Genomic DNA, 115,040 nt, shown 5'->3' with positions numbered 1-115,040 from the left:
GGTCGGCGACGCCCTGCACGAGGGCCGCATCGACGAGCCCAAGGCCCGCACCTTCTGCGAGCAGACCAGCGACCTGTCCCACGACCACGCCCACCACGCCTGCCGCCTCGTGCTCCCCGAAGCCCCCGAACTCCCGGTCGGCGCCCTGCGCGAACGCCTCGAACAGGTCGTGCTCGCCCTCGACCCCGAAGGAGAGCCTGCGCGGCCAGGACCGTGAGGAGCACGACCGGCTTGCGCAAGCGCGCCTGGAGACCGTCGAGTACCGCGAGTGGGGACAGCGCGAGGCCGACGATCGCCGCGAATCCGAGCGCGCATGCTTTCGAGCGGTGGCGCCCAGTCGTGTGAACCTCACTTGTTGACGTAACCGCCAGCGCCGGCCGCCGAGTACGAGCACGGCGTCGCCCTCCTCGCCGCCAGCGCCCCGGGCCCAGCTCCGGCGAAGTCTCGGAGAGCTCGCGGTCGATGCGCGGCTCCGACGACGCAGGCAAGTCGGGGTGGGCGAAGGTGCCCACGCCCACCTCGGCCGAGGTGCAGGGCCCAACTCCAGACGAGCCGGTACGGATCAGCTACGACAGGAGCCAGCCAGGTTCTCTATCGTTACTTGATCGGTAACGAACGCCCCCGACCGTGCGACAGACCAGCTGCAGAGGCAGTCGTTGATGACTGTCGGGGGGCAAGTCGTAGCCCGGTCAGCCATATGTGGCACCCTCGTGGGTCAGACCGGTGGCGCTGCGTCGAATGGCGGAGCATGGCTTGGGGGGCAACCATGGTCGGAGCTGAGCGGTGACCTTCGGAGATTTCGTCCGTGTGGTGCGTGAGCAGTGGCTTCTCATCGCCGTCGGTACGTGTCTCGGCGCCGTACTCGGGCTGTTGGTCTTCCTTGTCCGGCCTCCCGAGTACGCCGCTCAGACCACTCTCTACGTGTCCAGCCAGGCGGGAGCAGACCCTCAGCAGGCGTATCTCGGCGCTCAGCTCTCCCAGCAGAGGGTCAAGTCGTACGTCGAGTTGGTGACCGGCGAGCGGGTCCTCGACGAGACGATCCGTCGGCTGCAACTCCCGATGAGCACCGAAGGTTTGGCCTCACAGGTTTCGGCCTCCAGTGCGCTGGACTCGGTCGTGATCACCATCTCGGCTCGTGCCGCGACACCCCAGCTCGCCGCACAGGTCGCCAACACGGTCGGCGAGTCGACGATTCAGGTGGTCGACGAGTTGGAACGTCCGGGCCGCCCAGACCTTCCACAGCCGGTGCTGGTTCGCGTCGTGCAGCCTGCCGACGTTCCCGACGGCCCGGCGACACCGAGCGTCGCCACGAATCTGGCGCTTGGTCTGGTTGCAGGGTTGGTGCTCGCCACGTTGGCAGGCATCGCCCGCAGTCGGTTCGACACGTCGATCCGGTCCGGCGCGGTGGCCGCGGAGGTTGGTGGGGCTCCGCTGCTGGGCCGAATCCCGCTCGACCCGCGTGTGGAGAAGTCTCCGCTGATCGTCAAGGAACACCCGCACTCGCCCTGTGCCGAAGCGTTCCGACAAGTGCGCACGAACCTGCAGTTCCTCGACGTCGACAATCCTAGGCGAGTCCTCGTCGTGTGCAGCGCGATCCCGGAGGAAGGTAAGTCGACCACCGTCGCGAACTTGGGGCTGACTCTCTCCCAGGTCGGTTACAGGGTTCTGATCGTCGAGGCCGACCTGCGACGGCCGCAGCTCTCCAACCTGCTGGGGCTCGACCGTTCCGTGGGCCTGACAACCGTGCTGGCCGGCAGGACGGCACTCAAGAACGCGATCCAGGCCTGGGCGGGGGGCATGCTGGACGTGCTCGCCAGCGGCCAGACGCCCCCGAACCCGAGTGAGCTGCTCTGCAGCAACCAGATGCGCTCGCTGCTCGACGAGTGTCGTCACCGCTACGACTACGTACTGATCGACGCCCCACCACTCCTCCCGGTTACCGATGCGGCCGCCCTGGCACCGCTCACCGATGGTTCGATATTGGTCTGCCAGTGGAAGCGGGCGCGCCGAGCCCAGGTGGCATCTGCTCGAGCTGCACTTGAGGCGGTATCGCAGAGTCCGTCGGGCGTCGTCCTCACGATGTCACAGGAGTCAGACCACCAGGCCGGGACTTACCAGCAGTACTACGGCGAGGACACGGCCACGCAGCCCTCCGAGCGGAACAGTGAGGGCGCGACCAATCGAAATCGCAGGGAACATCCCGTCGGTGTTGGTCAACATACGGCACGGATTGTTCGGCCGTCGTCGCCGTCGCCGTCGCCCCGTGGCCCGTCAGCGAGTCCCTGATCCTTCACGTCGGCTCAGCTCCATCCGATCTGTCTCCTCGCTCCGGCGACCCGACCACTCCCCAGGTGCCCTAATGCAACCCGCGATGCTTCCCGACCCCAAGATCAAGAACGATGTCTACGACATCGCGTCAGCACAGACGTTTCTCGTCGAGTACATGGCGAACCTGAATGAGGCACTTTCTCATGTCGACGCATCAGAACTCGAGTCGGCGAGCCAGACTCTAGAACGGGCAGCCCAGGCGGGCGCGCATATCTACACGATCGGCAACGGTGGGTCCTCCTCCATCGCCAACCACATCTGCTGCGACCTTGTCAAGGGGACGCAGGTTCCAGGCGAGCCGGGCCTCATGGCGCACTCCCTCGCCGCGAACCAGTCTCTGATGACTGCGATCGCCAATGACTTCGGCTTCGAGAACATCTTCGCCACCCAGGTCGCGATGTACGGCAACGCCGGCGACGTTCTGATAGCGGTCTCTTCATCCGGAGACAGCGCGAACATCGTCTCCGCCGCCCGTCGCGCAAGCGATGTCGGCATGACGACGATCGGCTTGACCGGATTCAGCGGCGGCATGCTCCGCAAGATGGCTGACGTCTCGCTACACGTCGACTGCGCCAATTACGGCGTCGTGGAGGACGGTCACCAGATCGTCATGCACGTCCTGGCGCAGTACATCGACAGTCTGCGCCTCAAACGAGCCAACGCGTTCAGCACGGACGGCCCTCGATGAGGGCGGTCGTGACGGGTGGTTGCGGGTTCATCGGTAGCCATCTGTGCGAGCGGCTCGTCCGCGAAGGGTACGAAGTCGTCGCCGTCGACAACATGCACCTCGGGACTCGCGACAACGTCGCCCATCTCGCCAATGAGCCCCGGTTCGAGCTGCACGAATTCGACCTACTCGACCCGAGCCGCCTCGACGAGCTCCTCATTCGCCAGCCCGTCGACATTGTCTTTCACCTCGCGGCCAACTCTGATATCCGAGCCAGCGCTGGCGACCCTCGAGTGGATGTGGATCTCACGTTCATGACGACGATTCGGGTGCTGGAGGCAATGCGGCACGCAGAGATCCCGAAGATCGCCTTCGCCTCCAGCTCGGCGATCTACGGTGAGGCGCCCGGCAAGATCGTCGAGTCCTACGGACCATTGAAGCCGATCTCTCACTACGGCGCTGCAAAGCTCGCTTCCGAGGCCTTCATCAGTTCGTACTGTGTGAACTACGGATTCGAGAGTTGGATCGCGCGTTTCCCGAACGTAGTCGGCGAGCGTGCGACACACGGGGCGATCATCGACTTCGCTGCCCAATTGCGAACCGACCCGGGGCGGCTCGACGTACTCGGCGACGGCCGCCAGACCAAGCCCTATCTCCACGCAGGGGACCTGGCCACCGCCATCCTAACCGCCGTCGAGAAGCTGCCGGGGACCTGCTCCATTTTCAATCTCGCGGGAGACACCCGAACCTCGGTGGCGCGCATTGCCGAAATCGTCGCAGAGGAGTCCGGGACCAGCCCGGAGATTCGCTTCCTCGGTGGTGACCGTGGCTGGGTCGGGGATGTCCCCTACGTCGAGTTCGACACCACTGTTGCCCGATCGATCGGCTGGAAGCCTGAGCTGAGCTCGGAAGAAGCCGTCCGGGTCGCCGCCCGTTGGGCCCTGGGAGGGACAAGATGAAGGTTGTCGTCCTCGCTGGCGGGAGGGGGAGCAGGCTCGGCCTGGTCGATAGACCCAAGCCGATGGTCGATGTGGCCGGCGAGCCGCTGCTGAGCAGGACCGTTCGCATGTGCCGTGACGTCGGGCTGACCGATTTCGTCTTCCTGAATGGTCACCTCGCCGATGTCATCGAGGACCACTTCGAAGACGGGCGAGACTGGCAGGTATCGATCACTCACGTCCGTGAGCCGAGCCCGCTGGGTACCGCAGGGGCGATCAAGAGCGTCGCTCACCTGCTCGACGAGGCGTTCGTTGTGCTCTACGGCGACGTACTTATGGACGTCGACCTTCCACACATGATCGCGTCTCACACGGCGCGGGGTGCCGAGGCAACTCTCTTCGTCCACCCCAATAGCCACCCGGAGGACAGCGACGTCGTGCGGGTCGACGCGACGGGCAAGATCGAGGAGTTCATGCCCAAGCCGCACCTGGACGTCGCGGCGATCCCCAACCTGGTCAGTGGAGCGCTGTACGTCGTCGAGCCCGGTCTGCTCGATCTCGTTCCGACCGATCGAGCGACCGACTGGGGTGCTGACATCTTCCCGTGTGCCGCCGCTGATGAACGCAAGCTGTACGCCTATCGCAGCGTCGAGTACGCGAAGGACATCGGTACGCCGAACCGCCGCGCCGATGCCGAGTTGGCGTTGACCACGGGTCGGGTAGCTCGGCTCAGCCGCCGCAACCCCAAGCCGGCAATCTTCCTGGATCGGGACGGCGTCATCAACAGGGAGATTGGGGGTGTCCACGCCCCGGAAGCTCTCGACGTCGGCTCCACCGAGGCCGCTGCTATCCGAGCCATCAACGACGCTGCCGTACCGGTCTTCTGTGTGACCAACCAGCCCGATGTCGCCAAGGGTTTCATCGATATGGACGGCCTGGCCTCTATCCATGTGGCGCTCGACCACGCGCTGCTGGAAGCGGGAGCATTCCTGGACCAGGTGTACGTCTGCCCGCACCATCCCGAACGTGGGCATGCAGGCGAGCGACCGGAGTACAAGCTGCCTTGCCGCTGCCGCAAGCCAGGGGCAGGACTGCTTCTCGAGGCAGCAGCGGAACACAATGTCGACCTCAGTCGGTCGGTGTTGGTAGGGGACCGAGCGGTCGACCTCCAAGCAGGCCTCGCGGTCGGTGCGACCACGATCCTCCTCAGGGCGTCCTACTCGTCCGACACCCCTGGGGCGGCGGCCGAGACGCTGGCCGATCATGTTTGCGGCGACCTTCCGACGGCGGTCGCCATCGCGCTGGAGGCGGTCAAGTGATCATCTCCCGGACCCCGTTGCGGGTCAGCTTCTGCGGTGGAGGCAGTGACCTGCCGTACTTCTACCGCGAACACGGTGGCGCGGTCCTCGGTATCGCTATCCGGCGCTACGTGTACTTGTCAATGCACGAGTACTTCGAGAGTGACGGCTTCATCCTCAAGTACTCGAACATCGAGAAGACATACTCAAGAGATACCATCCAGCATCGAATCATTCGCGAGGTCTTCGACCAGTTCGAACTCAGCGGCGTAGATTTCAACTCTAGTGCTGACGTTCCCGCGGGGACCGGTATGGGCTCATCGAGCGCGTTCACAGTCGGTCTGCTGAACCTTTGCAACGCCTACAGGGGACGGTACGAGTCGCGATTATCGCTCGCCGAGCAAGCCTGTGAGATCGAGATCGACCGCCTCGGCGAGCCGATCGGCAAGCAGGACCAGTACTCGTGTGCCGTCGGTGGACTGAAGTTTCTCCAGTTTCATCAGGACGACACGGTCACCCATGAGTCGATCGCTACCACCCAAGAGATCCGCGACAGGCTCGAGGATAATCTCGTCATGTTCTACCTCGGCGGGCAACGGTCCGCGGGTGCCGTTCTCAGCGAACAGGCCTCCGAGGTGAAGGCGGACCCGGAGAAAGTGCGATCCCTGCGCCGGATGGTCGGCCAGGCACACGATCTGCGAGTGGAGATCGTCAAGGACGCCGACGTGCTGGGCCCCTTCCTGCACGACGCCTGGATGGAAAAACGCTCCCTCTCGCGGACGATCTCTTCCTCCGGTATCGACTCGGTGTACAACCGTGCGCGTTCCGCCGGTGCGACGGGGGGCAAGCTGCTCGGCGCTGGCGCGGGCGGCTTTCTGCTTGTCTACTGCCCGAACGGCTACGTCGAATCGGTTCGTTCGGCCCTGGCAGAGTTCAGCGCCTATGAGGTGCGAATCGACTCGATCGGCAGTTCGATCATCTACTCCGACTGATGACGACTCCGACAGCAGAAAGGACCCACAAGATGAAACGGCTGCTCATCGTGGGGGGATCATCCACGGTGACAGGCGGAATCGAATCGTTCGTGCGCAACGCGGCGGACGCGCTCGGTGAGATCGGCGGTTGGCACGTCGACGTCGTTCCGACCGACTCCGCTTACCTCACGGTGCACGACGTCCCCCGGCTGACTCGGCAACTATCACGGATGGTGCGCGGATGCCGCGGCGCGGACTGCGTTTGGGTGCAGTACGGAACCCTGTTCGACCTGCTCTTCGTCGCCATCGCCCGAGCGTGCGGGCCCGCGGTCATGGTGACCCCGCACCTAGGAACAAAGTGGCGCTCTCAGGAGAACCCGCTGCTGCGTCGGCTGAGCACAGCCCTTCTTCGGTGCGCGAGTCGACTGGCCTTGATCTCCCCGACTCAGGAGCTCGAGTTGGACCTGCCGACTCATATTCCGCGTTCACTGATTCGCAACTTCGTTCCACTCCACGTTCTTGCGCACCAACCCATGCCAGCCGACCCAAGCAGAGAACTGATTCTGGTCCACTCGGGCCGGCTGTCGGCGACGAAGGGGACCCTGCGGTTCATCGAGGTCTGCAACGAACTACATCGCCGGGGAACCGACTTCACGGCCTACATCACAGGGGCCGCCGAGCCCGACATGCAAGATCAGATCCAGAGGGGGCTCGCAGACGGGGGGACCGCCGAACAGGTTCGTTACCTGGGTCGACTAGACTCCGCCGATCTGATCGACACGCTCGGACACGCGGACGTCCTTATTCACCTGTCGGAGGTCGACTCCTACCCGCTCATCGTCCTGGAAGCGATGGCTCTCGCAACCCTCCCGATCTGTGTCGATCTCGCTGGTGCGACGGACATGGTCCACCGCTACGGCGGGCACACCGTCGGCCTCACGGAGTCGGTACGCCAGACCGTCGAGATCCTCCGGGGCACGGACGTCAACAGCATCCGACGGGAGTCCGAAGCGTGTGCGCGGCGAGTCCGCGCGGATTACAGCCGTGCCGCCTCGGCCTCAGCGCTCGCTTCAGCGTTGGAAGCAACACGGGGCGGCAGCAGTGTCTGAAGCATCCGCGGCGCTACCCCGACGGTTCTCCGGGGAGTCCAACGGCGTCAGCGTCAGCGTCATCATTCCGACCGTCGATCGACCACATGAGGTTCGCCGCGCGGTACGAAGTGCACTCGGTCAGAGTGTCTCTCCGCTCGAGATCGTCGTTGCCCATGACGGACCGGACCCGGAGGCTGTGGCCGGCCTGGCGGAGATGGACCCGCGTGTCCGAGTCATCGGGGTCGGTCCACACCCAAAGAACGCGGGCTCATCGGCCCGGAACGCCGGTATCGCTGCCGCGCGCGGCTCGTGGGTGGCGTTCCTGGACGACGATGACGAGTGGCTGCCCGGCAAGCTCGAGGCTCAACTCGCGTTCGTCCGCGTCGATGCTGGGCCTCTCATCCTGGCCGGACGCGCAGAGCGTCGTTCCGTCCGGGGATCCGTGGTCTGGCCGTTGCGTGCACCGCGCAAGGGGGAGCGGATCGGTGACTACCTCTTCGTGCGCGAACACTCTGGAGAAGGTTGGCTACCGACTCCCGTCCTGATGGTCCCGACGGCCCTGGCCCTGCAAACGCCATTCGACGAGGCACTGCAGCAGCACGAAGACCTCGACTGGCTCCTGAGGTTGGAAGCTCACGGGGCACGGCTCGAAGTGGTGCCAGACACGGTCGCCATCGTCCACTATGACGACTCCGGAAACTCGCTCAGCGGAACAGGAACGTGGAGGGGGGCACTCGCATGGGCCCACCTCCGTCGGGCAGAACTCGGCGAGACGGCATTCGGCGCGTTCTGCCTGACCGAGGTTCCCCGACACATCCGGCGCTCCTCCAAGTGCGTAGCCATCGTAGCCATCGTCCGTGCGGCAGCCACTGGCCGCCCTCGCTTACAGGAGTGGAGCCGATTCGTGGCGACGATCGTTCTGCCGGATGGTGTCGCCGACCGACTTCGCGCGCTGCGCGACCGGGGGGTAGGCGCTTCCCAATTGCGGAAGCTCGGAGCCACTCTCCGGAGCATCGATAAGCCAAGCTTTGACCCGAGTCAGAAGCTCGAACCACAATCAACACCTACTACGTTGGGAGCGCGAGTGACGCGACCCGAGTTCGCACTGTTCTACGACGAGACTCTTGAGCGGGCTACCCCCTACTCAGCCAAGAATGACTACGTCGGCAAAGCACGGGACCGCATCGAACGCACTTTCGGTCTCATTAGAGACGAAGCTCATGGGGGGGTGGTGGCGGACATCGGCGCGTCGCCGTTCTACCTGCTCTACCTTTGCCAGTCGGTTGGCGCATCGGAAGCCCACGGTATCTATTTCAGCTATGACACCCATCCCCTGAAAGATTATGAGTTCATTCACTCCGAATATGGTCCTATCCGTCTGAGCCACTGCAACGTCGAGCGAGAGAAACTGGACCTTGCAGACGCCTCAGTCGATGTTCTGACCGCCTGCGAGATCTTTGAGCATTTCGACGAGTTCCCTGAGCACTTCTGTAGCGAGATCCTGCGGGTGCTGAAGTCAGGCGGAACACTCACGATCACAGTCCCCAACGTCTGCTCTCTTGGCAATATCGCGAAGCTGATCCTCCAGCGCAACATCTACATGAAGTACAGGTCGGACACAACCGGTCGCCACAAGCACGAGTTCACGATGTCGCAACTTCGGGATCTCGTACGCTACCTTGGACTCGACGAGGTCGACCACGGATACTTCCCTTCGCCCACCTCGGACAAGTTCTACCTGCGACCGTTCTACCGGGCGCTGGCGTCGCTACCGATACTCCGCCGCTACTCACCCAACTTGTACATCAAAGGCAGGAAGCCCTCCAGCCAATTGCTCGTCGATCTCGAAGACTACCCGGCATCGCTGTTCGACCGATCTTCCTCGATTGAGGAGTGACTCCTTTCTCGCGCGATCGAGTTGGGGGCAGTGAGGTGACGAGTACTCGGACAAGTGTCACGCTGAGCCGGATTTCCTGGACCGTTGGCGCCTTCGGCGGGACATTCGCGTTGAAGCTTGGTTCGACACTCATTCTCTCCCGCCTGCTGACGCCGCAGGTGTTCGGTGTCGTCGTCATCGTCAATACCGTACGAGTGGGCGTCGAGCTACTATCCGATATCGGCGTCGAGCAGAACATTGTTCGACACAAGGATGGACTGACCTCTCGATTCTTCAACACGGCGTGGACACTTCAGATGCTGCGCGGGCTGGTTCTCGCGTTGATCTTTGCCATCCTGTCGCCGGTTCTCGCAAGTTTCTATGCGGTTCCCGTCCAAGTGTTTCTCTTGATGAGCCTCGCGCCGCTGTTGAATTCCATGCATTCGACGTCGATCTTTGCCCTGGTCAAGCAGCTGGAAGTGCGGAAGCGCAACCTCTTCGAGCTAGCCGCGGAAGCTACCACAACCATTCTTATGGTGGTGTTCGCCGTGGTGTCACCGACAATCGAGTCCGTCGTGTCGGCGGTTCTGGTTTCAGTTGCGGTGCGATCCGCTCTGAGTTACCTCCTGCCACGTCCGGGCCACAGACTTCTCCTTGACCGTTCAGTGGTCCGGGAAATCTTCGGGTTTGGGAAATGGATCACGGTTTCCTCGCTGTTGATGTATGCCTCAACAATGATGGACCGGATCATTCTCGGTCGACTCGCCCCCCTCGGCGAGTTCGGCGTCTACGGACTGGCTCGACAAATCTCCGATCTACCGCCGAACCTTGCTCAGCGCGTGAGCTATCAATTATTGTTTCCGAGCCTTTCGGAGCGCGCCGCGTCCAACGACCAGATTGATTACCCAGCGGTGCGGCGCGCGCGAGGGCGCTTCCTTCCGGTCGGGGTGGTGGTCATGGCGACAGCGATCGCGTTCGCCGACTTCGCGGTCAAGATTCTGTTTGACGCGCGGTACCAGGCGGCCGGAGCGATGCTGTCGCTGCTGTTCATCGCCTCGGCGGTCGCGGCCCTCACATCCACCAACGAGGCTCTCTTGCTGAGCTCAGGACGACCGGCGTTCATCGGGGCAGGGAATGGAGCTCGGGTCGCGGTCCTACTGGCCGGACTGCTAATCGGGTACCTGTCCATGGGAATCACGGGCGCGATCCTCGCGATCATCGCTGCCGAAGCCGTTCGCTACGTTCTCGTGCTGGTCGGTCAGCATCGGCTCGGACTGGCATTCCCCGATCAGGACATCCTCTCGATGCTCGGCTGCGCGGCCCTCGTCGGGGTCTTCGTCCTGATTCGGATCGGTTTCGGTGTCGGAACCCCGTGGTCGGGTATGACTGGATGACATCTCGAGCGATGGTTTCAGCAACGCGACGGCTTCTTGTCGTCCAGTTCGCAGGAGACTTCCGAGCTGCTCACGAGCTGTGGTCGCGATCTGGTGAGGAGGAGTACTTCGGGCATTCCCACGTCCTCGAACAACTAGCGGCGGCCGCGACCGAGTTTGATGCCGCCGGTGTCGTGACGTGCCTCAGTGGCGAGCCGTTCTATGAGCATCTGGACACCGGGGTCGTCGTGGCCGGCGCCGCCGCCCACCCCGACCGCCAGCACCGCACGGTGGAATCGGTCTTGGAGCACTTCGATCCGACTCATGTCGTGGTACTGGGCCCTATGCCCAAGGTATTGCGTTGGTCCGTTCGCTCAGGTCGCCGAACCATGTGTCTGATGGCGGATTCGTTCAACCGCGGCGGAATTGCACGGTTCATGCGTTACGGGCTGATCATCTCACTCCTCAACGATCCGCGCATAGAGGTCGTGGCGAACCACAACCGAGACGCGTGCGGCGCGCTGATCCGGCAAGGTGTCGACCCAGACAAGGTAATAGCGTGGGACTGGCCTCGGCCTCAGCCGTCAGCCTGGCCGTCGCGCACTCTAGACCTCACTGCGCCTTCCATATTCTTCGCTGGAACGCTGAGCAAACAGAAGGGCCTCGACGACCTCGTCCGAGCTGTCGGGCGAGTACGGCGGACGGGGCGCGATGTCGAGTTGAGGGTGGCGGGTGGTGGCGATACGGAGAAATACCGCCAGATGGCCCGGGTATGCAATGTCGCCGAAAGCGGTTTGACCCTGCTGGGCCAGATTCCGAACAGCGAGGTGGCCGTCGAGATGCGACGGGCCACGTTGGTTGCTGTACCTAGTCGCCACAGCTATCCCGAGGGTATGCCGCTGACGATCTACGAAGCCCTCGGTGCGCGTACGCCAATCGTCGCGTCGGATCACCCGATGTTCCGGCGCATCCTGCGCGACAGGGAGACTGCCCTTACGTTCCGCGCAGGCGACGTGACCAGCTTGGCGGATGCCATCGTCGTTGGACTGTCTGAGGCAGACCTCTACTCTCGCTTGTCCATGGCAGCGTCGAGCACGCTTGCGGAACTCGCGGGCTCAGTGTCGTGGGGGGACCTCATTCGTCGATGGGTGCGCGACAGCGACGAGGACAAGCAGTGGCTCGACGCGAACAGCGAGGGTCGTCGAGGTCGATGGATTCGGAGCATTTAGGATGGCGTCTCGGTCGGACGAGCTGCCGTCTGGGCCGCTAGGTAGTCAATCGTCCCCCACCGTCCCTGTAGCGCGCCGAACCGCTATCCAGGTGGTGATGGGCATGCTCACCTTTGGTGCGGCGTGTTCACCATTTCCTTCCTATAGCGTAGTGCTCGGCGCAGTGACGATGGCCGGCCTGATCTTAACGCTCTCATCGCCTCGACCGTTCAAGCTGACAGCTTTTTGGGTAATTCCGCTCGCAGCATTAATAGCATGGTTGGCGCTGTCAAGTACGTGGTCCGCTCTCCCATCAATCACGCTACGTTATGCGTTGGTGTACGGCGGGGTCAGCCTGCTCCCACTGCTCGCCGTTCAGGCGATGACCCCTGCCGAGTTCCTCCGGCCCATTCTCTACGCTTTGCGATCTTTCTTCATTCTGTCGCTTCTCATAGCTCTCGCCCTTCCTGGAGTGGGCCGTGTTGCAGGAGGCTACGAAGGAGGTGCGGTGCAGGGACTCGCCGTATCTCGAAACACGTTGGGCTGGATGAGTGTCTTCTATCTCATCATCGCGGTATGTTTCTTTCTAATCGTGCGGAAAGTCGGTGGGTTCGCATTCGACTCCGTTATCGGGCTGGGCTGCCTCTGGGCCGCGCAGGCTCAGACTTCCCTCTTGACAGCAGGAGCGGTGACCGTGCTGCTGATCGTACTTCGCTCCATCTCACCTTTTCGTGCAGTCGCCAGAGCCTCCCTTCTGGCGACCGCGATACCCGTGCTCGTATACTCTTCTTTTCAAGTGTCAGCGTCTCTTGATAGTGTTGCTGAAAGCTTGGGTCGCGACGCTACGTTCACAGGTCGGACGGAAATTTGGGAAGCTGTAAGTGATGAGATTGCCCGAAGTCCCAATCGTGGATACGGCTGGTTCGGTGTTTGGTGGGAAGGCTTGCCGATCACCTATCGAATGTGGAATTCCGCCGGTTTTGCCATGTACCACGCGCACAACAGCTACCTAGACCTGTTGCTGCAGATCGGAACGGTCGGCCTGGCTCTAGTTGCCACAGTTCTGGTCGTCGGTGTTTCCGGCCTGCTCGTCGCTATCGTGCGAGGCGTTCATCTCGGCGTCACTGGTTGGCCAATCCTGATATTTATCACGTTGACTGTGACCAGTTTTGGAGAATCGGTCATCATTGAGCTAAATGGGTGGTTCTTTTTTTCATTGGCGTACGCCGGTAGCGCCGCCGCGGTTCTTGCGGCGAAGCAAGGCCGCAACTCGGGTGCTTAGAGCGTCGGTTGAGTAGTGGCTGAGACGATCCGACGTTCCGGCTGCCGATCCGAGAAGCGAGTGCTCGCCTCGTCGCCGCAATTGATCTGAGCTTGTACCCCGGTCACGGCTACCGCGTTCGCCCACTTCGCTCGGGTGCCCGCCACGACCGTCGAGGCCCGCAAGACGATAGAGGTCTTACCGCTGCGCCGCCCACTTCAGGTAGTCCGCTTGCATCCCTGAGCCCGGGACCTTCACGCTCGCTACTGCTTCGAGATCGACCTAGTCGTCGAATGCGTTCCGTCACGGGGCGCGCGAGCTCGTATTCTTGCGCTGCCTTGCAAGTACGAACAGTACGGCAACCGCAATGGCGGCCTGGATTATCGGCTCTTCCGGATCTAGAGTGCGAGTTGCCCGCAGTGCAGCAGTGATTGAATCCAGTAGTTGAGGGGGTTGCGGAATCCGAGGGCGTTGCGGCGGAGCGCCTCGAGACGGCCGTTGATGGCCTCGGTCGGGCCGTTCGAGGCCCGCCGGTTGAAGTAGGCCAGCACGTCGTCGCGGCGCCGCTGGAGGGTCCGGCCGACCTGGGCGAGTTCCTCGAGCCCGGCCGGGAGCCCGCGGCGGAGGCTGTCGATGACCGCAGCGAGCAGACGGCGGCCCTGCTGGGGGTCGGGCTGGGCGTAGGCGTCGATGATCCGCTGGTAGGCCCACCAGGTCACCTCGACCGCGACGTGCTGCTCGGCGGCGAACACCGCGGCCAGCCGGGCCTTCTGCCTGTCGGTGAGCAGCGCGAGTCTGGTGCGCAGGGCGCGGCGGACCCGGTAGAGAGGGTCGCCAGCGCGGCCGCGGTGGCCGAGCGTGTCCTGCTGGACTCGCTGGCGGTACAGGTCGAGCTTCGCCCCGGCCAGGGCGACGGTGTGGAACGGGTCCATGACGGTCACCGCGTCGGGCAGCTGCTCGGTGGCGGCGGTCTTGTAACCGCCGAACCCGTCCATCGCCACGACCTCGACCCGATTCCGGAACTCGGCGGGACGGGCGGCGAGCCAGTCGGCCATCGCCGCCGCCAACCGGCCGGGGACCAGGGCGAGCAGCCGCGCAGGGCCGTGACCGGTCACGACGTCGGGTGGTCGACGATCACGGTGACGAACCCATCGCTCTCGGTGTGGCGAGTGTGGGCACACCGGTGCTCGTCCACCCCGATCACCCGCACCCCGTCCAACCTCGTCGTGTCGCCGGCGAGCAGGGTCCGGGTGGCGGCGACGGCGATGCCGTTGACGGTGTCCCACGACCGCCCGAGCTCCCGCGCGACCGCGACCACCGTCGTGCGGTCGACCGCCAGGCGGCGCAGCACGTACCCCGCGCAGCGCCGCGTGGTCGTCCACCCCGGCCGGGCCAGCGTCGAGGTGTCGGCGGCGAACACCTCACGGCCACAGCCCGAGCGGGCGCACCGGTAGCGCGGGACCCAGACCCGCAGCTGCGTCGGGTGCCGGGCCAACGGCAGGCCGGTCAGCCGCCGCTCCACCGCGTCCCGGTAGCTACCGGCGACTGCACAGCCCGGGCACCTCGCCGGCCCGCCAGCGACCAGATCGCACCACAGCACCGTGGCCTCCCCGTCGAGAGCGGCGTCAGTGATCCGCACCCCGAGCTCGACCGTCCTGACGATCGTGTCGGCCACGACCTGAGCGGTACTGGCCGTAGGCTGCGGCATCAGGCCCCCGAGATGTTGAAGGCGACTGGCGTAGGAACCGTCATCATCAACTTCTCGGGGCTCGCCTCACCGCACCGACACGGCCTCACCGGCCCGGTCGCTCACGGCCTCCCGTGCACTCAGTATCCGGGAGAGCCGGAAAAGGCTTCTGGCGTCGTTGATCTAGGCCTGCGTCGACTCGCGGTCCGAACGACGACGAACTAGGACGCGGGCAAGGAACAGGGGGTTTCCCACCACGTATCGACGAAAAAGTCGTGATGGTTCATTCGCGAGCCGAAAGAGCCACTCTAGCTTACTCTGGCGAATAAACCTCGGGGCGCGAGTAACACGGCCAGCCGCAAAATCGATGAAGGCGCCCACGGCCACCCCCAGCTGCGCGCCGGTTCGATCGAGGTACTGATCGAGCCACAGCTCCTGCGTCGGAACACCCATACCCACGATCAGCACGTCGACGCGGAGCGCGCGGATGCGATCGATGAGGGCCTCCATGTCCGGGCCCGCCTCGACGAAGCCATGCGCCGTCCCAACAACGTTCAAGCCTGAGATCTCAGCCTCGAGGTTGCACTGAGCGGCTTCGGCGACACCGCTTGCGCCACCAAGCAGGAAGACTCGCTTTCCACGCTCGGCCGCCACCCGCAGTATTTCGGGCGTCAGGTCCGTACCGTTGAGATTCGCGGGGAACCGCCGGCCCTGCAACTTCGCCGCAATGTCGAGGCCAACGCCATCATTCAGGATCAAAGCTGAGCCAACGACAACCTCACGGTAGGACCTGTTGGTCATCGCAATGTTGGCGCAAGCCGCATTCATGAAGACCACGCGCTTGGGCTCGTCGCAAGAGAGCATGGCGTCGACTTCGCCGAGCGCCTCCGGGCCCGTTAGGGCCGAGACGCGGACGCCGAGGACGCTGATCTTCTCGATCGGCGGTTGCGGGACGAGAGTGAGTGGCGGTCGCGGTGCGGGAACCGCTACGGCAGAAGCCTCAAGGATCGCAGTCATAGCCAGAATCTCCTACGCAGTGACACTAAGAGATTTGAGAACTTCAGTACGCGCCACGGCCGCGGAGTACGGCGCCGACCGTCTTCCAGAGAATCGAGATATCGAGGGCGGCCGACCAGTTCTCGACGTAGCGCAGGTCCAAGCGGACCGACTCTTCCCAGGTGAGTTCCGAGCGACCGCTGACCTGCCAGAGGCCCGTGAGGCCGGGGCGGACGCAGAGCTTGCGCAGGGCGTCCTCGGTGTAGGTGGCCACCTCGCGCTGCAGCGCGGGCCTGGGGCCGACCAGCGACATCGACCCACCGATGACGTTGAACAGCTGCGGGAGCTCGTCGATCGAGAGCCGGCGGAGCACGCCACCGATACGGGTGATCCGCGGGTCGCGCTTCATCTTGAACAGCGGGCCAGCGCCCTCGTTGGTGGCGGCGAGCTGGTCGACCAGCTTGTCGGCGTCCACCACCATCGAGCGGAACTTGATCATCCGGAAGGTCCGGCCGCCGCGGCCGACCCGCTCCTGGCGGTAGAAGACCGGGCCGCCGTCCTGGCGGATGAGCACGGCCAGGGTCAGGAAAACCGGAGCCATCAGGACCACCAGGGCGAGAGCTGCGGCGCGGTCGAAGAGGTTCTTAGCCACGCGCGCCGGGCCGCCCCAGCGGGGCTCGGTGAGGCGCAGCAGTGGCAGGCCGTCGACCGGCGCCACGTGCAGGCGGGGACCGGTGACCTCCATGAGGCCCGGGTCGACGACCAGCTCGACGCCGGCGCCCTCGAGGTCCCACGAGAGCCTGTGCAGCCGCTTCGGGGTCCAGCCGGGTGTCGGGGCGACCGCGACCACCTCGATGGAGAGCTCGCGGACGTGGCGGGCGACGTCGTCGAGGTCGCCGACCACCGGCACGCCGTCGACGTCACCGATACCGGTCGAGGTGCAGGCGGCCGCGACGGTCCAGCCGTGGTGCGGGACGCGACGGGTGCGAGCGACGAGGTCGGCGACCGCCGACTCGGAGCCGACCACCAGCACCGAGGACATGCAGCGGGCGTCGCGACGAGCGCGGTGCAGCACCCGGCGTACCGCGTAGCGGCCGAGCAGCAGGGCGGCACCCATGGCGGGGACGACCCCGAAGATCCAGGGGCGGACGTCCTCGACCTTGAGGGCCATCCCTGCCAGTGCGAGGACGATCGCGGCCACGGCGGTGCCGCGCAGGACGCGGTTGAACTCCTCGGCGCCCTGGCCGATCACGGCGCGGTCCCACGCGCGGTAGGCGACCAGGCCCGCGAGCACCAGGGTGGCGGCCACGAAGTTGTAGCGCGCGGCGGCGTCGATCCCCCACCCTCCGACGAGGGCGGCCAGGCCCGCGACCACCGCGATCATGGCCAGGTCGGTGGCGACGGTGATGCGCGCCAGGCGGCTGCGCCAGCGGCGGGAGCTCGGGCGAACGGTAACACTCGGTGAGCGGTCATCGGAGCCGTGGGGAGCCGGAAGGGCCTCCTCGATCGATTCCGACAGGTCGATTCCGCTGCTCACTTCGACGTCCCCCCGGTGTCATGGATGGCGAGCGACTGCTCGTCTGACCGTCGCAGCGGGGGTAGCTCTGTGTTGAACTCCGGTCCCGGCGCCGTTGTCCCGCTATCGCGTGATGCGCCCTGGTCCGTTACACGAGCCGTATCCGACGCCAGCGGCGTGTCGTTGGGACACGCCGTGCTTCATGACGCTTCTTCACTCGTTCAGCTCTGTGTGGTCTAGGTCGCATAGCGCTCGAGTAACGGCCCGGTGCCGGACAGTCTGCTCCCAAAGGACTCTTCCTGTCCCTCGGGCGAGTGACACCGCGCATAGCACGGTCGGCCTTGCAAGGGCAGCGAAACGCCGCGACACGCGGGCGCACGGGGCCGTATGGGCTAGTCCTCGTCGTCACCTCTGGCGCAGGCCGAAAGGTCCGTGAAAGCGGGACGGGTTTTGCTCTGCGTCACGGACCTCGGGGCTGGCGGTGGAGGGAGCGGGTCGGTGTCGATCTCGCGCGACGACGCCGGCCGGCCCACGGGGTCCGGGACCACGGGTGATCGCTCCCGTCGTCCTGGCGAGGGGGGTACGTCAGGACGGTGGGAGCAGCCCGAGGGGACGGGCGTCCGGCGGCAGGGTCGGGGGGACCTTGGAATCTGCTGCCGGGCGCCCGGCTCCTCCCCCGGCCTGGCTGCGCACGACGCGGGCGAAGGTGCGGGCGGTGTCGGCCCAGGGCGCCCAGCCGAGGCCGTCGGCCAGCGCCGCGGCTTGAGCGAAGAGCTTGCGGGCCTCCGCTCGCTCACCGAGCACGGCGGCCGCGAGCCCCTGGTAGAGCGCGATCGGCCCGAAGGTGGCCGAGCCGATGCCGACCACCACCACCGCGCCCGGGTCGGGCGGCAGGTCGCGGCGCACGACCTCGGCGGTCGGCACATCGCCGAGCGCGAAGGCCGCGCACGCGGCGAGGCACAGGCCGGGACGGTCGAACAGCGCGCCGGCGCGTCCCTCCCGCTTGCGGTGCCAGTCGGCGAGGTGGGCGGCGGCACCGTCGAAGTCCTCCCCCACCGCGGCGTCGACGGCAGCGGCCGCCGACCAGGCAGCGACCAGCGGATACAGCGTCGCCGCGCCGGCGGGCAGGCCCTGGAGCGAGGGCAGGGTCCCGGCGAGCAGGTGCCGGACGAGCAGGTGCACCCCGTAGGCACCCATGGCGTCGGGAAGCCCCAGCTCCTGGCCGCGGGTCATCGCCGCGAGCGCGGCCTCGTCGGCCTCCGCGGTGTCCCCGCGCGCGAGGGTGAGCCCGGCGTCGAGCAGGGAGACCATCCACATCGTCCGGGGACGGTGGCGGTCGACGGCGAGCGGCTCGAGGTCGCGGCGCGCGGCGAGCGCCTCGTCCTGGCGCCCGGTGGCGAGCAGGGCGGCGATGCGCAGCTCCTCGGCCTCGAACCAGACGGCGTCGTCACCGGCCTCGGCGGCCAGGATGCAGGCCTGCTCGCAGACCGCGAGCCGCTGGGTGGCGGGCACGGGCGCGTCGACGAGGTGATTGGCCTCGAGGACGCGGACGCCGGCGAGCAGGCGCCGGTCGTCGAAGCCGGCGGCGGCGAGGGCGAGCAGCTCGGGCAGGGCGGTGGGGTCGCCGACGTCGCCGTGGAGCTGCTCCTCCTCGAGGATCAGGCTGCGCAGGACCTCGGCCCGCTGGCGGTTCGACAGGGGCAGCCCGCGGGTACGACGGAGTCGCCGGGCGCGTCGGGGGCGCCCGGCGACGCTGATGCCCATCGCGTCGTGGCCGACGGCGGCGACGACGGCATCGTCGATCACGGCGGCGGTCGCCGTGTCGAGCGCGGCGCCGTCGTCGACCTCGCCTCCGTGCGCCGCGGGCTGGCCCTGCTCGACGGCGACTGCGGCCTGCTCGACGACCTCGTCGAGCACTTCGTCGGCCTCCTCGTGCCGCCCGAGGGCCTCGAGGACGAGCCCGCGGTGCAGGGCGAGGGTGCTCGGCCGCGAGGTCTCCAGCACCGCGTCGAGCTGCGCGGAGGCTTCGTCGAGCGCGCCCTGGCCGTACGCCGCGATGCCCGCCGCGAGCCGGGCGTCGCCCAGGTCCCGCGCCTCGACCAGCGGCCCGGCGCCCGCGGCGTGGCGCAGCAGCGTGAACGGCTCGGCGTCCCCGGCCGCGACGAGCACCTGGTACCGGGCGTCGTGCAGCGCCTGCGCGATCGCCGGGGGGACGGCGTCGAGCACCGCGTCCCGGGTCAGGGCGTGCCGGAAGGCGAAGCCGTCCGCGGTGGCGGCGAGCAGGCCCCGGTCGGCGGCCGCGCGCAGCACCGTCGACAGGGACCGGGGGGTCACGCCGAGGACGGTGCCGAGCTCGGCGAGCGAGAGCGGCGCCAGCACCGCCAGCGCCTCCAGGGCGTCCCGCGCGGCGGGCGCGAGACCGGCGAGCTGGTGGGAGAGCAGGGGGCGCAGGCGCCCGGGGATGACGGTGGCGAGCTCGTCGCACGCCTTCTCCCCGTCGGGCTCGTCGAGACCGGAGAGCGTCTCGATCAGCGCCGCGACGTGCAGGGCGTGCCCGTGCGTGCGCTCCCACAGCGCCGTCGCCACCCGCTCCGCGCCGTCGGGCGCGAGCCCGGACAGGTCCCGGACGACGAGCCCCCGCACGGTGGCGCGGGCGAGCTCGGGCAGGCGCAGGTCGCGGACGTTGTCGAGGAGCGCGAGCTCGGCGTGCGTCGCGCCCCAGGCGGGGTGGACCTGGGCGTCGGGCTCGCGGGCGGCGACGAGCACGACGACGCCGGCCGGCAGGCCGGCGCGGGCGAGCCCGCGGAGCGCGGCGAGGGTCACCGAATCGGCGAGGTGCGCGTCGTCGATCGTCACGAGCACCGGGGCGCGCCGGGCGGCGAGACGCTCGCACAGGGCGCGGCCGGGCGCGGGCTCCTTCGGATGGACGGGGTCGGCGCCGAGGTCCGCGAGCGCCTCGGCCCACGCCGACCAGGGGGGCGCGTCGGCGTCGCAGGTCCCGCCGCCGACGACGACCCCGTGGCTCCGTGCTTCGGCGCGGGCGGCGGTCATGAGGGCGGTCTTGCCGATGCCGGCCTCGCCGGTGAGGAGCAGGACCGCGCCGCTGCCGGGGGCCTCGAGCAGGGTGCGGACGAGGCCGAGCTCGTGCTCGCGGCCGAGGAGGGTCGGTCGGGGTCGGTGCTGTCGTGTGGGTGCCTGGAGCCGGCGGGCGAGGTCCTCGATCTCCGGGCCGGGAGCGACGTCGTAGTCGTCGCGCAGGGTCCGCCGCGTGGCGGCGAGGACCTCGAGGGCCTCGGTGGTGTGCCCCTGGCGGTGCAGCCCGGAGGCGGCGACGACGGCGAGGCGCTCGCGGGAGCGGTCGGCGGACAGGTCGCCGAGGACGAGGTCGACGGCCTCGCCGGGGCGGTCGAGGTCGAGCAGCGTGGCGCCCATGCGCTCGAGGAGGCGCAGCCGGCGGTCCAGGGCGCGGGTCCGTTCGGCGTCGAGACGCGCGCCCACCGGCGTGCCGGCGAAGGGCTCGCCGCGCCAGGTCGTCAGGGCCTCGTGGCCGTCGTCGAGGACCGTCGCGCGGTCGGCGTCGGGAGCCAGGGCGGCCGCGGCGGCGTCGTGGAAGCGGTGGAGGTCGACGGCCTCGCGGGGGAGGTCGAGGCGGTAGGTCTCGCCGATGGGCGGGATCGGCAGGCGGGTGCCCTCGTCCGGCGCCTCCCGCCGCAGGCGGCTGACCAGCACCTGCAGCGCGGCGTCGGGCCGCTCGGGGAGGTCCTCGCCCCAGATCTCGTCGATGAGCGCGGGCACCGCGACGGTGCCCCGGCAGGCCGCGGCGAGCAGGGCCAGGAGGGTCCGCAGCCGCCGGCCGGGCTGCGCGACCGCGCCGGACGCGCCCTCGACGGCGACCTCACCCAGCACACGTATCCGGATCTCCGGGGGCGGCGAGGATGACAACGAACCCCCTGGAGTCACGGACCGTCACGGCGGCACCAGACGTTACGGTCTTCCGGACTATTCAACCAAGTCAGGTCCGGCAGGGCGATCTACTGTTGGTGACGCAGATCCCGGGCGAGCCGCTGGGCCGGCTGATGCAGGACCTCGACGGCACGTGCTTCTCGCACTCGGGGATCGCGGTCTCCCCGGACGGTGGCGACGGACCGGCCACGCACCTGGCCAGCGCCCTGGCGAAGGACCTGCCCGACGAGGGCCCGGACTTCGGCGGCGTCCGGTGGGACCGGTTCGACCTCTTCTGGGACAAGCACCGCGAGCTGTACTGCATCCCGATGCCCGACGCGGCGCGTGCGGATGCGCTCGCGTACCTGGCGCGTTTCCACCCCGAGCCCGGGCGCGAGGGTCGCTTCTCCTACGTCAAGCTGATCGCCGTGGCCGCCGGGCTGCGGTCGGTCGACCTGCTCGACAGCGACCCCGCGCTCGCCGACGACCTGTTCGCCGCGGCCTGCCGGGTCGGCGAGACCTGGACCGCGACCCACCACGCGCCCAGCTACTACTGCGCCGAGCTCGTCGCCTCGGCCTACGGGCGCCGGTTCACGCGGGCGGAGATGGTGCCTGCCTCTGCTGCCGGCCTGGACGACGACACCGACGAGCCGGAGTGGTTCGTGCGCCTGCTCGGGCTGCTCGACGACGAGATCGACGACGTCGACCGGTCGCGCTGGGACGCCTGGAAGGACCTGCTGGCGCTCCTCGTCCGCCGCGACTGGCCGTTCCTGGGGCGGGCGATCAGCTCCAGCGCGCGGGCAGGGCTGTTCGTGTTCGACGAGGTCGAGGGGCCGGCGGCGGTGCCGTCGGCGTTGGGAACGGTGCGGCCGGACCACCCGGGGCTGGCCTACACCGACCCCGTCCCCCACGCGCTCGTGACGCCGCGAATGCTGTGGCAGGCCTTCGGGCGGGAGACGATCCGGCGGGTGGAGCGGGAGGGCTGAGCCGAGTCCTCGGGACACGGGTCGTCGCGCCTGGTTCGGTGATCCCAGCCGGTCGGACGGGCGTGCCAGGCTCGCCCTCGTGACCGAGGCCGTCCCTCCGCAGCTGCGGGAGGAGATCGTGTCGTCACTGCGGGAGGCCGGGGCGCGGTTCGCCCTGCTGCACGGCAGCCGCGCGGCCGGCACGGCGCGGCACGACTCCGACGTCGACGTCGCGGCGTGGTGGGGCGGTGGGGCCCCCGCGTCCTTCGAGGTCCTGCTCCCCGCGGACGTCGACCTCCTGGTCCTCGACAGCGCCCCTCTCGAGATCGCGGGGCGCATCGCGCTGCACGGCGTCCTGCTGTTCGACGACGACCCGCCGGCCCGGGTGCGCTGGACCGCCACCACGCGCAAGATCTACCTCGACGAGCTACCGCGCCTCGAGCGCAACCGGCGGGGGTTCTTCGAGAGCGTGCGCCGGCAGGACGGGCCGGACTGAGCGCGATATGGGCCGCGCACTCGACGCCCCCGAGCAGAACGTGTCGAGAAGGCGATGCGGGAGCGTTAGACCGTTTCCTCAGGAACGGCTCCTGGCTACCGCCGGGTGATGTGGGCTCCGCTGGTCTCGAGCTGCTCGCGGCTGAAGCCGACGCCGTCGCCGGAGCTGCTGCCGCTCTTGACCCGGTACCAGTCGTGCGTCGCGTCGACGTCGTTGATGGTGAAGGAGTACTCGCAGCTGTCGGCGTAGCCGTAGGACGAGGTGTTCCATGTGTTGCGGGCGGTGCCGTAGCCGGTCAGCGTCGTCGTTCCGACGAGGTTGCCGGTGGCGTCGTAGATCGTGACAGGCATGCCCTCGGCGGAGTTGATCGAGCAGGACGTGCCCGGCGTGAGGGTCCCCCAGCCGTAGACGGCGACCGAACCGGTGACGGTCATCGTCCGATTCGCGGCCACCGTCCCCATCAGCGTGACCGCGGCGATCACCGCGACGATCGCGATGACGACCCAGCCGGCGCGCATCCCCGAGCGGGCCGGCGGGGCGGGAACACCGGCGACCGGTCCGAGACCGGCCGGCGGTGGCGACCACATCGGCGGCCGGCCCTGCCACACGGGCTGCGGATCACGTGGCGGGCCGAGGACGACGGGCGGGGGTGTCCACGGGCCGGTGGGCCGCGGGATGGCCGTGGTCGGCGCATCGTCGGACGCGTGCTGCGGCGCCTGCGGACGTGATTCGGTGTCGCTGCTCATCGCTGTCTCCCCCGACGGTCCCGAGGCCGTCGATGGCGCTCGGATGCGGCGGTGTCGCACCGTGCGGGCTCGCCGTTACAGCCCGACCACTCGTTCGGGTGGCGCGAGTTGCATCGTCCTGACCAGCGGTAACGGCGGCCGCCGCTCGGCGATGTCGTGGCCATGCAGGCCGCGTCGGGGCGGCCTCGAGATCGTCGGGGGTTGACGTGGAGCGGTGCGGTTGCGGGGCGGACCTGATCGCCGACGTGCCGATGTGTTTGGCCTGTGGAGCGCGGCGCCCGGCGCCGCGGGTGCTGGTCGGGGCGGGCGGGCCGCGTCCGGTCGTGCGGCCGGCGCCGCGCCCGGTGATGACGGTGCCGCCTCGTCCGGCGACGACGGTGCCGCCGCCTCCGGCCATGGCTCCGCCGCCGCGCGTGCCGCAGCCGGTGGTCCCGCCCGCCGCGCCCATGCCGCTCGCGGCGCCCACCCGCACGTCCTCGGCGCCGTGGATCGTGGCCGCCGCCGCGGTCGTGGTGCTCGCGATCATCGGTGCCGTCGCCGTCGTGCTGCTGCGCCCGGCCTCGAGCGTCGCGCCGATCGTCACCGCCGCGCCGGCACCCGCGCCGGTCACCGTGACCGTCGCACCCGAGACCACCACGACCGTCACGCCGAGATCGGGCTCCGGCTCGAGCAGTGCGCTGCAGGCAGCCGCCGACGCCGGGAGCGGCTCGGTCGAGAGCCTCGACGGGATGTGGGTGCCGCAGCTGTCGTCGAAGCGGGCCGGCACCGTCGACAACGGCACCACCTACGACTCCGCCTCGATCTACGCGCACTACCAGGCGCTCGCGGCGTCCTACCCGGGTGCGCTGCTGCTGTGGTCGGGCGACTGGTCGACCTACCGCGAGAGCGACTACTGGGTCGTCATCAGCGGCCAGGGCTTCACGACGGCCGCGGCCGCCAACGCCTGGTGCGACGCGCAGGGCTTCGCCGCCGACGACTGCTACGCCAAGCGTCTCTCCCACACCGCCGGCCCGACCGGTGCCTCCGTCCCCCGCTCCTGACCACCACCGCCGCCCGGAGACACCGATGACCCCGCCCGCCCCGCGCCTGCCCGACCTGTCGGTGCTGTTCCCCTTCCGCGCCTGGCTGCGCCACCCGGCCCTGCGGGCCTGGACGACGTGGCTGTTCGTCGCGCTCGTGGCGACGCCGCCGCTGGCGCTGGTGCTCTTCGACGACTCCACCTACCGCGGCACGGCCATCGTCTTCGCGGCCTACTTCGCGGCGGCGTGGTTCCTCGTGCTCTGGGTGCTCGTGCGCCCGCACAACGTGCCCGGCGCGCTGCTCGCCCAGGTCGTCGGCCTCGCGCTCGTCATCGAGATGCCGCTGGCCATCTGGCTCGAGCAGCTTCTGGGCGCCGGCACCGAGGACCTGTTCCAGAGCGTGCTGACGGTCGGACTGCCCGAGGAGCTCGCCAAGGCGTTGCCCGTGGTCCTGCTCGTGTTCTTGCACCGACACCGCGTCCTGGTTCCCCGGGACACGCTCTTCCTCGGTGCTGTCAGCGGCCTGGTCTTCGGTGCGGCCGAGGCCGTCAAGTACGCCGTCGAGATCATGCCGAGTGACCTCGGACGCGGTGGCGCGATGGTGCTGGTGTGGCGGTTCGTGACCGGGCCGATCGGTCACGCCATGTGGGCCGGCATCGCCGGCTACTTCGTCGGCCTGGCCGCGCAGTACCGCGAGCCTCGCTTCTTCCTGGCGCTGGCGGGTCTGGGCGTGGGCGTCCCGGCAATCCTGCACGGCCTCAGCAACTGGGAGCCGGTGAACGGCGGCATCCTCTGGGTGCTCGTCGAGGTCGTCAGCGCGCTGCTGTTCGTCGCCTACGCGAAGGTCGGCCTCGTCGCGCGCCCCGCCACTCCGGTGCCGACCGCGCCGGCGCCGCCGCGGCCCGTGGTCGCCGACCCGCCGACGGTGCGGCTCGCTGTCCCCGACCTCGTGGGGGCCTCGACGGCGTCGGGCCGGCACAGCCGGAGCTGACGACCGGCGCGCCCCGCTGGCGCGTCACGGCGTGTCGCGCGATCGAGGATGTGGCGATCCTGGCCTTGAACGCCAGCAAAGCCGCATCGCTGGCACACCTCGTGCGCCCGTCCCTCGCTGAGGATCTAGCGGCCGCGGGCGAAGAGGACCTCGCTGATCGTGCGCAGCAGGACCTTGGCGTCCAGCCACAGCGACCAGTTCTCGATGTAGAAGTTGTCGAACCGCGCGCGGTCGGAGATCGGCGTATCGGCCCCCCGCAGGCCGCTGACCTGCGCCAGGCCCGTCAGGCCGGCGGGGACGCGGTGGCGGTGGCCGTAGCGGGGCAGCTCGGAGGAGAACTTCTCCACGAAGTGCGGGCGCTCGGGGCGCGGGCCGACGAGGGTCATGTCGCCGCGCAGGATGTTCCACAGCTGCGGGAGCTCGTCCAGCGAGGTGCGACGCAGGACCCGGCCCACCGGTCCGACGCGCTCGTCGTCGGCGACCGACCACTGCGTCGCCGACTCGCGCTCGTCGGCCGGTCGCATCGACCGGAACTTCAGGCACTCGAAGAGCAGCCCGTCGCGCCCGACCCGGGCCTGGCGGAAGATCACGCCGGGCCCGCCCTCGAGGCGCACCGCCAGCGCGATCACCGCCAGCACCGGCGCGAGCAGGAAGAGCGCGACGGCGCTGACGGCGACGTCGAAAACCCGCTTGAGCGCCCAGCTGACGCCGTCGAGCGGGGGCGTGCGGATGCGCATGATCGGCACCGAGCCGATGTGGTCGCCGGTGCCGGTCTGGGTCACGAACGCGGGCAGCCTGGGCACGATCAGCAGGTCGCAGCCGGCGCACTCGGGACTGCGGACGCGGTCGAGCAGCTCGACCTCGTCGAACTCGCCGCCCGCGACCAGCACCACGTCGATGCCGTTCTCGGCGACCACGCGCTCGAGGTCGGCCAGCGCCCCGACGTGCGGGGCGAACGCCGCGGCGGCGCAGTCGCGGCCGTCGTCGAGGAAGCCGGCCACCGCGAGGCCGTAGCGCGGGTGGCGCTGGAGGAGCTCGATGACGTCGGCGGCCAGCGAGCCCCCGCCGACCACGAGCGTGCGGTGCGCGACCACACCGCGCCGCCGGGCCGCGAGGATGAACCGCGTCGTCACCATCCGCCCGAGCACCACGAGGCCGAGGCCGGGCAGCACGATGAGAAGGAAGGTCTCGACGCCCTCGCCGTCGTGGCGCAGCGCAAACACCGACGCGACGAGCGCCGCGGCCACGAGCAGGCGGCCGATGACCATGGGCAGCTCGTCGAGGACCGAGAGGTGCAGGCGCGCCCGATAGCGGCCGCCGCCGGAGAGCAGCGCGAGCGCGATGACGGTCATGGCCAGCACGGCCTTGGCGTACTGCGGAAGCCAGAGCACCGGCGCCGCGAGGAGCAGCGCGTCGACCGGGAGGACGAGCATCCAGGCCTGCCAGTGCACGGCCGTACGGAAGCCGAGCAGGGGCCGGGCGGGCGGCGGCTGATCGGGGCTGTCGTAGCGCGCTGGCACCCGGTCGGTCTCCGCCCGCGCCGCCGGCGGCAGACGGGGCACGTCGACCCGCGTCCGGGTGTGGAGCACGCGCGCGGCCACCGGTCCCAACTCGTCGCCCCTCTCCCAGCACCCGTGACGGCCGGCAGATGCACGAATCGCCGGACGTCACCCGATCGAGCGATCGGCAATCTACGTGCTGAACACGTGTGGGTGAAGCAGTTGGTCAGACGGGTGACAGTGTCAGTGCTCTTGACGGAGTAGTGATCTCGTTGCCCTCCGTCAGATCTCCCAGCTCACGGCGGGGATGGGGGCGCGTGTCGGTACCGATCAAGGGTGACGATCATCTCGACGCCCGCGACGGGACGAGAGCACGCGGGCGGCGAGGCGGTGGACGCGCGAGTCGGGGTCCGAGGACGCCGACATGATCACGTGGTGGCGGAGCCACGTCAGCGGCCAGCGCGCGAGCCCCCGGGCCACGTCCTGCCCCCGCACGACGTCGGCGTGCTCGCGTCGCAGCCCGCGGATGAACGCGCGCTGGCCACGGAGGTTCTCGCGCCGCGCCGACGACGTGCCCGACCCGAGAGCGAGACGGAAGCGCGAGAGGGTCTCGGGGAGCCCGTAGAAGTCGCCGACGGTGGTGAGGCGGACGGCGAGCGCGACGTCGAGGACGAAGGACTCGTCGGTCGGGAAGCCGCCGACCGCGTCGAACGCCGAGCGCCTGAACAGCATGTTCCCGGGGCCGCCGAGCGGGTTGCCGCCGTGGCGCACGACGCGTCGCACGACCGCGGCGCGGTCCTGGCGGCCGACGAGGTCCGGAGTGCGCAGGGTGCGGTCGCGGGCGACGACCTCGCCGCGGTCGTCGATGAGGTGGTGCCGGCTCGACACGATCACGACGTCGGGCTCGGCGTCGAGCACGGCGACCTGACGCGCCAGGGCGTCGGGCTCGACGAGGTCGTCGGCCATGAGCACCTTCACCAGCGGGGCGCGGGTCGCCGCGACCGCGGCGTTGAAGTTCGCGATCATCGGCACGGTCTCGGTGTGCCGGACGACCCGGAGCCGGGGGTCGTCGTAGGCGTCGACCACGGCAGACGACCCGTCGGTGCTCGCGTTGTCGAGCACGACGAGCTCGAAGTCGGTGAAGGTCTGGGCGAGGACGCTGTCGATGGTCCGACCGACGTAGTCGACCTTCTGGTACAGCGGGATGCACACCGACACCCGCGGTTGCGCTTCGTCACCAGAGGTCGACTGTGATGCCGACGTCAGAGTGATGGCGGGATCCGGGGACGACACGCTGTTATCGTCTGGGTGATCGTCGGCGCGGTCAACGGCTGCGCCGCCCGGACCAACCACCGTCCCCGTTTCGGGCGATGTGACCGTGGTCGACAGGAAGGCACGCCGAGCGATGGAGGACGGACGTCCGGACGCGTCGGGCGCCCTCGACGTGCTCGTGCTCGGCATGCACTACCCGCCCGAGCACACCGGCAACGCCCCGTACACGGCCGGGATGGTGGCCGCGCTCGCCGCCGCCGACCACCGCGTCCGCGTCGTCACCGGCTACCCGCACTACCCGCAGTGGGCCGTGCACGACGGCTACACCGGCCTGCGCCGCCATGAGGACGACCGCGGCGTGCCCGTGACCCGCGTACGCCACCCCGTCCCGCGCTCCCCCAGCGCCCTGCGCCGCGCGGTCATGGACGCGACGTTCACCGCGCACGCCGCGTCGATCGGGCATCAGGGTGCGCGGCGCCCCGACGTCGTCGTCGCCGTCAGCCCCGTCCTGCTCACCGTCCTCGCCGGGCTGCGGTGGAAGAAGCCCGGCCGCACCGCGCTCGGCGTCGTCACCCAGGACCTCTACAGCCGGGCCCTGACCGAGACCGGCATCGCCTCGGCCGGCGCGGGTCGGGCCGCGGCGCGGCTCGAGGGCGCGCTGATGCGGCAGGCCGACGGCGTCGCGGTGGTGCACGAGCAGTTCCGTGACGGGCTCGCCGCGCTCGGCGTCGACCGGGACCGCGTCACCGTCCTCCGCAACTGGTCGCACATCGGTTCCGGAGCCGGGGATCGTGCCGCGACGCGGCGCGCACTCGGGTGGCGCGACGACGAGGTCGTCGTGCTCCACGCCGGCAACATGGGCCTCAAGCAGGGGCTCGAGAACGTCGTCGACACCGCGCGCCTGGCCGACGAGCGGGGTGCGGCCGCACGCTTCGTCCTGCTCGGCGACGGCAACCAGCGTGCCGTCCTCGAGGAGCGCGGCGCCGGCGTCGGCCGGCTGCAGTTCCTCGACCCGCTGCCCGGGGAGCGCTTCCCCGACGCCCTCGCCGCCGCCGACGTCCTCCTGGTCAACGAGGCCACGACGGTGGCGGAGATGTCGGTGCCCAGCAAGCTCACGTCGTACTTCACGGCGGGTCGGCCCGTCGTCGCGGCGTCGTGGGAGCGCAGCGCGGCGTCCGCCGAGATCCGTCGGTCGGGGGGCGGCGTGCGCGTCGACCCCGGCCGGCCCCAGGATCTGCTCGACGCCGTACGGGGGATCGCCGAGGATCCCGCACGCGCCGAGGCGCTGGCCCGCGCCGGGCGCCTCTATGCCCAGGACCACCTCGGCGCCGCCGCGGCGCACCGCGACTACCAGCGCTGGGTGGAGGACCTCGCCGCCTCGCGCGCACGTCTGGGGGGGAGAAGCCATGTCTGACCCGTTGGCCGGCTGGGAGCTCGGCCGGCCGCTGCCGCGCGACGCGCGGGTGTTCGTCGCCGGCTCGTCGGGGCTGGTGGGCTCCGCGGTCGTGCGGCACCTGCGCGCCGCGGGCTTCACCGACGTCGTCGGCGTGCGCTCGGCGCAGGTCGACCTGCGCGACGCCGACGCCACCGCGCGGTTCCTCGACGAGACCGCCCCCGCGGTCGTCGTCGACGCCGCGGCCAAGGTCGGCGGGATCGCGGCCAACGCAGCGAAGCCCGTGGAGTTCCTCCACGACAACCTGCGCATCCAGGCGAACCTGCTCGACGCCGCGCACCGCGTGGGCGTGGGGCGCCTGCTGCTGCTCGGGTCGTCGTGCATCTATCCCAAGTACGCCGAGCAGCCGATCCGCGAGGACTCCCTGCTCACCGGCGCCCTCGAGCCGACCAACGACGCCTACGCGATCGCGAAGATCGCCGGGATCATGGGCGTGCAGTCGTTCCGCCGGGAGTACGGCCGCGCCTGGATCTCGGCGATGCCCACCAACCTCTACGGGCCCGGCGACAACTTCGACCTCGAGACCTCGCACGTGCTGCCGGCGCTGATCCGGAAGTTCCACGAGGCCCGGGTGTCGGGCGCGCCGTCGGTGACCGTGTGGGGCACCGGCACCCCGCGCCGCGAGTTCCTGCACGTCGACGACCTCGCCGCCGCCTGCCTGCACCTGCTCGAGACCTACGACGACCCCGCGCCGATCAACGTCGGCGTCGGCGAGGACGTCGCGATCGCGGAGCTCGCGTCGCTCGTGGCGACCACCGTCGGCTTCACCGGCGAGATCGTCTACGACACCTCCCGCCCCGACGGCACGCCGCGCAAGCTGCTCGACGTGTCCCGCCTGCAGGCGCTGGGCTGGAAGCCGACCATCGGGCTCGCCGAGGGGCTGGCCTCGACCTACCAGTGGTTCCTCGAGCAGCAGGGGGCGTCATGACCAAGCGGGCGTTGATCACGGGGATCACGGGGCAGGACGGGTCGTACCTGACCGAGTTGTTGTTGGCCAAGGGCTACGAGGTGCACGGGATCATCCGGCGGTCCTCGACGTTCAACACCGGCCGGATCGATCACCTCTACCAGGACCCGCACGACCCCGCCCAGCGGTTGGTGCTGCACTACGGGGACCTGACCGACTCGTCGCGTCTGGTGACGTTGATCGAGAAGGTGCGCCCGGACGAGGTGTACCACCTGGCCGCCCAGTCGCACGTGCGCGTGAGCTTCGACGAGCCGGAGTACACCGGCAACACCACCGGGGTCGGCACCGCTCGCCTGTTGGAGGCGATCCGGATGGTGGGGGTGGACACCCGCTACTACCAGGCCTCGTCGTCGGAGATGTTCGGGGCGAGCGCGCCGCCGCAGTCCGAGGACACCCCGTTCTATCCCCGCTCGCCCTATGGGGCGGCGAAGGTCTACGGCTACTGGATGGCGCGGAACTACCGGGAGGCGCACGGGCTGTTCGCGGTCAACGGGATCCTGTTCAACCACGAGTCCCCCCGCCGGGGGGAGACGTTCGTGACCCGCAAGATCGCCCGCGCCGCGGCCCGGATCAAGGCCGGGCTCGAGCAGCACGTCTACCTCGGCAACCTCGACGCGGTGCGGGACTGGGGGTATGCCCCGGAGTACGTCGAGGGCATGTGGCGGATGCTGCAGGCCGACGAGCCGGCCGACTACGTGCTGGCCACCGGCACCGCGACCACGGTCCGCGAGTTCACCGCGTGGGCCTTCGAACGGGTCGGGCTCGACTGGCAGGAGCATGTGCGGTTCGACGAGACCTACCTGCGCCCGACCGAGGTCGACGCCCTGATCGGCGACGCGGGCAAGGCCCAGCGCGACCTCGGGTGGAAAGCCCAGACGATGCCCGAACAACTCGCCCACCTCATGGTCGACGCCGACCTGGCGGCACTCGAGAAGTGAGGACGCCCGGCGGGGCGCTCGGACTGCTGCTCGGGCGCATCGGCGGCGTCGCCGGGACGCTGGTCGCCGGCCAGCTCGTCCTCGGGCTGACCTACGTCGTCGGGGCCCGCAGCATCGACCCGGCGACCCTCGGGCTCATCGCGACGGTGGCCGCGGTCGGGCAGATCGCAGCGACGGTGTTCGACGCCGGGTTCATCAACTACTCGGTGCGCGAGACCGCCGCCGGGCGCCTGCCGGTGGGCACGGCGCGGGCGCTGGTGCGGGCGAAGCGGCGGTGGTCGCTGCTGCTGCTGGCGGTGGGGCTGGCGGTGTCGTTCGCGCTGGCGCCGTCGGTGGCCGCGGCCCTGCTGCTGTCGCTCACGGGGCCGGCGATGTGGGAGGCGCAGACGGCGCACGGGCTGCTGCGCGCGGCGGAGAAGTTCTCGCAGGCGTCGATCGGGCAGCTCGTCGGGCGGGTCGCGGGGCTGCTCGTGGCGCTGGCGCTCGTGCCGTTCGGGCTAGGCGAGGTGGCGCTGGCCGCGGCGATCCCCGCAAGCTTCGTCGCCGAGGCGCTGCTCGACCGCTGGTTCCTCGGAGCGCCGCCGGAGCGGGCGCGGGCGTCCCGGGAACTGGTCTCCCACTCCCGGGAGAGCATCGGCTTCGGCCTGTCCAACCTGGCGGCGCAGGCCCAGCAGCTCGACACCCCGCTGGTGACGCTCGGGGCGGGCGCGTTCCAGGGTGGCCTCTACGCCGCGGCCGGACGCCTCATCGGGCCGCTGACGTTCCTCGCCACGTCGTTGCAGCTGGTCGCGGCGCCGTGGCTCGCCCGCGCCGGCACCGACCCCGACGCGCTGCACGCCGAGGAGCGCCGGGTCGTCAAGGTCGGCGCGGCGCTGGCCGTCGCCCCCCTGCTCGTGGCGCTCGCCGGGCCGCCGCTGATCCCGCTGCTGCTCGGCGCGGAGTACGCGAGTTCGGGCACGGTGTTCGCGGTGCTGGCCGTCGGCGCCGCGATCGTGACGCTCAACCAGCCGCCCGCGATCATCGCGCAGACCCGGGGGCACCAGCGCGGCGTCGCCACCGCCATCGCGATCGGGCTGGCGTTCGGCCTGGCCGCGACGCTGGTGCTCTCGTACCTCGGCGGCGCTGTCTGGGCGGCCGCCGGCTACGTCGTCAGCCAGGTGATCATCTTCGTCCTGCTCTGCCTCGTGGCCCGCCGCGCCCGGCGGTCTCCCCTGCCCACCGCCATGTGAGTGCTTCTCCCGCCTATCAAGCCGTGGGGGCGCGGCGTCGTGACCGACGGCTTCGAGGACCTACGCACATGATCGCGTCGAGTCGGACGTCGGACTCGACGCGATCTTGCAGCTATGTCTCGCCGTCGGTGTGGGTGCCCGGCGACACCGAGCCGGTGGTCGGCGCCGCGTCCTCCGGGTCGGCGCCGGCGTGGCGACCGCGACCGTTGCTGTGGCCGTTGCTGTGGCCGTTCCCGTGGGCGAGGCCGTTCGTGGGGCCGTTGGCCCGGCCGGTGCCGAGGTGCCCGTCGTCGCCGGTCGCGCCGTCGACGGTCGTGCTCGTGCTCGGGGCGGCGGTCGTGGTGGTGGCGCGGGTCGCGCGACGCCGGGCTCGCGGCGCCGGCGTCGCGGTGGCCGTGGTGCCGGCGGGCGCGTCGGTCGCCGGGGTCCCGGTCGTAGTGCTGTCCGCGGAGGTCTCGGCGGGCGGACTGGTGGCGGCGGGGTCCTCGGCCGGGGCCGTCCGCTTCGCGGTGGTGCGCTTGGTCGTGGTCCGCTTCGGCGTGGTCGGCGCCGCGTCGTCGGTGCTTGTCGTGCTCGTCGCCGGGGCCTTGCGCGAGCGCACCCGGACCGTGGGGTGATCGGCGCGAGCCGAGGCGCTGTCGGAGGCGGCGCCGTTCGTGCTCGCGGCGGAGGCGGCGGTCGAACGCGCCGTCCGCGTCCGCGTGGTGCGCTTCGGCGGGGCCGCCTCGGCCTCGCCCGTCGGTGCTTCGTCGGTCGTGGCCGCGTCCGCCGGGGCCGCGTCGGCCTTCGCCGCCGCCGTCGTGCGGCGGGTGCGCTTGGGGGCCGCGGCGGGCGCGGGCTCGGCCGCCTCGGGCGCCGGCTCGGGACTCGCCGGTGCGGTTGTCGCGCTCGCCGCTGCCGGCTCGGCCGCCGGCTCTGCCACCGAGGTCGTCGGCTCGGCCACGGTCGGCGCCGCCGCCACGACGGGCTGGGGGACGGGGTGGGCAGCGGGGTGGGCAGCGGGCTGGGCGGCGGGCTCCGCCGGGGTGGACGGGCCGGAGGGCAGGGCCAGCACGGTGCGGCGGTGGGCGCCGGGGGCGTCGCGGACGTCGGTGGCCCAGGTCAGGAGCGCGCCGAGCACCGTCGCGCCGGCGAGCCCGAGGGCCGAGGCGGCGACGTCGATGTCGTCGGGGCGCGTGCTGCCGCGGCGGGCCACGAGCACGACGCCGTCGGCGTGGCGGGCGACGTCGACGGCGTCGGCCGCGTCCGTGACGGGCGGGGTGTCGACGAGGACGTGGTCGTAGCGCTCGCGCAGGCCCGTGAGCAGCGACGAGAGCCGCGAGCCGACGAGCAGCTCGCTGGGCCGCGAGCCGGTGGCGCCGGCGGTGAGGACGTCGATGCCGCCCCGCGGCCAGCGCTGGATCGCGGCGTCGACGTCGAGGCCCTGCTCGAGGACCTCGCGCAGGCCGGCGCGGGTGTCGAGGGCGAGGGCGTCGGCGAGGCCCGGGCTGCGCAGGTCGGCGTCGACGAGCAGCACCGACGCGCCCGAGGCGGCGAAGGCGACGGCGAGGTCGACGGCGGCGGTGGAGGTGCCCTGGTCGGCGCCGGTCCCGGTGAGCACGAGGCAGCGGCGCTCGCCGGCGACCGACCGCAGCGCGGCGCGGGCCCGCCGGAAGGACTCGGCGCGGGCGCGCAGCCGGCGCGCCTGGCGCCCGCCCGCACCGACGGGCGGCTCGGACAGCAGCGCCGGGTGCTTCGGCGCGCGGCGCAGGGCCGGCACCACCCCGAGCACCGGCGCCCCCAGCCGCTCGGCGAGCGCCTCGGGGGTGTCGACGGCGTCGCGCAGCGCCCGCCGGGCCAGCGCCACCCCGACGCCCAGCACCAGGCCCACGAGCAGCGCGACCGCGAAGAGGATCGTCGTGCGCGGGCCCGACGGCTCCTCGGGCTGGGTCGGCGGGAGGATCACCTCGGCGGTCGCGATCGGCCGGTTCACCGCCTGCCCGGCCGACTCGATGGTGCCGACGAGCCGGGTGAACGCGGTGGCGACGGCGCCGGCGACGAGGCGGGCCTGGTCGGGCGAGCGCTCGGTGACCTCGAGGGTGAGCACGACGGTCTCGGTGACCGAGCTGGCGCTCACCGCGCCCTGGACCTCGTCGGGGGTCGGCGTCCCGCCGAGCAGCGCCGAGGCGTCCCGCGCGACCCGCTGGCCCTGCAGCAGCTCGGTGTAGGACTTCACGCGCTCGGTCGAGAGCTGCGCGCCCGAGTAGGCCTCGGTCGACGACGCCTCGGTCTGCGGCGACGCCACGTAGAACACCGCGGTGGACGTGTACGTCCGGGGGAGGAAGACGTCGAGCAGCGCCGCGCCGAGCAGGCACAGCACGAGCACGCCGGCGATCAGCTTCCGGTCCTCGCGCAGGACGGTCCAGTACTCGCGCGCGCTCATGCTCGTTCTCCTCCGAGGGCCGCGGGGGGTCGGGCCGGGGTCGGGACGGGGTCGGGGGCGTCGGGTGACGCGGGTGTGGCGGCCGGCTCCCGGCCGGACCAGCGGCGGTGCCAGCCGGCGAGCGCGGGCGACCCGGGCGCCGCGCGCTCCTCGGTCGTCAGCCCCTCGGCCGCGCAGGCGACGGCGAGGAGCGCGAACGCCCAGGTCGAGGCGGCCGCGGGCTGCGAGAGCAGCAGGGTGAGGAACAGCACGAGCGCGACGGGCACCGCCCGCCCCACGGGGTCGGCACCGCGTCCCGGGGCGACCAGCGGCGGGACGAGCACCGCGAGCGCCACGAGGACGACGAACGGCAGGCCGTTGACCGCGACGTCGGAGACGAGGTTGATGCCGGCCTGCTTCTCGGTGCCGAGGCCGCCGAGCGGTGACTCGGTCAGGGCGCGGATACCGGCGTCGGTGGCGTCCTGGCGCTCGGCGAGCGAGGCCTCGTTGGAGCTCTGCTTGGCGGTCAGCCCGAGGACCGGCGCGTAGAGCGCGACCCACGCGGCGCCGGCCATCGCCGCGAGCCCGCCGATCTGGCGCAGGAAGCCGCCCAGGGCGATCCCGCCGCGCGGGCGCAGGAACAGGTCGAGGGCGAGCACGACGACGAAAACGCCGAACCCGGCCGTCGACAGGGTGCCCGCCAGCCCGGCCAGCAGGAGCACCTTGACCCAGCGCGCGTGGTAGCCGACGGCGTCGCTGAGGAACCAGGCCGCGGCGCAGTACATCGCCATCCAGCCGGACTCGCGGCCGAAGCCGGTCAGGCGCGGCACGTCGACGCCGAACACCTCGGACGTCGAGTAGCTGATCGTGAACGGGACGTACACCGGCTGCGGCTCGACGGTGCCGACGGGCACGGTGGTGAGCTGGCCGGCGCCGAGCCCGGCGACCGCCCAGACCAGGGCCGTCACCACCCACGCCGCGCACACGAGCACGACCGCGACGACGAAGCCGCGGGCGACGGCGCGGCGGACCCGCGGGTCGGCGAGGACGACCGCGAAGGCGACGAGCGACCCGATGGTCAGGACGAAGTCCTGGAACAGGTCGCGGACCCGGTCCGGGGCGAACACCGCGGCGCCGTGCCCGACCATCCACAGGTACGCGAGGGCCAGCACGCCGACGAGCAGCGGGACCGCGGGCACCGGCCGCGCGCGCACCCGCTCGCGCCGCAGCAGCGCGGTGACGGCCGCGACCACGGCGAGCGCGCAGCCGACCAGCGCCGTGCTCTCCCCGAAGACCCCGGGTCGCAGCAACGGCAGGGTCGCGAGCATCGCCGCCGCCGGCACGAGCGCGGGAAGGGTGGGTGCGGTGAGCGAGCCCCACAGGGTCCGCCGCGCCATGACACCCCCGCTGGTCTGCTTCGTGGGTCCGTTCGGGCTAAACGCTAGCCGATCGGGTCACGGACGCACGAGCTGCGGGGTCGAAATCTCACGGACGGTCGTCGAGGAGCCCGTCGAGGAAGTCGTTCACCCCGAGCGAGTGAGCCGCTGTGCGGGCCGAGACCACGCAGCGCTCATGGCCGGCGACGACGCGGCCGAGCGCGTCGGCGACCGCCCCCGGGTCGTCGACGCGGGCGCCGACCCCGGCACCGGTGGCGTCCAGGACGGTGGCGATCCACCCGCGGTCGGGCCCGAGCACCGGCACGCCCCGGGCGCACGCCTCGGCGACGATCCCGCTCGGCGCGTCGTTGTCGTGCAGCACCGCGGCGACGTCGACCGAGCGCAGCGCGGCGTCGAACTCGTCGGTGTCGAGCAGGCGGTCGTCGACCTCGAGGCGTCCCTGCGCCCGCAGCCGGGCGGCGTCCGGGTCGGTGGCGAGGAACGCCCGGACGTCGGGCTCGCAGCGCCCCGCGACGACGACGTCGACCTCCGGCCGGGCCACCGCGGCGCGCACCAGCACCGGCACGTTCTTCCGCGCGCTGATCACGCCGAGGACCCCGACCCGCACCCGCTCGCCGAGGGGCCGGGCGTCCGGCACGCCGTCCGGTGGCGTGACGGGGTCGCGGACGGGCGTCACCCCGGGGAAGCCGGGGCGGCGGGTGACGACGCCGAACGCGTCGGTGAGGAACAGCACCCGGACCCCGGGCAGGCGTCGCAGCGCCGCGACGAGCGCGGGCTTGAGCGCCATGCCGACCGTCGCCGTCTCGGACCCGCCGGGCAGCGCGGTGCGCATGAGCAGGAGGGTGATCCGCGGTCGGCGCGGGCGGGCCCGGGACAGCGACCCCCGCAGGAGCGCCCGCAGCAGCGGCCGCACGGCCTTGTCGCCGTCGGGGACGACGAGGTGTCCCGCACCCCGGGCCGTCGCGACGGCCAGCGCCTCTCCGATTGCGGCGTCGTGGTCGTCGCCGGACAGGACCGCCGTCTCGGTGTCGAGGCCGCCGAGGTGCTCGGCGAGCTCGGGCGACGCGACGACACGGGGCGAGACCACGAGGAGACGCTGCGTAGGCGGTAGGGCGTCCAGGAGCCACCGGATGTAGCGCAGACGGTGACCGAGCGGATCGAGCTCGACGATTGCGGTAGGCCGAGAGTGATCCACGCTGCTCCATCCTGACGACACGGCGCTCGGCTCGTTAGGTTACGCACGGCCGATCGACGGCGAGGGCGAGGTGGCGATGGAGATCGCGTGGCTGACCGACGCGCAGGCTCCGTACCGCGAACCGCTGTTCTGCGAGCTCGCGCGGCGCAGCGACCTGACCGTCCACTTCCTCTTCACCGAGGAGCCCGAGCGGCACTTCCGCTACCGGCCCCACCCGGGCTACGCGTCCGCGTTCGTGCCCTGCTGGCAGCTCCCCCGCCGCGGCCCGCTCGCGAGCCTCGACTCGTATCAGGCGATCCTGCGGCCCGGTGCGACCCGCGCGGTCCTCGACGCCGACGTGGTGGTCATCCCGACGTGGGCGCAGCTCGCCAGCGCGTGGACGATGCTGCGCGGGGTGCGCCGCGGCGTGCCGTACGTGATCTTCTCCGAGAGCACCCTGACGAGCCGCCGCTTTTCGCGCGGTCCGGTCGACCGGCTGCGGCGCTGGCTGTTCACCCACGCCGGCGCGGTCGTCGTGCCCGGCCCCGCCGCCCGCGAGGCCGCGATCGCGTCCGGCGTCGCGCCCGAGCGGATCGTCGAGTCCGTCAACAGCATCGACCTCGGCCTGTTCGGCGGGCGCACCCGCGAGCTGCGCGCCGACGCCGGGGAGACGACCGGCCCGGACGCCGCGGGACACCGCTACGTCTACGTCGGGCAGCTGATCGCGCGGAAGAACGTCGGCGCGCTGATCGACGCGTTCGCCCGGCTCGACGGCAGCCCCGAGCTCGACGTCGTCGGTGACGGGGTGGAGCTGCCGGCGCTGCGGGCGCGGGCGCGGGAGCGGGGCGTCGCCGACCGGGTGCGGTTCCGCGGGTTCCTCGACGAGGACGGCGTGGTCGAGGTGCTCGCGACGACGCAGACCCTGGTGCTGCCCTCGCTCGAGGAGGTCTACGGCTTCACCCCGCTCGAGGCGCGCGTGGCCGGGCTGCACGTCGTGGTGTCGGACAGGGCCGGGATCGCCGAGAACCTCCGCGACGTCGACGGCGCCTGGATCGTGGCGCCGGACGCCGACGGCCTGTATCGCGGGCTGGAGGCCTCGCGGCGGGCGTGGACGGGGTGGGCGCAGGACGTGCCGACCGACTCCGCCTCCCCCGAGCGCTCCGCCGACGACGTCCTCGCCGCCGCGAAGATCGCCCTCGAAGGTGCTGCGCCTATGTGAGCACTTTCCGGGCCTATAGCCCCGGAAAGTGCTCACATAGTCAGGTCGGGCGGCCGTTGAGGACGTTGCCGGTGACGCGGATCGGGCCGGTGCGGCGCAGGGCGAAGGCCGTCTCGGGGGTGCCGACGCCGGGGCCGTCGACCCGGTTGCCGGTGATCGCGCCGGCGGGCACGTCGTCGAACGCCACCGCGCGCACCGCGGGCGCGCAGCGCATGACGTTGTCGGCGACGACGACCTCGCTCGGCGGGTCCTGCGGCCGCCCGCCCGCGGTCAGCGCGTCGCCCCCGGCCAGCGCGCCCACGACCGGGATCGGGTTCTCGTTCGCCGTCGCGTCGTGCCGGTTGCCGCGCACGGTGACGCGTCGCGAGCCGCTGATGATCTGCACGTGCGCGAACTCGCGCAACCCGCACGCGGTGAACGTGTTGTCCTCGACGAGCACGTCGGTGGAGAAGTCCTCGATGTGCACGGCCTCCATGCGGTAGCGCTCCATCGTGCAGCCGCGCACGACGACGTCGGCGCAGTAGGCGATGCCGACGGCGAAGCCCGGGGAGTCGTTGTCGCGGAACGTGCAGCCCTCGACGCGCACGCCGCGGAAGGAGCCGTAGGGGCTGTTGAACTCGAGGTCGGTGTTGGCGTTGCGGACGAACGTCGACCCGCGCACCGCGACCTGCTGCGAGACCGCCCGGGACTCGTTGGCCTGGTAGAGGCCGTAGGTCGTCGTCGCGACCGCGGTGTCGGTGATCGCGAGGTCGGTGCTCGTGTCCCCCGCCGTCCCGAGCTGCACGCCGTGGGCGAACCGCGTCAGCGCGTCGGTGTGCCCGAGCAGCACCGAGCGCGAGAGCCGGAACCCGTCGACGCGCCCGAGGCGCAGCAGCACGGTGTCGACGTCGACGAGGCGCTCGACCACCAGCCCGTCCAGCGTCACCCCGGGCGCGTCGACGAGCAGCCCGACCAGGGCGTCCGCGGTCCCGGAGCCGACCCCGGGGCCCGGCTCCGGGCGCAGCGACGACCGGCCGGGCTCACCCGCGAGGGTCACACCGGCCGGGACGCGCAGCGGCTCCCCCACCACCAGCCGGTACAGCCCGGCGGGGACGGCGACCGTGCGCGGGCCGCCCGGCGCGCCGGCCCGGGCGAGCGCGGCGCGGAAGGCCGGGGCGTCGTCGGCGCGCCCGTCCCCGCGCGCCCCGAGGGCGCGGACGTCCACCACCGGCCCCCGGCGTAGCGGCGCCCCGCCGGGGGTCGGCACGTCGCCCGGGATGCCGGGCATCAGCGGCGGGCGCGGCACGGCGGCCCCGGCGCACGCCGCGGGCGCGGCCACGGCGACGAGGCCCACGGCCGTCGCGAACCGCAGCGCCCGCCGCCGCGACCAGGTGTCGATCACGGCCGCAGTATGCCGCCGTGAGGGTGAGATGGGGGCCCGGCGACGTCCCCCGTCCGGCGCGTAACTCCGGCGCCCCGTCGGGCGACAGAGCGGGCAGGACGTGCTCGGGAACACGGAGGCCTGCGATGACCATGATCCTGACGGCGGTGGCGGGAGCGACGGCGGGAGCCGCGGCGTGGCTCATCGCGCCCTGGGCGAGCATGGCCGTGCACGGGACGGTCGACCAGCGGCACTGGGCCGGGGACCGCCCGGTCGGGTGAGTCACGGCGGAGATCGCTAACGGACGGGTGCCGGGGCGCGAGAAGAGGTCGACAGCCGGCATGGAGGCCGGCCGCACCTCGGGGGGTTCCCATGGCCAAGCACTCGGCGCCGCACACGGCGGCCGGCGTCCCGACCGCGAGCACGATCATCCGCCCGGTCGCCCTCAGCGCGGCGGCCTACCTCGACCGGCTGCGCGCCGCGACCACGACCGTCACGCCCGCCTCGATGGCGGCGGGGCGGCACTCACGCTGACCCCGCTCCCGTCGGCCGGCGCGGCGCCGACGGGTGCGGGGGTCACGCCGGCAGGACCGTGCCCGCGTGCAGGGGGCCCTCGTCGTTGACGGCGAGGAGCACCGGGGCGGTGCCTGCGGTGTCGATGCGGCAGACCGCGGCGTCGACGAGGTACATGCGCCACGCGATGTCGATCCCCACGCCGAGCGCCCAGCTGATCGCCGCCTTGATCGGCGAGACGTGGCTGACGACGACCACCTCGCCGGCGGCGGCCTCGGCCGCCAGCTCGGTGCACGCCCGGGCCACGCGCTCCCGCACCGCCACGAGCGACTCGCCGCCGGCCGGGACGTGCTCCGGGTCGGACTGCCAGGCGCGCCACGCGTCGCCGTCGAGCGCGGTCATCGGCTGGCCGTCGAGCTCGCCGTAGTCCATCTCGGTCCAGCGCGCGTCGACCTCCACCGGCACCTCGGCGCGCAGCAGCGCGGCGGTCTCCTGCGCGCGGGCCAGGGGGCTCGACAGGAGGCGGGTGGGCCGGGGAAGGCCCGCGGCGAGCGCCCGGGCCTGGCGCCGCCCGACGTCGGTGAGCGGCGGGTCGGACCGGCCGCACATCACCCCGCGGGCGTTGGCCTCACTCTGACCGTGGCGGACGAGGGTGAGCACGTACTCCACGGTAGTGCCGGGAGACCGGGCACCCGGTGCGCATTCGGGCGACCGAGCGCGTCCACGAGCAGGACGAGCGCCCCGGGCAGGCACGCGATCAGCGCCAGCACCCCGTACACGACGGCCGTCGCGAGCCCCTGGGCGGCGTCGAGGCCGACGGCGGCGAAGGCGACGGCGGCGGCGGCCTCGCGCGGCCCCCAGCCCCCGATGGTCAGCGGCACCGCCATCGCGAGCAGCGCGACGGTGACCAGCGGCAGCAGCTGCCCCAGCGGCACGCCCACCCCGGCGACCCGGGCGGCGAGCACGAACAGCGCCAGCAGCGCGCCGAGCGCGACGAACGAGCACAGGAGCACCGCCGGCCCCGTCCGCGCGCGGCCGAGACCCTCGCGCACGTCCCGGCCGGCGCTCGCCAGCGCGGCCCGGACCCGGGCGGCGCGCCGGGCGTGGCGGACCCACAGGCCCGCGACCAGCAGGGCGAGACCCAGCACGGCCGCGACCACCCCGAGGCCGGGCCCGACGAGCGCGTGCAGCAGGGCCGGGCTGGCGACGAGCACGACGACGCCGACGGCGACCACCACCGCCTGGCCCGCGACCCGCTCGATCACCACCGCCCGCGCGCCGCGGGCGTCGCCGGGGCGGTGGTGGCGCACGGCGCGGTGCACGTCACCCAGGACGCCCGCGGGCAGGAGCGAGTTGAGCAGGGTCGCGCGGTAGGCGTCGGCGGTGGCCGTGCGCAGGGACAGGTCGAGGCCCACGCCGCGGGCGACGACGCACCAGCGCGCGGCGCCGGCGACGGTGGTGACGGCGCCGAGGGCGAGGGCGGCGAGGACCGTCGGCACCGTGATGGCGCCGAGCGCCTCGACCACGTCGCCCGTGCCGACGCGCATCGCGAGCAGGGCGGGCAGGCCGAGGCCGACGAGGACGCGGAGCACGGTGCCGAGGGTGACGCGTCGGGCGCGCGGGGAGGGTGAGTTCGCCGGGATCGGCGGGAGATTCTCGGGGCTCGTGCGGGGGGCGGGGAGCCCGGGGAGGTCGGGGAGCTCGGCATCGGTCGGCGGTGCCGAGGGAGCGGTCGCGGGGAGCGGCACGGGGAGGTCCAGACGGGGAGCGGTCGCGGGGAGCGAAGGGAGAACGGGGAGGGCTGAGGCCCTGCGGGGGGGCTCTAGGGGAGGGCTCTAGGGGAGGGCTCTAGGGGAGGGCGAGGAGGTCGAGGTGGCCGACGGTCACCCGCAGGCGGCCCTGCTCGGCGGCCTCGAGGCGGCGGGCGAGGTAGGCGTCGGCGTGGCGCGCGAGGTCGGGGTCCTGCGCGACGGCCGCGGCCACCCAGCCCTGCAGCCAGGCGACGACGAGGTCGACGTCGTCGAGCCCGAGGTGCCACGGGCTCGCGCGGGAGCGGACGTGCGCCCCGTGGCGGGCGAAGGCCTCCTCGGCGACGGTCGGGGCCCGCGGGCCGAGGAGGGCGCGCCCGTCGACGGTGCGCTGCTGGTGGGCGTCGAAGGCCGCGGCCATCGCCACGTCGCGCGCCTCGGCGGGCTCGAGGCGGACCTGCCCGGTGACCGACAGCGTCAGCAGGGCCGCCACGCCGGCACCGACGCACGCGGCGGCGACGGCGTCGATCTCGTCGGCCGTGAGCAGGTCGAGCAGCGCCGAGGCGGTCACGAGGTCGACCCCGGCGAGGTCGGCGGCCGTCAGCGTCGTGACGTCGAGCTCGCGGACCTCCGAGGTGATCGGCGACCCGTCGCGTGCCCGCGGCGGCAGCGAGTCGGCGACGTGGGCGAGCAGGCCCGCGTCGCGGTCGGCGAGCACCCAGTGCTGCGGCCCGGGCAGGCGGGGCGCGAGCCAGCGCGCCATCGACCCGGTGCCCGCGCCGAGGTCGAGGATGCGGCCGGGCGCGGGGTGCCCGGCGCGCAGCTCCTCGACGAGGTCCACCGCGCGCGCCTCGGCGTCGGCGTTCTCGCGCAGCGCGAGCCAGTCGGCGGCGGCCGGCGCGCCCGGCAGGGCGTGGTCCGGGGTCAGGCCGGCGGGCTCGCGAGCAGGTCCGCCAGCGCCTGCTCCACCCGTCGCGACGTCTGTGTCCACGTGGCCAGCCTGCCTCGTGGGGATCTCGCTGAGACCCGTAACCCGTCCCGGTGCGCATGATCGGCGAACCAGCGGCGCAGCATTGCGACGAGTGCCGGTACGTCCTCAGCAGGCGTTAAGACTCCGCCGTTCGCCAGCGTGTCCGGCAGCCCGCCGACGGCGCTCGCCACCACGGGGATGCCCCGCGCGCGGGCCTCGCTCACCACCATGCCGTACGTCTCGACCCGCGAGGGCGCGACGAGCAGGTCGGCGGCATGCCAGATCGCGTCGAGCGCGGCACCGGTGCGGGGGCCGGTGATGCGCACGCGGTCGGCGAGACCGTGGCGCGCGACCGCCGCGCGCAGGTCGGCGACGAAGGCCGGGTCGCGGCCGGTCGGGCCGACGAGGTCGAGCGTCCACGGGTACTCGCGCAGGGCGGCGAGGGCCGCGACGAGCAGGTCCTGGCCCTTGGTCGGTGTCACCGCGCCGAGGCACAGCAGCCGGTGCGCGCCGTCGGTGCCCGCCGCGCGCGGGGCCGGGTCGACGCCGGGGACGGCGACACTCGCCTCGACGCCCTGTTCGGCCAGCCGCCGCGCGGTCCACGGGCTGGTGGCGACGACGACGCGGGCGGCGCGCAGGACGGCGTGCTCGCCGGCGGCGAGGTCGGGGTGCTCCTCGCCGAGGGGCAGGTGCACGAGGACCGCGAGCCGCGCGGCGTGCGGGACGACGACGTCCGGGACCCCGCCCGCGACCAGCCCGTCGACCAGCACCGGGCCCGCGTCGCGCAGGACGTCCGCCAGCGCCCGCCGCGCGGCGTCGTCGGGACGCGGCCAGGCGCCCCCGAGCTGGACGTCGCGGACGTCGAGGCCCCGCGCCCGCAACCCGTCGATCACCCGCGCGTCGTACACATCCCCGCCGCTGACCAGCGCGGGGTCGGCGACCGGCCGCACCATTGTGAGCGGATTTCCCGGTCCTGGCCGGGATTTCCGCTCACGTGGGGGCACGCGTCCAGCATGCCGGGGTGGCCCCGTGGTCGACGGCCCGGCGCCGGGCTGCGCACGAGGGCGTCCACCACGTGGCCGACGTCTCCGCCGCCGGACGGCCCTGACCCCCCGCCCGGGTGGTCGCGGGTGTGCGTGCGACCGTGGCCGGGAACGCCGACCGCACTTCGTCGCCACCCCGAACCGACGAGGAGGCACCCCTGGTGGGCCGACACCACCCCTCCCCCGCTCCCCGGCGCGCCACGAGCCGCACGGCCCGTCGCGCACTGGCCCCGCTCGGGGTCGCCTCCGCGGCCGTCCTCGCCGCCGCGCCACTGGCGAGCGCCGCACCCGCCGCTCCCCGCCCGCCCTCCGAGGCGGAGCCGCCGCCGTGCAGCGACGTCGCCGACGTCTGCGTCGACCTCGGCGAGCAGCGCGCCTGGCTCACCGACGACGGCCGGGCCACGTCCGGCCCGATGGCGATCACGTCGGGCTCCGACGACGACCCGACGCCGACCGGCGAGTTCACGGTGCAGCGCAAGGAGCGCCACCACGTGAGCCGCGAGTTCGGTCGCGCACCGATGCCCTACTCGGTGTTCTTCGACGACGAGGGCCGGGCGTTCCACAGCGGCAGCCGGGCGAGCAGCTCCCACGGCTGCATCAGGCTCGACAAGGACGACGCGCAGGACCTCTTCGCCGCGCTGGAACCGGGCGACCGGGTGGAGATCGTCAGGTGAGCGCCAGCTCGTAGCTCGCCGACGCCACGTGCGACTCGTGCAGGGTCACGGCGATGCCGGCGAGCCCGCCCGCATGCGGGCCGAGCCGCCCGTCGCCGACCCGCGTGGCCAGGCGCCGGGCGATCACCTGCGCCAGGAACTCGGTCGTCGTGTTCGCCCCGGCGAACTCGGGGTGGTCGTCGAGGTTGGTGTAGGTCAGGTCGGCCAGGGCGTCGTGCAGCTGCTCGGTGGCGAGCCCGATGTCGACGACGATGCCGTCGGCGTCGAGCTCGGCGCGCTTGAACGTCGCATCGACGACGAACGTCGCTCCGTGCAGGGCCTGCGCCGGCCCGAAGACCGCGCCCCGGAAGCTGTGAGCGATCATGATGTGGTCGCGGACGGTGACGGCGAACATGCCGACCATCCTGACGCCCGTCAGATCAGGACCACCAGCAGGGCGACGGCCAGGCCGAGGGCGAGCACGACGAGGAACAGCTGGACGTCGGCGAGCAGCCGGTCGCGCCAAGAGGTGTCCCGGTCCCGCGCAGTCGCGGGTCCGACCGAGGACGGGGTGGTCACGGACACGGTGGCGGTCTCCCGAGCTCATCACGAATGGTCACGTCAGCGGGGCCAGTAGACAGCACCACCGCCCGCCCGGCCCAGGGCCGGGTCACCAAGGTGACACGGTGTGATGACGTCTGTTCTTCAGCTGCCGCGCCGCACCAGGGCCGAGCGGCGCAGCGCCGAGGCCTGCGACCACACGCGGCGGGCGGCGCCGCTGCGCTCGGCCATCCCGCGCGCCTTGACGTAGACCGTCGGCGGCAGGTGGGCGAGCAGCGAGGAGCAGCGCCGGTGCAGCAGCGTCGCGAAGCTGTCGACGTCGGTGTCGATGTAGCGCTCGAGGTCCTCGAGCCAGCGGGCGCTGTTGCGGGCGTCGCGCCGGCTCGGGGCGAGCGCGGCCTGCCGCTCGGCCTGGTACTGCTCGAGGGCGGCCGGGACGTCCGCGGTCCCCTCGATCGCCCGCGCGAGCGCGATCGCGTCCCCCAGCGCCAGCGTCGTCCCCGAGCCGATCGCGAAGTGGGTCGTGTGCGCGGCGTCGCCGGCCAGCACCGTGCGCCCGGACCACCACCGCTCGCAGTGCAGCGTGCGGAACTCCAGCCACGGCAGCGGGGCGTCGGGCTCGGCGGGCAGGCCGATCAGCGGGTGCCCGTCGAGGTGCCGGGCGAAGAGGCGCTCGAGCAGCTCGCGGCTCTCCTCGGCGCCCATCCGGTCGAGGCCCAGCCCGCGCCAGGTCTGCGGCGAGCACTCCACGATGAAGGTGCTGTGGTCGGCGTCGTAGCCGTAGGCGTGGCACCACAGCCAGCCCGCCGACGAGCGGACGAAGGCGAACAGGAACGACGTGTAGACCTTGGTCGTCGCCAGCCAGACGTACTTGTTGGTGCCGACGTCGACAGTCGGCGCGAGGTCGTCGGCCAGGGCGCGGCGATGGGCGCTGCCGACGCCGTCGGCGGCGATCACCAGGTCGGCGTCGAGCTCCTCATCGTGCGGGCCCGGCACGACGTCGCGCTCGAACTCCGTGCGCACGCCGAGCTCGCGGGCCCGCGCGGTGAGGAGGTCGAGCAGCCGCTGCCGCGAGATGCTGTAGCCGCCGCTGGGCCGCGCGACCCGCCCGCGCCCCTCGACGTCGACGTCCTGGCCGTCCCAGGCGAACGCGGCGTCGGCGATCTGGGCGGCGCTCACCGGGTCGCTCTCGCGCAGCGAGGCGAGCAGCGGCTCCCAGAACACGACGCCCCAGCCGTGCGTGACCCCGGCGGGGTTGCGCTCGACGACCGTGACGTCGTGGCCCTGCTGGGCGAGCAGGACGGCCGCGTACAGACCGGCCGGCCCGCCGCCGACGGCGGTGATCCTCACTGAGCACTCCTCGCGCGGCCCGCGCGCAGCCGTTCCACCTGGCGGGCGAGGGCCGGCCGGCGCCGGCGCACCTCGTCGCGGGCGACGTCGACCGCCGCGAACAGGGGCGGGACCCGCCGCGCGCCGCGGCCGAGACCGACCACCGTCGTCCCGATCTCCACGCGGTCACCGTAGACGTCGGCGTCGGCGCGGCTCGGGTCGGACGACGTGTCGATCCACGCCAGCTCCGGCTGCTCGTGGAACCAGGCGAGGAGGTCGGCGTCGAGCAGGGTGCCCGGCGAGCTGCGGGCGAACTCCTCGTCGAAGGCGCGCTTGAACCCGAACAGGCCGGGGCCCGCCGTGATCGCGAGGCTCCGGGCGAGGACGTGGGTGTCGGTCCGGAGCGCGAACGCCCGCAGCCGGCCGTCCTCGGCGAACCCCGCCGCCGTCTCCCGCAGGAAGAGGGCGTGGCCCGGCCGCACGGCCATGGCCGTCCCGGCGCGGCCCTTCCACCCGCGCGCCTCCAGCGCGAGGAAGCGCGTGACGGCGTCGTCGGGGGCGGTCCGCCCGTGCTCGGTGGTGCCGACCTCGCCGCCGAGCTCGCGCGCCAGGACCCGCCGCTTGCGCTTGAGCTCGGCGCGCTTCTTGCTGCTGGTCCACTCCGCGAGGTAGGTCGGCGACGGCCGCCGGCGGGCGAAGGAGCGGGCCCCGAGCGTCGTGTGCCGTGCGGGCCGCGCGGCGTTGACGCGCTGCAGCGAGCTCCCGACGGGTCCCTCGACGGGGATCTTCGGCAGCTCCAGCCACGGCGTCGCGCGCAGGGCGGGCAGTCCGCACAGGACGGACTCCCAGACCCGCTCGGGGTCGGCGTCGCGGTCGACCAGCGGCGTGCCGAGGAAGCAGTACGGGTGCAGCCACGTGCGCAGGCCGGTCAGCCCGCACCGCGACAGCGGGACCCGGCGCGGTACCGGGGCGAGCGCGTAGGGCGTCGCCTCGACCACCGGGAGCAGGAACACCGCGCGGTCCCCGTGCTCGAGGGTGAGCAGGCGCAGCGAGGTCGGGGCACCGAGGTGCCGGGCGGCCGGGAGCACCATCGACGGCGCGAGGAACGGGTTGGGCTCGGACGCCCGCCGCTCCAGGTCCCGCCACCGGGCGAGGAAGCCGGGGTCGCCCTCCGCGGCGGACACCGGGGTCAGGGCGACGGTGCCGCGGTGCCGACGTGACCGCGCCGGAGGCGACGGCGCCGTGTGCTCGACCAGCGGGTCGCTGAGCAGCATTCGCCGAACGTACAACGGCGGGAGACCGGCGCCCGAGCAGGTGCTCGCTCGGATGGAGCAGGCTTCCGATCGCAATTCGGCAACATTCTGTGACCGACGGCGACCCAGGCTCCGCCCTGCGATGCCTCAGCTGCCGGTCGCGGCCACCACCACGGCGGACCGCTGTCACCGATCGTCATCACTCGGGGGCGCTCCGCCGGTGAACCTGACGGTCGGCTGACGAACGGGGTCGCGCGTTCTGGACGCTCGAGCCCTGCGCCACGTCGCCGCGTTGTCCGGTCACCGCCGGGGGTCCGCCGAGTCGACCGACGAGACATCGGCGCAAGATCGCATCGAGTCCGACAGTCCGACTCGACGCGATCATGTGCGTAGGTCCTCGGAGCCCTCGGTCACGACGTCGGGGTGAGCGACCTCAGCCGGTGCGCTTCGCGCTCGTCAGTAGTCCACCCGCACCGCGAGGCCGGGGCGCTCGCCGGCGGCGAGCTCGGGCACGACGGTCGGCAGGTCGTCGAAGGCGCAGGTGTCGGTGATGAGCGCCTCGAAGCGCGGGTCGGCGAGCAGGCGCAGGGCCAGGCGGAGGCGGTCGGTGGTCGACCACCGCGCACGGCGGGCGGGGGCGACGCGGCCGACCTGCGACGCGCGGATCGCCAGGCGCCGCGAGTGGAACGCCTCGCCCAGCGGCACCCGGGGGGCGTTCCCGCCGAACCACGACAGCTCGACGACCTCGCCCTCGTCGCCGAGCAGCTCCAGCGACCGGGCGAGCCCGGCCTCGGTGGTGCTCGCGTGCAGGACGAGGTCGCACTCCCCCGCCGCCGCGTCGGGCGTCGCGAACCCGACGCCCAGCGCCTCGGCCACCGCGCGGCGGGACGCGTCGACGTCGACGAGCTCCACCCGCACGCCCGGGAACGTCGCGAGCACCCCGGCGACGGCCGAACCGACCATCCCGGCCCCGAGCACCGCGACCCGGTCCCCGACGCGCGGCGCGGCGTCCCACAGCGCGTTCACCGCGGTCTCGACCGTGCCGGCGAGCACCGCGCGCGTGGGCGGGACGTCGTCGGGCACCTCGACGACCGAGTCGGCGGGCACCACCACCCGCTCCTGGTGCGGGGAGAGCGCGAACACCGTGCGCCCGGCGCCCGGGCCCGCCTCGACCTCGCCGACCGCGAGGTAGCCGTACACCACCGGGCCCGGGAAGTCGCCGACCTGGAACGGCGCGCGCATCAGCCCGTACTGGCTGGCCGGGACCTGCCCGCGGAACACCAGCGACTCGGTGCCCCGGCTGACCGCGCTGTGCCGAGTCCGCACGACCACGTCGTCGGGACCCGGGTCGGGCAGCGGGATGTCCGCGATCTCCGCCCGCCCGGGCGCCGCGACCCGGAACGCCCGTGTCGTGCCCGTCATGCCGCGACCCTCCTCGCACCCACGTGATCTCCCGGCGGCCATGCTGGCACGTGTGCGCCTCCCGCCCCCGGTCCTGACCGCCGAGCTCCTCGGCGGCGCGGTGACGGCCGCGGGCCTGCTCGGGGTGCTCGCGGCGGGCCTCGGGCTCGGTCCGGTCGGCCTCGTCGCGGGGGCGACGGCGGCCGCGGCGCTGGTCGCCGTGCTCGCCGGGGCGCCGGTCGACGCGCTGGGACCCGCCGGGCGGGTCACGCTGCTGCGCGGGGTGCTCGCGGCCGGGGTCGCCGCGCTCGTCGCCGACCCCGTCTCGACCCCCGCGCTCGTCGTGCTCGCCGCGGTGGCGCTGGTGCTCGACGGCGTCGACGGGGCGGTCGCCCGGCGCCGGGCGGTGGCCTCGTCGTTCGGCGCGCGCTTCGACATGGAGCTCGACGCCGCGCTGCTGCTGGTGCTGTCGGTGCACGTCGCGGGCCTGCTCGGGTCGTGGGTGCTGCTCATCGGGCTCGCGCGCTACCTCTTCGTCGCCGCCGGCGTGGTGCTGCCGTGGCTGCGCGGCGAGCTCACACCCCTGTTCTCGGGCAAGGTCGTCGCCGCCGCGCAGGGCGTCGTGCTGGTCGTGGCCTCCTCGCAGCTGCTGCCGGTCGTCGTCGCGACCGTCCTCGTCGGCGGCGCCCTCGCCGCGCTGCTGTGGTCGTTCGGGCGCGACGTGGTCCGGCTGTGGCGCGGCGCCGACACCCACCCGGTGCGCGTGCGCCGGGGTCTCGCGGGCGTCGTGACGCTGCTCGCCGGCGTGCTCGTGCTGCTCGCGTTCGTGACGCCCGGCGACGTCGCCCGGCTGGTGACGCCGGCGTTCGTCCGCGTGCCGGTCGAGCTGCTCGTCGCGCTCGTCGTCGCGGTCGTGCTGCCCGGCCCGGTGCGGCGGGTGCTCGCATGGGCCGCGGGTGTGGTGCTCGGGCTCGCGCTGGTCCTGACGCTGTTCGACCTCGGCTTCTCGGTCTCGCTCGCCCGCCCCTTCGACCCGGCACGCGACGCGGTGCTGCTCACCAACGCCTACGACTTCGTCGCCGGGACCTCGGGCCCGGTCCTCGCCGTCGTCGTCGCCCTCGTCGTCGCGCTGCTCGCGGTCGCGCTGCTCGTCGCGATGGGCGCCGCGGTGGCCCGGTTCGCGCGGATCGCCGCGGCGCACCGGTCGGCGACCCTGCGCCTGGTCGCCGTGCTCGCGGTGGCGTGGCTCGCGGCGTGGACGCTCTCCGCGCAGCTCGTGCCCGGCGTGCCCGTCGCCTCGCGCGACACCTCGATCCGCACCGTCGACCGCGCGCTCGCCATCGGCGAGGGGGTGCGCGACCAGCGGGCCTTCGAGATCGAGGCCGCCACCGACGCCTACCGCGACGTGCCCGGCGACCGGCTGCTCACCGCCCTGCGCGGGCGCGACGTCGCCGTCGTCGTCGTCGAGAGCTACGGGCTCTCCGCCCTCGACGACCCGGCGATGGCGGGGCCGGTGCGGGCCGTCCTCGACGACGGCGAGCGACGCCTCGGCGCCGCGGGCTACGCCGCGCGGACCGGGGTGCTGACCTCGCCCATCGCGGGCGGGGGCAGCTGGCTCGCGCACGCCACCCTGTTCTCGGGGCTGCGCATCGACGGCCAGCAGCGCCACGCCCAGCTCGTCACGTCGGACCGGCTGACGCTCCCCCGCGCGTTCCGCGAGGCCGGCTGGCGCACCGTCGCCGTCGCCCCGGGCACCTCCGGACCCTGGCCCGAGGGTGCGTTCTACGGCTACGACCGCGCCTACGGCGGCGCCGACCTCGGCTACCGGGGCCCGCCGTTCTCCTGGTCGCCGATGCCCGACCAGTACGCGCTCGCCGCGTTCGACCGCCTCGAGCGCGGACCCGGCGCCCCGCCCACGATGGCCGAGATCGCGCTGACCTCCAGCCACGGCCCCTGGTCGCCGGTGCCGCGGACCGTGCCGTGGGACGCGGTCGGCGACGGGTCGGTGTTCGGCCCGCCCGACGGTCCGCAGCTGCCGTTCCAGGCGATCTTCACCCAGGACCCGGCGAAGGTCCGCGACGACTACCGCCGGTCGCTCGAGTACTCGCTCGCGACGGTCTGGGGGTGGACCGAGCGCCAGGCCGCGGTGCACCCCGGCCGCGCGCCGGTGATCGTCCTGCTCGGCGACCACGAGCCCTCGCCCGTGGTCACCGGCCCCGACGCCGGGCGCGACGTCCCGATCTCGATCGTCAGCAGCGACCCGTCGGTGCTCGCCGCGGTCGGCGACTGGGGTTGGTCGGCCGGGCTCACGCCGGATCCCGGCGGGCCGGTGTGGCCGATGGAGGCCTTCCGCGACCGGTTCCTCGCCGCCTACGGACCGCGCCCGTGATCAGCCCTGATCAGTCGATCTCCTCGCTCGAGAACCCGCCCGACGCGTAGGTGATCGTCACGCCCTTCTCCGCCGTCGCGAGCAGGCGCATGAGGGCGTCCCGGCAGCGGGAGGCGTCCTCGACCTCCTTGAGCCGGCCGGTGACGTCGATGTTGTCGTGCCGGTGCGTCTCGACGGTGACCATGAACCCGCCGTCGGGGTTGTGCGGCATCGTCTTGACCGCGACCACCTCGGAGGCGCGGTACCAGTCGCCGTCCTCGGCCCGGATCCAGCTCGGCTTCGCCATGCGCCGGATTCTGACCGCCGGGGCGGCCCGACGTCACGCGATCTCGGCGGCGGCGCCGGCGGCAGGTCGGCGCCACGCCGACGAGAGCAGCCCGCTGGGGTCGCGGGGCACCGGGCGCTCCCGGGCGTCGGCGGTGCCGGTCGCGTCGGCGGCCTCGGCGGCTGCCGCGAGGGTCGTGACCGCCGCCGCCAGGTCGGACGAGTCGACGCCCAGCGCCGCGAGCATCTCCGCCGCCTGCCCCCACGGCCGCGCGGCGAGCGCGGTCAGCAGGGCGCCGGCGGTGACCTCAGCACCGGTGACCTCAGCGCCGGTGGCCTCCGCGCCGGTGTCCCCCAGGGCCGCCGCCTCGGCGAGCACCTCGGCGACGCTGGTGCCGGCGACGGGCCCGGCGTCCCGTCCCGGACCGCCGGGCCCGCGCACCACCGGCTCCGACACCGACGAGAGCGCGACGAGCGCCATCGCGGCGTCCGCGGTCGCGGCGGTGACCCCGGTCGCGGCGAGCAGCCCCGCCTCGGGACCCCCGGCCCGGACCAGCCCGAGCAGGAGGTGCCCGGTGCCGAACACGGCGTGGCCGCGCTCGTCGGCCTCCTGCCAGGCGAGCGCGACGACCCGCTCGGTGTCCTCGGCCACCGAGCGGCGCGTCCGCGGCGCGGGCGTGCGCCCGCGCGGGAAGGGAGTGGGCTTGACCGGGACCTCGAGGCGGACCCCGGCCAGCGCGTCGTGGATGGGTGTGGTCGTCCCCATGGGTGGAACTTCTAGCGGGTCGCGACGCGCTCCACGAGCAGGTCGGCGCCGTGCCGCGCACGTCCGGGTCCGGCGCGGCACCCCTGGTCGCCGAGGGACGGTCCGGTCGGGACCGGCGCCGGGAGGGCGGGACGGGCGTGGGTGACGCGCGCGACGCGCGGTGACGCGCGGCGACCATCGGCGGCGCGCCGGACCCGTTCGGCGGAACCGAACCCGACACGCCGGACAGCGGGGCGACGCGGCGTCGGCAGGTGGCACGCCCGGGTGGGTGCCGGGGATGGCGCAACGTGGAGCGCAGCCGGGCGTCTCTCGCTCGGCGGTGCGCTGGGCCTCAGGGCTCGTCGACGGCGTGCACCGCGTGGTCGAAGTAGCGCAGCACGCCCCGGGCGCCGTGGGCGGCGAAGCCGGGGTCGACGGTCGGCGACGCACCGGCGGCGGGCTCGTGAGGCTCGTCGGGCACCTCGGCGAGGAGGCCGCGCAGGTGGCGGTCGAGGAGCGCGTCGAACGCCTGCCAGCGTCCGACGGCGGCCTCGAGGTCGCGGGGCTCCGCGCCCGGCGCGAACGCCGCCTCGGCTGCGGCGACGGCCTCGGCGAGGGCGGCGCGACGCTCGGGACCCCCGAGCCCGGCGGCGAGCACGAGGCGTGCGGCCCACCGGACGTCCTCGACGTGGTTCCCGAGCCAGCGTCGGCGCCGGTGCACCGCGCCGAGCGTCGGCCACCGCTTGCGGGCGGCCTGCCGCGACCGGCCGGTGACCCCGCCGAGATCGGCGAGGCTCGCGCCGAGCCACACCGCCGTCTCGGCCCGGCGCGCGACGACCACGGCCGCGGCGTGGCGCGCCTCCGCCTCGACCGCGAGTGCCGCGCCGAGACCCGCCAGCGCCCGGTGCCGCGCCGCGCGCTCGCCGTCCCGGTCGTCGAGCTTGGCGCCGGGGTCGGCGACCGCTGTCCCGGCGACGCGGCCGGCGACGGCCCGCTCCAATGACAACTCCAGGTTCACACAGCCAGGATGCCGAGCATGTCAACCACGGGTTCACCGAAACTATCGCCGAGTGTCACCGTACCCGCCACAAGATCGACGCGTTAACCTCTCGGAGTGAGCCGTGGGGGCGGCTCGCACACGCAGCGCAGTTCTTGATCGATCACCGGGGGGCACCATGAGCAGCACCGTCACCGTCAGGCGTCCACCGGATGACGTAGGGCTGCGCGGCCTGCTCGGCCTCGCCGCCCTGCCCTCGCTGCGCGGCATGGCGCCGACCGAGGCCCGGGCCGCCCAGGTGCTGGGCATGGTGTGGGACCCGGCCGACGTCGTGGAGCTCGCCATCGAGTGGGTCGGCACCGGCCTCGACGCGCCGTCGCTGGTCGACCTCGCCGGACGCGACTGGGACGACCCCGACCTGCCCGTCCTCTGGGACCTCGTCCTCGACGACCTCGGCGCGCGCCACCCGGCCCCCAGCACCGCGCGCCGCCACGTGGCCGCCTTCCTCGCCCGCCGCCGCGCGGCCCTCCGGCGGATCCCGGCGCCGCGCGACGCACGCTGAGGCTCAGCCCACGAAGCCGGTGCGCGGCCCCTCGTCGTGCACCCGGGTCATGACGACGGCGTCGGTGCGCACCGTGGTGCCGTCGCCGAGGTCGAGCACGGGGTGGGACTCGCGGGCCTCGAGGTGGGCCACGATGCGCGCCTGCAGGGCGGCGGCGGTGTCGTCGTCGAGGCCGGTGGCGGTGTGCTCGTGGCCGCTGCGCAGGGCCACGTACAGGCTGGAGCTCATGGCCCCAGCGTGATCCCTGCGGGGGCGGGCCGGGGCCGTGTTCGCCCAGAGCAGGACGGGCGGCGACCCTCACCGGGTTCCCGGGACCGCTCGTCCCGAGTAGTGCTCCGAACGGGTCAGTGACCCGTTAGGGTGAGCGCGTGCCCCGGGGGGAGTGGACCGACGCGCTCCGCGCCACCGGCGGTGGTGGGCGGCCACCGTGACGGGCGCGGACTCCCCGACGCCGGCGGCACCCCCGACCCGGCCCGCGCCGCCGGATGGACGCGCTCTACCTCCCCCCGTTCTTCAGCCGTCGAGGAGCTCCCCGTGCCTGCACCGCAGGACCCGCCGACCGCGATCGTCCCGTCCCCCGAGACCCCCGAGACCCCCGAGACCCCCGGGACGCCGCCGACCGCCGATCGCCGTCGCTGGCGCCGTCCCCTGGTCTGGACCGCGCTCGCCGCCGTGGTGCTCGTCGCGCTGACCGTGTCGCTGACCGTCGGCGTGCGCACCGCCACCGCCGACCCCTCGACCGGGATGCTGCGGATCGCCCACCTCTCGCCGGTGACGCCGTCGGTGGACATGTACGTCTCGGGGCCCGACCTGGACGAGACGCTGGTCGCGCCCGGTGTCGGCTACCGGGGCACCTCGCCCTACCTCACCGAGCCCGCCGGCACCTACACGCTGACCGCCCGCCCGGCCGGTGCCCCCGCGACCAGCCCGCCCGCGGTGCAGGTGTCGGTCGAGGTGCCCGCGGGGACCGCGCAGACCGCGGCCTTCGTGGACTCGCCGATCTCGGGTGCCCCCGAGCTGCAGGTCCTCGACGACCAGACCGCGCCGGCCGCGCCCGGCTCCGCCCAGGTGCGCGTCGTGCAGGGCGCGAACGGCGTCGGCGCGCTCGACGTCGACCTCACCGGCGGCCCGCCGCTGGCCCGCGACCTCTTCTACGGCTCGACCACCCCCTACATCACGGTGCCCGCGCGGGAGTGGGAGGTCGACATCCGCTCGCGGCTGGGCTCGACCAACGAGACCAGCGTGACGCTGCCCGACAGCGGGGTGACCACGCTGTTCGTGGCCCGCGAGCCCGACGGCCAGATCATCGTGGCGGCGGCCCCCGACGCCGCGACCGTCGCGGGTGTGCCCGGGCCCGGCACCGAACCCCCCACGACCCCCACCCCGCGCCCGACGCCCGACCCCGAGACCCCGCTGCCCACGCCCCCGCGCGTGCCGCCGGTGCCCCGTGGCGGCACCGAGGCCGGGCTCGGCGGGCTCGCGACGCCGACGCTGCTCTCGACCGTCGGCGACTGGTTCTCCGGGCTCTTCTCCGACGACCCCGACGCCCCGCCGGCCCCGCGGATGCCGCTGGCCGCGGCGCTCGCGGCGCCCGAGGGCCTGCGGCCGACCGGCATGTCGATCCCGGCGGTGGGGCTGGCCGCGGTGAACCTCACCGACCTGCGCATCGACTACCGCGGCGCCCTGCAGGTGCCCACCGACTTCGGCCGGGTCGGCTGGTACACCGCGAGCGCGGTGCCCGGCGACCCCGGTCCCGCGGTGTTCGCCGGCCACGTCGACACCCGCCGCGGCCCGGCGGTGTTCGCCCAGCTCGACCGGCTGCGCCCCGGCGACGTCATCGAGGTGCCGCGCTCCGACGGCGAGACGGCGCGGTTCGCCGTCGACAGCGTCGAGTACTTCCCGAAGGACACCCTGCCCTCCGACCGCGTCTACGGGCCGGCGACCACGCCCCAGCTGCGGCTGCTGACGTGTGGCGGACCCTTCGACGAGGGCACGCTGTCCTACCAGGACAACGTCGTCGTCTTCGCCTCGGCGCGCTAGCCGGGCGGGTCAGGAGAGATCACCGTGGACGCCATCGACGTGCTCGTCGACGCCTTCGGTCGCGCGCAGGACGACGCGCACCGCGCGGTCGGCGGGCTGAGCGCCGAGCAGCTGTCGTGGCGCCCGGACGGCGACGCCAACCCCGTCGCCTGGCTGGTCTGGCACCTCACCCGGGTGCAGGACGACCACGTCGCCGACCTCGCCGGCACCGAGCAGGTGTGGACCGCCGACGGGTGGGCGCGGCGGTTCGACCTGCCGCTCGACGACGCCTCGATCGGCTTCGGGCACACCTCCGAGCAGGTCGCGTCGGTGCGCGTCGACGACCCGGCCCTGCTCACCGGCTACCTCGACGCGGTGCACGAGCGCACCGTCGCCTACCTGCGCACGCTGTCCGAGGCCGACCTGGACGAGGTCATCGACGACGCCTGGGACCCGCCGGTCACCCGCGGGGTGCGGCTGATCAGCGTCGTCGACGACGACATCCAGCACGCCGGGCAGGCCGCCTACCTGGCCGGGCTGGCGCGCCGCCGCTGACCCGGGCGTGTCAGCGGAGTGGCTCCGCTGACGATGAGTGTCCGTATCTCCCCTCCGTCGCCGGCGGCAGGCTCGACGCTCAGCACGCTCGACGCTCAGCGCGGGCAGAGACAGAACGGGTGGCCGACCGGGTCGAGGAGCACCCGCCACCCCTCGCCGGGCTGGTGCTCGGGCACCGTCGCGCCCAGCTCGCGGGCCCGGGCGACGGCGGCGTCGAGGTCGTCGACGGTGAGGTCGAGGTGATAGCGCTTGTGGCCCTCGGGGTCGGGCCACGGCGGCGCCGACCAGCCCGGCACGCGGCCGAACCCGATCGGGGCGCCGTCGCCCGCGATCATCGCGTACTCGTCCTCGGCGTGGACGGTCCGCCAGCCCAGCAGCGCGCCGTAGAAGGCCGCCTGGGCGCGGGGGTCAGGGCCGTCGAGGTTGATCATCGCGAGCGTCGTCGCCGCCGTCGTCGAACCTGCCGTCATCGCGGTCTCCGGGTGCTCGGTGGGAGCGGACGCGACGAACGCTAGGACCCGTTCCTGTCAGGGTGCGTCAGGTACGGGCACGGTGACGAGCGTCCGATCGGACCCCGGAATTCCTCCTCCTCGTCCCGTTTCTCCGTCACCCGACGTGGTGAACCCCGGTCTCGGGACGCCTCGGGCGCTAACGGCGAGGGCGGTTCCTGCGACACCGCTCACACAGCGTCCACACGGCCGCTGACGACTAGGCCGTTCGGGGGTCGATCATGGGGCAGCACCACCGGCGCGAGGACCATGCGTCGTCGCGGCCCGTCGGCGCGCCGCTCGCCCCGGTGCACACCCCGGCCCGTCACGCCGTCCCGCAGGACGCCCCGCCCGCCGGCCTCGGCTACCCGCCGCCGACCGCCTACCGGCCCGACCCGGTCACCGGCGTCCCGACCCCGCCGCACGCCGTCCCGGCCGCGCCCGCGTTCCGCACCTCGAGCCGCCGCCGCGCCGCCACGCGGGCCCCGCTGACGGTGGCCGTCGCGGGCGCCGCGGTGGCCCTGGTCGGGATGGGCGCCCAGCTCCCCGGCCTCGTCGACGCGGTGCGCACCTCCGCGGCCAGCGCGCCGGGCGCGAGCGCGCCCGCCCCCGCGACCTCGGCCGTCGCCGACCAGTGCGCGCACGTGGTCGCCGACGCCATCGACGACACGATCACGACGCTCGGGCGCACCCCGAGCGGGCAGTGGGCGGGCGTGGTCGCGGGCCGCGAGGACGCGCTCGCCGCGACCTACGGCGAGGGCTCCGCCGAGCAGCGGGCCTACGCGGCGGGCGTCGACGACGTCGTCGCCTGGCTGACCACCGACCCGGTCGCCGCCGAGGACTGGAACGTCGTCACGGACCGCGTCGCCGGCACCGTCGCGGGCACCTGCGCCTCCTGAGTGATGTGAGCACTTTCCTGCCCTATAGGGCAGGAAAGTGCTCACATGGGTGCGGCTAGTGCGAGAGCAGCGACCCGGTGCGCACGGCCGAGATGTGGCGGTCGCGCTGGGACCGGCGGGCCCGGTCGGCGGCCTGGTTCTGGGCCACGCTGACGCCCAGCAGGGCGCCGCACACGAAGATCACGCCGACGATCACCACGGCCACGATGACGAACATTCCCGAGCTCTCCTTCTCCCCCGAGCGCCGGGGACGCCCCGCGCTCGTGGATCCAGACGGGTGGACGCGTCGGCGGTTGCGGTCACGCTGCGTCGTCCACGTCACGGGCCCGTCCGCGCCTGCGCAGGCAACCTCGGCGCCGTCACGTGCTCGTGACACGGCGACCGCGTCGGGGCGCGGGAACGGGGGTACGGGTCCAGTGATGGACAGCGAGCAGACGCCGGACGAGACCGACCTCCAGCGCGTCGACCGCGAGGAGGGCATGACCCGCCCCGAGCCGACCGACGACGCCGCGGCCGACGCCGACCCCGACGAGGTCGAGCCGGCCTTCGACGTCGACCTCGAGCCCGACCAGCAGGGCCTCGCCGAGACCGCCGACGAGCCCTCGGGATAGCTCCTACCAGCCCAGCAGCGCCGGCAGCCGCGCCCCGACCGCCGGTGACATCGTGCGCGCGTACGACGCCGTCAGGTGGTTGTCGTCGAGGTAGACCAGCACGTTCCCGATCTCCGGCGGGCAGGCGGTCGGCGTGCAGATCTCGTCGCTGAGGTCGAGGAACGCGACACCCGCCGGCACGTCGTCGCGCAGCGCGTACGGCGGGTCGGCGGCGAGCAGCTCGGCGCGCGGGACGTCGCACTCCGGCGCCCCGCGCCCGTAGGACTCGAAGCACTCGGACGGTCGGTGGGCGAACCGCGGGTTGTCGCGGACGGCGACGACCGGGATGCCGCGGTCGTCGAGCTCCCGCCAGCCGGCGACGAAGCCGTCCGGCGTCTGCTCGGTCAGCCCGGCGCGCACGTCGCGCGTGGCGCTGACGAGCACGGCGTCGGGCGGGTCGGCGGCGAGGTGCTCGATCGCGGCGGCGTTGCGGTCGAGACAGAGCGCGTCGCCCGGGTCCGTCTCCGACGTCGTCCCGAACGGGCAGCGGGCCCGCACGAGCGTCCGGACCTCCCACCCGCGCTCCCGGGCCACCGGCTCGAGCGCGGGCAGCAGCTGCTGCATGTGCGAGTCGCCGAGCAGCACGATCCGCCGCTGCGGCTCCCCGTCGGCGCGGACCGGGACGCACTCCTCCAGCGCCGGCGACTCGCCGACCGGCCCGCACCCGTCGCGGTACCGGGCCCAGTCGTCCTGCACCCGCGCGGTGGAGGGCGCGACGGCCGGGACGACCTCGCCGGCCGGCGCGGGGTCGGACGCCAGCACCGTCGCCCCCGGGTGCGTCGGGTCGCCGACGGCGAGCGGTGGGGCGGCGTCGGTGGCGGCCACCGCGGCCCACACGCCGAGCGCGACCAGCGCCGGGGCGAGGAACGCCGCGATCGCGAGGCCGGCGCGGCCGGCGGCCGCCGGCAGGGAAACCGTGCGCAGGGGCGCCTCGAGGAGGTGGTGGGTGACGACCGCGAGCCCGACCGAGACCGCGACGACCACCAGCCCCCCGACCAGGCCCGGCGTCGGCGACGCGGTGAGCCCGAGCGCCAGGACCAGCACCGGCCAGTGCCACAGGTAGAGCGGGTAGCTGATCCGGCCCAGGTACTGCGCGGCCGGCGTCGTCAGCAGGCGCTCGCCCGCGCCCGCCCGGCCCGCGACGATCACCGCGGCGGCCGAGAGCACCGGCCACAGCGCCAGGTAGCCCGGGAACCCGGCGCCGACGTCGAGCACCGCGCCGCAGCTCACGAGCCCGACGACCCCGGCCCACCCGAGCACCGCGCGGGCGCGCGCACCGATCCGCACCCCGTCAAGCACGAGCGCCAGCACCCCGCCGAGCGCGAACTCCCAGAGCCGGGTGCGCAGGTCGAAGTACGCGAAGGCCTGATCGGACGCCGTCGTCACCACCGAGTGCACGAACGACACCACGACCGTCGCGGAGAACGCGGTGAGCAGGGCGGCGCGGACGTCCAGGGCCCGCGACCGCGCCCACCACGCCACGAGCAGCACGAGCAGCGGGGCGAGCAGCGTGAACTGCGCCTGGATCGACAGCGACCAGAAGTGCTGGGCGATGCTCGCGGTGCCGTGGTCGGCGTAGTAGTCGACGGCGTCGGTGGCCAGCCGCCAGTTCTCGACGAAGAACACCGAGGCGAGGAGCTCGCGCAGGTTGCGCGCCCACGTCGACGGTGGCAGCAGCACGGCGGCCGCGACGGTGCTCGTGACGAGCACGAGGCCCGCGGTCGGCACGAGGCGCCAGAACAGCCGCGTCCAGGTACCGGTGACGTCGACACGCTCGCCCCGGATCGCCGTGCGCGCCGTCATCCCGAGCACGAAGAAGCCCGAGAGCAGGAAGAACACGTCGACGCCGCCGGAGACGCGCCCGACCCAGACGTGGTAGAGCACGACCAGCCCGGCGGCGAGCCCGCGCAGTCCCTCGATCTCCGGACGGCGCTCGCTGCGGGTCCGGGTGCGCGACGCGGTGGTCGACGCGGTGGTCGTCGTCCCGCTCTCCACCACCGCTGCCGGTCCTCCCGTCGATCGTCCCGCCCGGTACTCCAGGGTCCCGTACGGCCTGCGCCGCGCCGACGCCGGGCCGTCGCCCGTCCGTGGGCATGATGGCGGCACACTGATCGGGTGAGCGTGACGCGGCGCCTCGTCGTCTGCTGCGACGGCACCTGGAACACCGCCACCGACCGGACGAACGTGGGCCGCCTGTTCGACCGCCTCGCCGCCACCGAGGACCAGGTCCCGCAGTACTTCGCGGGGCTCGGGGCGGACGGCGGCCCGATCGGCCGGGTGCTCGACGGCGCGTTCGGCACGGGGCTGCCGGAGGCGGTCCGCGAGGTCTACCGCTGGTTCGCCGAGACGTTCCGGCCCGGCGACGAGCTGGTGCTCGTCGGCTTCTCGCGCGGGGCGTTCACCGTCCGCAGCGCGGTCGGGATGCTCGCGCAGTGCGGGCTGGTCGCCTTCGCGCCCGAGCAGGACGACGCCGAGCGCGCGACGATCGTCGAGCGCGTGTTCACCGAGGGCTACCGGGCGAAGCAGGACCTCTCCGACGCCGGCCTCGTCTTCCACCCCGGCTTCGCGCCCGACGACCCGGCGCCGATCGCGTTCCTCGGCGTCTGGGACACGGTCGGCGCGCTGGGCGTGCCGCGCACGTTCGGCCTGCTCTCGGGCCTCGTCGGCCGCGAGATCACCGCGTTCCACGACCTCGGGCTCGCCCCCGACGTCCGCCACGCGCGCCAGGCGCTGGCCGCCGACGAGCGCCGCGGTCCCTACGTGCCCTCGGTGTGGCGGACCCCACCGACCGGGCGGCACGCGTCGTTCGCGCAGGTGTGGTTCCCGGGCGGGCACAGCGACGTCGGCGGCGGCACGCCGGAGACCGGGCTGTCCGACGGCGCGCTGCGCTGGATGATCGACCAGCTCGACGCGACGGTCGCCCCGCGCTGGGACGCGGGCGCGCCGCCCCGGCCGGTCGGGCAGCCGTGCGCACCGATGGACGACGGCGTCGACGGCGTGTGGCGCCTGCTCAGCCCGCGCCCGCGCGCGGTGCCGCGCATCGAGCCCGGCGCGCCGGACGTCAGCGCCTCCGCGGTGGCGCGCCGGGAGTGCGACCTCGACCCGCCCTACCGCCCCGGGCGCGTGCTCGCGGTCGGCGAGTCCGCCGAGGTGGCGGTCGACGCCGACGAGCCGTGGGTCGAGACCGGCCTCTACCTCGACCCCGGCCGCTACGCGCTGACGGTGCTGGGTCGCTGGACCGACCACGGCGCCGCGTCGCCGGGCACGGGTGCCTCGCCCTGGCCGGTCGTGTCGTGGCCGTCGTACGCGGTCGGGACGGCGCTCGACGGCGTCCGCCGGCTCGTCGAGCGCGTGACGGGCAACCCGCGCAGCGACGTCGTCGGCAGCCGTCGCGTCCCCGAGGCGGCGTGGCTGGAGCTCGTCGCCGCGGTGGCCGACGACCTCGTCGACCTCGACGGGACGGTGCGCGAGGGCACGACCGTGCCGATCGGCCCGACCGGCCGCCGCGAGCTGGCGACGGCGCGCGGCGGCTACCTCTACGCCTTCGCCAACGACGCCTGGACCGGCTACGGCTCGAACGGCGGCGCCGTGGCCCTGCAGGTGGCCCGGGTCTCCTGACACACCGCGGCGGCCCCGGCCCGTCGGGGGATCGGGCCGGGGCCGTGCGGCGCCGGGGAGCGGGGTCTCGAGGGTGTGCGGGTGCTAGCGCACCTTCACGCGGTGGGAGCGGCGCGCGGCGGTGTTCGCCTCGAGCTGGCGGCGCCAGAGCTCCCAGGTGTCGGGGTCGAGGTTCTGGCCCGCGGGCGGGGTGTGCGGGGCGCGCGGGGCGGGCAGCGCCGGCTGGCGGTCGCGCGTCTCCCGGTTCGCGGCGGGCAGGACCGGCAGGTCACCGGTGAGCGGCTCCCACGGCCAGGACTGGCGGACCGAGCGGGAGCGGTGGAAGCCCAGGCCCATGATCCAGCCGAAGATGAGGTGTCCGATGAGCGAGAGCGTGACGGTCACCCACGTCAGCGGGAACATCATCGTCTGACCGCGCGGGGCGATCGCGACCGTGCCCATGAGGCCCGCCCACACCGGGAAGACCGAGAACGCGATCGACGCCCCGACCACGGCCCGGCGCGACCAGCGCTGCAGGCCGAACGCGCAGGCCAGCGCGAAGAACGTGATGCCGATGCCGCCGCCGTCGCCGACGTAGCGCCAGAGGTACCCGACGACCGCGCCGGCGGTGAGGTCGTCCGGGTTGCCGGTGATCCAGGTGCCCATGGTGGGGATGAAGTCCGCCCACCAGCCGAAGGCGTGCACGGTGGTGAGGCGGAAGCCGTCGTAGACGGCGCACCCGACGATCCCCCAGATCATCCCGTCGGCGACGACGCGGTCGCCGGTGTGCGGGGCCAGGACGGTGAGGGCGACGACGGCCGTGGCGAGGGGGATGACGAGGATGCCGGCCGACATCTGCATCGTGATGAGCCCGAAGACGTGGGCGGAGATCGCGAGCAGCGGCAGCGCGGCCAGCAGCAGGTGGAGACCGATCCGCAGGAGTCCGGCGCCGTCACGGCCCGCGGGGACACTCGTGGCGCGCGGAGAGGGCCCCGTGGCGGGGCGCTCCGGCGTGGTCGTCGTACGCATCGCCTCGGAACGCTAGGCAGGCGCGCGGCCACGCAGCGCGAACCTGAGAGACGCTGAGGGCGTCACCCGCCCACGCGCCGGCGGGACGCGACGACCGGCCCGCCGGATGCCCCGATCGGACGAGCCCCGCCGGTGGCCGGGCACACGCTCCTTTCATCTCCGGCGATCCGGGCGCCCGCACGGCGACGACCCGCCCGTGGCGCGCGCCGAACGGCCTACGGTCCCGGCCCCGGTCGGGGGCACCCGCCGCCCGTCGGACCGGTCGTCGACGCCGCGCCGACACCGGGCCGTGACCGCACCGCGATCCAGCCCGGACGAACCGCCGCGCCGTCATCGGGCAGGGTGCGACGCACCGCGACCGGCCCGTTCCGGCGCGTCGCGCGGTCGGCCGCGCCCGTGAGGGGCCGGACGCAGTGTGGTCGCGGTGAACGGGCAGGATGGAGCAGCCATCCGCCGCGAGGGGCACGCCGTTCGGCCCAAGGACACGCTCGGAAGCACGCCAGGATCACGGTCGGGTGACAGGCTGTCGGCGGACGAGCACGATCTGCACGGCCACGCGACGGGCCACCCCCGTCCGGACCGACCCGGGAGACGCCCTCGATGACCGACGTGGCCGGCCACGCCGACACCTCGCCCGGTGACGGGCGGCGTCCGGTCCGCAGCCATCGTGCCCGCCGCGGTCTCCGCGTGCCCGGCGCGCCCCCCGACACGGTGGCGACGCCCGACGGCGCGCAGAGCGCCCGGGCCCGGCACCGCCGTGCCCCCGGCACGGGACCCCTCGTCGTCCCGACGAGCACCGCGGGCCCCAGCCGTCACCGGGCCACCGACGCGACCGGCGGCTTCGACCGCGACGCGTTCACCCGCGCGGTCGCCGACGCCCCGACCGGCCCGATCACCACCGGCCCGGCCGCGACCGCCGCCGTCGTCACCGGGCCCGGCACCGGCCGCCACGCCGCGCCCGAGCCCGGCGAGGTCCCCGCGCCGCCCGCCCACCCCGGCGCCCCCACCACCCACGTCGCGGCCCCGACCTCGCGCCACGCCCGCAGCAGCCCGGCGAGCACCACCACCGACACCACCGTCACCGCGGCCCCGACCGGCGCCGCGTCGGTCACGCGCCTCCCCGGGCCGGCCGCCGCCGCGCCCGGCGAGGCACCGGACGACACCGCCCGCGACGAGCCCGCGCGCAAGCGCCGCACCGGCGTGCCGCTGCGCGCGACGATCGGGCTGGTCGGCGGGGGCGGGGTCGCGGCGCTGGTCGCGCTGACCACGCCCGGTGCGCCCCTGCCCACGACGCCCGACGAGCCCGCCCCCGCGGCGGCGTCGCCCGCCGGGCTGTTCGCCGAGGTGCTGCCCGACGCGCCCGTCGCGGTGCCGCCCCCGCTCGTGCCCGTCGCGCCGCCCGCGGTCACCACGGCGCCGACGCCGGAGGGACCCGAGCCCGTCGTGAACGCGCTGTTCGACGCCGCGGCCGGCGCGTTCGAGGACCTGTTCGACAACAGCGCCAACGACGGCCTCGTCGAGGACGGGCCGAAGCCCCGGATCGTCGCCAACCCCGACGACCCGAACCGGGAGGCCTGGCAGTTCTCGCTCGGACCGGGCGGGAAGCGCAGCGAGGTCCTGCCGCAGGGCCCGGGCACCGAGCCGGTGGTCGGCCAGGAGCAGTTCATCCGGTACACCGCCCGGCTCTCCGACGACTTCCCCACCGACACGAGCAGCTGGCAGGTCATCCTCCAGTGGCACCACACCTCGCCGAACGGCTCGCCGCCGATGGCCCTGCAGGTCAGCAAGGGCCAGCTCTACATGGTCAGCAACGGTGACGACATGCAGGCGATCGGGCCGGTCTCGCCGGGTCAGCGGATCGACCTGACCATGAACATCGTCTGGTCCATGGACGCCGACGAGGGCCGCGTGACCGTCTGGCGCGACGGGCGCCCGACCGGGGTCACGAACTGGCAGCCGGACGACGGCACGATGAGCACGCGCGAGGCGTACATGAAGATGGGGATGTACCGGGACCCGGACATCCGCGGGCGCGGCTCGATCATCGTCACCGACCTCAAGGTCGGGCGCGACGCGCAGGGCATCGGCGGCATCGGCCCCCGCCGAACCACCGACTGACGCCCCTGCGAGGCGCACGGGTCCTGGCCCGCGCGCTGGTCCCCGTCGCGCTCGCCGCGCTCGTGCTCCTGCCCGACCGCGTGCGCCTGGACCACAACCTGCCCTTCGCGGTGTTCGCGGCACTGCGTCCGGCGCTGACGGTCCTGGTCGCGGTCCTGCTGGTCGTGCTCGCGCTGCGGCGGTGGCGGCGGCCGGCGGTGCGACGCCCGGGCGGCGCGGTGGCGCTGGCCGGCGTCGCGGTCGTCGTCGCCCTCGCGGCCGCGGTCGTCGTGCCGCGCACCGTCGCCGCTCCCGAACCCCCGCCCGGCGGCACCCCGCTGACCGTGCTCGAGCTCAACGTCTTCCAGGGCCTCGCCGACGTCGACGCCGTCGCCGCCCTGATCCGTCGCGAGCGCCCCGACCTCGTCGTGCTGCCCGAGGCCGGCGAGCGCTTCCGCGCGCGGATCGCCGCGCTCGTGCCGGAGTACCGGTCGTGGACGAACGTGCCGGCCCGGGCCCTCGACGTCCGCGGGATCACGGTGCTCGCCGCGCCCCGGGCCGGCGACGTCGCGTTCCGCACGATCTCCGACCCGCCCGGCTCCCCCACCGACACCCGCTACCCGTGGGCCGAGGTCACCGGCGGCATCCTCGGGCCGGTGCGGCTCGGCGCGGTGCACGTCGTCTCGATCACCCCCGGCTGGATCCGCTACTGGCCCGGCGAGCTCGCGCTGCTGGCGCGCTGGTGCGCCGGCGCGGGACCGGCCCTCGTCGTCGGCGACCTCAACGCGAGCCCCGACCACTCCGCCTTCCGCGCCGGCACCGCGGGCTGCGCGGACGCCGCGACCGAGCGCGGGGCGTCGCTGACCGCCACGTGGTTCGCCGGGGTGCCGCGGGCACTGGGCGTGCAGATCGACCACGTGCTCACCCGGAACGGCCCCCGGGCCCGCGACGTCGCGGTGCTCGACGTGCCGGGCACCGACCACCGCGCCCTGCTGGTCCGCCTGGTGCGCTGACGCGCACCTAGGAGACTGCTGAAGAAGTCAGCGCGTCGAGGCTGGTGGTCGGCGGGTGGGCTGGGATCCTTGTCGGGTGCAGGGTCGCTCTGATGATCAGCGTGAGTTGCTGGATGTGGAGTCGGTCGCCGGGCATTTGCTGAAGCCGGGCAGCGTGTTCGCGTTCCTGGCCGCGCATCGGGCCCGGCTGTTCGCCCCGGAGCTGTTCGCCGACCTGTTTCCCACCCGCCGCGGCCGGCCGAGTGTGCCGCCGGAGGTGGTGGCCACGGTGCTGGTTCTGCAGGCCCTGCACGGCCTGTCGGACCGGGAAGCTGTCGAGGCACTCACGTTCGATCTGCGGTGGAAAGCCGCCTGCGGGCTGGCGATCACCGACACCGCGTTCGACGCCTCGACGCTGACCTACTGGCGACGCCGGCTGGCCGCCTCGAACAGCCCGAACCGCATCTTCGAGACCGTCGCCGCGGTGGTCGCCGAGACTGGTGCGGTGGCGGGGAAGACCCGCCGGGCGCTGGACTCGACGATTCTGGATGACGCGGTGGCCCGCCAGGACACCGTGACCCAGCTGATCGCCGCGATCCGCCGGGTCGCCCGCGACGTCGGTGCCGGCGCCGAGGTCGTCACGGCGGTCACCACGAGCGGGCATGACTACTCCCACCCGGGCAAGCCGCAGATCGCCTGGGACGACCCCGCGGCCCGTGACGAGCTGGTCTCCGCGTTGGTCAACGACGCGTTGGCGGTACTCGCCGAGCTGGAGACGCGCCACCCCGGCGGGGCCGGGCTCGACGAGCGCGCCAGTCAGGCGGTGGCGTTGTTGGCGCTGGTCGCCGGGCAGGACGTCGAGCCTGCCGAGGGCTCCGATGGCACCGACGGGCGCTGGCGCATCGCGACCAAGGTGGCCCCGGACCGGGTGATCTCCACCGTCGATCCCGACACCCGCCACGCGCACAAGTCCCGGGAGCGCCGCCAGGACGGCTACCGCGCGCACGTGGTGGTCGAGCCCGACACCGGGCTGATCACCAACACCAGGCTCACCCAAGCCTCGGGCCCGGACAACAGCGACGCCACTGTCGGTATCGCCCTGCTCACCGGCGACCCCAACCTCGAGGCCGCCGCCAGCGAGCCGGGCGAGGCGCTGGAGGTGCTGGCCGACTCGGCCTACGGCACCGGCGACGCCCTGGCCGCGCTCGCCGCGGCCGGGCACACCGCGGTGATCAAGCCGTGGCCGCTGCGCCCGACCGTCCCCGGCGGGTTCACCATCGACGACTTCACCCACGATCCGGCCGCGAGCACCATGACCTGCCCGAACGGGATCACCCGCCCGATCACTGCGAGCGGAGCAGCGATCTTCGGGGCGCACTGCCGCGACTGCCCACTGCGCGCGCAATGCACCACCGCCACCTACGGGCGCACCCTGCACCTCGGGCCGCACCACGCGCTGCAACGAGCACACCGCGCCCGGGCGAGCACCCCCGAGCACCTCGAGTCCTACCGTCGGCACCGGCCCATGGTCGAGCGCTCCATCGCCTGGCTGACCCGCGGCAACCGGCGCGTCCCCCACCGCGGCGTGGTCAAGAACAACGCCTGGCTGCACACCCGCGTCGCCGCGCTCAACCTCCGCCGAATGATCACCTTCGGACTGCACCTCGACCACGGCCGATGGGCCCTGGCCGCAAGCTGATCCGAGGACCCAGCCGACTACCGGCCCGGCTACGGCCTCGACAGCCCATCAACAACCCGCCACTATCAGCGCCGGGCGGGGCGACCTCTTGTCGCACCCACGGGTGCTGACCGCAGCACGACTGCCGAGGCGCCCCGCCCACCAACCCACTTCTTCAGCGGGCTCCTAGCTCGCGTGGCGTTCCGGGGCGGGCAGCGCGTGGGCGTGGCGGGGGCGCACGGGGCGGCCGCGCAGGTCGTGGTGGCCGCCGACGAGGCCGCACCAGGAGCAGGTCGGCCCGGGGATGCGGGTGACGGGCGCGGGGACGGCGGTCAGGCGGTCGGAGTGGGCGGCGGGGGCGGCCGCCGGCTCGCCCGACCCGGCCCGCCGGGCGCGGACCGCGCGCCAGACCCGCCGCAGCGCGAAGCGCAGCACGGCGAGGAGCACGAGCGCGGCGAGGGCGACCACCGCGAGCCACTTGGCGAGCAGGACGGCGCAGAACGCGATGAGCAGACCGACGACCACCGTCGTCACCCGCGCGTCATCGTCCACGCCGCAGAGGGTAAGCCTGTCGAGGGACGTCGCGGCGTCACGGACACCCCGCGTGTCCCGACGACCTCGTGCGTCACACGACCCGGGCGTGCCGGACCACGGACGGGGCCCGTGAACGAGAAAGCCCCGCGGGCCACCGGGTCGGGGGTCCGGTGGCCGCGCGGGGCACTCGGGATGTCGTCCGGGCCCGGCCGGTCGTTACACGGTCTCCGAGGAATCCTCGCCCGGGATCCCCGTGGGGGTGACGTCGTCGGGCCACGCGACGGTGCGTGTCCGCACGGTCACCCCGCCGGGGGTGCGACCGCCCGCGAGCGCCGCGGACCGGACGCAGAACTCGACCCACAGCAGGTACTGGATCTGCTTGGCGAGACCGAGACGGCTGTAGAGGACGTCGGCGACCGGATCGCCGGCGCGCGCCCAGGTCGTGATGCCGAACTCGAGCCCGTCGTCGAGGTCGCGGGCCGCGAACTCGATCTGGCCCGCCTCGAGGTGCCCGACGAGCGTGCCGAGCCGGAACGACGTGGCGTCACGGCGCAGCACCCGCACCGGCCCGTCCCACGGCCCGGGCATCCGCACGACGAGCTCCTCGCCGACGGTCATCGCGCCGCTCGCCGCGACGTAGTCGAAGCGGGCGACGCCGGGCACGACGGCGCGGTTCATGTCGCGGGCGAGGGCGTCGACCAGGTCGGCGGCGCCGCGCCGGGCGCCGACGACGTGCACGCGGAACCGGCGGTGCAGCGCCGGGCCGTAGCCCTGCTCGAGGGGCTGGTCGCGCTCCGTGGCGTCGGTCAGGGCGGGCGGGAGGTCGCGGTGGTCGCCGGCCTCCTCGATGATGTGTACGGCGGCGTCGGGCCGCACGCAGCGCCACAGCATGCCCGCGACCCCGCGCGGCAGCCGCGTGAGCATCATGGCCTCGCGGAGCACCTGGCGCGGCCCGGGGATCCAGGCCGAGGTGCCGAGAGCGGGATCGGGGGACGCCGGGTGCGCAGCGGGGGACGCCATGGGCACGGCGTACCCCGGGACGGCGCGGTCCTCCCCGGGATGTGCCTCAGGACGCCGAGGGCACCCCGGCGGGTGACGCGTCGGACTCCGCGCCGGTGCGTCCCCCGCGCCGCGTCTCGCAGTGGGCCTTGAGGTCGGCCGCGAGGGTCTGCAGGTGCCCGGCCACGGTCCGGGCGGTCAGGCGGGCCACCGGCGAGCCGATCCAGCCGGCCCGCTCGTGGGTGACGACGAGCCGCGAGTGCGCGTCACCCGCCGCGGTGAGCGTGAAGCGCACCTGCGCGTGCCCCCCGAGGCCCTCGCTGCGCAGCGCGAAGCGGTGCCGGCGCGCCTGGAACTCGGCGACGCGCCAGGTCCGCTCGGGCAGCCGGGGGGCGCGCAGCCGCAGGACCCCGTCGTAGGCGAGCGCGCCACCGCCGAGCAGGACCGCCGCGCGCACGGCCGTCGTCCACCGCGGCCAGCGCGTGACGTCGGTGACCACGGCCCAGACGTGGTCCGGGCAGGACGCGATGTCCACCGCGATCTCGCAGCGCATGGCTCGCCTCTCCGATGAGACTCCCCGACGCCCGCCCGCACGGCCGCCCCGACGCCCACCCACGGTAAGCGGGCACCCGCCGCAGGGCCAGGCCCGGGCACGGGTCGACCGCTCTCAGGCGACGCCGGTCTCCCGGCGACCGAGGCCGATGCCGGTCAGGCCGGCGCGGCGCAGGGTGGCCGAGTCGAGCAGGTTGCGGGTGTCGACCACGATCGGCTGCTTCATCACCCCGGCCATCGCGGCCCAGTCCAGGGTCCGGAACACCGGCCACTCGGTGAGCACCACCACCGCCTCCGCGCCGTGGGCGGCCTCGAGCGGGTCGGCCACCAGCGTCACCCCGTCGACCTCGCTGCGCCCGGGCTTGTCCGGGTTGCCCGGGTCGCCCACCAGCGCCGGGTCGTAGCCGACCAGCTCCGCCCCCGCCTGGCGCAGCAGCGCCGCGATCGCCAGCGCCGGCGAGTCCCGCAGGTCGTCGGTGCCCGCCTTGAACGTCAACCCCAGCAGCCCCAGCCGCACCCGCGTCAACGACCCCGTCCGCCGGCCCGTCACCGCCTGGCGCACCTTGTCCACGATCCGGCTCTGCTGACGGGTGTTGGTGTCGATCGTCGCGCGCAGCAAGCGGAACTCGAAGTCCGCGGCGTCGGCCACCTGCAGCAGCGCGTGGGTGTCCTTGGGCAGGCACGACCCGCCCCACCCCGGCCCCGGCGACAGGAACGCCTGCCCGATCCGCCGGTCGTAGCCGATCGCCTCGGTCACATCGCCGATGTCCGCGCCCACCCGCTCGCACAGCTCGGCCATCGCGTTGACATACGACAGCTTCATCGCCAGGAAGCAGTTCGCCGCGTACTTCATCAGCTCCGACGACGACGCGTCGGTCAGCACCGTCGGCGCCCCCAACCGCGCGTACAACGCCGCCACCCGCTCCGCGGCCTCGGCGGTGTCACAGCCCACCACGATCCGGTCCGGGTTCAGGAAGTCGTGCACCGCCGAACCCTCACGCAGGAACTCCGGGTTCGACACCACCGCCACGTCCGGACGGTCGAGCAGCTCCGCGGTCCGCGCCGCCGTCCCCACCGGCACCGTCGACTTGTTCACCACCACCGTGCCCGGCGCCAGCAGCTCACGGGTCTCCTCGACCACCGCCTCCACCGCACGCAGGTCGGCCACCCCACCCACCCCCATCGGTGTGGGCAGGCACAGGAACACCACCTCGGCGTCGAGCCCGTCGGGGAAACCCTCCGAGACCGCCGACGCCGCCCCCACCACGAACGACAACCGACCCGCGGTCACCTGCTCGGCCACCAGCTCCGACAGACCCGGCTCCAGGATGTCCACCACACCCCGACGCAGCCGCTCCACCTTCGCCGTGTCGATGTCCGCGCACACCACCTGGTGACCCAACGACGCCAGACACGCCCCCGTCGTCAGACCGACGTAACCGGTCCCCACCACCGCCACCCGACGCGTGAACACGGCGCTCCCCCTGTAGTCCTCGGGTCGAGAAGTCTCGTCGTCGCCGGACACGCTGCCAGATGACGCTCCGCACCCGTCCGCGTGGTCGGGCGCGTCACCCCCGGACCGGCACGGCTACGCGTCCTGGGGCTCCCGGCTCTCCTGCGCGGGGGCGCCCGTCCGGCGCCGGTCGAGCAGGGTCTCCAGCAGCAGAAACGCGAGCAGGCTCGCCCCGAGCAGCGGGACCAGCACGCCGATCAGGATCGTCACCGCGACGACACCCACGAGGAGCCCGCGGGGCAGCGAGCGCAGCACGCCGTCGGCGGGCACGTGGCCCGGCCGGCGTCCCGGGCCGCGCCGGAACCACAGCACCCAGCCCCACACGACCATGCACGCGAGCCCGAGCGCGAGCACGCCGAGGGCCACCTGGTTGGCGACCCCGAACAGGTAGCCCATGTGCGCGTCGATGCCGTAGGTGGCGAGCTTGGCCGCGAGCGGCCAGTCGGCGAAGCGCACGACGTCGGTGACCTGTCCCGTCGCCGGGTCGATCGCGATCGCGTCGTGCTCCTCGGGCCACGTGCGGTCGATCTGGGTGACGGTGGTGGCCGCGCCGGGCTCCTCGCCCGGGGTGATCTGGATCAGCCCGTCGAGGCCGTAGTCGGCGGCCACGCGCGCGGCGAGGTCGTAGGACGCCGGGGACGCCTCGGCCGTGCTCGTCCCGGCCACGCCGCCGTGGTCGGCGTGCGCCCCGGCCTCGGGCACGACGTCCGTGGTGCCGGGGAGCGCGGTGGCGGGCTCGGGGGTCTCCCAGGAGAGCTGCGCGCGCAGGGCGCCGATGTTCTCGCCCGCGTAGGTCGACCAGGTCAGACCGGTGGCCGAGAGGAACAGCAGCCCGAGCGCGGCCCAGAGCCCGACGACGGCGTGCCAGGACAGCAGCCGCGCCCGGCGCCCGCCCGAGGTCCGCGGGACGAGGAGCGCCGACGCGCGTTCCTTCCGGCGGCGCCGGACGAGCCCCACCCAGAGCGCCAACCCGGCGAGCACGAGCACCCACAGCCACGACGCGGCGAGCTCGGTGTAGAGCCGGCCGGCGTCGCCGAGGTGCAGGTTGCGGTGCAGCTGGTCGACCCACGCGCGCAGCGGCATGGCCTGCCCGGAGCCGTAGGTCTCGAGGACGCCGCGCAGGTCGCCGGTGTGCGGGTCGACGAAGGCGGTGCGGTAGTACGACTCGGGCAGCGTGGGGTCGTTCGCGATGACCTGGGTGGTGTCGGTCGGCGTCGGGCCGGGGCGCACGGAGCGCAGCTCGGTGCCCGGCATGGCGTCCATGCCCGTGCGCACCTGGTCCGCGAGCGGGCGGTAGGTATCGGAGGCCGGCACCGTCAGCTCGTGGCGGTACACGACCGGCTCGAGCGAGGGCATGAGCGTGTACACGAACCCCGTCAGCGCCGCGAGCAGCAGGAACGGGCCGACGAGCACCCCGCCCCAGAAGTGCACGCGCAGCACGAGCGGGCGCAGCAGCGCCCAGGTGCCGGTCCGCGTCGAGGCGGGGGCACGGGTCGGGGCGGGCTGGTCGTCGACGGTCACGGGGGCCTTCCGGGGAGCGGGGAGCCTGGGTCAGTGCAGGAGGAGCATGAGGGCCATCCCGGCCCCGGTGACGGCCTGGCAGCCGAGCTGGACGGCGGGCGCGTCGACCACGCGTCCGACGCGGGCCACCGGCCCGGCCGGCCCGCCGCCCCCGACGACGACCACCGCGGACGACGGGCGCACCAGCGCCGCCACGGTCAGCGTCGTGTGCACGAGCAGGTAGAGGGCCAGGGCGACGCCGACGGCCTGGAGCGCGAGCGGGGTCGCGCCCGCCGCCGCCGTCCCGTGGCCCGCGTGCCCGGCGTGGCCGCCGCCCGCCGCGCCACTGCCCGGGACCATCAGCGCGTACATGACGACCATCGCCGCGTTCGACAGCAGCAGGTGGGTGGGGTGGGCCGCGCAGCGGTCGGCGCCGATCGGCGAGCCGAGCGCCCGACCCCGGGCGCGCAGCGCGACGAGCCGCGCCGCCCAGGCGAGGCCGAGCACGGCGAACGCGGCCACGCCCACGGCGGGCGGCACGAGCACGATGGTCGCCGGCAGCACCATGAGCGCCATCCCGACGCTCATGGCGACGTGGTTGGCCTCGGCCGCCGCGGCGGCGCGCTCGTGGCGGGCGCGGCGGCGCCACAGGCTCACCACGCAGAGCGCGGCGGCCGCGGCGAAGACGGCGGCGAGCAGGCCGGGCAGCGGGGCGGGGAGGCTCACCGCGCGTCCGCGAGCAGCCCGTCGAGGACCCCGGCGCGGGCGTCGTCGACGATCACCGCGAGCTGCCCGAGGCTCATCCGGATCGAGGACCCGAAGTCGTCGGTGATCACCACGCGGCGGTCGTCGTCGGCGGCCGGGTCGACGAAGAGCTCGGGGCAGCCGCACGAGCACTGGCCGCAGAACGTGGCGACGTGCTGCAGGCCGCCCGCCGGCAGCGGGTCGGTGTCCGTCGTGGGGTCCGTCATGGCGGTCTCCTCGGGTGGCCGGTCGCGGATGCCGGGGTGGCTGGGAGGCTGTGAGCAGCGGCGACGGTACGACGGTCCGGTTCGGCCGCACACCGCTCACCTCGCCGCCGGGGGCGGATGTGCCCGGACGGCGCAGCGTTCTCAGGCGGGAACCGTCTCCCTCTCAGGAGGACCGCTCGGCGTCCGTCCGGCGGATGGGCCTACCGTCTGGGGAGGCACGGTAGGCACCGCCGATGCGACGGCGGAGCCCGTTGTCGGAACGGTCACGCCGGGGAACTCCGGGGGCCCGTGCGACGACGCGGACCGTGGCGGGACCGCCGGGAGACGGCGGGACGCGACGAGGAGCACGGGTGGACGACGCGAGGATCACCGCGCTGGCGCTGCGGGCGCGCGACGGCGACCGCGCCGCCGCGGGCGAGTTCGTCGCCGCCACCCAGGCGCAGGTCTTCCGGCTGCTCGCGCACCTCGCCGACCCGTCCGTCGCCGAGGAGCTCGCCCAGGAGTGCTACGAGCGCGCGCTCGGCTCCCTGCGGCGCTACCGCGGCGACGCCCCGGCCCGCAGCTGGCTGCTGGCGATCGCGCGCCGGGTCGCCGCCGACCACCTGCGCCGCCGCGCCCGCCGCCCGGTCGCGCACACCGAGCCCACCGAGGACGACCGCCCCCTCGGCCGCGCGCCGCAGTCCGACCCGGCCGAGTCCGCCGCGGTCCGCGACGCCCTCGCCGCCCTCGACGCCGACCGGCGCGAGGCGTTCGTGCTGACCCAGGTGCTCGGGCTCAGCTACGACGAGGCCGCGGCCGTCGTCGGCTGCCCGATCGGCACCATCCGCTCGCGCGTCGCCCGGGCCCGCACCGACCTCGTCGACGCCCTCGGCGAGCCCGGTCCGGAGCGCCGGCACCGGTCCGGATGATCGGCGGGAACTCCGGTCGCGGTCCGGGCGACCAGCAGGGCGTGTCCCGTTCCCTCGACTGCGACGCCTGCCGGGAGGCGGTGTCGGCCGCGCTCGACGGCGAGGGCGACCCCGCGGAGCAGGCCGCGGTCGACGCCCACCTCGCCGGCTGCGCCGCGTGCCGCGACTGGCAGCAGCGGGCGGCGGCGATCACCCGGCGGGCGCGCACCGGGACCGCGGACACGGGACCGGACCTGGTGGCGCGCGTCGTCGACCACGCGCCCGGCCCCCGCGTGCGGTGGCGCGGCACCGCCGCCCGCGTCGGGCTCGCGGTGGTGGGCGCGGCGCAGGCGACGCTCGGGCTGGTCCCGCTGCTCGGCACGATCGACGACACGGCGGACCACACGCATCCGGCGGCGGGCGACCCGCTGATGGTCCTCGGCGCCGAGCTGACCCACGCCACGCACGAGAGCGCGGCGTGGAACCTCGCCCTCGGGGTGGCGTTCCTCGCCGCCGCGCTGTGGCGCCGCCACGTCGCGGGCCTGCTCCCGGTGCTCGGGGTGTTCATCGCCGTGCTCGCCGTGATGAGCGGGATCGACCTGGTCGCCGGACGCGTGGAGCCCGCCCGCGTCGTCGCGCACCTGCTGCTGGTGGTCGGCTTCCTGCTCGTCGTGGCCGTCGTGCGCACGGTCCCGCGGCCCGGCCCGGGCCCCTCACCGGGCGCGCGGTGGCGGCGGGACGGGGAGCGCCGGATCACGCCGGACGGCCCCGAGCCCGCCCCTGCGGCACGCTGGGATCGTGAGTCCGACGTCGCCTGAGCAGGGTCCCGCGCCGCGCCCGTCGGGAGCGAAGGACGCCCCGGCTGCGTCGCGGGCAGCGAAGGACGCCCTCGCTCCCACCGTGCCGGGCGCTGCAAGCGCGGTGGGCGTGGTGGGTGCGGTCGCCGCCCTGGTCGTGGTGGTCGTCGTCCTGCGGGGTGGCGCGCCGTCGGCCGCCCTGGGCGTCAGCGTGCCGTCGACCGGTGTCCGCATGGTCGCGCCGCTCGCGCGCCTGGCCGTCCTGCTCGCCGCCGGCGCTTGCCTCGGCGGGCTGGTGGGGGCCCTCGTCGCGCGGCCCTCGACGGGCGGGGCCCGCGGGCTCGGGGCCCACGGGTACCGCGCGGTGCGGTGGGCCGGCGGCGCGGCCGTCGTGTGGGCCGTGGGGGCGACCGTCGCGGCGGCGGCCACGGTGCTGGCCGCGACCGGTGGCGACCTGCGGGTCCTCACCGCGCCGGGGCCGTTCGTCGACGCCGCGAGCGCCCTCGAGGAGCCCGTCGGCTTCCTCGTCGCCGCCGTGCTCGCCGCGGTCGTGGCGCTGATGTGCCGGGTGACCCTGTCCTGGCGCACCGCGGCCGGCGCCGTGCCGCTCGCCGTGCTCGCGATCGTCGCCCCGGTGGTGAGCGGACAGGTGGCCAGCGCCGGCGCGGGCCACGACATCGCCACCGACAGCGCCGCGATCGGGGCGGTGGCGACCGCGGCGTGGCTCGGCCTCCTGGCGCTCGACGCGCTCGTGCCCGGCCCCGACCGGGACGTCGCCCGGCGGGCCCGGCCGGTGGCCCTGGTCGCCGCGGGGGTCGCGGTCGTCGCCACGCTCGTCACGGAGTCCGTGCTCGTGCGCGGGGCGTGGCTCACCGGGGTGCACGGCCCGCTCGCCGTCCTCCAGCTCGCCCTGCTCGCGGCCGCCGCGGCGGCCACCGTCGCGTGGGCCCGCGACCGGCCCACGGCGCCGGTCGCGCTGTCCCTGCTGGCGGGCGCGGCCGGAGCGGGCGCGCTGCTGGCCGTGGAGCCCCCGCCGGCCCTGACCTCCCCGACGACGATCCAGGACACGCTGCTGGGCTTCACGCTCGACCCGCCGACCGTGCTCGGGCTGCTGGGCCCCGGGCGGCTCAACCTCCTGTGGGCCGTGATCGCGGTCGTGCTCGCGGGCGCCTACCTGGGCGGGGTCCGGCGCCTGCGGGCCCGCGGGGACCCGTGGCCGCCCGGACGCACCGCCGCCTGGCTCGCCGCGTGCGCGCTCCTGCTGTGGGCGACGAGCTCGGGGCTCGGGGCGGCCGCGATGGGGATGTTCAGCGCGCACATGGGCGTGCACATGCTGCTCTCGATGCTCGTGCCGATCCTGCTCGTGCTCGGCGGGCCGGTGACGCTCGCGCTGCGCGCCCTGCCCGCGCACCGCGCCGGCGAGGTCGACGGGCCGCGCGCGTGGCTCCGGTCGCTCCTCGACGCCCCGGTCCCGCGGCTGCTGACCCACCCGCTGGTGTCGCTGGTGCTGTTCGTGGGCTCGTTCTACGTGCTGTACTTCTCGCCGCTCTACGGCGCGGCCCTGCCCTACCACTGGGCCCACCAGCTGATGTTCGTGCACTTCCTGGCGACCGGCTACCTGTTCTTCTGGCCGATCATCGGGGTGGACCGTTCCCCCCGCCCCCTGCCGCACATCGGGCGCCTCGCCCTGCTGCTGGCCTCGATGCCCTTCCACGCCTTCTTCGGCGTCGCCCTCATGAGCACCGACCACGTCATCGGCGAGCAGTTCTTCCGCCAGCTCGCCCTGCCCTGGGTGCCCGACCTGCTCGCGGACCAGACCCTCGGCGGCGGCATCGCCTGGGCCTCGGGCGAGCTGCCGCTGCTCGTGGTGATCGCTGCGCTGCTCGTGCAGTGGTCGCGGGCCGACCAGCGCGACGCGGGCCGTCGCGACCGGCACGCCGACCGCGACGGCGACGCCGAGCTCGCGGCGTGGAACGCGATGCTCGCCGACCTGGCGAAGGGACGCTAGGGAACACCTTCGGGGCCGCCGGGAACCGCTCGGGGCCCGTCGACGACCGGACGACTGCCCGACCCCGAGACCGACCCCGAGACCGACCCCGAGACCGACCCCGAGACGAGGAGACACCCCGGATGGCCCGGCCCACCCAGCGCTCGACGCGCCCGAAGCGCCCCACCCCGCCGCGGACGTCGTCGCGGATGCCCATGATCGTCGGGGCGGCGGTCGTGCTGCTCGTCGCGGTGGTGGTGATCGGCGGCGTGCTCCTCTCGGGCGGCAACGGGGAGTCCTCGGGGCAGGCGATCCCCGCCGTCCCGGCGCCCGCGCAGTACGCGACGACGGTCGAGAACGGCGTCGTCGTCGCCGGCGGCCCCGCGCCGCACACCGTCGACATCTACGAGGACGCGCTCTGCCCGGCCTGCCAGGCCTTCGAGCAGCGCTACGGCGACCGCATCGCCGAGGCCGTCGCCGCCGGCCGCGTGCAGGTCCGCTACCACCTCGTGAACCTGCTCGACCAGCGCTCCGAGCCGCCCGGCTACTCCTCCGCCGCGGGCAACGCCATGATCTGCGCGGCCGAGAACGGCGCCTTCCCGGCCGTGCACGCGAGCCTCTACGCCGCCCAGCCCTCCGAGGGCGGGCGCGCCTACGACACCGCCCAGCTCGTCGACCTCGGCCAGCGCGCCGGCGCCGGCCCCGGCTACGCCGACTGCGTGCAGAGCAACCGCCACACCGGCGAGGTCGCCGTGAACTTCCAGCAGGCGCAGAACGACCCGGCGCTGCTGCAGGGCGGCAGCTTCGGCACCCCGACGGTGGTGATCGACGGCCGGCGCGTCGAGCTCGGCTCGCCGGCGCTCGACCAGGTCCTCAGCGGCTGAGCGGCGCCCGCACCTCCGTGATCGCGACGGGTGCTCCGCCGGGGCGACGTCATCGACCCGGCGGAGCGCTCGCAGCGATCACCGCCGGCGGGCCGGCGGATCCGTGACGGCCGGTGCTGCGTCAGACCCCGTGTGGACACCGAGAACGACCTCGCCGCCCTCCTGCGCCGCCAGGACGGGGTGCTCAGCCGAGCGCAGGCCCTCGCCTGCGGCCTCTCCCCCGCGGCGATCAAGCACCGGCTCTCCCGGGGCCTCTGGACCCTGGTCTGGCCCCGCGTGTACCTGTCGGCCGCGCACGCCATCGGTCCGCGGGCGCGGGTGCGTGCCGCGTCGCTGTGGCTGGGGAGCACGGCGACGCTGATCGGTGCGGGCGCGGCGTGGTGGTGGCGTCTGCTCGACGAGCCGCCCGACGTGCTCCGCTTCGCGGTGCCGCCGGATCGCCGCGTCCGGAGTCGTCGCCGGGTGAGGGTCGTGCGCCGGGAACGTCTCGGGCGGCGCGGCGCGGTCGACGGCGTGCCCGTGGTGTCGAAGGCGTACGCGGTGGTCGACGCCGCCGCCGAGCTGGGCCTGCGACGTGGCGCCGATCTCGTGGACCGCGCGCTGCTCTCGCGACGCGTCACGCTGGAGGCGCTCCGGCGCGCCCACCACGAGCGGCTGGGATGTCCGGGTTCCGCGATCGTGGGCCGGCTGCTGGTCCTCGCCGCCGGTGGCGCGCGCTCCGAGGCCGAGCGGCGGCTGCACCGCCTGCTCCACGCCGCGCGGATCGTCGGGTGGGTCGCCGACCACGCGGTGGATCTCCCGGGGTACGGCACGGCGGTCCTCGACATCGCCTTCCCCGAGGTGCGCGTCGTCGTCGAGGTCGACGGCTGGGCCTTCCACCGGGATCTCCCGGCCTTCCGCCACGACCTCGCCCGGCAGAACGCGCTCGTGCTCGCCGGGTGGACGGTGCTGCGCGTGACCTGGCACGACCTGGAGGGTGACGCCGACGCCGTCATCGCGACGCTGACCGCAGCCCTCGTCCCGGCGGCGTGATCGTCAGGAGTGCTCCCCGCGGGCGGTGTCACCGACCCCGCGGAGCACTCGCGGCGATCAAGGGCAGGGCCCGGCCCTACCGTCCCCGCAACCGCAGGCTCGACGTCACGACCAGGAGCGACGACAGCGCCATGGCCAGGCCCGCGAGCAGCGGGTTGAGCAGCCCTGCGACGGCCAGCGGGATCGCCGCGACGTTGTAGCCGAACGCCCAGCCGAGGTTGACGCGGATCGTGCGGTGGGTCGCGCGGGCGAGGGCGAGGGCCTCGGGGACGGCGGTGAGGTCGTCGCGCACGAGGATGACGTCGGCGGCCTCGAGCGCGACGTCGGTGCCCGTGCCGACGGCCAGGCCGAGGTCGGCGGCGGCGAGGGCCGGGCCGTCGTTGACCCCGTCGCCGACCATCGCGACGACCGCCCCGGCCGCGCGCCGGGACGCGAGGAACGCCAGCTTCCCCTCGGGCAGCACGCCGGCCACGACCTCGTCGATGCCGACCGCGTCGGCCACGGTCCGGGCGGCGCGCTCGTGGTCGCCCGACAGCAGCACCGGCTGCAGGCCGGCCGCCCGCAGCGCCGCGACCGCCGGGGCCGCGCTGGGCTTCACCTCGTCGGCGAGCACCACCGCGCCCCGCACCGCGCCGTCCCACCCGACGGCGACCACGGTGCGCCCGGCCTCCTCGGCCTCCGCCCACGCGTCCCGCAGCGACGCCGGCACCTCGCCGACGAGGTCGGGCCGGCCGACGGTCACGGTCACCCCGTCGACCACCGCCCGCGCGCCGAGGCCGGGCAGCGCCACGAACTCCTCCGGCTCGGCGGCCGACGACGGGCAGGCCGCCACGACGGCCGCCGCGATCGCGTGCTCGGAGCCCCGCTCGACGGTCGCGGCCCGCGCCAGCACCAGGTCGGGGTCGTCGCCGAGCACGGCCACCACCGTCATCCGGCCCGTGGTCAGCGTCCCGGTCTTGTCGAGCACGACGGTGTCGACGCGGCGGCTGGTCTCGAGGGCGTGGTGGCCCTTGAGGAAGATGCCCCGCCGCGCGCCGCGTCCGGACGCCACGACCATCGCCATCGGCGTCGCCAGTCCCAGCGCGCAGGGACAGGCGATCACCAGCACCGCGAGCGCGGGCGAGAACGCCCGCGCCACGTCCCCGGTGCCGAGCCACCACGCCACCCCGGTCGCCACGGCGAGGACGACGACCGCGGGGACGAACCACGCCGAGATCCGGTCGACGAGGCGCTGCACGTCGGCCTTGTCGGCGCGGGCGTCGCGAACCAGGCGCACCATCCCGGCGAGCGCGGTGGCCTCGCCGACCGCGGTCGCCTCGACGACCAGCCGCCCCGAGGTGGCGACGGTGCCGCCGACCACCCGGTCGCCGACGCCGGCGTCGTCGGGCACCGGCTCGCCGGTGAGCATGCTGCGGTCCACCGCCGAGCGGCCGGCCACGACCCGCCCGTCCGCGGCGACCTTCTCCCCCGGGCGCACGACGAACCGCGCGCCCACCTCGAGCGAGGCCACCGGGATGCGCCGCTCGGTGCCGTCGTCGTCGAGGACCGTGACGTCCCGGGCGGCGAGCCGGGCGAGCGCGGCCAGCGCGTCCCCCGACGCCCGGCGGGCCCGGCGCTCGACGTAGCGCCCGGCGAGCACGAACGTCGTCACCCCGGCGGCGACCTCGAGGTACACGGGCCCCGTCGGGTGCAGCAGGAGCTCCCACGTGCTGCCGACGGGCACCGTGCCGTCCCCGCCGAGCACCGCGCCGAGCGACCACAGCGTCGCCGCGACGATGCCCAGCGAGACGAGCGTGTCCATCGACGTCGTGCCCTGACGCAGACCCGCCCACGCGCGCCGGTGCAGCGGCCACGCCGACCACACGACGACCGGGGCGGCGAGCGCGGCGAGCACCCACGCCCAGCCGGGGAAGCGCAGCGAGGGCACGGCCGTCATCGCCAGCGCGAGGTCGGCGACCGGCACGAACAGCGCCGCGGCGACGACCAGCCGGCGCCACAGGTCGCGCAGCTCGGTGTCCTCGGCCGGGGCGTCCCCGGGCTCGTCGGCGACGGGACGGGCGGGCCGCGCGGTGTAGCCCAGCCGACCGACGGTGTCGACGACCGTCGCGGTGGTCACCTCCGGCGAGGAGAGCACGACGCGCGCGCCCTCCCCGGCGTAGTCGACGGTCGCGGTCACTCCGTCGATCTTGTTGAGCCGCCGCTCGATCCGCGCCGCGCAGGCCGCGCAGGTCATGCCGCCGATCTCGAGGTCGAGCACCGGCGCCGGGTCGGCCGGGGCGACGTCGGTGGTCGGGTTGGTGGTCGGGGAGGTGGTCGGGTCGGTGGTCGGGGAGGTGGTCACAGGCCCACCAGCTCGGCCGCCCAGGCGGGGAACGTGGCCACGATCGCCGCGGCGATCGCCAGATACCAGGCCGCGAGGCCCCAGCCGTGCCCGCGCAGCGTCGCCGGGGCGCCGCCGAGGCGCCCCGCGCGCAGGTTCGCGACGGTGACCCACCAGAACATCGCGATGACCGCGACCCAGGCCACCATGCACCACGGGCACAGGGCGTGGATCACCGCGAGGCTCTGCACGATCAGCCAGTGCACGAAGAGCATCCCGGCGGTGGTGCCGGCCTGCAGCGACCACCACGCCCAGCGGGGCAGGGCCACGCCACCGAGCACCAGGGCGCCCGCGGCCGCCGCGACCGGGAAGGTCAGCAGGCCGATCACGGGGTTGGGGAAGCCGAGCAGCGACGCCTGCCAGGTCCTCATGATCGTGCCGCAGGACAGGACCGGGTCGATGCTGCAGGACGGCACGAACGTCGGGTCGGCGAGCAGCGCCAGCTTGTCCAGCAGCAGGACCAGCGACACCACCGCGCCGGCGAGCCCGCCGACGAGCAGCACGGCGCCGACCGCGCGGCCCGGGACCGTCCCGGCGTCCGGGTCCGGCACCTCGGCACGGTCCTCGGGGGATTCGACGACGACGTCCACGCCTCGATGGTCCCCCCGCAGAGCGGGCAGGACCTCGGTGGGGGCAGTTCGGCTGGCCACACCGTGCCGGTCGCCGCGGGGCCCCGCGGAGTTCCGGGCCGCCGCGGGCGTCACCCCGACGAGGCCGTCTACCGGTCGACGACAGGGCCCGACGGACCGTCGTCCTAGACTCGACGGACGCGCCCGTCACTCCACGGGGCGACGCAGGAGGAACCCGCCAGGTGGAACGGCCCTGATCCATGAGCGCGCGACGGACGACCCGATGACAGCTCGATGACACAGCCCGCGGGCCCGGCCGGTCCCTCGCCCGGGGCGACCGGCTCCCCCATGCCCCCCTACGGGCTCGTCGCGCGGCTGGGCGACTGGTGGCAGGCCCGCGCCGACGCGCGCGCCGGGCTGCCCAGCCTCGAGCCCGGCCGTCCCGTCGGCACGCCCTCGCTCGAGGAGTACCACCAGGACTTCCTGGCGCGCGTGCACCGCGAGCGGCTCCGCCTCGACGTCGAGATCGCCCCGATGCACCAGACCCGCGCGACGACCGCCGCGCGCCTCCCCGAGACCGAGGAGGCGCTCGCCCGGGCGCGGGCGCGCCTCGACGCGATCCCGGTCCTGCTCGACGCCGAGCAGCTCGCCGTGCGCCGCGGCGGCGAGGGCGAGACCGCGCAGGACGTCGTCGCCGCCCGCCGCGCCCGCGAGCACGAGGCGGTGCGCCGGCCCCTGGTCGACGAGGCGGCCCGGCTGCACGCCCAGCTCACGCAGATGCGCGTCGAGTACGCCCGGCTGGCCAGCACCATCAGCGCGTGCGAGCTGGTCGGCGCCACCCGCGTCCGGCGGCTGCACGCCCAGGTGATGCGCCGGATCAGCGCCTACGAGCGCCACCTCGTGCGCCGTCACCCGGCAGGCGACCGCATCGGCCCGGCGCTCGCCGCCCAGCACCCGGTGGTCCCCGGCTGGGTCGCGGCCGCGGAGGCAGGAGATCCGGCGATCCCGGACACCGGCCCCGTCTCCCCGCCGACGGGCTTCCCGACCACCTCGTCCGCGCGCACCGGATCGAGCGCCCCGCAGGGCGCCGCGACCCCCCAGGAGCAGTGATGGCCACCCGCAGGTTCTGGCCCGGCCGCCGCGGCGGCACCGGCCGTCCCCCGACCCCGGCCGGCTCGCCCCCGGGCACCGACCCGTCGGCGCCCCGCGGGACGCTCTCCAGCCTGCCCGGGATCTCGGCGGGCCCGGGGACGCCCGAGGAGCTGCGGTTCGCGCAGGTCTACGCCGCCGACCGCGTGGGGCCGATGCCCTACCCGAACCAGGCGACCCCGGACGTCGGCGCCGCCCGCGGCCGCGTCCGCACGCTCGTCGCGGAGCTGCTCGACGGTGTCGACGAGGGCACCGGCGCCGCCCTCGACCCGCTGATCGCCTCCTGGGCGTCGGGGTGGCTCTCGCGCATCGACTCGCAGCACGCCGACCACCAGGCCGTCATCGACCGCCTCGTCGGCGGCGCCCGCCAGCAGCTCGCCGAGGCCGAGGCCGCCCACGAGCGCGACCGCCGCGCCCTCGCCGTCGCCCGCCGCGACTACGACGAGGCCCGCGAGCGCCTGGGCGAGCCGGTGGCGGCCGCGGCCCCGGGAGGGACGGGAGCGCCGCGGCCCGCCTCGCGCCGGACGGGCGCGGCAGCCGACGAGCCCGGTGCCGCGTCCGGTCTGGAGCCCGGTGTCGCACCCGCCGACCCGCCCACGGGTCCGATGCCCCGGCCGGTGGGCGGCGCGTCGGTCGACGGCCCGCCGCCGCGTCCCGGGCACGCCGACCCCGCGCGCCCCGGCCGGCACGGGAGCGATCGGTGAGCGCCCTGTTCGACCGCTCCTCGCGGCGCGGCGGCGCCGACGACGAGGGCCCGCGCCCGCGCTCGTACCGCGACGCCACGCTGATGATCAACCGCTCGCGGGAGGACTACCTCTCGCTGACGATCATCCTGCTCGCGATCGGTGGCGACATCGCCGCGTTCTACGTCGTGCTCGCGCGGGTGTTCCGGGGCTCGCCGTTCCTCATCGTGCTCGGCACCGTGGGGTTCGCGGCGGCCGCGGTCGGGCTCGCCCACCTCGTCGGCCAGGGCCTCGCCCGGCGGCGCTGCGGCGACCCGCGCGCGTCGGTGACCCTGACCGTGCTGGCCGCGGTCACCTGGGCCACGCTCGGCGCGGCCGCGTTCTACACGCGGCTGATGACCCCGAGCGGCTCGTCGTCGGGCGGCTTCGGCTCGGGCGGCGGCTTCGGCTCGGGCGGCGGCTTCGGCGGGGGCTCGGGCGGCGGCGGCTTCGGCTCGGGGGGCTCCGGCGGCGGCTTCGGCTCCGGGGGCGGCGGGGGCTTCGGCGGGTCGTCGGGCGACATCGACATCAACGCCCTGCTGCCCGCGCTGCTGTTCGGCGCGCTGTTCCTCGCCAGCGGCATCGCGGCGATGGTGGCGACGTTCGTGTCGTTCAACCCCGTGGCGGGCGCGCTGCGCCGCGCCGAGCGCCGGATGCAGGACGCGACCGAGCGGGAGCGCGGCAGCCGCGCCGAGCTCGAGCGCGCCCGCGAGGCCCTGCGCCAGCAGGAGAACGAGCGCGAGCGCGAGGACCAGCGCTGGCGCGCGGCCCGCCAGCAGGTCGTGGCCGAGATGCTCGAGCTGCAGAACTACGCGCGCACCCTCATGGCGTCGAAGAAGGGCAACCCGTCGGTCACCGACGGCCTGACCGGCTCGTCGTTCTACCCGCTGTTCACCCCGGCCAGCGAGGTCGTGCCCGGCGAGGAGGCGCCGCCCGAGCTTCGCCCCTTCCTGCCGACCGCGGCCGAGCCCAGTACGAACGGAGATCATCGTTGAACCGAGTGACCGGTCTGCTCGCCGTGGTGCTGGCCGGTGCGCTGGCCGCCGGGTGCTCGAGTGACGACGGCGGCGCCGGCGGCGGGTTCGCCGGCGGGGGCGGCGGGGCCCTGTCGTGCCCGGTGCCCGTCGGACCGATGGCCTTCGCGGTGTCCGGGCGCGCGAACTCCCCCGAGCCCGGCCTCCCGCAGGCCGTCCAGGACGCGACGGTCTCGACGCTGACGCGCGCGGTCGACGAGGACTACCGCCCCCGCATCACGCTCATCAACGTCGACGGCCGGCCGGTCTCGGCGGGCAGCGACACGTTCTCCTCCGACGCCGGCAACGGCGTCGCCGCCGAGGACGACCGCAACGCGTTCCTGAACGGGTTCGGCGAGGCGCTGACCGGCCTGCGGGCGCAGACCCCGGAGGTCGACGTGCTCGGCGCGCTCGACCTCGCGGGGCGCTCCGCCGGCGCGGGTGGGCAGGGCGGCCGCCCCGGCACCGTCGTGCTCGTCGACTCCGGGCTCTCGACGGTCGCCCCGCTCGACTTCCGCCAGCGCGGCCTGCTCGACGCCCCGCCCGCCGAGACCGTCGAGGCGCTGCGGGCCAACGACGCGCTGCCGGGCCTGCAGGGCGTCACCGTGGTCCTCGCGGGCCTCGGTGACGTCGCGGAGCCCCAGCCGGCGCTGAGCCCCGCCCAGCGGTCGTCGCTGGTCGCGCTGTGGACCGCGGTCGCCGAGGCCGGCGGCGCCTCGTGCGTGGCCGTCGTCGACGAGCCGCGCGGCGGCGACGCACCGAGCGACGTCCCACCCGTCAGCGTCGTGGACGTCCCCCCACCGCCGACGATCACGCCGGGACAGACGACCACGCTGCCCGACGACAATTCCGTGGGGTTCCAGCCCGACACCGCGGAGTTCCGCGACCGGAATGCGGCGCGCGCCGTGCTGACGCCTTTCGCGCAGTTTCTGGAGGAATCCCCGTCACGGCGTCTCGCGCTCACGGGCACGAGCGCGCGGGCGGGCACCCCGCAGGGACAGGTCGACCTCTCCACCCGGCGCGCGGAGGCCGTCAAGGCACTGCTCGTCGAGCTCGGGGCGCCCGCCGACCGCATCAGCACCCGGGGCGTGGGCAGCCAGTTCCCGGGCTACGTCGACGACGTCGGCCCCGACGGCCGGCAACTGCCGGGCCCGGCGAGCCAGAACCGGACGGTGATCGTCGAGCCGACCGGGTGACCGGTCGGTGACACGCCGTCGACACACCCCGCTCGGCGCATTCCCCGAGAAACGTGGCTGCCGTCACAGCACGATGTGATCACGGAGATCTCCTGCCGCGCGCACCCGGTCGGAGCAGCGCCGATACGGCTGTGTGCGTTCCGGGACACAGGGTATCTGTATCGATTCTGCCGACCGTACGGCCTCGGGGGGTGGTTACGGGCCGGCCGCGCGCTGCCTAGCGTCGTCTCCCCGGAAGCGTCACCGACGTCCGGAGGACACATGACCGCAGCCGCAGACCGGAGCCCCGACACCGCGGCTGGCCTCGAGTACACCGAGGCCGATGTTCATCAGGAGTTCGGCGAGAACCCGGTCGAGGTCCGGGACACGAACCATTACCAAGAGGAGTACGTCAAGGGGTTCGTGGACAAGTGGGACGACTACATCGGCTGGGAGGGTCGCGCCGCCAGCGAGGGGTCGTTCTTCATCGACCAGCTGAGTGCCCGCGGCGTGGAGAAGGTCCTCGACGTCGCCACCGGCACCGGGTTCAACTCCGTCCAGCTCCTCAAGGCCGGTTTCGAGACGGTCTCCGCCGACGGCAGCGCGGAGATGCTCGCCAAGGCCTTCGAGAACGGTCGCCAGCACGGGCACGTCCTGCGCGTGGTGCAGGCCGACTGGCGCTGGCTGAACCGGGACGTCCACGGCGAGTACGACGCGATCATCTGCCTGGGCAACTCGTTCACGCACCTGTTCAACGAGCGTGACCGGCGCAAGGCGCTGGCCGAGTTCTACGCGATGCTCAAGCACGACGGCGTGCTGATCCTCGACCAGCGCAACTACGACGAGATCCTCGACCACGGTTTCTCGTCGAAGCACAAGTACTTCTACTGCGGTGACACGGTGACCGCGGAGCCCGAGTACATCGACGACGGGCTCGCCCGGTTCCGGTACACGTTCCACGACGACGGTTCCGTGTACCACCTCAACATGTTCCCGCTGCGCAAGGACTACGTGCGCCGGCTCATGCGCGAGGTCGGGTTCCAGAAGATCGACACGTACGGCGACTTCCAGGAGACCTACGGGACCGAGAGCCCCGACTTCTGGATCCACGTCGCGGAGAAGACCTACCGACCGGACGACGAATTGACCGAGAGCTACTCGACCGCGGTCCACACCGCGCGCGACTACTACAACTCGACCGACGCCGACACCTTCTACCACGAGGTCTGGGGCGGCGAGGACATCCACGTCGGCCTCTACGACACCCCCGACGAGGCCATCGCCCCGGCCTCGCAGCGGACCGTGGAGCGCATGGCCGAGGGCATGGGCATCACCGCCGAGACCCGCGTGCTCGACATGGGCGCCGGCTACGGCGGCTCGGCCCGGTGGCTCGCGAAGCAGTACGGCTGCCGCGTGACGTGCCTGAACCTCTCCGAGGTCGAGAACGAGCGCAATCGCGAGAAGAACCGCGCGCAGGGCCTCGACCACCTCGTCGACGTCGTCGACGGGTCGTTCGAGAGCATGCCGGTGCAGGACAACTACTACGACCTCGTGTGGTCGCAGGACGCGTTCCTGCACTCCGGCGAGCGCGCGGCGGTCGTCCAGGAGATCGACCGCGTCCTCAAGCCGACCGGGCAGGTCGTGTTCACCGACCCGATGGCCGACGACGACGCCGACGTCTCGGCGCTCTCGCCGATCCTCGCGCGCCTGCACCTCGACACCCTCGGCTCGCCGGGCTTCTACCGGGACGAGTTCGCGAAGCACGGGTTCTCCGACTTCACGTTCGAGGACCACACCCACCAGCTCACGACCCACTACGGTCGCGTGCTGGCGGAGCTCGAGGCCGCGGAGCCGAGGTTCAAGGGCGCGATCTCCGACGAGTACATCGCGAACATGAAGACGGGCCTGCGGAACTGGGTGAACGGCGGCCAGAGCGGCCAGCTCGCCTGGGGCATCTTCCGCATCAAGCGCTGACGCGCTCGCTGCCCTGACGCACGAGGGCCGGGCGGGGACCCCTCACGTGGTCCCCACCCGGCCCTCGACGTCTCGCAGGCAGGACCCGAGGTGCGAGCGATGCGGCATCGCTGGCGTCAGACGCCAGAATCGCCACATCCTCGCCGGCGCGACACGCCGGATCAGCGTGCGTCGTCGAGCGCCCCGGCCAGCGCGTCGGCGACGGCCTCGCGACGCCCGGGATCGCGGCGCAGGGACCGCGACAGCTCGAGGTGCACGAACGCCGCGCCCGCCGCGGCCGCGGCGCGCCCCTGCACGTTGCGCCGCCCGAGGAGGTCCGCCCACCGCGGGTCGTCGCCCTCGCCGACCCGCTCCCCCACCGCCGCCAGCCGCGCCCGGACGGCGTCGAGCAGCGCGCCCGGCGGTGCCGCGCCCGGCGAGAGCACGACGTCGACGTCGCCCCGGTCGGCGAACCCGTGCAGCTGGACCTGCGCCAGCCCCCGTGCCGCGAGCGCCGCCGCCACCCGCGAGAACGCCGCGTCGTCCCGGGCGGCGACGTCGGCGGGGAAGTCGGCGCGCACGCAGGCGTCGGCCGGCGCCCCCGCGCCCCGGTGCGCGCCCGCCTGGAGGTAGAGCACCCCGGGCCGGCGGTCGGCGAGCGCCAGCCCGACGTGCTCGGTGTCGAGGTCCGCGTTCGGGTGCGGCACCTCGACCACCGCGCCCGGCGCCACCCCGCACCGGAGCGCGAGCACGAGCCAGGCCCGCTCGGCGCCCGGGTCCGACGCGAGCAGCAGGCGCTCGCCCTCCTCCGTCGCCGCGAGCCCCAGCGACGCCCCGCACGACGACGCCGCGGCCGCGTCACCGCGCGCGAGGGCCTCGGCCAGCACGCCGAGCGAGGCGACCTCGCCGTTCTCCGGCGGGCGGTAGGGCCCGCGGCGGCGCATCTCCGGGACGAGGCGGGCGGCCATCCGCGTCAGCTCCGTCCCGCCCACCGCCGCGACTCTGCCAGCCGGTGGACTTCCTGGCGTCCGGTGCCGGCGTGGACGCCACGCCGGCCACGGCCACGGGCACGGGCGAGCCCCACGGCCCGGGCGCCCTCAGCGGGCGGGGCGCGGCGGGCCCCAGACCGGGCGCGCGGCGGCGAGAGGGGTGCCGGGGACGGGCGCGTGGCGGATCGGCGCCCGCCGCGGAGGTCCGCCCGCAGCCCCGCCCCCGTCGATGCCCACAGCCCCGCCCCCGTCGATGCCCGCAGCCCCGCCCGCCTGCTCCCGCGGCGCGAGGCGGATCAGCGACGAGGGCCGCCGCACCAGCCCCGGCACGCCCGCGCGGGCGGTCGGGGCCAGCGGCGAGCCGGGCAGGACGGCGGTGGAGGGCTGCGGCTCGACCGCGGCGGGGGCCGCGAGCGTCGCCGTCACGACCTCGGGCGCCGCGGCCACCGGCCACGGGGCGCGCCGCTGGGGTGTGGACGCGAGCCGGCGGCGGGCCCGGCGGCCGCGGGGGACCACGCTCGGGCCGGCGTCGTCGAGGCGAGCGTGCCGCCCGACCGGACCGGACGACGCTGCTCCGGGAGGTGTTGCCGGTGCTGCCATGTGGCCCAGTGTCGACGGCCGGAACGGTCCGTCTGGACCGGGGGACGGGCGCTGCGCCGTCGGTGTGGCGGCCCCGGTGGTCCCGATGACCGGCCGCAGCGGAGGATGGCGACACGCGCCGTCCGAGGTGACACGGATCCCGCCCGGAGCAACGCCTCCGTCACCCGCACGTCGCACGTGCCGGGTCGACGGCGACCCCTGCAGCAGCCATCGCCCGCCGACCAGGGAAGCTGAGGCCCATGACGTCCCCGTCGTCCTCCCCCACCGCCCGCGGCACCGAGGAGCCGAGCTTCGCCGAGTCCGCGCGGCTGCAGGCACGCCTGCACGACCTGGTCCCCGGCGGCGCGCACACCTACGCGCGCGGCTCGGACCAGTACCCCGAGCACATGACACCGGTGCTCGACCACGGGCGGGGCGCGCGGGTCTGGGACGTCGACGGCAACGAGTTCGTCGAGTACGGCATGGGCCTGCGGTCGGTGACGCTCGGTCACGGCTACGAGCCCGTCAGCGCGGCGGTGCGCGCGGTGCTCGACCGCGGGCTGAACTTCTCGCGCCCGACCCGCCTCGAGGTCGACGCCGCCGAGGACTTCCTGTCCCTGGTGTCCGGCGCGGACATGGTCAAGTTCGCCAAGAACGGCTCGGACGCGACGACGGCGGCGCTCAAGCTGGCCCGGGCGGCGACCGGCCGCGACATGGTCGCCGTCGCCGACCAGCCCTTCTTCTCCACCGACGACTGGTTCATCGGCAGCACCCCGATGGACGCCGGCATCCCCGACACCGCCCGCGCGGGGACGGTCGGGTTCGCCTACAACGACCTCGGCTCGCTGCGCGCGCTGTTCGACGCGCACCCCGGCCGCCTCGCGGCGGTGTTCCTCGAGGCCGCGACGGCGCTGCAGGAGCCCGCGCCCGGCTTCCTCGAGGGTGTCCGCGAGCTGTGCACCGCGCACGGCACCGTGCTGGTCTTCGACGAGATGATCACCGGCTTCCGGTGGTCGGCGCACGGCGCGCAGGCCGTCTACGGCGTGACGCCGGACCTGTCGACCTGGGGCAAGGCCATGGGCAACGGCTTCCCCGTCTCGGCGCTCGCCGGCCGCCGCGAGCTGATGGAGCTCGGTGGGCTGCGCACCGACGCCGACCGCGTGTTCCTGCTCTCGACCACCCACGGCCCCGAGACGGTCGGGCTCACCGCGTTCCGCGCGGTCGTCGACGTCTACCGCCGCGAGGACCCGGTGGCCACGATGCACCGCCAGGGCACGAAGCTCGCCGAGGCGTGCAACGAGGTGGTCGCCGCGGCCGGGCTCACCGACTTCGTCGACGTCGTCGGGCACCCGGCGTGCCTCGTCTTCCGCACGCGCGACGCCGACGGGCCGTCGCAGCCGATGCGCACCGTCTTCCTCGCCGAGCTGCTGCGCCGCGGGGTGCTGGGGCAGTCGTTCGTCATCTCCGCGGCGCACACCGACGACGACGTCGAGCAGACCGTCGCGGCCGTCGCGGGCGCGCTGCCCGCGTACGAGAAGGCCCTCACCGACGGCCCGGAGGCCGTGCTGGAGGGCCGTCCGGTGGCCCCGGCCCTGCGGGCGACGGCCGCGCCCCGCCGCCTGCGCTGAACCGGCGGCGGGGCGGGCACCGGGGTCAGACCGGCACGGCCTCGCCGTCGTAGGCGGCCGCGAGCTCCTCGGGCATCGGCGCGAGGTCCGAGGCGCGGTGGAAGTCGCGCAGCGTCGTGCCGGTGCAGCGCGAGTCGACGTTCACCGAGCCGCGACGGGACGCGACGTCGTCGATGTCGACGATCCGGAAGTCGATCGAGAACCGGGTGCGCCCGGAGGTGTTGGGCACCGAGGAGTGCAGCTGGTTGCCGGAGAACACCATCATCCCGCCGACCTCGGGCACGACCCGCACCTGCGGGTCGAGCTCGATGGGCTCCTCGGGCGTCGGCTGGTCGCGGGTGTCCTTCCCGATGTGCTTCGCGGCGTCCTTCCGGCTCGACCTGTTCCACTCGACGTAGTCGTAGCGGTAGGAGCCGTTGGCGATGCCCTGCGTCATGTACTTCGGGTGGAACGCCATCACGTTGTCGCTGCTGACGGGGTAGACCGGCATCCACCAGTTGGTCTGCGACATCGGCGCCGAGTACCACGTGTCGCGGTGCGGGTGGAACGCGAACGCGATGCCGGTGGTGAGGTAGTCGTCGGAGGTCGACGTGCGCAGGCGCGGGACGTCGAAGTAGGTGCGGTCCAGGTCGCAGCCGCGCTCGGACAGGATCGCCGGCAGCAGTTCCTTGCACCGCGGGTGGTGGATGAACCGGGGCTTGAGCTCGGCGAGCAGCGCGGCGTAGTCGTGGACGTCCATCGAGTACTGCGCGAGCTCCGGGTCGAGATCGCCGAACGCCTCCTCGACGAGTTCGCGGGTGAACTCGACGAGGGCGAGCGTGCTCGGGCTCGCGCCGTAGACCACCACGTCGCCGCGGTACAGGTGCTCGCGCCGGGTGGCGTCGTCGAACGACGGGTTCGAGAGCACGTTGGTCACTGGGTACCTCCTCGGGCCGACCGGTCCGTCCCCCCTGCCGCGGGCGCCGCCCGCGTGGAATCACCGGTTCGGCGGCAAGGTACCCGTGACCGCGACCGCGGAGTGCACCGCGTCACGCCGATGGACCACCCGTTCGTGACCATCGGACATACCGGACGCGTCGTCGGCGGCGACCCCTGCGGACGCTCCGTATCCGGACGGCGTGGGCGGCGTGGGCGTCGTCGTCCGCCCGCCACCCCTTAGCCTCGGGTCCGCAGGCACACGCGAGGGGGGACGGCATGGCGGCGCGCTGGCTCGTGACCGGCGGGGCGGGGTACATCGGCGGGCACACCGTCCGGGCCCTGCGCGCGCGGGGCGACGCGGTGGTGGTGCTCGACGACCTGTCGACCGGCCTGCCCGAGCGTCTCGACGACGACGTCCCGCTGGTGCGCGCGAGCGTGCTCGACGGCGACGCGGTCGCGGCGGCGCTCACCGGGCACCGGCTCGACGGCGTCATGCACTTCGCCGCCCGCAAGAGCGTGCCCGAGTCGGTGGCGCGCCCGCTGCACTACTGGCACGAGAACGTCGAGGGGCTGCGCAGCGTCCTCGACGCCTGCGCCCGGGCCGGCGTCGAGCGCTTCGTCTACTCCTCGAGCGCCGCGGTGTACGGGGCGACGACCGGTCCAGGAGGCACGGGCGTCACCGAGGACTCCCCCACGGTGCCGGTGAACCCGTACGGCACGACGAAGCTCGCCGGCGAGTGGCTGCTCGCCGACGTCCACCGCGCCACCGGCCTGCGCTACGTGGCCCTGCGCTACTTCAACGTCGCCGGCGCCCGCGACCCGCGCCTCGCCGACCGCGGGCAGGCGAACCTCGTCCCCATCGCGCTCGAGGCCGTCGCCCGGGGCGCGGCACCGACGGTCTTCGGCACCGACTACGACACGCCCGACGGCAGCTGCGTGCGCGACTTCGTGCACGTCGACGACCTCGCCGACGCCCACGTCGCCGCGACAGCGCTGCTCGACGGCCCGTGCGCCGAGACGCTCAACGTCGGCGTCGGCCGCGGCTTCTCGGTGCTCGAGGTGATGGCGACGGTCGCGCGCGTCGCCGGCCGCCCCGTCGAGCCCGCCGTCGCCGCCCGGCGCCCGGGCGACCCGGCCGCCGTCGTCGCTGACGTCACCCGCATCGGTGAGCGCCTCGGCTGGCGGGCCCGCCACGACCTCGACGACATCGTCGCCTCGGCCTGGGAGGCCCTGCTCAGCCGGTCGGCGTCAGCGTCCTGACGACGCGCCGGGCCATCCCGGTGCCCTTCCGGGCGACCTTGCCGAACAGCTCGGCCACGTCGGTGAGCGGCGTGAGCACCACGCGGTGCATCGCGAACGGCGGGTCCTGCGGCCCGACCAGGCCCGGACGGGTGGTCACCGCGGCCCGGTAGCCCGCGGCGCGCGCCAGCTCCATCGTCTGCTGGTCGTAGTCGCCGGCGTTCCCGTTCGGGTAGGCCAGCAGGTCCACCGGCTGCCCGAGCCCCTCCTCCAGCGCCGCCCGCGACGCCGCGAGCTCGTGGCGCTGGGTGTCGGCGTCCTCGCGGGCGAGGATCGGGTGGGTGACGGTGTGCGACCCGATCCCGTGGCCCGTCGCGGCGAGGGCCCGCGCGCCCGCCCAGTCGAGGAACATCGGCGGGCGCTGCGGGGCCGGCGGGGCGATCCGCTCGGCGATCCGGGACACCGCCTCGACGCGCGTCGCACGGTCGACGAGCTTGAGCTCGTCCTTCAGGGCGTCCTGCGCCGCACGCCGCGCGACCGGCGTCGTCAGGTCGTGCGTGCGCCCCGCCCACTCGAGCGAGGTGGCGGTGCACCGGTCGAAGGCGTCGGCGAGCTCCTCCCACCAGGCGCCGATGCGCCCGGAGAGGATGTCCGAGACGAGGAAGAAGGTGCCGTGCAGGCCGCGCCGGTCCAGCGCCGGGACGGCGGCGTCGAGCCAGTCGGCGTAGCCGTCGTCGAAGGTCAGGGCCACCGCGCGGGGCGGCAGCGAGCCGCCGGCGGCGAGGGTGTCGACGGCCTCGGACAGCGGGACGACCGTGCCCAGCCGGTCGACCGCGGCGAGCTGGCGCTCGAAGCCGCGACGCCCGGCGCCCGGGGCGGCGGGGTAGAACGGCGTCGGGTCGATGTTGTGCCAGCCGAGCACGAGGAGCCGTCGACTCATGGCGCCCGACGGTATCGGCACGCTCAGCGCTTGCGCGTCCCGGGCATGCGGGCGAGGACGGGCCCGGCGAGGTCGCGCAGCCGGGCGCGCAGCTCGGGCGAGAGGCCGTCGGTGGCGCGCCGCACGCCGGCGTCGACCTGGGCGAGCAGGCGGGTGGGGTCGAGCGCGCCGGCGACGACGAGGGTCTCGACCGCGCGCTCGTCGGTGGCGAAGCGGGCCTTGTAGGTCTCGTCGCCGAGCAGCAGGTCGTACTCGTCGGCGCCCTCCTCGATGGCCTCGCGCACGGTGTGGGCCATGAGCACCAGCCCGACGCTGCGCTCCGCCCACGCCGGGTCGAAGCCCGCCTGGAAGTAGGCGTAGCGCCCGCCGATCCGCCAGGCGTAGAGCGCCGCGACGGCACCCCCGTCGATCTCCAGGAAGGACATCCGCAGCCAGCCCCGCTCCAGCGCGGCGGCGGCGAAGTCCTCGTGGAAGGCGCGCACGGTGGGGCTGGTGATCGTCGACCCGCCCTCGCGCTCGTCCCACCGCAGGGCGTGCAGCCGGAAGAACTCGCCGACGTCGCCGACGACCTCGCCGGGCGACGACGTCGCGCGCACCTTCGCGCCCAGGCCGTCGACCAGCGCGCGCTCCTTGCGCCGCACCTGCTGGCGGAAGTTGCGGCTGCGGGCGCCGAGGAACGTGTCCCAGGTGTGCCCGGTCAGCGGGACGTAGGGCATGACGCCGCCGCGCAGCCGCGTCGCCGCGGAACGGGTGTGGAGCCGCCCGCGCAGGCCCTCGCCCAGCGCCGGGATCCAGGCGGCGCCGGCGTCGACGTTGTGCAGCACCACGGCCTCGCGGCCCAGCGCCCCGGCGGCCGCCCGGGCCACCTCGGCCTCGCGGCCCGCCGCGGCGACGGGGGCGAAGCGGTCGCCCACGTTCGCGCCGGCGAAGCGCACCGTGCGCCCGGAGCGGCAGAGCGGCAGCAGCCCGGCGAGGCGCCCGTCGGCGTCGCGGACCCGCACCACGAACGGGGGAGCCTCGGTGCCGTAGTGGCGGGCGTAGGCGCCGTACCACTCGGGGGACACGAACGCGTTGCCCGCGGCCTCGGCCAGGGCGCGCCACTCGTCGACCAGCCCGGGCTCGTCGGCGGGATCGGCGAGGACCTCCACATCGGGCACGGCAGGCACGTCACGGCTCACCCGCCCGAGGCTAACGGTCCGGTCTCGCCCCCATCCGGGGCCAACCTCGCGGCCTCCCGGACGTCCTCCGTATCGGTGAGTGGATCCTCAGCGTCGTGTCCCGGCGCACTGCCCGACGGCGGTGTGGCCGAGAGCCGTCGGTACCGTGACCGGGACCCGGCGTGCGGTCCCGCTCCCCACTCGACCGCCGCGACCCCGACCCTTCTGCGAGGACTCCCTGCGATGAAGGTCAGTGTCTTCGGTCTCGGCTACGTCGGCACGGTGAGTGCGGCATGCCTGGCCACGGAAGGGCACGACGTCGTCGGTGTCGACGTCAACCCCGCCAAGCTCGCGATGATCGGCGAGGGGCGCACGCCCGTGGTGGAGGAGCGCATCGGTGACATCGTCACCGAGGTCGTCGCCGCCGGGCGCCTCACCGTCACCGACGACGTGACGACGGCGATCCACGGCACCGAGCTCTCGCTGGTGTGCGTGGGCACCCCCTCGGCGCCCAACGGCAGCCTCGACACCACCTACCTCCAGCGCGCCGCCCGCGAGATCGGCGAGGCGCTGGCCTCGCGCGACCCGGAGGCCGGCCGGCACACGGTGGTCTTCCGGTCGACGATGCTGCCGGGCACCTGCCTGGGCGTGCTGGTCCCGCTGCTCGAGGAGGCCTCGGGCCTCGTCGCCGGCCAGGACTTCGGCGTCGCGGTGAACCCGGAGTTCCTGCGCGAGGGCTCCAGCGTCAAGGACTTCTACGACCCGCCCAAGACCGTGGTCGGCGAGTTCGACCCGGCCAGCGGCGACGCGGTCCTCGCGCTCTACGCCGGCCTCGGCGCCCCGGAGTTCCGGGTCGAGCCGCCGGTGGCGGAGATGACCAAGTACGTGGACAACACCTTCCACGGCCTCAAGATCGGCTTCGCGAACGAGATCGGGGCGCTGGCCCGCGAGCTCGGCGTCGACTCCCACGACGTCATGGAGATCTTCCTCTCCGACACGAAGCTGAACATCAGCCCGGCCTACCTGCGCCCGGGCTTCGCGTTCGGCGGCTCGTGCCTGCCCAAGGACCTCCGCGGCCTGGTGCACGCCGCGCGCCGCCACGACGTGCGCGTGCCGATCCTGGAGAACGTGCTGCCGTCCAACGACGAGCACATCCAGCGCGCGTTCGAGCACGTCGCCGCCACCGGGAAGCGGCGGGTCGGCGTCTTCGGCCTCGCGTTCAAGGGCGGCACCGACGACCTGCGGGAGAGCCCGCTGGTCGAGCTCTGCGAGCGGATGCTCGGCAAGGGCTTCGACCTGCGCATCTACGACCCCGCCGTCGTCGAGTCGGCGCTGCTCGGGGCGAACCGGGCCTTCATCGAGGCCCGCCTCCCGCACCTGCGCGACCTGCTCGTCGACAGCGTCGCCGAGGTCGTCGACCACGCCGAGGTGCTGGTCGTGGGCAAGGCGGACGACGACGTCCGCGCCGCCCTCGGCGACGGCACGCATGTGCCCGTGATCGACCTCGTCCGGCTGCCCGACGCGGCGTCGCGTCGGCGACAGGAGGGATATGTCGGCCTTGCCTGGTAGAGCCCTGATCGTCGTCGAGAACCTCTCGGTCCCCTTCGACCGGCGGGTCTGGCAGGAGTGCCAGACCCTCACCGGGCACGGGTGGGAGGTCGAGGTGATCTGCCCGCAGGGCACGAAGCGGGACACCGAGACCGAGGTCGTCATCGAGGGGGTGCGGATCGACCGCTACCCGCTCGAGGCCGCGACCGGGGGGCCGCAGGGCTACCTCAAGGAGTACGGCACCGCCCTCTGGCACACCAACCGGCTCATCAGGCGCATCCAGAAGCGCGCGCCGGTCGACGTCGTGCACCTGTGCAACCCGCCGGACCTGCTGTTCCTGCCCGCGCTGCGGGCCAAGGCGCGCGGCGCGCGGGTCATCTTCGACCAGCACGACCTCGTCCCCGAGCTCTACCTCTCGCGCTTCCGCGAGAAGAAGGACTCGATGTACTGGGGCATGCGGCTGCTCGAGTGGGCGACCTACCGCACCGCGGACACGGTCATCGCCACCAACGAGAGCTACCGGGCCGTCGCCACCGGCCGCGGGCGCGTGCCCGTCGAGGACACCTTCGTGGTGCGCAGCGCGCCCGCGATCGAGCGCTTCCGGCTCGGCGAGCCCGAGCCGGCGCTGTCGCGGGGCAAGGAGCACCTGCTCTGCTACCTCGGCGTCATGGGTCCCCAGGACGGGGTCGACTACGCGATCCGCGCGCTCGCGCAGCTCGCCGAGCGCCGCGACGACTGGCACGCGGTCTTCATGGGCACCGGCGACGCCTTCGACGACGTCGTCGCCCTGTCGCACGCCCACGGGCTCGACGACCGCGTGACCTTCACCGGCCGCATCTCCGACTCCGAGGTGCTGCGTCACCTGTCCACCGCGTCGGTCTGCCTCGCGCCGGACCCGCGCAACCCGCTCAACGACGTGTCCACCATGAACAAGATCATGGAGTACATGGCGATGGGGCGGCCGGTGGTGTCGTTCGACCTGGTCGAGGCCCGTGTCTCGGCCGGGGAGGCGGCGGTCTACGCCCGCCCCAACGACGTCGGCGAGTTCGCGGGCCTCGTGTCCGAGCTGCTCGACGACCCCCGTCGTCGGCGGGCGATGGGCGAGATCGGCATGGAGCGCGTCTCCGGGCCGCTCTCCTGGACGAACTCCGAGAAGGAACTGCTGGCGGCCTACGAGTCGGCCACGCAGGGACGCTGAGGGACCCGCAGCGATGACCCGCGCCATCGGCCCCGCCCCCGGGTGGACCGGCGAGCGCAGCACGGCGGTCGCCCCGCACCACCACAGTAGGATGCCCACCGGCGTCCCCCGGGGGCGACACGCCGACGATCGGACGAAAGGCACGTCATGAGCCCGCTCCAGATCCAGTGGGATCGCATCCGCCGGCGCTGGGTGCTGATCCTCGTCATCGGCATCGTGGCAGCGGTCGGCTCCCTGGGAGCCTCGCTCCTGCAGGGGTCGACCTACACCGGCCGGTCGGCGCTGACCATCGTCTCGCAGGACCGCGCCCCCGAGCAGGACACCGTCCTCGCCCAGGGCTACGCCGACTACTTCAACCAGGCGTCGTCGCAGCAGCAGCTGCGCCAGACGGCCGGCGTCCCCGACTCGGTCGCGCTCAACGCCCGCATCGCCGCGGCGAGCCCGATCGTCTACATCGAGGCCGTCGCCGACAGCCCCGAGGTCGCCTCCGACTCGGCGACGAGGATGGCCGTCACGCTGCGGGACGACGTCAACACCAGCCTCAGCGGCGGCGAGGCCCAGCGGCAGCAGGTCGAGACGCTCACCCAGCAGCGTGACGCCGCGCGCGCCGCCGGCAACACCTCCGAGGCCAACCGGCTGCAGGACCAGATCGACGACCTGAGCAGCACCACCAACCAGCTGCAGGACCTCCAGCTCAACGCCGGTGTCGTCTCCAACCCGACCAACGCGGGCCGCAACGCCGGCGCCGCCCTGGTCGGTGGCCTGCTCCTCGGCGCCCTGCTCGCCATGGCGCTCGGGCGCTTCGAGAACCGCATCGTGACGCCGAGCGAGGTCCGCGACCGCCTGGGCCTGCAGGTCCTCGCGGTGGTCGGCGGCAAGCGCCGCTCCGGCGAGAACGCCCGCAACGAGATGCTGCGGGCGCTCATGGGCCTGACGAACGCCCACGGCATGCCGGTCCCGGGCTCGCTCGCGATCACCGGCCCGAGCACCGCCCGCGCCTCCAAGACGCGGGTCGCGGTGGCCCTCGCCGGGCTGCGCGCCCTACAGGGCCAGACCACCCTGCTGGTGCAGGCCGACCTCGAGAGCGACGCCGGCGGCTCGTCGGAGCTCGCGTCGATGTCCGGTGTCGCCGACTTCCTCGCCGAGCGCGGCGACAGCCGCATCGACGGCAAGGTGTTCTCGAACGGGCGCGCGCTGCTCGTCTCGCCGCGGGGCAGCAAGCGCGACGACCTGTTCGCGCTGTTCTCCCGCTCGCACGTCTCGCGCCTGCTCGCGCAGGGCCGGATGCTCGCCGACCTCGTGATCGTCGACGCCCCGCCCGCCGAGAGCGTCGAGGGCCAGGTCGTGTGCTCGGCCGCCGACCGCGCGCTGCTCATCGTCGAGGAGGGCCAGACCCGCTCGCGCGACGCCTCCGCGGCGCTCGACGCGCTGGCCCGCTCCGGCGGCACCGCGCTCGGCGTGGTGCTGGTGCGCAACCCCGGCCAGCTCGCCGACCCCGGCTTCCTCGCCGAGCGCTCCTGGACCCCGGCGCGCCTGCCGGCCGGCCCGCCCGTGCCCCCGGCCCCCGGCGGCGGTCCCGGTGGCCCCGGTGGTCAGGGCGGTCAGGGCGGTCAGGGCGGCCCCGGTGCTCAGGGCGGCCCCGGTGGTCAGGCCCCTGGCGGCGCCCCGGCCCGTCCGGCGCAGGTCCCGCCGGCCGACCGCACCGCCCCGATCTCGCGCGAGAAGCTCGAGGAGGCCCGCGCGGCGATGGGCGCCGGCGGCGCGGCGGGTGCTGTGGCCGGTTCCGCGGCCGGTGCTGCGCCCGGTGCCGCCTCCGGCGCCGCGGGGAGCTCCGACGGCGCCAACGGCGCGCCGGTGAACGGCGTCGCCAAGCCCACCAACGGCAGCCCCACCAACGGGAACGCGGCGCGCGGTGGCGCGTCCTCGGCGTCCTCCGGGTCCCCCGCGTCCCCTGCGTCCGCGGGGTCGGGCCAGCCCGCCAACGGCACCCCGCGGCGCGACGACCCGTCGGCGCGCCCCGGCGCGAAGCCCTCGCCCGGCGGCGCGCCGCAGGGCGGGTCGGCCGCCAAGCCGTCCCCCGGCGCGAAGCCCTCGCCCGGCGGCGCGCCGCAGGGCGGCGGGTCGGGCAGCAAGCCGCCCGCGGGCGGCGGCGGCGGGCAGCCGGGCCCGGCCGGTCAGGCCGGTCAGGCCGGTCAGGGTGGGCCCACCGCGCAGGCCGGTGCCGCCGGCGCCGCCGCGGCCGGTGCCGCCGGCGCGTCGGCCGCGAAGCCGGGCGCCAAGCCGACCGGGAACGCGCCCCAGCCCACCGGGAACGCGCCCAAGCCCACCGGCAGCGCGCCCCAGCCCGGCGCGGCCTCGGCACCCGGTGCGCCCTCGGGCCCGGGTGCGCCCGGCGGTCCCGCCGGTGAGGCGCCCGGGGTGAGCGTGCACACCCGCCGCAGCGCGGGGGCCAAGCCGTCCCCGAGCCCGAAGCCCAACCCGGGCAGCGGCCCCAAGCCGACCGGCCCGCAGCCCGGCGGCCCGTCGGCCGGTCCCTCGGCCGGTCCCTCGTCCCCGGCCCGCCCGGGCGGTGGCCAGGGCGGGGCGTCGCCCGCGGGCAAGGACGGCGCCCCGGCCTCGCCGAGCTCGCCCCCCGGCGCCAAGCGCGTCGGCACCGCGCGGTTCTCGCGCAGCGCCGCCCCGACGAGCTCGGGCACCGGCGCGGCGAGCAAGGACGGCGGCGCGTCGGAGGCCAGCCACGGCAACCTGTCGGCGCCCACGGTGACGATGCGCACCGAGAAGTAGCCGACGCCCCGGCACGAACGACGACGGCGGGAGGGCCCTGGTGGCCCTCCCGCCGTCGTCGTCCCGGGGCGTGTCAGGCCGTGCCGAGCACGCCGCGCATCCACGCCGCCTGGGCGGCCAGGCCCTCCTCGAGCGACACGGCGGGCCGCCAGCCGAGGACCTCGGCCGCGCGGGAGGCGTCGCCGCCGGTGCGGAAGACGTCGCCGGCGGTCCGGTCGTGGCGCACGATCCGCAGCTCCCGGCCGACGACCCGCTCGAGCACCGCCAGCGCCTCGTTCAGCGAGACGCTGCTGCCGCCCGAGATGTTGAGGACCGTGCCGGGCGGGCTCGGCCGGTCGGCGGCCAGCAGGTTCGCCTCGACGATGTCGTCGACGAAGGTGAAGTCGCGGACCTGCTCGCCCGTGCCGAAGACGGTGATGGGCTCGCCCAGCAGGCCCGCGCGCACGAACCGCGTGAACGCCATGTCGGGACGCTGGCGCGGGCCGTAGACGGTGAAGTAGCGCAGCGACACCGTCGGTACCCCGAAGTTCGACGCGTAGAGCGTGCAGAGGTGCTCCGCGGCGAGCTTCGTGACGCCGTACGGGCTGACCGGGCGCGGGAGGTCGGTCTCCAGCGTCGGGTAGCGCTCCGCGTCGCCGTAGACCGACGACGAGCTGGCGTAGACGAACCGCTGCAGCGTGTCCGACGCCCGCGCGACCTCGAGCAGGCGCTGGGTGAGCTCCACGTTGTTGCGGGTGTAGACCGCGAACTCCTCGCCCCAGCTGCTGCGCACGCCGGGCTGGCCGGCCTGGTGGACGACGTGGGTGACGCCGTCGAGCAGGGCGGGCAGGTCGGTGGCGGTCAGGTCGGCCTCGACGAACCGGAAGGAGCCGCCCTCGATCGTCGCGAGGTTGTCCTTCTTCTGCGTCGTGTCGTAGTAGTCGGTGAAGCAGTCGACGCCCACCGTCTCGACCCCGGCGGCGGCGAGCCGGCGGCAGATCGTGCTGCCGACGAAGCCCGCCGCCCCCGTGACGAGATACCTGTCGGTCATGTCTTCTCCCCCGTGGACGGCGGTGCGGGCACGACCCATCGAACCCGGTCGTCCCGGGGGCGCCCGCGACGGCCCCGTCCGCCCCGCTCGCGCAGCCCGATATCCTGGTCCGGCGTGTTCCCGGCGCCCGCCCGCGGTGCCGGTCGACGACTGCCGACGAGAGGGCGCCGATGACCCCGACCCCGGGTGCTGCGGCGGCGACGCCGGGTGAGCGACGGTGAGCCTGCTCCCCGGTGGCGTGCGCGACCGGTCCCGCAGCGAGTACGTGATCGGCGCGATCGTCGTCGTGGTCGTCGCCGCCGTGGCCTTCACCTCGCCGGGCGACGCGGGCATCCTGCTCGCCGCGATCGGCGTGGGCGCGGCGGTGTTCGCGCTGGCCCTCAACAACCCGCTGATCGCGCTCCTGCTGGTGGTGCTGGCGAGCTTCGGCCGCACCGCGCAGAAGGAGTTCGTGTCGGCCGAGGGGCTGGCGCCGCTGTTCTACGCCATGGTCCTCGCCCTCGCCCTGGCGGTCGCCCGGCGCACCAAGGAGATGCCGCGCCTCGGCACCGTCGAGTGGCTGATGACGACCTACCTGGTCTGGAACATCGTCTCGGCGCTCATCCCCCGCGAGCTCGACGCCGTCGATCCGGTGACGGGCGCGTCGTCCGAGGTCTACCGCTGGATCTTCAGCGGCACGATCCTGCCGTTCGTCACCTACGTCGTGGCGAAGTCGGTGCTCGACTCCGAGAAGGCCGTGCGCTGGCTGCTCTGGACGACAGTCGCCATCGCGACCTACTCGGCGTGGGTCAGCATCCTGCCGTTCTACGGGCCCGAGCGGCTCGTGTGGCCGCGCTACATCGTCGAGAACCCGGGCTGGGAGGGCCGCGCGGTCGGCGTCTTCAACCAGCCCGTCGTCAACGGGCTGCTGCTCGTCATCGGGTTCCTGGTCTGCATCTTCCTCGCCACGCGTCCGGGCACCGCCAAGCGCACGCGGTGGCTGCTCTACGCGCTGACGGTCCCGATGGCGGCGGGGGTCTACCTGACCCACACCCGCTCGGCGCTGCTCTCCCTCGTCGTCGCCCTGCTCGTCGGGGCGGTCCTCGCGAAGGGCTGGCGCCGGCCGTTCGTCGTCTACCTGGCGCTCGGTGCGGCCGGCGTGGCCGCCAACGCCGGGACCTTCTTCTCCTCGGAGCGCTCCGAGGGCGGCATCGGCTCGTCGAGCGAGATCTACGACCGCCTGAACATGATGGCGACGGCGTTCAAGGCCATCTACGAGCACCCGCTGCTCGGGATCGGCATCGCGCGGTTCCGCAGCTACAACACCTTCGAGCACGTCGCCTGGTCGCAGGACGTCGCGTGGGAGCGCGGCCGGGGGCTGATCTCCCACGAGAACGAGCTGGGCATCGGCGCCGAGCTCGGCATCCCCGGGCTGCTGCTGTGGCTGGCCGTGCTCGTCGGCGTCTTCTACCTGCTCCACCGGGCGCTGCGCGAGCTGCCGGAGGGCACGTTCCTCGGTCGCCCGCTGGCGGTCGTCGGCTTCACCGCGATGGTCATCCTCGTCGTCAACGGCGTGACGGTGGACCTGCGCATCCTCGACTTCGCCGGGCTCATCTGCTTCCTCTACGCCGGCATGGTCGTGGGCCAGCTCGAACGCTTCCGCGACACCCGCCCCGCACCCCGCCCGGGCACGCCCGGCGCGGGCCTGCCCGGCGGGATGTCGCCGGCGGACCAGGTCGCGTGGGCCGAGGAGGGCCGCGCGCGGGAGACCGGCAGAGACGCCGTCCCCGCCGGCGCGCCGATCATCACCGGCCGGCCCCTGGGTGCGCGGTGACCCGCGCCCCGCGGACCCTCTGGGTCTCGACGAGCACCACCACGCAGGGCGGGATCGCGACGTGCGTCCGCACGCTCGCCGCGACCGGGCTGTGGGCGCGGTGGGGCGTCCGGCACGTCGCCACCCACCGCGACGGCAGCGCGGTCGCGAAGGCGGCGACGTTCGCCACCGGCCTCGCGCGCGTGCTCGTCGAGCTGGTCGCGCGCCGTCCCGACCTGGTGCACGTGCACATGTCGGCCGCGGGCAGCTTCGTGCGCAAGGCCGTCGTCTGCTGGGCCGCGTACGCGCTGCGGGTGCCCGTCGTGCTCCACGTGCACAGCGGGCGGTTCCACCTGTTCCACGACCGCGCGCCCACCCCCGTGCAGCGGGTCGTCCGGGCCACGCTGACCCGCGCGGACGTCGTCGTCGCCCTCGGCGGGCTGATGCGCGAGCGGCTGGCGCGGATCGCTCCCGACGCCGTCCTGACGTCGCTGCCCAACCCGGTGCCCGCGGCCCCGGTGACCCGGCGCGCTCCGGACGCGGCGCCCCACGTCGTCTTCCTCGGCCGCATCTGGGCCAAGAAGGGCGCGTTCGACCTGCTCGAGGCGTGGGCGAAGGTCGTCGGCGGCACCGCGACCGGCGCGCCGGGCCCCCGCCTCACCCTCGCCGGCGACGGCGAGCACGACCGGGCCCGTGCCCTCGCCGACGAGCTCGGCGTCGTCGGGTCGGTCACCGTGCACGACTGGCTCTCCGGCGACGAGGTCGCCGCGCTGCTCGCCGACGCCGACGTCCTCGCGCTGCCCTCGGAGAACGAGGGCCAGCCGATGGTCGTGCTCGAGGCCATGTCGCGGGGCGTCGCGGTGCTGGCGACCGAGGTCGGCGGCATCCCCGAGCTCGTCGCGTCGGGCACCGAGGGCCTGCTGGTCCCGCCGCACGACGTCCCCGCGCTCGCCGACGCACTGGGCGAGCTCCTCGCCGATCCCGGGCGGCGCCGCGCCCTCGGGGAGGCGGCGCTGGCCCGCGCCCGCTCCGAGTTCCTCGCCGAGGCGGTCGCCGAGCGGATCGAGGAGCTGTACCACGACGTGCTCTCCCGCCGCCACCCGGCCGCGCCCGGGTCCGACCCCGCGGCGTCGGTACCGTCCGTGACCGTGACGGACCCCGACACCCGCACCGGCTCGTGAGGCGCCCCCGCCGACCCGTGACGGCGGAGGGGCCGCTGCGGGTCATGTTCGTCGTCCCCACGCTCGCCGTGGGCGGCGCCGAGCGCCACGCCGCCACCCTGCTCACCTCGATGGACCCCGACCGTGTGCGCGGCTCGGTGGTCTGCCTCCAGGACCGCGGCCGCCTCGGCGCCAACTGGGCGCGCATCGAGGCCGCCGACGTGCCCCGCACCGAGCTGAAGCGGGGCAAGCGCGACGTCGTGGGCATGGTCCGCGGGCTGGTGCACGAGATGCGCCGCCAGCGGCCCGACATCGTCGTGCTGCGCGGGTTCAACGCCGAGGTCCTCGGCCGCGTCGCCGGCATCCTCACGAGGGTGCCGCGGATCCTGGTGTGGGTCCGCAACTGCGGCGACGTCGTCCCGGCCGGGCGCGGGCGGCGCTGGGTCAACAAGCAGCTCGCCCGCACCGCCGACGAGGTCTACGGCGTCGCCTGGGGCCAGCTGCCCTACATCACCGGCGAGCTCGGCTACGACGCCCGCAAGCTGCGCATCGTCTACAACGGCATCGACCCGACGTGGATGGCGGCCGCCGGCGACGACCCCGCCGCCACGCGCCGCGAGCTCGGGCTCACCGACGAGCACACCGTCATCGGCACCGTCGCGGTGATGCGCCAGGAGAAGGACCACCCGACGCTCCTGCGCGCCTTCCGCCGCGTCGTCGACCAGCGCCCGGACGCGCGCCTGCTGCTCGTCGGTGACGGCCCGGAGCGGGCGAACCTCGAGGCGCTCATCGACGAGCTCGACCTCACCGAGCACGTGCTGCTGCTCGGCCACCAGGACGACCCGCGCCGCCTGCACCGGGTGTTCGACATCTTCACCCTGAGCTCGCGCACGGTGGAGGCCTGCCCGAACTCGCTGCTCGAGGCCATGAGCGCCGGCAGGCCCGCGGTGTGCACCGCGGTCGGCGGCGTGCCGGAGATGATCGTCGACGGGGTCACCGGCCGCGTCGTGCCCGCCGAGGACCCGGCCGCGCTGGCGGCGGGGTTCCTCGAGCTGCTCGCCGACCCCGCGGCCGCCCGCGAGATGGGCGCGGCCGCACGCCGCCGGGTCGACGAGGTGTTCACGCTCGAGCGGTCGGTCGCCGAGGCGCAGAACGCGTTCGAGGAGACCGCCGGCCGCGAGGCCCGCACCCCGGTGCTGCCGCGCCGCGACGAGGACGCCCCCGAGCTCGCCTGGCCGGGCCCGCGCACCGACGTCATCGACCGCCGGCCCCTGCACGTCACCCTCGTGCTCGACCTCGCCGCGCACGGCGGCGCCGAGACGGTGCTGCGCAACACCTTCGCCCACCTCGACCCGGACCGGGTCGTCACCGACGTCGTCTGCCTGCGCGAGGAGGGCCCGCTGGCGGGCGACTTCCGTGCCGGCGGCGTGCCGGTCACGGTGCTCGAGCGCTCGGGCCGCTTCGACCCCTCGACGCTCCCGCGCCTGGTGCGCCACCTGCGCCGGGTCCGCACCGACGTCGTGCTCGTCGCCAACTACCACAAGGCGGCGCTGCTGTTCGGGCGTCTGGCCGCGGTGCTGGCCGGCGGCCCGGTCTCGGTGGTCGCCGCGCACAACATGGACCGGACGGTCGTCGGCAGCCGCGTGCTGCCGCGCTGGGCGGTCAACACGCTCTTCCTGTCCCGGGGGCTCGCCCTGCTCTCGCCGTCGCAGGGCCGCTACCTGCACGACGAGGAGGGCGTGAACCGCGGGCCGCTCAGCCGCGTCCGCGAGTACCTGGTGCCCAACGGGATCGTCGTGCCGCCGCTGCGCACCGACGCCGACCGGGCGTCCGCGCGCGCCGAGCTGGGCGTCGACGACGGGCACGTGGTCGTCGTGGTCCTGGCCCGGCTGACGCCGGCGAAGGCCCACCACGTGCTCTTCGAGGCCGTCGCCGACCTCCACGACCCCCGCCTGCACGTCGCCGTCGTGGGCGACGGCCCGCGGCGCGCGGAGCTCGAGGGGATCGTCGCGTCGCGGGACCTGGAGCGGGCGGTGACGTTCCTCGGCCAGCGCCGCGACGTCGTGCGCCTGCTCGCCGGCGCGGACGTGTTCGCGCTGTCCTCCGACCACGAGGGCGTGCCGATCTCGATCATGGAGGCGATGGCCCAGGGGCTGCCGGTGGTCTCCACCGACGTCGGCGCCGTGGCCGACCTGGTCGCCGACGGCGAGGAGGGCTACCTCGTGGAGCGCGGCGACGCCGCGGCCCTCGGCGCCCGCCTGCGCAAGCTCGCCGACGACCCGGACCTGCGCCGCGAGATGGGCGAGCGGGCCCGGGCGCGGGCCCGGCGCGACTTCACCATCGAGGGGACGGCCGAGGCGTTCACGCGGCTCGCCGAGTCGGTCACCGGCCGGGACGATGCGACCGCCCGCTGACCCCGGTCAGGGTGCGGTGACCCGCAGCCCGTCCTGCATCACCCACGTGGCCGGGCCCGTGTCGCGGTAGACGCCCTGCTTGAGGTAGTTCTCGTCGTCCTTCATCGCCGCGCGGTTGTAGCGGGGCACGGTCTGGCGCCCGTTCTCCCAGCCCTCGACGAACCCCTTGTCGCGGTCGCGCGAGAACTTGACGTGCAGGACGTAGTCGACCCACTCGCCGGGCCGGACCTTGCCCAGGGAGCGCCGGGGCTCGCTCTTGAGCCCGTCCCCGCCGATCATGACGTCGCCGTTGCGCTCGATGTTGATGGCCAGCGGCGGCGAGCCCGACGAGCTGTGCCACTGCAGGACGATGAACCAGACCCCGCGCGGGTTCTCGAAGTCCTCGGGGAACTTCATCGACCACTCGTACCACCGCTCGTCGCCCTCGTGGACCAGCGCGCCGGCCGCGTTGGACTGGACCTCCGAGCGCTCCTTCCCGCCGAACGGCGGGATGTCGCCGGGGCGGATGTTGAACCTCGCCGCGTAGCGGCCCTGGCGCGCGTCCGGGGCGGGGACGATCCGCATCTGGTCGTTGCCGGCGCCGATGGTCCGGCAGCGCTTGTTGAGGTTCTTGGCCTGGCAGGTCGTCCACTGGGAGAAGTCGCCGGTCTCGAAGTCGCCGACGAAGAGCTCGCGGCTGCCGACGGGCACGCGGGTGGGCGCGGCGCTGGCCGCGGTCTCCGCCGTCGCACCCGCCGCGGCCCCGGCCGTCCTCTCCTCGAGGGCCGGGGCGGCCCCGCCGACCCCGGTGCCGAGCGCCAGCCCGGCACCGAGGACCGCGCCGACCACCGCTCGGCGCTGGGCCCCCCGCACACCCCGCGCACCCCGCGCACCCCACGACGCCCCGCGACCGTTCGTCCGCATGCCGACCCCTGCTCCTGCCGTTCGTCGAACCGGATCGACCGTGCGCCGTAAGGACGCTGTGCTTGTCGACCGTTTGCCGCAGTGATTCGACCACTCGTCGTGACAGGAGACAACGACACGGACTGATGAGACTGATGTGGCGCATGTGGTGACATCCTCGGTCGCTGCAGCGGCGCCACCTGGGCGGGCCCGGGGGTCGTCCGGACGCCCCGTACAGTCGGCCCATGGCCCGCCCCGGAGCGCCGACCCGCTCCGCCCTGACCTGGTACGCGCGGCGGCTCCGCTCGATGAGCCCGCAGGAGGTCGCGCACCGCGCGGCCACCGTCGGCGGCTCGGTCGCCCGGCGCGTCACCGGCGACGCCGAGCCCACCGACGCCCGGCTGCTCGGCACCGACGCGATCGACTGGGCGGCGCGACGCGAGGACTTCCGGGCCGGCACGGGACGGCCGGTGCTCCTCGACCGGACGACCGCGACGGCGATGGCCGCCGAGCACCCGGAGGCGACCGCGGCCCTCGTCGCGGCGGCCGACCGGGTGCTCGAGCACCGCTTCACCTACTTCGCGCACCCCGAGGCGCGCTACGACGGCCCGATCGACTGGTGGCTCGACCCGCTGGCCGGGTTCCGCTGGCCCGACCGCCCGGCCGACGAGATCAACCACCGCAGCGGGCACGGCGACCCGAAGTGGATCTGGGAGCTCAACCGCCTGCAGCACCTCCCGTGGCTCGCGCAGGCCTGGCTGGTCACCGGCGACGACCGCTACGGGCGCGAGGCGCTCGACCAGCTCGACTCCTGGATCGCGGCGAACCCGCCCGGGCGCGGCATCGCCTGGCGCGGCGCCTTCGAGGCCGGCGTGCGGGCCCTGTCGGTGACCGTCGCGCTCCAGGGCCTCGCCGACCACCCGGACCTCGACGCCGACCGCTACCGCGACGCGGTGCGGATGCTCGCCGCCGGGGCCCGGCGCTGCTGGCGCGACCGCTCGCGGCACAGCTCGGCGAACAACCACCTCGTCGGCGAGCTCGCGGGCCTCGCCGCGGTCGCGATGACCTTCCCCGAGCTCGCCCGCGCCCGCCGGTGGGAGCGCGACGCGATGGCCGCGCTCGCCGTCGAGGCCCGGCGCCAGGTCCTCCCCGACGGCGTCGGCGCCGAGCAGGCCGTCGGCTACCAGGTCTTCACCGCCGAGCTCCTCGGCGTCGTCGCCCTGCTGCGGCGCCTGCGTCCCGGCCACACCCCGACCGCCGACGACGCGGCCCTGCTCGCCGCCGTCGGGCGCTCCGCGGGGCACCTCGCGGACCTCGTCGGCGACGACGACCCGGTGCCGCGCACCGGCGACGACGACGAGGGCTTCGCGCTGCGCCTGGACCCGGCGCCGGTCCGGGAGGTCCGCGAGCACCTCGCGCTCGCGGCCGTGCTCACCGGCGAGCCCGCCGCCCGCCGCTGCGGGCGCGAGGACCTCACGTCCGCCTGGGTGGCGGCGCGCCTGGGTGCCGGCACGGACGTTCCCGACGTCCCCGGGGAGCCGCGCTCGGCGTACGCCCGCGACGGCGGGGTCGTCGTCCTGCGCGACGGCGCCCGGCGCGTCCTCGTCGACGTGGGCCCGCTCGGCTACCTGTCGATCGCCGCGCACGGGCACGCGGACGCGCTGGCGGTCGGGCTCGCGGTCGACGGGCACGACCTCGTCGGCGACCCGGGCACCGGCAGCTACTTCGCCCACCCCGCGTGGCGCACCGCGCACCGCAGCACCCGGGCGCACGCGACGGTCGCCGTCGACGACCTCGACCAGTCGGTGAGCGGCGGCCCGTTCCTGTGGACCGAGCACGCGCGCACCTCGGTGCGCGAGGTCGACCTCGCAGCCGGGCGCGTGGACGCCGAGCACGACGGCTACCGGCGCCTCGCCGACCCCGTCACCCACCGCCGACTGGTCGAGGCGCCGCCGGGCGAGGACGCGCTGCTGGTGGTGGACGTGCTCACCGCCCGGCGCACCCCGCACCGCGCCCGCACCACCTGGCCGCTGCACCCCGACCTGACCCCCGACGGGCACCACGACGGCGTCCTCGCGCGCCGCGACGGCACCCCCGTCCTGCGCCTGCTCACCGCCGCCTCCGAGCCGGCCACGCCGTGGCGGCTGCGCGGCGGCGACCCCGGCGCCGGCGAGCTCGGCTGGTGGTCCGGACGGCTCGAGGGGCGGGACCCCTGCTGGTTCCTCGGCGACGAGGTCTGGCTGCGCCCGGGGAGCCCCTGCGTGGTGGCCACCCTGCTGCTCACCGGCCCCGCGGTGACGGGCGTGACCGCGCCGCTCGACGTCGCGACGAGCGGGGACACCGTCACCGTGACCTGGGCCGGGACCGGCGGGCCGCGCCGGACCGTCCTCCGGCCGGACCGCGAGGTGTCCCACCTCGCCGACCCCGCACCGCCACCGGACCGGACACGCGGGGAAACGCGACTACGATGAGCGGTCGACCCCCGACGGGACGGGACCACCCGTCGTCCTCCAGCGGTTGGGATCGATGACGCGACGACCAGACGGCCCGGATCCGGCCGGGTCCGGACCCGGTCGGCGCTCCGACGACCCTGCAGGAGGGCCGCCGGCGCTGGACACCGCGCAGCTCCAGCCGGGGGAACCCGCGGGTGACCGGCCGGGCGCCGAGGTCGAGCCCGAGCCCACGCCGAAGGTCAGCGACGACGAGCACAACCCGAACCTCTCGGGCCTCGGCAAGACGCTGCGCCGCGGCGCGACGATCTCGGCGGCGATGCTCTTCGTCACCCAGGTCATCTCGCTCGCGCAGACGGTCGTCGTCGCGCGCCTGCTGTCCCCGGCCGAGATCGGTGTCTTCACGCTCGGCACGCTCTTCGCCAACTTCATGACCGCCCTGGCCGGCGGGGGCATGAAGGCCGCGCTCATCCAGCGCGAGCACGACATCGAGGAAGCCGCCAACACGGCGTTCTGGGCGAGCGTCGCCACCGGCGTGATCATGTCGACCGGCGCCCTGCTCGCGTCGCCGCTGCTCGGGATGTTCTTCGACGACCAGCTGGTCGGGCTCATCGCCGCCGTGACCTCGGGCACCCTGCTCGTCCACGCGCTGCTCAACGTGCCCGAGGCGCTGATGCAGCGGCGCTTCAACTTCAAGCGCAAGCTCATCGTCGACCCCCTGACCGCCGGCTCGTTCGCCGTCGTCACGGTGACCGCCTGCGCGATGGGCTTCGGCGTGTGGGGCATGGTCACCGGCCTCTACGCCTCGCAGATCGCGACCCTCATCGCGTCCTGGACGCTCGCGGGCTGGCGCCCGGGCAAGGCGAAGTTCGTCTTCAAGACCTGGCGCGAGATGGCGCGGTTCTCGTTCCCGCTCATCGTGCAGGGCGTCACCGGCAACTTCCGCGAGATCGCCCAGCAGGCGATCGTCGGGCGCGCGCTGGACATCCCCACCGCCGGGCAGTACCGCTACGGGCGCCGCATCGGCACCCTGCCCGGGCAGGCGATCATCCAGGTCGCCTCGTACGTCCTCTTCCCCGCGTTCGCCCGCATCTCCAGCGACGCGGTGCGCTTCAAGCGCGGCTTCCTGCGCGCCCTGCGCCTGCTGTGGACCGCGACGGTGCCCCTCGCCGCGCTGCTCGTCGTCATCGGCGGCCCCGCGATCGTCGTGCTGCTGGGTGAGCGCTGGGCGCCCGCCGGCGTCTTCGTCGCCGCCATGGCCGGGTTCGGCCCGGGCACCGCGCTCAACGCGGTCGGCATGGAGTCGATCAAGGGGGCGGGCAAGAGCCGCCTCCTGCACTGGATCACCGGCACGTCGCTCGTCATCGGCATCGGCGCGCTGATCCTGCTGCTGCCCTTCGGCCTGCTCGGCGTCGGCCTCGCCGCCTCGATCGACGGGCTGGTCGCCGGTCTCGTGACGATGGCGCTCGCGGCGCCGCTGGTGGGCCTGCGCTGGCGCGAGCTCGCGAAGGTCATGGTGCCGCCGGTGCTCGCCGCCGCCATCGCGGGCGCCGCGACCTGGGCGCTCGAGCACCTGGTCCTCGACTCCGACTCGCGCGGGATCGTCCTCGGCCTGCTCTTCCTCCTCGCCGACTTCCTGCTCTTCGTCACCATCTACCTCGGCACCCTCGCGCTGGTCGCGCCGGCGACGATCGTCGAGCTGCGCGACCTCGTGCAGAAGTTCCTCCGTCGCCGCCGCGGCGGCGGGGAGGCCGGGGTCGCGGCCACCGAGGGCCCCGACGGGCCGGACCAGGACCCGGCGTCCCGGCGCGGCGAGGACGACCTCCTCGACGCGCCGACGGTCATCCTCGGGCTGCGCTACGACCCGCTCACCCAGCAGATCGTTCCGGTCGACGTGCGCCGCGCCGGCGCCCCGAGCCCGGGGCCACCGGCCCGCCCGCCGGCGTCCCCGCAGGCCCCCGCCGGCCCGGACACCCACGCCCCGACGGCCCAGCTCCGGCCGGTCGCGCGCTCGGTGCCGCCGCCGCACATCGACCCGCCGACCACGGCCATCCGGCCGGTCGCGCGCCCCTCCGGCCCGTCCCCCTCGTCGCCCGAGGCACCCGAGACGCACGGGCAGCCCGAGGCGCACGAGGCGCCCGACCCGCTGCACGCGCCGACCACCCAGGTCCCGGCCGACGCCGGCCGGAACGGGACCACCCACGGCTCCTCGCACGGGAACGGCCACGGGCCGTCGAACGGCCACGGCGCTGCCGACGGCCACGGCTCCCACGGCTCGCACGGCTCGAACGGCGCCACGGGCAACGGCTCCACCGGCAACGGCTCCACGGGCAACGGCGCCACCGGCGGCCGCCCGCGCGACCGGGAGGAACAGGGTGAGCAGGGCGAGCAGGGCGAGCAGGGCGAGCGGGCCCGCCGGGTCGTCACGATGACCGAGGTGCGCAAGCCGTCGGAGTGAGCCGCCCTGCCCGGCCGCCCGCCCTCTCCGCCCGCTCCGTCCCGTCCGCCGTCAGCAGCCCTGCGGCGCCCCGCCGGTGCCGTCGGCGAACGGGCCGGCGCAGGCGGCCCGCCGGGGCGTCCCCAGCGACCCGCCGCCCGGGGTCTCCCGCGCGCTGTTGGTGACGACGTGCAGCGACCGGAACAGGCGCAGCATCTCCGCCGACCCGATGCTCGGCACCTCCCGCTCGGCGCCCGCCTGCACCGACAGCGAGTTGGTGCTCGGCCCGCCGGTCTTGTCGACCACGTAGGCGCCGTAGTCGCGCATCGCCGTCGCCAGCTTGCGGACGTCGGGCGAGGTGAAGCGGCCGAGGTCGACGTCGGGCGGCAGCGCCATGAGCGTGCCCATCTTCACCTGCGGGTCGCTGCCCCGGTACACCTCCTCGAAGTCGCGGTCGGCCTTCGACGCCGGCCAGCGGAACCCGCCGTCCTGGCGGCTGCACGACAGCTCGCAGTTCAGGCTGATCTTCAGCGCGTGGGTGATCGGCCCGGACGCCCGCATCTCC

General features: G+C 74.1%; 96 protein-coding genes and 2 pseudogenes (2 of these 98 only partly in view). 53 read left to right on the top strand and 45 right to left on the bottom strand.

The genetic code is table 11. The features are described 5' to 3' along the window. The 11 genes and pseudogenes from ACYX4T_RS24290 to ACYX4T_RS24240 form a co-directional block, all read left to right on the top strand. A pseudogene (locus ACYX4T_RS24290) lies at positions 1-217 on the top strand (DUF222 domain-containing protein) (its annotated part extends 80 nt beyond the left edge of the window); the annotation flags it as partial. A gap of 566 nt (positions 218-783) precedes the next feature. Then, on the top strand, positions 784-2,286 hold the full coding sequence (locus ACYX4T_RS24285; RefSeq protein WP_476011779.1) for a tyrosine-protein kinase domain-containing protein: 1,503 nt from the start codon (positions 784-786) through the stop codon (positions 2,284-2,286). 73 nt (positions 2,287-2,359) lie between these two features. Next, a complete protein-coding gene (locus ACYX4T_RS24280; protein ID WP_476011778.1) occupies positions 2,360-3,016 on the top strand; it encodes an SIS domain-containing protein in 657 nt (218 codons plus the stop codon). Beyond that, positions 3,013-3,954 (top strand): SDR family NAD(P)-dependent oxidoreductase, encoded by a 942-nt coding sequence (locus tag ACYX4T_RS24275; protein WP_476011777.1) that lies wholly within the window; start codon positions 3,013-3,015, stop codon positions 3,952-3,954. Before ACYX4T_RS24280 ends, ACYX4T_RS24275 begins: the two co-directional genes overlap by 4 nt. Beyond that, on the top strand, positions 3,951-5,252 hold the full coding sequence (locus ACYX4T_RS24270; RefSeq protein WP_476011776.1) for an HAD-IIIA family hydrolase: 1,302 nt from the start codon (positions 3,951-3,953) through the stop codon (positions 5,250-5,252). Before ACYX4T_RS24275 ends, ACYX4T_RS24270 begins: the two co-directional genes overlap by 4 nt. Next, positions 5,249-6,223 carry a GHMP family kinase ATP-binding protein gene (locus ACYX4T_RS24265; protein ID WP_476011775.1) on the top strand — a complete coding sequence of 325 codons (975 nt, stop codon included), beginning with the start codon at positions 5,249-5,251 and terminating at the stop codon, positions 6,221-6,223. Before ACYX4T_RS24270 ends, ACYX4T_RS24265 begins: the two co-directional genes overlap by 4 nt. Before the next feature lie 32 nt (positions 6,224-6,255). After that, positions 6,256-7,314: a glycosyltransferase family 4 protein gene (locus tag ACYX4T_RS24260; RefSeq protein WP_476011774.1), complete on the top strand. Its 1,059-nt coding sequence runs from the start codon at positions 6,256-6,258 to the stop codon at positions 7,312-7,314. Continuing rightward, positions 7,307-9,193: a glycosyltransferase gene (locus tag ACYX4T_RS24255; RefSeq protein ID WP_476011773.1), complete on the top strand. Its 1,887-nt coding sequence runs from the start codon at positions 7,307-7,309 to the stop codon at positions 9,191-9,193. The genes ACYX4T_RS24260 and ACYX4T_RS24255 overlap by 8 nt, the downstream gene beginning before the upstream one ends. A 35-nt stretch (positions 9,194-9,228) precedes the next feature. Further along, positions 9,229-10,566, top strand: coding sequence for an oligosaccharide flippase family protein (locus ACYX4T_RS24250; RefSeq protein WP_476011772.1), 1,338 nt, complete (start codon positions 9,229-9,231; stop codon positions 10,564-10,566). A gap of 11 nt (positions 10,567-10,577) precedes the next feature. Continuing rightward, the gene (locus ACYX4T_RS24245) at positions 10,578-11,774 is read left to right on the top strand and encodes a glycosyltransferase family 4 protein (RefSeq protein ID WP_476011771.1); all 1,197 of its coding nucleotides are present in this window, start codon (positions 10,578-10,580) and stop codon (positions 11,772-11,774) included. A 97-nt stretch (positions 11,775-11,871) separates the two neighbouring features. Continuing rightward, a complete protein-coding gene (locus ACYX4T_RS24240; RefSeq protein ID WP_476011770.1) occupies positions 11,872-13,035 on the top strand; it encodes an O-antigen ligase family protein in 1,164 nt (387 codons plus the stop codon). Between the two features lie 377 nt (positions 13,036-13,412). On the opposite strand, the pseudogene ACYX4T_RS24235 reads toward ACYX4T_RS24240, so the two are convergent. From ACYX4T_RS24235 to ACYX4T_RS24220, 4 genes and pseudogenes are all read right to left on the bottom strand, one after another. Further along, positions 13,413-14,722, bottom strand: a pseudogene (locus ACYX4T_RS24235) (ISL3 family transposase). A 162-nt stretch (positions 14,723-14,884) separates the two neighbouring features. After that, on the bottom strand, positions 14,885-15,718 hold the full coding sequence (locus tag ACYX4T_RS24230) for a WecB/TagA/CpsF family glycosyltransferase (protein ID WP_476011769.1): 834 nt from the start codon (positions 15,716-15,718) through the stop codon (positions 14,885-14,887). A gap of 43 nt (positions 15,719-15,761) precedes the next feature. Beyond that, complete coding sequence (locus tag ACYX4T_RS24225) at positions 15,762-17,081, bottom strand: sugar transferase (RefSeq protein WP_476011768.1); 1,320 nt, start codon at positions 17,079-17,081, stop codon at positions 15,762-15,764. A 717-nt stretch (positions 17,082-17,798) separates the two neighbouring features. Beyond that, on the bottom strand, positions 17,799-21,119 hold the full coding sequence (locus ACYX4T_RS24220; protein ID WP_476011767.1) for an ATP-binding protein: 3,321 nt from the start codon (positions 21,117-21,119) through the stop codon (positions 17,799-17,801). Positions 21,120-21,253: 134 nt separating this feature from the next. Between ACYX4T_RS24220 and ACYX4T_RS24215 the strand changes: the two genes are divergently transcribed. Together ACYX4T_RS24215 and ACYX4T_RS24210 are read left to right on the top strand one after the other, a co-directional pair. Beyond that, positions 21,254-22,141 carry a hypothetical protein gene (locus ACYX4T_RS24215; RefSeq protein WP_476011766.1) on the top strand — a complete coding sequence of 296 codons (888 nt, stop codon included), beginning with the start codon at positions 21,254-21,256 and terminating at the stop codon, positions 22,139-22,141. A 79-nt stretch (positions 22,142-22,220) separates the two neighbouring features. Next, a complete protein-coding gene (locus tag ACYX4T_RS24210) occupies positions 22,221-22,616 on the top strand; it encodes a nucleotidyltransferase domain-containing protein (protein WP_476011765.1) in 396 nt (131 codons plus the stop codon). A 95-nt stretch (positions 22,617-22,711) separates the two neighbouring features. Here ACYX4T_RS24210 and ACYX4T_RS24205 read toward each other — a convergent pair whose 3' ends face one another. Continuing rightward, positions 22,712-23,362, bottom strand: coding sequence for a hypothetical protein (locus ACYX4T_RS24205; protein WP_476011764.1), 651 nt, complete (start codon positions 23,360-23,362; stop codon positions 22,712-22,714). A 395-nt stretch (positions 23,363-23,757) separates the two neighbouring features. Between ACYX4T_RS24205 and ACYX4T_RS24200 the strand changes: the two genes are divergently transcribed. Together ACYX4T_RS24200 and ACYX4T_RS24195 are read left to right on the top strand one after the other, a co-directional pair. Then, complete coding sequence (locus ACYX4T_RS24200; RefSeq protein ID WP_476011763.1) at positions 23,758-24,402, top strand: hypothetical protein; 645 nt, start codon at positions 23,758-23,760, stop codon at positions 24,400-24,402. Positions 24,403-24,427: 25 nt separating this feature from the next. Beyond that, positions 24,428-25,372, top strand: coding sequence for a PrsW family glutamic-type intramembrane protease (locus ACYX4T_RS24195; RefSeq protein WP_476011762.1), 945 nt, complete (start codon positions 24,428-24,430; stop codon positions 25,370-25,372). A 125-nt stretch (positions 25,373-25,497) separates the two neighbouring features. Here ACYX4T_RS24195 and ACYX4T_RS24190 read toward each other — a convergent pair whose 3' ends face one another. Together ACYX4T_RS24190 and ACYX4T_RS24185 are read right to left on the bottom strand one after the other, a co-directional pair. Then, a complete protein-coding gene (locus ACYX4T_RS24190; RefSeq protein WP_476011761.1) occupies positions 25,498-26,973 on the bottom strand; it encodes a sugar transferase in 1,476 nt (491 codons plus the stop codon). Between the two features lie 228 nt (positions 26,974-27,201). Beyond that, entirely contained in the window at positions 27,202-28,083 is an 882-nt protein-coding gene (locus ACYX4T_RS24185; RefSeq protein ID WP_476011760.1) for a glycosyltransferase family 2 protein, read from the bottom strand. A 193-nt stretch (positions 28,084-28,276) separates the two neighbouring features. On the opposite strand from ACYX4T_RS24185, the gene ACYX4T_RS24180 reads away from it, so the two are divergent. From ACYX4T_RS24180 to ACYX4T_RS24165, 4 genes are read left to right on the top strand one after another with little or no spacing between them, the layout of a single operon-like run. After that, positions 28,277-29,557: a glycosyltransferase family 4 protein gene (locus ACYX4T_RS24180; RefSeq protein WP_476011759.1), complete on the top strand. Its 1,281-nt coding sequence runs from the start codon at positions 28,277-28,279 to the stop codon at positions 29,555-29,557. Next, positions 29,550-30,524, top strand: coding sequence for a GDP-L-fucose synthase family protein (locus ACYX4T_RS24175; protein ID WP_476011758.1), 975 nt, complete (start codon positions 29,550-29,552; stop codon positions 30,522-30,524). Before ACYX4T_RS24180 ends, ACYX4T_RS24175 begins: the two co-directional genes overlap by 8 nt. After that, positions 30,521-31,501 (top strand): GDP-mannose 4,6-dehydratase, encoded by a 981-nt coding sequence (gene gmd, locus ACYX4T_RS24170; RefSeq protein WP_476011757.1) that lies wholly within the window; start codon positions 30,521-30,523, stop codon positions 31,499-31,501. The genes ACYX4T_RS24175 and gmd overlap by 4 nt, the downstream gene beginning before the upstream one ends. Beyond that, positions 31,498-32,730: a lipopolysaccharide biosynthesis protein gene (locus ACYX4T_RS24165; RefSeq protein WP_476011756.1), complete on the top strand. Its 1,233-nt coding sequence runs from the start codon at positions 31,498-31,500 to the stop codon at positions 32,728-32,730. Before gmd ends, ACYX4T_RS24165 begins: the two co-directional genes overlap by 4 nt. A gap of 112 nt (positions 32,731-32,842) precedes the next feature. Here the strand turns inward: ACYX4T_RS24165 and ACYX4T_RS24160 are convergent, their stop codons facing one another. The 3 genes from ACYX4T_RS24160 to ACYX4T_RS24150 all read right to left on the bottom strand — a co-directional run bounded on the left by ACYX4T_RS24160 (position 32,843) and on the right by ACYX4T_RS24150 (position 37,615). Beyond that, positions 32,843-35,152, bottom strand: a complete 2,310-nt coding sequence (locus ACYX4T_RS24160; protein WP_476011755.1) for a Wzz/FepE/Etk N-terminal domain-containing protein — start codon at positions 35,150-35,152, stop codon at positions 32,843-32,845. Next, on the bottom strand, positions 35,149-36,528 hold the full coding sequence (locus ACYX4T_RS24155) for a hypothetical protein (protein ID WP_476011754.1): 1,380 nt from the start codon (positions 36,526-36,528) through the stop codon (positions 35,149-35,151). The genes ACYX4T_RS24160 and ACYX4T_RS24155 overlap by 4 nt, the downstream gene beginning before the upstream one ends. An 88-nt stretch (positions 36,529-36,616) precedes the next feature. Next, positions 36,617-37,615 carry a glycosyltransferase family protein gene (locus ACYX4T_RS24150; RefSeq protein ID WP_476011753.1) on the bottom strand — a complete coding sequence of 333 codons (999 nt, stop codon included), beginning with the start codon at positions 37,613-37,615 and terminating at the stop codon, positions 36,617-36,619. Between the two features lie 184 nt (positions 37,616-37,799). Between ACYX4T_RS24150 and ACYX4T_RS24145 the strand changes: the two genes are divergently transcribed. After that, positions 37,800-38,921: a glycosyltransferase gene (locus tag ACYX4T_RS24145; protein ID WP_476011752.1), complete on the top strand. Its 1,122-nt coding sequence runs from the start codon at positions 37,800-37,802 to the stop codon at positions 38,919-38,921. Between the two features lie 40 nt (positions 38,922-38,961). Here ACYX4T_RS24145 and ACYX4T_RS24140 read toward each other — a convergent pair whose 3' ends face one another. Continuing rightward, on the bottom strand, positions 38,962-40,302 hold the full coding sequence (locus ACYX4T_RS24140; protein WP_476011751.1) for a right-handed parallel beta-helix repeat-containing protein: 1,341 nt from the start codon (positions 40,300-40,302) through the stop codon (positions 38,962-38,964). Positions 40,303-40,427: 125 nt separating this feature from the next. On the opposite strand from ACYX4T_RS24140, the gene ACYX4T_RS24135 reads away from it, so the two are divergent. Beyond that, positions 40,428-40,562, top strand: a complete 135-nt coding sequence (locus ACYX4T_RS24135) for a hypothetical protein (protein WP_476011750.1) — start codon at positions 40,428-40,430, stop codon at positions 40,560-40,562. A gap of 91 nt (positions 40,563-40,653) precedes the next feature. After that, positions 40,654-40,815 (top strand): hypothetical protein, encoded by a 162-nt coding sequence (locus ACYX4T_RS24130; protein ID WP_476011749.1) that lies wholly within the window; start codon positions 40,654-40,656, stop codon positions 40,813-40,815. A 42-nt stretch (positions 40,816-40,857) separates the two neighbouring features. Here ACYX4T_RS24130 and ACYX4T_RS24125 read toward each other — a convergent pair whose 3' ends face one another. From ACYX4T_RS24125 to ACYX4T_RS24110, 4 genes are all read right to left on the bottom strand, one after another. Next, positions 40,858-41,454, bottom strand: coding sequence for a histidine phosphatase family protein (locus ACYX4T_RS24125; RefSeq protein WP_476011748.1), 597 nt, complete (start codon positions 41,452-41,454; stop codon positions 40,858-40,860). Continuing rightward, positions 41,403-42,386 carry a lysylphosphatidylglycerol synthase transmembrane domain-containing protein gene (locus ACYX4T_RS24120; protein WP_476011747.1) on the bottom strand — a complete coding sequence of 328 codons (984 nt, stop codon included), beginning with the start codon at positions 42,384-42,386 and terminating at the stop codon, positions 41,403-41,405. The genes ACYX4T_RS24125 and ACYX4T_RS24120 overlap by 52 nt, the downstream gene beginning before the upstream one ends. A gap of 256 nt (positions 42,387-42,642) precedes the next feature. Continuing rightward, positions 42,643-43,452 (bottom strand): methyltransferase domain-containing protein, encoded by an 810-nt coding sequence (locus ACYX4T_RS24115; RefSeq protein ID WP_476015364.1) that lies wholly within the window; start codon positions 43,450-43,452, stop codon positions 42,643-42,645. Between the two features lie 14 nt (positions 43,453-43,466). After that, positions 43,467-44,465, bottom strand: coding sequence for a glycosyltransferase family 4 protein (locus ACYX4T_RS24110; protein WP_476011746.1), 999 nt, complete (start codon positions 44,463-44,465; stop codon positions 43,467-43,469). Between the two features lie 251 nt (positions 44,466-44,716). On the opposite strand from ACYX4T_RS24110, the gene ACYX4T_RS24105 reads away from it, so the two are divergent. Continuing rightward, entirely contained in the window at positions 44,717-45,229 is a 513-nt protein-coding gene (locus ACYX4T_RS24105; protein ID WP_476011745.1) for a L,D-transpeptidase, read from the top strand. Here ACYX4T_RS24105 and ACYX4T_RS24100 read toward each other — a convergent pair. From ACYX4T_RS24100 to ACYX4T_RS24080, 5 genes are all read right to left on the bottom strand, one after another. Beyond that, entirely contained in the window at positions 45,222-45,623 is a 402-nt protein-coding gene (locus ACYX4T_RS24100) for a 6-pyruvoyl trahydropterin synthase family protein (protein ID WP_476011744.1), read from the bottom strand. The genes ACYX4T_RS24105 and ACYX4T_RS24100 overlap by 8 nt on opposite strands. Positions 45,624-45,643: 20 nt before the next feature. Continuing rightward, positions 45,644-45,787, bottom strand: coding sequence for a hypothetical protein (locus tag ACYX4T_RS24095; protein ID WP_476011743.1), 144 nt, complete (start codon positions 45,785-45,787; stop codon positions 45,644-45,646). A gap of 126 nt (positions 45,788-45,913) precedes the next feature. Next, complete coding sequence (locus ACYX4T_RS24090) at positions 45,914-47,119, bottom strand: FAD-dependent monooxygenase (RefSeq protein WP_476011742.1); 1,206 nt, start codon at positions 47,117-47,119, stop codon at positions 45,914-45,916. Further along, positions 47,116-48,372: a GNAT family N-acetyltransferase gene (locus ACYX4T_RS24085; protein WP_476011741.1), complete on the bottom strand. Its 1,257-nt coding sequence runs from the start codon at positions 48,370-48,372 to the stop codon at positions 47,116-47,118. The genes ACYX4T_RS24090 and ACYX4T_RS24085 overlap by 4 nt, the downstream gene beginning before the upstream one ends. A gap of 435 nt (positions 48,373-48,807) precedes the next feature. Continuing rightward, positions 48,808-49,773, bottom strand: coding sequence for a zinc-dependent alcohol dehydrogenase (locus tag ACYX4T_RS24080; RefSeq protein ID WP_476011740.1), 966 nt, complete (start codon positions 49,771-49,773; stop codon positions 48,808-48,810). Positions 49,774-49,825: 52 nt separating this feature from the next. Here ACYX4T_RS24080 and ACYX4T_RS24075 point away from each other — a divergent pair, with 52 nt between their 5' ends. Beyond that, positions 49,826-52,141 carry a CDP-alcohol phosphatidyltransferase family protein gene (locus ACYX4T_RS24075; protein WP_476011739.1) on the top strand — a complete coding sequence of 772 codons (2,316 nt, stop codon included), beginning with the start codon at positions 49,826-49,828 and terminating at the stop codon, positions 52,139-52,141. 10 nt (positions 52,142-52,151) lie between these two features. On the opposite strand, the gene ACYX4T_RS24070 is transcribed toward ACYX4T_RS24075, so the two are convergent. From ACYX4T_RS24070 to ACYX4T_RS24060, 3 genes are all read right to left on the bottom strand, one after another. Beyond that, positions 52,152-52,427, bottom strand: coding sequence for a hypothetical protein (locus ACYX4T_RS24070; RefSeq protein ID WP_476011738.1), 276 nt, complete (start codon positions 52,425-52,427; stop codon positions 52,152-52,154). Positions 52,428-52,460: 33 nt separating this feature from the next. Next, positions 52,461-53,171, bottom strand: coding sequence for a Clp protease N-terminal domain-containing protein (locus ACYX4T_RS24065; protein ID WP_476011737.1), 711 nt, complete (start codon positions 53,169-53,171; stop codon positions 52,461-52,463). Positions 53,172-53,502: 331 nt separating this feature from the next. Continuing rightward, positions 53,503-54,168, bottom strand: a complete 666-nt coding sequence (locus ACYX4T_RS24060) for a hypothetical protein (protein WP_476011736.1) — start codon at positions 54,166-54,168, stop codon at positions 53,503-53,505. Between the two features lie 157 nt (positions 54,169-54,325). Between ACYX4T_RS24060 and ACYX4T_RS24055 the strand changes: the two genes are divergently transcribed. Then, positions 54,326-54,709: a hypothetical protein gene (locus ACYX4T_RS24055; RefSeq protein ID WP_476011735.1), complete on the top strand. Its 384-nt coding sequence runs from the start codon at positions 54,326-54,328 to the stop codon at positions 54,707-54,709. A gap of 3 nt (positions 54,710-54,712) precedes the next feature. Here ACYX4T_RS24055 and ACYX4T_RS24050 read toward each other — a convergent pair whose 3' ends face one another. Beyond that, positions 54,713-54,937: a hypothetical protein gene (locus tag ACYX4T_RS24050; RefSeq protein ID WP_476011734.1), complete on the bottom strand. Its 225-nt coding sequence runs from the start codon at positions 54,935-54,937 to the stop codon at positions 54,713-54,715. 306 nt (positions 54,938-55,243) lie between these two features. Between ACYX4T_RS24050 and ACYX4T_RS24045 the strand changes: the two genes are divergently transcribed. Further along, complete coding sequence (locus tag ACYX4T_RS24045; RefSeq protein ID WP_476011733.1) at positions 55,244-56,749, top strand: class F sortase; 1,506 nt, start codon at positions 55,244-55,246, stop codon at positions 56,747-56,749. Positions 56,750-56,773: 24 nt separating this feature from the next. Next, positions 56,774-57,283, top strand: a complete 510-nt coding sequence (locus tag ACYX4T_RS24040) for a mycothiol transferase (protein WP_476011732.1) — start codon at positions 56,774-56,776, stop codon at positions 57,281-57,283. Between the two features lie 95 nt (positions 57,284-57,378). On the opposite strand, the gene ACYX4T_RS24035 is transcribed toward ACYX4T_RS24040, so the two are convergent. Then, positions 57,379-57,753, bottom strand: coding sequence for a VOC family protein (locus tag ACYX4T_RS24035; protein WP_476011731.1), 375 nt, complete (start codon positions 57,751-57,753; stop codon positions 57,379-57,381). 260 nt (positions 57,754-58,013) lie between these two features. On the opposite strand from ACYX4T_RS24035, the gene ACYX4T_RS24030 reads away from it, so the two are divergent. Then, positions 58,014-58,670: a hypothetical protein gene (locus tag ACYX4T_RS24030; RefSeq protein ID WP_476011730.1), complete on the top strand. Its 657-nt coding sequence runs from the start codon at positions 58,014-58,016 to the stop codon at positions 58,668-58,670. A gap of 55 nt (positions 58,671-58,725) precedes the next feature. Here ACYX4T_RS24030 and ACYX4T_RS24025 read toward each other — a convergent pair whose 3' ends face one another. Beyond that, the gene (locus ACYX4T_RS24025) at positions 58,726-58,887 is read right to left on the bottom strand and encodes a hypothetical protein (RefSeq protein ID WP_476011729.1); all 162 of its coding nucleotides are present in this window, start codon (positions 58,885-58,887) and stop codon (positions 58,726-58,728) included. Between the two features lie 202 nt (positions 58,888-59,089). Here ACYX4T_RS24025 and ACYX4T_RS24020 point away from each other — a divergent pair, with 202 nt between their 5' ends. Next, positions 59,090-59,281, top strand: coding sequence for a hypothetical protein (locus ACYX4T_RS24020; protein WP_476011728.1), 192 nt, complete (start codon positions 59,090-59,092; stop codon positions 59,279-59,281). A gap of 3 nt (positions 59,282-59,284) precedes the next feature. Here the strand turns inward: ACYX4T_RS24020 and ACYX4T_RS24015 are convergent, their stop codons facing one another. Beyond that, on the bottom strand, positions 59,285-61,318 hold the full coding sequence (locus ACYX4T_RS24015; protein ID WP_476011727.1) for an acyltransferase family protein: 2,034 nt from the start codon (positions 61,316-61,318) through the stop codon (positions 59,285-59,287). 117 nt (positions 61,319-61,435) lie between these two features. Here ACYX4T_RS24015 and ACYX4T_RS24010 point away from each other — a divergent pair, with 117 nt between their 5' ends. Further along, complete coding sequence (locus ACYX4T_RS24010; protein ID WP_476011726.1) at positions 61,436-62,938, top strand: DUF2235 domain-containing protein; 1,503 nt, start codon at positions 61,436-61,438, stop codon at positions 62,936-62,938. An 84-nt stretch (positions 62,939-63,022) separates the two neighbouring features. Here the strand turns inward: ACYX4T_RS24010 and ACYX4T_RS24005 are convergent, their stop codons facing one another. Continuing rightward, entirely contained in the window at positions 63,023-63,946 is a 924-nt protein-coding gene (locus ACYX4T_RS24005; protein WP_476011725.1) for a hypothetical protein, read from the bottom strand. A gap of 600 nt (positions 63,947-64,546) precedes the next feature. On the opposite strand from ACYX4T_RS24005, the gene ACYX4T_RS24000 reads away from it, so the two are divergent. From ACYX4T_RS24000 to ACYX4T_RS23990, 3 genes are all read left to right on the top strand, one after another. Then, a complete protein-coding gene (locus ACYX4T_RS24000) occupies positions 64,547-66,064 on the top strand; it encodes a heparin lyase I family protein (RefSeq protein WP_476011724.1) in 1,518 nt (505 codons plus the stop codon). A gap of 62 nt (positions 66,065-66,126) precedes the next feature. After that, positions 66,127-67,056: an endonuclease/exonuclease/phosphatase family protein gene (locus ACYX4T_RS23995; RefSeq protein ID WP_476011723.1), complete on the top strand. Its 930-nt coding sequence runs from the start codon at positions 66,127-66,129 to the stop codon at positions 67,054-67,056. Positions 67,057-67,132: 76 nt separating this feature from the next. Next, entirely contained in the window at positions 67,133-68,734 is a 1,602-nt protein-coding gene (locus ACYX4T_RS23990; RefSeq protein ID WP_476010294.1) for an IS1182 family transposase, read from the top strand. A gap of 165 nt (positions 68,735-68,899) precedes the next feature. Here the strand turns inward: ACYX4T_RS23990 and ACYX4T_RS23985 are convergent, their stop codons facing one another. The 7 genes from ACYX4T_RS23985 to ACYX4T_RS23955 all read right to left on the bottom strand — a co-directional run bounded on the left by ACYX4T_RS23985 (position 68,900) and on the right by ACYX4T_RS23955 (position 74,782). Continuing rightward, complete coding sequence (locus ACYX4T_RS23985) at positions 68,900-69,265, bottom strand: hypothetical protein (RefSeq protein ID WP_476011722.1); 366 nt, start codon at positions 69,263-69,265, stop codon at positions 68,900-68,902. A 198-nt stretch (positions 69,266-69,463) separates the two neighbouring features. Further along, positions 69,464-70,267: a DUF1990 family protein gene (locus ACYX4T_RS23980; RefSeq protein WP_476011721.1), complete on the bottom strand. Its 804-nt coding sequence runs from the start codon at positions 70,265-70,267 to the stop codon at positions 69,464-69,466. A 46-nt stretch (positions 70,268-70,313) separates the two neighbouring features. Continuing rightward, positions 70,314-70,799 carry an SRPBCC family protein gene (locus ACYX4T_RS23975; RefSeq protein ID WP_476011720.1) on the bottom strand — a complete coding sequence of 162 codons (486 nt, stop codon included), beginning with the start codon at positions 70,797-70,799 and terminating at the stop codon, positions 70,314-70,316. Between the two features lie 114 nt (positions 70,800-70,913). Then, positions 70,914-72,272, bottom strand: coding sequence for a UDP-glucose dehydrogenase family protein (locus ACYX4T_RS23970; protein ID WP_476015363.1), 1,359 nt, complete (start codon positions 72,270-72,272; stop codon positions 70,914-70,916). Between the two features lie 114 nt (positions 72,273-72,386). Then, positions 72,387-73,832 carry a PepSY-associated TM helix domain-containing protein gene (locus ACYX4T_RS23965; protein ID WP_476011719.1) on the bottom strand — a complete coding sequence of 482 codons (1,446 nt, stop codon included), beginning with the start codon at positions 73,830-73,832 and terminating at the stop codon, positions 72,387-72,389. A 30-nt stretch (positions 73,833-73,862) separates the two neighbouring features. Then, entirely contained in the window at positions 73,863-74,537 is a 675-nt protein-coding gene (locus ACYX4T_RS23960; RefSeq protein WP_476011718.1) for a DUF5134 domain-containing protein, read from the bottom strand. Further along, positions 74,534-74,782 (bottom strand): hypothetical protein, encoded by a 249-nt coding sequence (locus tag ACYX4T_RS23955; protein WP_476011717.1) that lies wholly within the window; start codon positions 74,780-74,782, stop codon positions 74,534-74,536. Before ACYX4T_RS23955 ends, ACYX4T_RS23960 begins: the two co-directional genes overlap by 4 nt. Positions 74,783-75,132: 350 nt before the next feature. On the opposite strand from ACYX4T_RS23955, the gene ACYX4T_RS23950 reads away from it, so the two are divergent. The 5 genes from ACYX4T_RS23950 (at position 75,133) to ACYX4T_RS23930 (ending at position 80,369) form a co-directional block, all read left to right on the top strand. Beyond that, positions 75,133-75,690 carry a sigma-70 family RNA polymerase sigma factor gene (locus tag ACYX4T_RS23950; RefSeq protein ID WP_476011716.1) on the top strand — a complete coding sequence of 186 codons (558 nt, stop codon included), beginning with the start codon at positions 75,133-75,135 and terminating at the stop codon, positions 75,688-75,690. A gap of 41 nt (positions 75,691-75,731) precedes the next feature. Next, positions 75,732-76,487 carry a zf-HC2 domain-containing protein gene (locus ACYX4T_RS23945; protein ID WP_476011715.1) on the top strand — a complete coding sequence of 252 codons (756 nt, stop codon included), beginning with the start codon at positions 75,732-75,734 and terminating at the stop codon, positions 76,485-76,487. Between the two features lie 112 nt (positions 76,488-76,599). Continuing rightward, positions 76,600-78,474, top strand: a complete 1,875-nt coding sequence (locus ACYX4T_RS23940; protein WP_476011714.1) for a cytochrome c oxidase assembly protein — start codon at positions 76,600-76,602, stop codon at positions 78,472-78,474. A 122-nt stretch (positions 78,475-78,596) separates the two neighbouring features. Then, on the top strand, positions 78,597-79,337 hold the full coding sequence (locus ACYX4T_RS23935; RefSeq protein WP_476011713.1) for a DsbA family protein: 741 nt from the start codon (positions 78,597-78,599) through the stop codon (positions 79,335-79,337). Positions 79,338-79,469: 132 nt separating this feature from the next. After that, a complete protein-coding gene (locus ACYX4T_RS23930) occupies positions 79,470-80,369 on the top strand; it encodes an endonuclease domain-containing protein (protein WP_476011712.1) in 900 nt (299 codons plus the stop codon). Positions 80,370-80,445: 76 nt separating this feature from the next. Here the strand turns inward: ACYX4T_RS23930 and ACYX4T_RS23925 are convergent, their stop codons facing one another. Then, entirely contained in the window at positions 80,446-82,710 is a 2,265-nt protein-coding gene (locus ACYX4T_RS23925; protein WP_476011711.1) for a heavy metal translocating P-type ATPase, read from the bottom strand. Continuing rightward, complete coding sequence (locus ACYX4T_RS23920) at positions 82,707-83,339, bottom strand: vitamin K epoxide reductase family protein (protein WP_476011710.1); 633 nt, start codon at positions 83,337-83,339, stop codon at positions 82,707-82,709. Before ACYX4T_RS23920 ends, ACYX4T_RS23925 begins: the two co-directional genes overlap by 4 nt. A 273-nt stretch (positions 83,340-83,612) precedes the next feature. On the opposite strand from ACYX4T_RS23920, the gene ACYX4T_RS23915 reads away from it, so the two are divergent. From ACYX4T_RS23915 to ACYX4T_RS23895, 5 genes are all read left to right on the top strand, one after another. Continuing rightward, a complete protein-coding gene (locus ACYX4T_RS23915; protein ID WP_476011709.1) occupies positions 83,613-84,428 on the top strand; it encodes a hypothetical protein in 816 nt (271 codons plus the stop codon). Continuing rightward, entirely contained in the window at positions 84,428-85,171 is a 744-nt protein-coding gene (locus ACYX4T_RS23910) for a hypothetical protein (protein WP_476011708.1), read from the top strand. Before ACYX4T_RS23915 ends, ACYX4T_RS23910 begins: the two co-directional genes overlap by 1 nt. Further along, the gene (locus tag ACYX4T_RS23905; RefSeq protein ID WP_476011707.1) at positions 85,168-86,184 is read left to right on the top strand and encodes a hypothetical protein; all 1,017 of its coding nucleotides are present in this window, start codon (positions 85,168-85,170) and stop codon (positions 86,182-86,184) included. Before ACYX4T_RS23910 ends, ACYX4T_RS23905 begins: the two co-directional genes overlap by 4 nt. Positions 86,185-86,189: 5 nt before the next feature. Next, complete coding sequence (locus tag ACYX4T_RS23900) at positions 86,190-87,398, top strand: OmpA family protein (protein WP_476011706.1); 1,209 nt, start codon at positions 86,190-86,192, stop codon at positions 87,396-87,398. 261 nt (positions 87,399-87,659) lie between these two features. Beyond that, positions 87,660-89,351 (top strand): glycine/sarcosine N-methyltransferase, encoded by a 1,692-nt coding sequence (locus tag ACYX4T_RS23895; RefSeq protein WP_476011705.1) that lies wholly within the window; start codon positions 87,660-87,662, stop codon positions 89,349-89,351. A gap of 161 nt (positions 89,352-89,512) precedes the next feature. On the opposite strand, the gene ACYX4T_RS23890 is transcribed toward ACYX4T_RS23895, so the two are convergent. Together ACYX4T_RS23890 and ACYX4T_RS23885 are read right to left on the bottom strand one after the other, a co-directional pair. Beyond that, complete coding sequence (locus ACYX4T_RS23890; RefSeq protein WP_476011704.1) at positions 89,513-90,322, bottom strand: hypothetical protein; 810 nt, start codon at positions 90,320-90,322, stop codon at positions 89,513-89,515. Positions 90,323-90,427: 105 nt separating this feature from the next. Further along, positions 90,428-90,919, bottom strand: a complete 492-nt coding sequence (locus tag ACYX4T_RS23885; RefSeq protein ID WP_476011703.1) for a hypothetical protein — start codon at positions 90,917-90,919, stop codon at positions 90,428-90,430. A 239-nt stretch (positions 90,920-91,158) separates the two neighbouring features. Between ACYX4T_RS23885 and ACYX4T_RS23880 the strand changes: the two genes are divergently transcribed. Then, entirely contained in the window at positions 91,159-92,526 is a 1,368-nt protein-coding gene (locus ACYX4T_RS23880) for a glutamate-1-semialdehyde 2,1-aminomutase (RefSeq protein WP_476011702.1), read from the top strand. A gap of 25 nt (positions 92,527-92,551) precedes the next feature. Here ACYX4T_RS23880 and ACYX4T_RS23875 read toward each other — a convergent pair whose 3' ends face one another. Beyond that, positions 92,552-93,442 carry a phytanoyl-CoA dioxygenase family protein gene (locus ACYX4T_RS23875; RefSeq protein WP_476011701.1) on the bottom strand — a complete coding sequence of 297 codons (891 nt, stop codon included), beginning with the start codon at positions 93,440-93,442 and terminating at the stop codon, positions 92,552-92,554. Between the two features lie 278 nt (positions 93,443-93,720). Here ACYX4T_RS23875 and galE point away from each other — a divergent pair, with 278 nt between their 5' ends. After that, the gene (galE, locus tag ACYX4T_RS23870) at positions 93,721-94,704 is read left to right on the top strand and encodes a UDP-glucose 4-epimerase GalE (RefSeq protein WP_476011700.1); all 984 of its coding nucleotides are present in this window, start codon (positions 93,721-93,723) and stop codon (positions 94,702-94,704) included. On the opposite strand, the gene ACYX4T_RS23865 is transcribed toward galE, so the two are convergent. Further along, entirely contained in the window at positions 94,679-95,623 is a 945-nt protein-coding gene (locus ACYX4T_RS23865) for a polysaccharide deacetylase family protein (RefSeq protein ID WP_476011699.1), read from the bottom strand. The two genes, galE and ACYX4T_RS23865, sit on opposite strands and share 26 nt — an antisense overlap. 23 nt (positions 95,624-95,646) lie before the next feature. Next, the gene (locus ACYX4T_RS23860; RefSeq protein ID WP_476011698.1) at positions 95,647-96,801 is read right to left on the bottom strand and encodes a GNAT family N-acetyltransferase; all 1,155 of its coding nucleotides are present in this window, start codon (positions 96,799-96,801) and stop codon (positions 95,647-95,649) included. 222 nt (positions 96,802-97,023) lie between these two features. Between ACYX4T_RS23860 and ACYX4T_RS23855 the strand changes: the two genes are divergently transcribed. The 3 genes from ACYX4T_RS23855 (at position 97,024) to ACYX4T_RS23845 (ending at position 102,310) form a co-directional block, all read left to right on the top strand. Then, entirely contained in the window at positions 97,024-98,349 is a 1,326-nt protein-coding gene (locus ACYX4T_RS23855) for a nucleotide sugar dehydrogenase (RefSeq protein ID WP_476011697.1), read from the top strand. Further along, the gene (locus ACYX4T_RS23850) at positions 98,330-99,526 is read left to right on the top strand and encodes a glycosyltransferase family 4 protein (protein WP_476011696.1); all 1,197 of its coding nucleotides are present in this window, start codon (positions 98,330-98,332) and stop codon (positions 99,524-99,526) included. Before ACYX4T_RS23855 ends, ACYX4T_RS23850 begins: the two co-directional genes overlap by 20 nt. A 147-nt stretch (positions 99,527-99,673) precedes the next feature. After that, positions 99,674-102,310, top strand: a complete 2,637-nt coding sequence (locus tag ACYX4T_RS23845) for a hypothetical protein (protein WP_476011695.1) — start codon at positions 99,674-99,676, stop codon at positions 102,308-102,310. Positions 102,311-102,383: 73 nt separating this feature from the next. Here ACYX4T_RS23845 and ACYX4T_RS23840 read toward each other — a convergent pair whose 3' ends face one another. Further along, positions 102,384-103,340, bottom strand: coding sequence for an NAD-dependent epimerase/dehydratase family protein (locus ACYX4T_RS23840; RefSeq protein ID WP_476011694.1), 957 nt, complete (start codon positions 103,338-103,340; stop codon positions 102,384-102,386). Between the two features lie 217 nt (positions 103,341-103,557). On the opposite strand from ACYX4T_RS23840, the gene ACYX4T_RS23835 reads away from it, so the two are divergent. From ACYX4T_RS23835 to ACYX4T_RS23825, 3 genes are read left to right on the top strand one after another with little or no spacing between them, the layout of a single operon-like run. Then, positions 103,558-105,153 (top strand): O-antigen ligase family protein, encoded by a 1,596-nt coding sequence (locus tag ACYX4T_RS23835; protein WP_476011693.1) that lies wholly within the window; start codon positions 103,558-103,560, stop codon positions 105,151-105,153. After that, positions 105,150-106,313, top strand: a complete 1,164-nt coding sequence (locus ACYX4T_RS23830) for a glycosyltransferase family 4 protein (protein WP_476011692.1) — start codon at positions 105,150-105,152, stop codon at positions 106,311-106,313. Before ACYX4T_RS23835 ends, ACYX4T_RS23830 begins: the two co-directional genes overlap by 4 nt. Before the next feature lie 17 nt (positions 106,314-106,330). Next, positions 106,331-108,706, top strand: a complete 2,376-nt coding sequence (locus ACYX4T_RS23825) for a glycosyltransferase (protein WP_476011691.1) — start codon at positions 106,331-106,333, stop codon at positions 108,704-108,706. A 6-nt stretch (positions 108,707-108,712) separates the two neighbouring features. On the opposite strand, the gene ACYX4T_RS23820 is transcribed toward ACYX4T_RS23825, so the two are convergent. Further along, a complete protein-coding gene (locus tag ACYX4T_RS23820) occupies positions 108,713-109,609 on the bottom strand; it encodes a polysaccharide lyase family 20 protein (RefSeq protein ID WP_476011690.1) in 897 nt (298 codons plus the stop codon). A gap of 224 nt (positions 109,610-109,833) precedes the next feature. Between ACYX4T_RS23820 and ACYX4T_RS23815 the strand changes: the two genes are divergently transcribed. Together ACYX4T_RS23815 and ACYX4T_RS23810 are read left to right on the top strand one after the other, a co-directional pair. After that, on the top strand, positions 109,834-112,059 hold the full coding sequence (locus tag ACYX4T_RS23815) for a heparinase II/III family protein (protein WP_476011689.1): 2,226 nt from the start codon (positions 109,834-109,836) through the stop codon (positions 112,057-112,059). A 55-nt stretch (positions 112,060-112,114) separates the two neighbouring features. Beyond that, entirely contained in the window at positions 112,115-114,496 is a 2,382-nt protein-coding gene (locus tag ACYX4T_RS23810) for an oligosaccharide flippase family protein (protein ID WP_476011688.1), read from the top strand. 51 nt (positions 114,497-114,547) lie between these two features. On the opposite strand, the gene ACYX4T_RS23805 is transcribed toward ACYX4T_RS23810, so the two are convergent. Next, positions 114,548-115,040: the final stretch of a hypothetical protein gene (locus tag ACYX4T_RS23805; protein WP_476011687.1), read on the bottom strand. 494 nt of this gene lie beyond the right edge of the window; only the last 493 of its 987 coding nucleotides appear in the window; its start codon lies off the right edge, out of view — the gene reads right to left on this strand; its stop codon occupies positions 114,548-114,550.

The sequence above is a fragment of the Actinomycetospora sp. ABD4_176 genome, assembly GCF_056311855.1.
The sequence above is the reverse complement of the archived record's forward strand: the minus strand, read 5'-3'. Positions and strand labels throughout refer to the sequence as shown.

Bases quoted from the DNA above. Each gene is read 5' to 3' on its own strand.
- ACYX4T_RS24280 (WP_476011778.1), top strand. From the start codon at position 2,360: ATGCAACCCGCGATGCTTCCCGACCCCAAGATCAAGAACGATGTCTAC.
- ACYX4T_RS24275 (WP_476011777.1), top strand. From the start codon at position 3,013: ATGAGGGCGGTCGTGACGGGTGGTTGCGGGTTCATCGGTAGCCATCTG.
- ACYX4T_RS24270 (WP_476011776.1), top strand. From the start codon at position 3,951: ATGAAGGTTGTCGTCCTCGCTGGCGGGAGGGGGAGCAGGCTCGGCCTG.
- ACYX4T_RS24260 (WP_476011774.1), top strand. From the start codon at position 6,256: ATGAAACGGCTGCTCATCGTGGGGGGATCATCCACGGTGACAGGCGGA.
- ACYX4T_RS24245 (WP_476011771.1), top strand. From the start codon at position 10,578: ATGGTTTCAGCAACGCGACGGCTTCTTGTCGTCCAGTTCGCAGGAGAC.
- ACYX4T_RS24240 (WP_476011770.1), top strand. From the start codon at position 11,872: ATGGGCATGCTCACCTTTGGTGCGGCGTGTTCACCATTTCCTTCCTAT.
- ACYX4T_RS24230 (WP_476011769.1), bottom strand. From the start codon at position 15,718: ATGACTGCGATCCTTGAGGCTTCTGCCGTAGCGGTTCCCGCACCGCGA.
- ACYX4T_RS24225 (WP_476011768.1), bottom strand. From the start codon at position 17,081: ATGATCGCGGTGGTCGCGGGCCTGGCCGCCCTCGTCGGAGGGTGGGGG.
- ACYX4T_RS24205 (WP_476011764.1), bottom strand. From the start codon at position 23,362: ATGAGCAGCGACACCGAATCACGTCCGCAGGCGCCGCAGCACGCGTCC.
- ACYX4T_RS24200 (WP_476011763.1), top strand. From the start codon at position 23,758: ATGGCTCCGCCGCCGCGCGTGCCGCAGCCGGTGGTCCCGCCCGCCGCG.
- ACYX4T_RS24195 (WP_476011762.1), top strand. From the start codon at position 24,428: ATGACCCCGCCCGCCCCGCGCCTGCCCGACCTGTCGGTGCTGTTCCCC.
- ACYX4T_RS24180 (WP_476011759.1), top strand. From the start codon at position 28,277: ATGGAGGACGGACGTCCGGACGCGTCGGGCGCCCTCGACGTGCTCGTG.
- ACYX4T_RS24175 (WP_476011758.1), top strand. From the start codon at position 29,550: ATGTCTGACCCGTTGGCCGGCTGGGAGCTCGGCCGGCCGCTGCCGCGC.
- gmd (WP_476011757.1), top strand. From the start codon at position 30,521: ATGACCAAGCGGGCGTTGATCACGGGGATCACGGGGCAGGACGGGTCG.
- ACYX4T_RS24160 (WP_476011755.1), bottom strand. From the start codon at position 35,152: ATGAGCGCGCGCGAGTACTGGACCGTCCTGCGCGAGGACCGGAAGCTG.
- ACYX4T_RS24155 (WP_476011754.1), bottom strand. From the start codon at position 36,528: ATGGCGCGGCGGACCCTGTGGGGCTCGCTCACCGCACCCACCCTTCCC.
- ACYX4T_RS24145 (WP_476011752.1), top strand. From the start codon at position 37,800: ATGGAGATCGCGTGGCTGACCGACGCGCAGGCTCCGTACCGCGAACCG.
- ACYX4T_RS24135 (WP_476011750.1), top strand. From the start codon at position 40,428: ATGACCATGATCCTGACGGCGGTGGCGGGAGCGACGGCGGGAGCCGCG.
- ACYX4T_RS24130 (WP_476011749.1), top strand. From the start codon at position 40,654: ATGGCCAAGCACTCGGCGCCGCACACGGCGGCCGGCGTCCCGACCGCG.
- ACYX4T_RS24110 (WP_476011746.1), bottom strand. From the start codon at position 44,465: ATGGTGCGGCCGGTCGCCGACCCCGCGCTGGTCAGCGGCGGGGATGTG.
- ACYX4T_RS24100 (WP_476011744.1), bottom strand. From the start codon at position 45,623: ATGTTCGCCGTCACCGTCCGCGACCACATCATGATCGCTCACAGCTTC.
- ACYX4T_RS24085 (WP_476011741.1), bottom strand. From the start codon at position 48,372: ATGCTGCTCAGCGACCCGCTGGTCGAGCACACGGCGCCGTCGCCTCCG.
- ACYX4T_RS24080 (WP_476011740.1), bottom strand. From the start codon at position 49,773: ATGACGGGCACGACACGGGCGTTCCGGGTCGCGGCGCCCGGGCGGGCG.
- ACYX4T_RS24070 (WP_476011738.1), bottom strand. From the start codon at position 52,427: ATGGCGAAGCCGAGCTGGATCCGGGCCGAGGACGGCGACTGGTACCGC.
- ACYX4T_RS24065 (WP_476011737.1), bottom strand. From the start codon at position 53,171: ATGGGGACGACCACACCCATCCACGACGCGCTGGCCGGGGTCCGCCTC.
- ACYX4T_RS24055 (WP_476011735.1), top strand. From the start codon at position 54,326: ATGAGCAGCACCGTCACCGTCAGGCGTCCACCGGATGACGTAGGGCTG.
- ACYX4T_RS24050 (WP_476011734.1), bottom strand. From the start codon at position 54,937: ATGAGCTCCAGCCTGTACGTGGCCCTGCGCAGCGGCCACGAGCACACC.
- ACYX4T_RS24035 (WP_476011731.1), bottom strand. From the start codon at position 57,753: ATGACGGCAGGTTCGACGACGGCGGCGACGACGCTCGCGATGATCAAC.
- ACYX4T_RS24030 (WP_476011730.1), top strand. From the start codon at position 58,014: ATGGGGCAGCACCACCGGCGCGAGGACCATGCGTCGTCGCGGCCCGTC.
- ACYX4T_RS24025 (WP_476011729.1), bottom strand. From the start codon at position 58,887: ATGTTCGTCATCGTGGCCGTGGTGATCGTCGGCGTGATCTTCGTGTGC.
- ACYX4T_RS24020 (WP_476011728.1), top strand. From the start codon at position 59,090: ATGGACAGCGAGCAGACGCCGGACGAGACCGACCTCCAGCGCGTCGAC.
- ACYX4T_RS24005 (WP_476011725.1), bottom strand. From the start codon at position 63,946: ATGCGTACGACGACCACGCCGGAGCGCCCCGCCACGGGGCCCTCTCCG.
- ACYX4T_RS24000 (WP_476011724.1), top strand. From the start codon at position 64,547: ATGACCGACGTGGCCGGCCACGCCGACACCTCGCCCGGTGACGGGCGG.
- ACYX4T_RS23980 (WP_476011721.1), bottom strand. From the start codon at position 70,267: ATGGCGTCCCCCGCTGCGCACCCGGCGTCCCCCGATCCCGCTCTCGGC.
- ACYX4T_RS23975 (WP_476011720.1), bottom strand. From the start codon at position 70,799: ATGCGCTGCGAGATCGCGGTGGACATCGCGTCCTGCCCGGACCACGTC.
- ACYX4T_RS23955 (WP_476011717.1), bottom strand. From the start codon at position 74,782: ATGACGGACCCCACGACGGACACCGACCCGCTGCCGGCGGGCGGCCTG.
- ACYX4T_RS23935 (WP_476011713.1), top strand. From the start codon at position 78,597: ATGGCCCGGCCCACCCAGCGCTCGACGCGCCCGAAGCGCCCCACCCCG.
- ACYX4T_RS23915 (WP_476011709.1), top strand. From the start codon at position 83,613: ATGACACAGCCCGCGGGCCCGGCCGGTCCCTCGCCCGGGGCGACCGGC.
- ACYX4T_RS23910 (WP_476011708.1), top strand. From the start codon at position 84,428: ATGGCCACCCGCAGGTTCTGGCCCGGCCGCCGCGGCGGCACCGGCCGT.
- ACYX4T_RS23895 (WP_476011705.1), top strand. From the start codon at position 87,660: ATGACCGCAGCCGCAGACCGGAGCCCCGACACCGCGGCTGGCCTCGAG.
- ACYX4T_RS23885 (WP_476011703.1), bottom strand. From the start codon at position 90,919: ATGGCAGCACCGGCAACACCTCCCGGAGCAGCGTCGTCCGGTCCGGTC.
- ACYX4T_RS23880 (WP_476011702.1), top strand. From the start codon at position 91,159: ATGACGTCCCCGTCGTCCTCCCCCACCGCCCGCGGCACCGAGGAGCCG.
- galE (WP_476011700.1), top strand. From the start codon at position 93,721: ATGGCGGCGCGCTGGCTCGTGACCGGCGGGGCGGGGTACATCGGCGGG.
- ACYX4T_RS23865 (WP_476011699.1), bottom strand. From the start codon at position 95,623: ATGAGTCGACGGCTCCTCGTGCTCGGCTGGCACAACATCGACCCGACG.
- ACYX4T_RS23855 (WP_476011697.1), top strand. From the start codon at position 97,024: ATGAAGGTCAGTGTCTTCGGTCTCGGCTACGTCGGCACGGTGAGTGCG.
- ACYX4T_RS23850 (WP_476011696.1), top strand. From the start codon at position 98,330: ATGTCGGCCTTGCCTGGTAGAGCCCTGATCGTCGTCGAGAACCTCTCG.
- ACYX4T_RS23845 (WP_476011695.1), top strand. From the start codon at position 99,674: ATGAGCCCGCTCCAGATCCAGTGGGATCGCATCCGCCGGCGCTGGGTG.
- ACYX4T_RS23840 (WP_476011694.1), bottom strand. From the start codon at position 103,340: ATGACCGACAGGTATCTCGTCACGGGGGCGGCGGGCTTCGTCGGCAGC.
- ACYX4T_RS23820 (WP_476011690.1), bottom strand. From the start codon at position 109,609: ATGCGGACGAACGGTCGCGGGGCGTCGTGGGGTGCGCGGGGTGCGCGG.
- ACYX4T_RS23815 (WP_476011689.1), top strand. From the start codon at position 109,834: ATGGCCCGCCCCGGAGCGCCGACCCGCTCCGCCCTGACCTGGTACGCG.
- ACYX4T_RS23810 (WP_476011688.1), top strand. From the start codon at position 112,115: ATGACGCGACGACCAGACGGCCCGGATCCGGCCGGGTCCGGACCCGGT.